Origin of the sequence: Nocardia transvalensis (genome assembly GCF_015477765.1) — a bacterium.
Taxonomy (GTDB): domain Bacteria; phylum Actinomycetota; class Actinomycetes; order Mycobacteriales; family Mycobacteriaceae; genus Nocardia; species Nocardia transvalensis_A.
The window spans coordinates 1-112562 of sequence record NZ_JADLQQ010000002.1; the positions used below are offsets into that span (position 1 = coordinate 1).

The 112562-nt window shown below is 68.3% G+C and carries 114 protein-coding genes and 2 pseudogenes (1 of these 116 running past the window's edge); 67 read left to right on the forward strand and 49 right to left on the reverse strand.

What is annotated here, in order from left to right:
* The 6 genes and pseudogenes from IU452_RS03895 to IU452_RS03920 all read left to right on the forward strand — a co-directional run.
* Positions 1 to 849, forward strand: a pseudogene (locus IU452_RS03895) (DNA-directed RNA polymerase subunit beta); the annotation flags it as partial.
* 186 nt (positions 850 to 1035) lie between these two features.
* Complete coding sequence (locus tag IU452_RS03900) at positions 1036 to 1401, forward strand: hypothetical protein (RefSeq protein ID WP_195107519.1); 366 nt, start codon at positions 1036 to 1038, stop codon at positions 1399 to 1401.
* Between the two features lie 44 nt (positions 1402 to 1445).
* Entirely contained in the window at positions 1446 to 2120 is a 675-nt protein-coding gene (atpB, locus tag IU452_RS03905; RefSeq protein WP_228816743.1) for a F0F1 ATP synthase subunit A, read from the forward strand.
* A 40-nt stretch (positions 2121 to 2160) separates the two neighbouring features.
* Entirely contained in the window at positions 2161 to 2421 is a 261-nt protein-coding gene (gene atpE, locus IU452_RS03910; RefSeq protein ID WP_195107521.1) for an ATP synthase F0 subunit C, read from the forward strand.
* A gap of 4 nt (positions 2422 to 2425) precedes the next feature.
* Positions 2426 to 2893: a F0F1 ATP synthase subunit B gene (locus IU452_RS03915; RefSeq protein ID WP_195107522.1), complete on the forward strand. Its 468-nt coding sequence runs from the start codon at positions 2426 to 2428 to the stop codon at positions 2891 to 2893.
* Positions 2880 to 3413 (forward strand): hypothetical protein, encoded by a 534-nt coding sequence (locus IU452_RS03920; protein ID WP_195107523.1) that lies wholly within the window; start codon positions 2880 to 2882, stop codon positions 3411 to 3413. The genes IU452_RS03915 and IU452_RS03920 overlap by 14 nt, the downstream gene beginning before the upstream one ends.
* Here the strand turns inward: IU452_RS03920 and IU452_RS03925 are convergent.
* Positions 3410 to 5482 (reverse strand): MMPL family transporter, encoded by a 2073-nt coding sequence (locus IU452_RS03925; protein WP_324192429.1) that lies wholly within the window; start codon positions 5480 to 5482, stop codon positions 3410 to 3412. The genes IU452_RS03920 and IU452_RS03925 overlap by 4 nt on opposite strands.
* Positions 5483 to 5901: 419 nt before the next feature.
* Here IU452_RS03925 and IU452_RS39410 point away from each other — a divergent pair, with 419 nt between their 5' ends.
* Entirely contained in the window at positions 5902 to 6480 is a 579-nt protein-coding gene (locus IU452_RS39410) for a DedA family protein (RefSeq protein ID WP_416382285.1), read from the forward strand.
* Here the strand turns inward: IU452_RS39410 and IU452_RS03935 are convergent.
* Positions 6377 to 6787, reverse strand: coding sequence for a nitroreductase family deazaflavin-dependent oxidoreductase (locus IU452_RS03935; RefSeq protein WP_195107526.1), 411 nt, complete (start codon positions 6785 to 6787; stop codon positions 6377 to 6379). The two genes, IU452_RS39410 and IU452_RS03935, sit on opposite strands and share 104 nt — an antisense overlap.
* Before the next feature lie 45 nt (positions 6788 to 6832).
* Positions 6833 to 7912 (reverse strand): acyltransferase family protein, encoded by a 1080-nt coding sequence (locus tag IU452_RS03940; RefSeq protein WP_195107527.1) that lies wholly within the window; start codon positions 7910 to 7912, stop codon positions 6833 to 6835.
* A 133-nt stretch (positions 7913 to 8045) separates the two neighbouring features.
* On the opposite strand from IU452_RS03940, the gene IU452_RS03945 reads away from it, so the two are divergent.
* The 3 genes from IU452_RS03945 to IU452_RS03955 all read left to right on the forward strand — a co-directional run bounded on the left by IU452_RS03945 (position 8046) and on the right by IU452_RS03955 (position 10320).
* Positions 8046 to 8888, forward strand: coding sequence for a helix-turn-helix domain-containing protein (locus IU452_RS03945; protein ID WP_195107528.1), 843 nt, complete (start codon positions 8046 to 8048; stop codon positions 8886 to 8888).
* Between the two features lie 52 nt (positions 8889 to 8940).
* Positions 8941 to 9324 (forward strand): hypothetical protein, encoded by a 384-nt coding sequence (locus IU452_RS03950; protein WP_195107529.1) that lies wholly within the window; start codon positions 8941 to 8943, stop codon positions 9322 to 9324.
* 486 nt (positions 9325 to 9810) lie between these two features.
* Positions 9811 to 10320, forward strand: coding sequence for a hypothetical protein (locus IU452_RS03955; protein WP_195107530.1), 510 nt, complete (start codon positions 9811 to 9813; stop codon positions 10318 to 10320).
* Between the two features lie 110 nt (positions 10321 to 10430).
* Here IU452_RS03955 and IU452_RS03960 read toward each other — a convergent pair whose 3' ends face one another.
* On the reverse strand, positions 10431 to 11489 hold the full coding sequence (locus IU452_RS03960; protein WP_228816621.1) for a helix-turn-helix transcriptional regulator: 1059 nt from the start codon (positions 11487 to 11489) through the stop codon (positions 10431 to 10433).
* 442 nt (positions 11490 to 11931) lie between these two features.
* The gene (locus IU452_RS03965; RefSeq protein ID WP_195107531.1) at positions 11932 to 13164 is read right to left on the reverse strand and encodes an FAD-dependent oxidoreductase; all 1233 of its coding nucleotides are present in this window, start codon (positions 13162 to 13164) and stop codon (positions 11932 to 11934) included.
* 78 nt (positions 13165 to 13242) lie between these two features.
* On the opposite strand from IU452_RS03965, the gene IU452_RS03970 reads away from it, so the two are divergent.
* Positions 13243 to 13893, forward strand: coding sequence for a TetR/AcrR family transcriptional regulator (locus tag IU452_RS03970; protein ID WP_195107532.1), 651 nt, complete (start codon positions 13243 to 13245; stop codon positions 13891 to 13893).
* Between the two features lie 65 nt (positions 13894 to 13958).
* On the opposite strand, the gene IU452_RS03975 is transcribed toward IU452_RS03970, so the two are convergent.
* Entirely contained in the window at positions 13959 to 14633 is a 675-nt protein-coding gene (locus IU452_RS03975) for a TetR family transcriptional regulator (RefSeq protein WP_195107533.1), read from the reverse strand.
* 71 nt (positions 14634 to 14704) lie between these two features.
* On the opposite strand from IU452_RS03975, the gene IU452_RS03980 reads away from it, so the two are divergent.
* Positions 14705 to 16255 (forward strand): succinic semialdehyde dehydrogenase, encoded by a 1551-nt coding sequence (locus IU452_RS03980; protein ID WP_195107534.1) that lies wholly within the window; start codon positions 14705 to 14707, stop codon positions 16253 to 16255.
* A gap of 3 nt (positions 16256 to 16258) precedes the next feature.
* Here the strand turns inward: IU452_RS03980 and fadD8 are convergent, their stop codons facing one another.
* From fadD8 to IU452_RS04015, 7 genes are all read right to left on the reverse strand, one after another.
* Positions 16259 to 17827 carry a fatty-acid--CoA ligase FadD8 gene (fadD8, locus tag IU452_RS03985; protein ID WP_228816753.1) on the reverse strand — a complete coding sequence of 523 codons (1569 nt, stop codon included), beginning with the start codon at positions 17825 to 17827 and terminating at the stop codon, positions 16259 to 16261.
* 105 nt (positions 17828 to 17932) lie between these two features.
* Positions 17933 to 19165, reverse strand: a complete 1233-nt coding sequence (locus IU452_RS03990; RefSeq protein WP_195107536.1) for a thiolase C-terminal domain-containing protein — start codon at positions 19163 to 19165, stop codon at positions 17933 to 17935.
* A gap of 17 nt (positions 19166 to 19182) precedes the next feature.
* Positions 19183 to 19995 carry an enoyl-CoA hydratase-related protein gene (locus tag IU452_RS03995; RefSeq protein WP_195107537.1) on the reverse strand — a complete coding sequence of 271 codons (813 nt, stop codon included), beginning with the start codon at positions 19993 to 19995 and terminating at the stop codon, positions 19183 to 19185.
* A gap of 20 nt (positions 19996 to 20015) precedes the next feature.
* Positions 20016 to 21176, reverse strand: a complete 1161-nt coding sequence (locus IU452_RS04000) for a thiolase domain-containing protein (RefSeq protein ID WP_195107538.1) — start codon at positions 21174 to 21176, stop codon at positions 20016 to 20018.
* Complete coding sequence (locus tag IU452_RS04005) at positions 21176 to 22249, reverse strand: lipid-transfer protein (RefSeq protein ID WP_195107539.1); 1074 nt, start codon at positions 22247 to 22249, stop codon at positions 21176 to 21178. The genes IU452_RS04000 and IU452_RS04005 overlap by 1 nt, the downstream gene beginning before the upstream one ends.
* Entirely contained in the window at positions 22242 to 22715 is a 474-nt protein-coding gene (locus tag IU452_RS04010) for a Zn-ribbon domain-containing OB-fold protein (RefSeq protein ID WP_195107540.1), read from the reverse strand. The genes IU452_RS04005 and IU452_RS04010 overlap by 8 nt, the downstream gene beginning before the upstream one ends.
* Entirely contained in the window at positions 22712 to 23167 is a 456-nt protein-coding gene (locus IU452_RS04015) for a Zn-ribbon domain-containing OB-fold protein (protein ID WP_195107541.1), read from the reverse strand. Before IU452_RS04015 ends, IU452_RS04010 begins: the two co-directional genes overlap by 4 nt.
* Before the next feature lie 110 nt (positions 23168 to 23277).
* Between IU452_RS04015 and IU452_RS04020 the strand changes: the two genes are divergently transcribed.
* Positions 23278 to 24102: a class I SAM-dependent methyltransferase gene (locus IU452_RS04020; protein WP_195107542.1), complete on the forward strand. Its 825-nt coding sequence runs from the start codon at positions 23278 to 23280 to the stop codon at positions 24100 to 24102.
* Between the two features lie 59 nt (positions 24103 to 24161).
* Positions 24162 to 24563, forward strand: coding sequence for a hypothetical protein (locus IU452_RS04025; RefSeq protein WP_195107543.1), 402 nt, complete (start codon positions 24162 to 24164; stop codon positions 24561 to 24563).
* Positions 24564 to 24569: 6 nt separating this feature from the next.
* Here the strand turns inward: IU452_RS04025 and IU452_RS04030 are convergent, their stop codons facing one another.
* Positions 24570 to 24857: a hypothetical protein gene (locus IU452_RS04030; RefSeq protein ID WP_195107544.1), complete on the reverse strand. Its 288-nt coding sequence runs from the start codon at positions 24855 to 24857 to the stop codon at positions 24570 to 24572.
* Between the two features lie 42 nt (positions 24858 to 24899).
* On the reverse strand, positions 24900 to 25451 hold the full coding sequence (locus IU452_RS04035) for a nuclear transport factor 2 family protein (RefSeq protein ID WP_195107545.1): 552 nt from the start codon (positions 25449 to 25451) through the stop codon (positions 24900 to 24902).
* A 296-nt stretch (positions 25452 to 25747) separates the two neighbouring features.
* Between IU452_RS04035 and IU452_RS04040 the strand changes: the two genes are divergently transcribed.
* Positions 25748 to 26563: a class I SAM-dependent methyltransferase gene (locus IU452_RS04040; protein WP_228816625.1), complete on the forward strand. Its 816-nt coding sequence runs from the start codon at positions 25748 to 25750 to the stop codon at positions 26561 to 26563.
* A 9-nt stretch (positions 26564 to 26572) separates the two neighbouring features.
* Here IU452_RS04040 and IU452_RS04045 read toward each other — a convergent pair whose 3' ends face one another.
* From IU452_RS04045 to IU452_RS04075, 7 genes are all read right to left on the reverse strand, one after another.
* Positions 26573 to 27817 (reverse strand): GNAT family N-acetyltransferase, encoded by a 1245-nt coding sequence (locus IU452_RS04045; RefSeq protein WP_195107547.1) that lies wholly within the window; start codon positions 27815 to 27817, stop codon positions 26573 to 26575.
* Between the two features lie 62 nt (positions 27818 to 27879).
* Positions 27880 to 28695 carry an SDR family oxidoreductase gene (locus IU452_RS04050; protein ID WP_195107548.1) on the reverse strand — a complete coding sequence of 272 codons (816 nt, stop codon included), beginning with the start codon at positions 28693 to 28695 and terminating at the stop codon, positions 27880 to 27882.
* A gap of 329 nt (positions 28696 to 29024) precedes the next feature.
* A complete protein-coding gene (locus IU452_RS04055; RefSeq protein WP_195107549.1) occupies positions 29025 to 30740 on the reverse strand; it encodes a hypothetical protein in 1716 nt (571 codons plus the stop codon).
* Positions 30741 to 30772: 32 nt separating this feature from the next.
* Positions 30773 to 32569, reverse strand: coding sequence for a hypothetical protein (locus IU452_RS04060; RefSeq protein ID WP_228816627.1), 1797 nt, complete (start codon positions 32567 to 32569; stop codon positions 30773 to 30775).
* A 94-nt stretch (positions 32570 to 32663) separates the two neighbouring features.
* Positions 32664 to 33278 (reverse strand): flavodoxin family protein, encoded by a 615-nt coding sequence (locus IU452_RS04065; RefSeq protein ID WP_195107550.1) that lies wholly within the window; start codon positions 33276 to 33278, stop codon positions 32664 to 32666.
* Between the two features lie 19 nt (positions 33279 to 33297).
* Complete coding sequence (locus tag IU452_RS04070; RefSeq protein ID WP_195107551.1) at positions 33298 to 33585, reverse strand: hypothetical protein; 288 nt, start codon at positions 33583 to 33585, stop codon at positions 33298 to 33300.
* A 195-nt stretch (positions 33586 to 33780) separates the two neighbouring features.
* Positions 33781 to 35298 carry an alpha/beta fold hydrolase gene (locus IU452_RS04075; protein ID WP_324192431.1) on the reverse strand — a complete coding sequence of 506 codons (1518 nt, stop codon included), beginning with the start codon at positions 35296 to 35298 and terminating at the stop codon, positions 33781 to 33783.
* A 161-nt stretch (positions 35299 to 35459) separates the two neighbouring features.
* On the opposite strand from IU452_RS04075, the gene IU452_RS04080 reads away from it, so the two are divergent.
* From IU452_RS04080 to pqqB, 9 genes are all read left to right on the forward strand, one after another.
* The gene (locus IU452_RS04080; RefSeq protein WP_267467465.1) at positions 35460 to 35813 is read left to right on the forward strand and encodes an ArsR/SmtB family transcription factor; all 354 of its coding nucleotides are present in this window, start codon (positions 35460 to 35462) and stop codon (positions 35811 to 35813) included.
* Positions 35814 to 35819: 6 nt separating this feature from the next.
* Positions 35820 to 36386 (forward strand): TIGR03086 family metal-binding protein, encoded by a 567-nt coding sequence (locus IU452_RS04085; RefSeq protein WP_195107552.1) that lies wholly within the window; start codon positions 35820 to 35822, stop codon positions 36384 to 36386.
* The gene (locus tag IU452_RS04090) at positions 36383 to 36874 is read left to right on the forward strand and encodes an SRPBCC domain-containing protein (protein ID WP_195107553.1); all 492 of its coding nucleotides are present in this window, start codon (positions 36383 to 36385) and stop codon (positions 36872 to 36874) included. The genes IU452_RS04085 and IU452_RS04090 overlap by 4 nt, the downstream gene beginning before the upstream one ends.
* Before the next feature lie 98 nt (positions 36875 to 36972).
* Positions 36973 to 37800, forward strand: coding sequence for a class I SAM-dependent methyltransferase (locus IU452_RS04095; protein WP_195108230.1), 828 nt, complete (start codon positions 36973 to 36975; stop codon positions 37798 to 37800).
* 201 nt (positions 37801 to 38001) lie between these two features.
* Complete coding sequence (gene pqqA, locus IU452_RS04100; RefSeq protein ID WP_195107554.1) at positions 38002 to 38121, forward strand: pyrroloquinoline quinone precursor peptide PqqA; 120 nt, start codon at positions 38002 to 38004, stop codon at positions 38119 to 38121.
* Positions 38122 to 38128: 7 nt separating this feature from the next.
* Entirely contained in the window at positions 38129 to 38851 is a 723-nt protein-coding gene (gene pqqC, locus IU452_RS04105) for a pyrroloquinoline-quinone synthase PqqC (protein ID WP_195107555.1), read from the forward strand.
* Positions 38848 to 39111: a pyrroloquinoline quinone biosynthesis peptide chaperone PqqD gene (pqqD, locus tag IU452_RS04110; RefSeq protein ID WP_195107556.1), complete on the forward strand. Its 264-nt coding sequence runs from the start codon at positions 38848 to 38850 to the stop codon at positions 39109 to 39111. The genes pqqC and pqqD overlap by 4 nt, the downstream gene beginning before the upstream one ends.
* On the forward strand, positions 39104 to 40192 hold the full coding sequence (gene pqqE / locus IU452_RS04115) for a pyrroloquinoline quinone biosynthesis protein PqqE (protein WP_195107557.1): 1089 nt from the start codon (positions 39104 to 39106) through the stop codon (positions 40190 to 40192). The genes pqqD and pqqE overlap by 8 nt, the downstream gene beginning before the upstream one ends.
* 2 nt (positions 40193 to 40194) lie before the next feature.
* A complete protein-coding gene (gene pqqB / locus IU452_RS04120; protein ID WP_324192490.1) occupies positions 40195 to 41091 on the forward strand; it encodes a pyrroloquinoline quinone biosynthesis protein PqqB in 897 nt (298 codons plus the stop codon).
* On the opposite strand, the gene IU452_RS04125 is transcribed toward pqqB, so the two are convergent.
* Complete coding sequence (locus IU452_RS04125; RefSeq protein WP_195107559.1) at positions 41088 to 41672, reverse strand: TetR/AcrR family transcriptional regulator; 585 nt, start codon at positions 41670 to 41672, stop codon at positions 41088 to 41090. The genes pqqB and IU452_RS04125 overlap by 4 nt on opposite strands.
* 93 nt (positions 41673 to 41765) lie before the next feature.
* On the opposite strand from IU452_RS04125, the gene IU452_RS04130 reads away from it, so the two are divergent.
* Entirely contained in the window at positions 41766 to 42983 is a 1218-nt protein-coding gene (locus tag IU452_RS04130) for a phthiocerol/phthiodiolone dimycocerosyl transferase family protein (RefSeq protein ID WP_195107560.1), read from the forward strand.
* Positions 42984 to 42988: 5 nt separating this feature from the next.
* Here the strand turns inward: IU452_RS04130 and IU452_RS04135 are convergent, their stop codons facing one another.
* Positions 42989 to 44578 carry a PQQ-binding-like beta-propeller repeat protein gene (locus tag IU452_RS04135; RefSeq protein WP_195108231.1) on the reverse strand — a complete coding sequence of 530 codons (1590 nt, stop codon included), beginning with the start codon at positions 44576 to 44578 and terminating at the stop codon, positions 42989 to 42991.
* Between the two features lie 234 nt (positions 44579 to 44812).
* On the opposite strand from IU452_RS04135, the gene IU452_RS04140 reads away from it, so the two are divergent.
* Together IU452_RS04140 and IU452_RS04145 are read left to right on the forward strand one after the other, a co-directional pair.
* Positions 44813 to 45640, forward strand: a complete 828-nt coding sequence (locus IU452_RS04140; protein ID WP_195107561.1) for a S1/P1 nuclease — start codon at positions 44813 to 44815, stop codon at positions 45638 to 45640.
* Between the two features lie 37 nt (positions 45641 to 45677).
* The gene (locus IU452_RS04145; protein WP_195107562.1) at positions 45678 to 46415 is read left to right on the forward strand and encodes a DJ-1/PfpI family protein; all 738 of its coding nucleotides are present in this window, start codon (positions 45678 to 45680) and stop codon (positions 46413 to 46415) included.
* Here the strand turns inward: IU452_RS04145 and IU452_RS04150 are convergent.
* Positions 46412 to 47323 (reverse strand): LysR family transcriptional regulator, encoded by a 912-nt coding sequence (locus tag IU452_RS04150; protein ID WP_195107563.1) that lies wholly within the window; start codon positions 47321 to 47323, stop codon positions 46412 to 46414. The two genes, IU452_RS04145 and IU452_RS04150, sit on opposite strands and share 4 nt — an antisense overlap.
* A 90-nt stretch (positions 47324 to 47413) precedes the next feature.
* Between IU452_RS04150 and mqo the strand changes: the two genes are divergently transcribed.
* The 10 genes from mqo to IU452_RS04200 all read left to right on the forward strand — a co-directional run bounded on the left by mqo (position 47414) and on the right by IU452_RS04200 (position 57661).
* Positions 47414 to 48892 carry a malate dehydrogenase (quinone) gene (mqo, locus tag IU452_RS04155; protein WP_195107564.1) on the forward strand — a complete coding sequence of 493 codons (1479 nt, stop codon included), beginning with the start codon at positions 47414 to 47416 and terminating at the stop codon, positions 48890 to 48892.
* Between the two features lie 112 nt (positions 48893 to 49004).
* Positions 49005 to 49490 (forward strand): hypothetical protein, encoded by a 486-nt coding sequence (locus tag IU452_RS04160; protein WP_195107565.1) that lies wholly within the window; start codon positions 49005 to 49007, stop codon positions 49488 to 49490.
* Between the two features lie 53 nt (positions 49491 to 49543).
* Positions 49544 to 50680, forward strand: a complete 1137-nt coding sequence (locus tag IU452_RS04165; RefSeq protein ID WP_195107566.1) for a glycoside hydrolase family 3 N-terminal domain-containing protein — start codon at positions 49544 to 49546, stop codon at positions 50678 to 50680.
* 155 nt (positions 50681 to 50835) lie between these two features.
* Positions 50836 to 51675 (forward strand): pantoate--beta-alanine ligase, encoded by an 840-nt coding sequence (gene panC, locus IU452_RS04170; RefSeq protein ID WP_195107567.1) that lies wholly within the window; start codon positions 50836 to 50838, stop codon positions 51673 to 51675.
* 79 nt (positions 51676 to 51754) lie between these two features.
* A complete protein-coding gene (locus IU452_RS04175) occupies positions 51755 to 52897 on the forward strand; it encodes a serine hydrolase domain-containing protein (RefSeq protein WP_195107568.1) in 1143 nt (380 codons plus the stop codon).
* The gene (locus IU452_RS04180) at positions 52888 to 53844 is read left to right on the forward strand and encodes an ABC transporter ATP-binding protein (protein ID WP_195107569.1); all 957 of its coding nucleotides are present in this window, start codon (positions 52888 to 52890) and stop codon (positions 53842 to 53844) included. The genes IU452_RS04175 and IU452_RS04180 overlap by 10 nt, the downstream gene beginning before the upstream one ends.
* Positions 53841 to 54593 (forward strand): ABC transporter permease, encoded by a 753-nt coding sequence (locus IU452_RS04185; RefSeq protein ID WP_195107570.1) that lies wholly within the window; start codon positions 53841 to 53843, stop codon positions 54591 to 54593. Before IU452_RS04180 ends, IU452_RS04185 begins: the two co-directional genes overlap by 4 nt.
* Before the next feature lie 47 nt (positions 54594 to 54640).
* The gene (locus tag IU452_RS04190) at positions 54641 to 55969 is read left to right on the forward strand and encodes an aminotransferase class III-fold pyridoxal phosphate-dependent enzyme (RefSeq protein ID WP_195107571.1); all 1329 of its coding nucleotides are present in this window, start codon (positions 54641 to 54643) and stop codon (positions 55967 to 55969) included.
* A gap of 17 nt (positions 55970 to 55986) precedes the next feature.
* Positions 55987 to 57429: a class I adenylate-forming enzyme family protein gene (locus tag IU452_RS04195; RefSeq protein WP_195107572.1), complete on the forward strand. Its 1443-nt coding sequence runs from the start codon at positions 55987 to 55989 to the stop codon at positions 57427 to 57429.
* A gap of 10 nt (positions 57430 to 57439) precedes the next feature.
* Positions 57440 to 57661 (forward strand): phosphopantetheine-binding protein, encoded by a 222-nt coding sequence (locus IU452_RS04200; protein WP_195107573.1) that lies wholly within the window; start codon positions 57440 to 57442, stop codon positions 57659 to 57661.
* On the opposite strand, the gene IU452_RS04205 is transcribed toward IU452_RS04200, so the two are convergent.
* The 7 genes from IU452_RS04205 to IU452_RS04235 are packed head-to-tail and all read right to left on the reverse strand — an operon-like array spanning position 57643 to position 65491.
* Positions 57643 to 58446: an SDR family NAD(P)-dependent oxidoreductase gene (locus tag IU452_RS04205; protein WP_195107574.1), complete on the reverse strand. Its 804-nt coding sequence runs from the start codon at positions 58444 to 58446 to the stop codon at positions 57643 to 57645. The genes IU452_RS04200 and IU452_RS04205 overlap by 19 nt on opposite strands.
* Before the next feature lie 9 nt (positions 58447 to 58455).
* The gene (locus IU452_RS04210) at positions 58456 to 59859 is read right to left on the reverse strand and encodes an aldehyde dehydrogenase family protein (RefSeq protein WP_195107575.1); all 1404 of its coding nucleotides are present in this window, start codon (positions 59857 to 59859) and stop codon (positions 58456 to 58458) included.
* Positions 59849 to 61000 carry a phosphonopyruvate decarboxylase gene (gene aepY, locus IU452_RS04215; protein WP_195107576.1) on the reverse strand — a complete coding sequence of 384 codons (1152 nt, stop codon included), beginning with the start codon at positions 60998 to 61000 and terminating at the stop codon, positions 59849 to 59851. Before aepY ends, IU452_RS04210 begins: the two co-directional genes overlap by 11 nt.
* Complete coding sequence (locus IU452_RS04220; RefSeq protein WP_324192433.1) at positions 60997 to 61923, reverse strand: isocitrate lyase/phosphoenolpyruvate mutase family protein; 927 nt, start codon at positions 61921 to 61923, stop codon at positions 60997 to 60999. Before IU452_RS04220 ends, aepY begins: the two co-directional genes overlap by 4 nt.
* A 20-nt stretch (positions 61924 to 61943) precedes the next feature.
* A complete protein-coding gene (locus IU452_RS04225) occupies positions 61944 to 62954 on the reverse strand; it encodes a C-terminal binding protein (RefSeq protein ID WP_195107578.1) in 1011 nt (336 codons plus the stop codon).
* Between the two features lie 31 nt (positions 62955 to 62985).
* Positions 62986 to 64305: a histidine kinase gene (locus IU452_RS04230; RefSeq protein ID WP_195107579.1), complete on the reverse strand. Its 1320-nt coding sequence runs from the start codon at positions 64303 to 64305 to the stop codon at positions 62986 to 62988.
* Positions 64295 to 65491, reverse strand: coding sequence for a phosphonoacetaldehyde reductase (locus IU452_RS04235; protein ID WP_195107580.1), 1197 nt, complete (start codon positions 65489 to 65491; stop codon positions 64295 to 64297). The genes IU452_RS04230 and IU452_RS04235 overlap by 11 nt, the downstream gene beginning before the upstream one ends.
* A 162-nt stretch (positions 65492 to 65653) precedes the next feature.
* Here IU452_RS04235 and IU452_RS04240 point away from each other — a divergent pair, with 162 nt between their 5' ends.
* From IU452_RS04240 to IU452_RS04280, 9 genes are all read left to right on the forward strand, one after another.
* Positions 65654 to 66472 (forward strand): class I SAM-dependent methyltransferase, encoded by an 819-nt coding sequence (locus tag IU452_RS04240; RefSeq protein WP_195107581.1) that lies wholly within the window; start codon positions 65654 to 65656, stop codon positions 66470 to 66472.
* Between the two features lie 15 nt (positions 66473 to 66487).
* Positions 66488 to 67687: a M20 family metallopeptidase gene (locus IU452_RS04245; protein ID WP_195107582.1), complete on the forward strand. Its 1200-nt coding sequence runs from the start codon at positions 66488 to 66490 to the stop codon at positions 67685 to 67687.
* 2 nt (positions 67688 to 67689) lie between these two features.
* Complete coding sequence (locus IU452_RS04250; protein WP_195107583.1) at positions 67690 to 69111, forward strand: condensation domain-containing protein; 1422 nt, start codon at positions 67690 to 67692, stop codon at positions 69109 to 69111.
* Entirely contained in the window at positions 69111 to 70187 is a 1077-nt protein-coding gene (locus IU452_RS04255; RefSeq protein ID WP_267467466.1) for an SDR family oxidoreductase, read from the forward strand. The genes IU452_RS04250 and IU452_RS04255 overlap by 1 nt, the downstream gene beginning before the upstream one ends.
* Before the next feature lie 72 nt (positions 70188 to 70259).
* The gene (locus IU452_RS04260) at positions 70260 to 71366 is read left to right on the forward strand and encodes an NAD(P)/FAD-dependent oxidoreductase (protein WP_195107585.1); all 1107 of its coding nucleotides are present in this window, start codon (positions 70260 to 70262) and stop codon (positions 71364 to 71366) included.
* Between the two features lie 37 nt (positions 71367 to 71403).
* Positions 71404 to 72327: an RNA polymerase sigma-70 factor gene (locus IU452_RS04265; protein ID WP_195107586.1), complete on the forward strand. Its 924-nt coding sequence runs from the start codon at positions 71404 to 71406 to the stop codon at positions 72325 to 72327.
* A gap of 168 nt (positions 72328 to 72495) precedes the next feature.
* Entirely contained in the window at positions 72496 to 73323 is an 828-nt protein-coding gene (locus IU452_RS04270; protein WP_195107587.1) for a helix-turn-helix domain-containing protein, read from the forward strand.
* Positions 73324 to 73355: 32 nt separating this feature from the next.
* Positions 73356 to 74420 (forward strand): methyltransferase, encoded by a 1065-nt coding sequence (locus tag IU452_RS04275; protein ID WP_195107588.1) that lies wholly within the window; start codon positions 73356 to 73358, stop codon positions 74418 to 74420.
* Positions 74421 to 74467: 47 nt separating this feature from the next.
* A complete protein-coding gene (locus IU452_RS04280; protein ID WP_195107589.1) occupies positions 74468 to 74989 on the forward strand; it encodes a pyridoxamine 5'-phosphate oxidase family protein in 522 nt (173 codons plus the stop codon).
* Positions 74990 to 75042: 53 nt separating this feature from the next.
* On the opposite strand, the gene IU452_RS04285 is transcribed toward IU452_RS04280, so the two are convergent.
* Entirely contained in the window at positions 75043 to 76491 is a 1449-nt protein-coding gene (locus IU452_RS04285) for an MDR family MFS transporter (RefSeq protein WP_228816632.1), read from the reverse strand.
* A 356-nt stretch (positions 76492 to 76847) separates the two neighbouring features.
* Between IU452_RS04285 and IU452_RS04290 the strand changes: the two genes are divergently transcribed.
* From IU452_RS04290 to IU452_RS04305, 4 genes are all read left to right on the forward strand, one after another.
* Positions 76848 to 77834, forward strand: a complete 987-nt coding sequence (locus tag IU452_RS04290; protein WP_195108233.1) for an arabinofuranosidase — start codon at positions 76848 to 76850, stop codon at positions 77832 to 77834.
* Between the two features lie 182 nt (positions 77835 to 78016).
* Positions 78017 to 78598, forward strand: a complete 582-nt coding sequence (locus IU452_RS04295) for a hypothetical protein (RefSeq protein ID WP_195107590.1) — start codon at positions 78017 to 78019, stop codon at positions 78596 to 78598.
* 99 nt (positions 78599 to 78697) lie between these two features.
* Entirely contained in the window at positions 78698 to 79345 is a 648-nt protein-coding gene (locus IU452_RS04300; protein WP_195108234.1) for a response regulator transcription factor, read from the forward strand.
* A gap of 129 nt (positions 79346 to 79474) precedes the next feature.
* On the forward strand, positions 79475 to 80455 hold the full coding sequence (locus IU452_RS04305) for an Acg family FMN-binding oxidoreductase (RefSeq protein ID WP_195107591.1): 981 nt from the start codon (positions 79475 to 79477) through the stop codon (positions 80453 to 80455).
* Here the strand turns inward: IU452_RS04305 and IU452_RS39115 are convergent.
* On the reverse strand, positions 80445 to 81470 hold the full coding sequence (locus IU452_RS39115) for a helix-turn-helix transcriptional regulator (protein ID WP_195107592.1): 1026 nt from the start codon (positions 81468 to 81470) through the stop codon (positions 80445 to 80447). The genes IU452_RS04305 and IU452_RS39115 overlap by 11 nt on opposite strands.
* A gap of 61 nt (positions 81471 to 81531) precedes the next feature.
* Positions 81532 to 81978: a hypothetical protein gene (locus IU452_RS04315; protein ID WP_195107593.1), complete on the reverse strand. Its 447-nt coding sequence runs from the start codon at positions 81976 to 81978 to the stop codon at positions 81532 to 81534.
* Positions 81979 to 82108: 130 nt separating this feature from the next.
* Here IU452_RS04315 and IU452_RS04320 point away from each other — a divergent pair, with 130 nt between their 5' ends.
* The 6 genes from IU452_RS04320 to IU452_RS04345 all read left to right on the forward strand — a co-directional run bounded on the left by IU452_RS04320 (position 82109) and on the right by IU452_RS04345 (position 89833).
* Entirely contained in the window at positions 82109 to 83032 is a 924-nt protein-coding gene (locus tag IU452_RS04320; protein ID WP_324192435.1) for a helix-turn-helix domain-containing protein, read from the forward strand.
* A gap of 81 nt (positions 83033 to 83113) precedes the next feature.
* Entirely contained in the window at positions 83114 to 84574 is a 1461-nt protein-coding gene (locus tag IU452_RS04325; RefSeq protein WP_195107595.1) for a carotenoid oxygenase family protein, read from the forward strand.
* Positions 84575 to 84576: 2 nt separating this feature from the next.
* A complete protein-coding gene (locus IU452_RS04330) occupies positions 84577 to 85632 on the forward strand; it encodes an LLM class F420-dependent oxidoreductase (protein ID WP_324192436.1) in 1056 nt (351 codons plus the stop codon).
* A gap of 2 nt (positions 85633 to 85634) precedes the next feature.
* Positions 85635 to 86819 carry a thiolase family protein gene (locus IU452_RS04335; protein WP_195107596.1) on the forward strand — a complete coding sequence of 395 codons (1185 nt, stop codon included), beginning with the start codon at positions 85635 to 85637 and terminating at the stop codon, positions 86817 to 86819.
* 39 nt (positions 86820 to 86858) lie between these two features.
* Positions 86859 to 88598: a class I adenylate-forming enzyme family protein gene (locus tag IU452_RS04340; RefSeq protein ID WP_195107597.1), complete on the forward strand. Its 1740-nt coding sequence runs from the start codon at positions 86859 to 86861 to the stop codon at positions 88596 to 88598.
* A gap of 2 nt (positions 88599 to 88600) precedes the next feature.
* The gene (locus IU452_RS04345) at positions 88601 to 89833 is read left to right on the forward strand and encodes an acetyl-CoA acetyltransferase (RefSeq protein WP_195107598.1); all 1233 of its coding nucleotides are present in this window, start codon (positions 88601 to 88603) and stop codon (positions 89831 to 89833) included.
* Between the two features lie 5 nt (positions 89834 to 89838).
* Here IU452_RS04345 and IU452_RS04350 read toward each other — a convergent pair whose 3' ends face one another.
* Positions 89839 to 91356: an FAD-dependent monooxygenase gene (locus IU452_RS04350; RefSeq protein ID WP_228816634.1), complete on the reverse strand. Its 1518-nt coding sequence runs from the start codon at positions 91354 to 91356 to the stop codon at positions 89839 to 89841.
* Between the two features lie 44 nt (positions 91357 to 91400).
* On the opposite strand from IU452_RS04350, the gene IU452_RS04355 reads away from it, so the two are divergent.
* Complete coding sequence (locus IU452_RS04355) at positions 91401 to 92072, forward strand: TetR/AcrR family transcriptional regulator C-terminal domain-containing protein (RefSeq protein ID WP_324192437.1); 672 nt, start codon at positions 91401 to 91403, stop codon at positions 92070 to 92072.
* Positions 92073 to 92082: 10 nt separating this feature from the next.
* Here IU452_RS04355 and IU452_RS04360 read toward each other — a convergent pair whose 3' ends face one another.
* From IU452_RS04360 to IU452_RS04375, 4 genes are all read right to left on the reverse strand, one after another.
* Positions 92083 to 92928 (reverse strand): hypothetical protein, encoded by an 846-nt coding sequence (locus IU452_RS04360; RefSeq protein ID WP_195107599.1) that lies wholly within the window; start codon positions 92926 to 92928, stop codon positions 92083 to 92085.
* Between the two features lie 62 nt (positions 92929 to 92990).
* The gene (locus tag IU452_RS04365) at positions 92991 to 93776 is read right to left on the reverse strand and encodes a DUF4239 domain-containing protein (RefSeq protein ID WP_195107600.1); all 786 of its coding nucleotides are present in this window, start codon (positions 93774 to 93776) and stop codon (positions 92991 to 92993) included.
* Positions 93777 to 93948: 172 nt separating this feature from the next.
* On the reverse strand, positions 93949 to 95109 hold the full coding sequence (locus IU452_RS04370; protein WP_195107601.1) for a sensor domain-containing diguanylate cyclase: 1161 nt from the start codon (positions 95107 to 95109) through the stop codon (positions 93949 to 93951).
* Between the two features lie 173 nt (positions 95110 to 95282).
* Positions 95283 to 96515 (reverse strand): cytochrome P450 family protein, encoded by a 1233-nt coding sequence (locus IU452_RS04375; protein ID WP_195107602.1) that lies wholly within the window; start codon positions 96513 to 96515, stop codon positions 95283 to 95285.
* A 230-nt stretch (positions 96516 to 96745) separates the two neighbouring features.
* On the opposite strand from IU452_RS04375, the gene IU452_RS04380 reads away from it, so the two are divergent.
* The 5 genes from IU452_RS04380 to IU452_RS04400 all read left to right on the forward strand — a co-directional run bounded on the left by IU452_RS04380 (position 96746) and on the right by IU452_RS04400 (position 103587).
* Positions 96746 to 97114 (forward strand): hypothetical protein, encoded by a 369-nt coding sequence (locus tag IU452_RS04380; protein ID WP_228816636.1) that lies wholly within the window; start codon positions 96746 to 96748, stop codon positions 97112 to 97114.
* Between the two features lie 144 nt (positions 97115 to 97258).
* Positions 97259 to 97909, forward strand: a complete 651-nt coding sequence (locus tag IU452_RS04385) for a hypothetical protein (RefSeq protein ID WP_228816638.1) — start codon at positions 97259 to 97261, stop codon at positions 97907 to 97909.
* A 193-nt stretch (positions 97910 to 98102) separates the two neighbouring features.
* Complete coding sequence (locus IU452_RS04390; protein WP_195107604.1) at positions 98103 to 100487, forward strand: beta-glucosidase family protein; 2385 nt, start codon at positions 98103 to 98105, stop codon at positions 100485 to 100487.
* 143 nt (positions 100488 to 100630) lie between these two features.
* Positions 100631 to 102694, forward strand: a complete 2064-nt coding sequence (locus IU452_RS04395; protein WP_195107605.1) for a neutral/alkaline ceramidase — start codon at positions 100631 to 100633, stop codon at positions 102692 to 102694.
* Positions 102695 to 102774: 80 nt separating this feature from the next.
* Positions 102775 to 103587, forward strand: a complete 813-nt coding sequence (locus tag IU452_RS04400) for an amidohydrolase family protein (protein ID WP_195107606.1) — start codon at positions 102775 to 102777, stop codon at positions 103585 to 103587.
* Between the two features lie 4 nt (positions 103588 to 103591).
* Here IU452_RS04400 and IU452_RS04405 read toward each other — a convergent pair whose 3' ends face one another.
* Positions 103592 to 103993 carry a hypothetical protein gene (locus IU452_RS04405; protein ID WP_195107607.1) on the reverse strand — a complete coding sequence of 134 codons (402 nt, stop codon included), beginning with the start codon at positions 103991 to 103993 and terminating at the stop codon, positions 103592 to 103594.
* 211 nt (positions 103994 to 104204) lie between these two features.
* On the opposite strand from IU452_RS04405, the gene IU452_RS04410 reads away from it, so the two are divergent.
* The gene (locus IU452_RS04410; RefSeq protein ID WP_195107608.1) at positions 104205 to 104657 is read left to right on the forward strand and encodes a hypothetical protein; all 453 of its coding nucleotides are present in this window, start codon (positions 104205 to 104207) and stop codon (positions 104655 to 104657) included.
* Positions 104658 to 104703: 46 nt separating this feature from the next.
* Here the strand turns inward: IU452_RS04410 and IU452_RS04415 are convergent, their stop codons facing one another.
* Positions 104704 to 105309 (reverse strand): TetR/AcrR family transcriptional regulator, encoded by a 606-nt coding sequence (locus IU452_RS04415; protein ID WP_195107609.1) that lies wholly within the window; start codon positions 105307 to 105309, stop codon positions 104704 to 104706.
* Between the two features lie 55 nt (positions 105310 to 105364).
* Between IU452_RS04415 and IU452_RS04420 the strand changes: the two genes are divergently transcribed.
* Positions 105365 to 106195: an alpha/beta fold hydrolase gene (locus IU452_RS04420; RefSeq protein WP_195107610.1), complete on the forward strand. Its 831-nt coding sequence runs from the start codon at positions 105365 to 105367 to the stop codon at positions 106193 to 106195.
* Here IU452_RS04420 and IU452_RS04425 read toward each other — a convergent pair.
* Both IU452_RS04425 and IU452_RS04430 read right to left on the reverse strand, forming a co-directional pair.
* On the reverse strand, positions 106192 to 106347 hold the full coding sequence (locus tag IU452_RS04425; RefSeq protein WP_195107611.1) for a DUF6131 family protein: 156 nt from the start codon (positions 106345 to 106347) through the stop codon (positions 106192 to 106194). The genes IU452_RS04420 and IU452_RS04425 overlap by 4 nt on opposite strands.
* A 14-nt stretch (positions 106348 to 106361) precedes the next feature.
* Positions 106362 to 106778 (reverse strand): hypothetical protein, encoded by a 417-nt coding sequence (locus tag IU452_RS04430; protein ID WP_195107612.1) that lies wholly within the window; start codon positions 106776 to 106778, stop codon positions 106362 to 106364.
* Between the two features lie 162 nt (positions 106779 to 106940).
* On the opposite strand from IU452_RS04430, the gene IU452_RS04435 reads away from it, so the two are divergent.
* Together IU452_RS04435 and IU452_RS04440 are read left to right on the forward strand one after the other, a co-directional pair.
* Positions 106941 to 107132: a heavy-metal-associated domain-containing protein gene (locus IU452_RS04435; protein ID WP_195107613.1), complete on the forward strand. Its 192-nt coding sequence runs from the start codon at positions 106941 to 106943 to the stop codon at positions 107130 to 107132.
* A 45-nt stretch (positions 107133 to 107177) separates the two neighbouring features.
* Positions 107178 to 107657, forward strand: coding sequence for a nitroreductase family deazaflavin-dependent oxidoreductase (locus tag IU452_RS04440; RefSeq protein WP_195107614.1), 480 nt, complete (start codon positions 107178 to 107180; stop codon positions 107655 to 107657).
* On the opposite strand, the gene IU452_RS04445 is transcribed toward IU452_RS04440, so the two are convergent.
* The 4 genes and pseudogenes from IU452_RS04445 to IU452_RS04460 form a co-directional block, all read right to left on the reverse strand.
* Positions 107636 to 108217, reverse strand: a complete 582-nt coding sequence (locus IU452_RS04445) for a TetR/AcrR family transcriptional regulator (RefSeq protein ID WP_195107615.1) — start codon at positions 108215 to 108217, stop codon at positions 107636 to 107638. The two genes, IU452_RS04440 and IU452_RS04445, sit on opposite strands and share 22 nt — an antisense overlap.
* A gap of 35 nt (positions 108218 to 108252) precedes the next feature.
* Positions 108253 to 109376, reverse strand: a pseudogene (locus IU452_RS04450) (agmatine deiminase family protein).
* Between the two features lie 291 nt (positions 109377 to 109667).
* On the reverse strand, positions 109668 to 110927 hold the full coding sequence (locus IU452_RS04455; protein ID WP_195107616.1) for a DoxX family protein: 1260 nt from the start codon (positions 110925 to 110927) through the stop codon (positions 109668 to 109670).
* A gap of 79 nt (positions 110928 to 111006) precedes the next feature.
* Entirely contained in the window at positions 111007 to 111492 is a 486-nt protein-coding gene (locus IU452_RS04460; RefSeq protein WP_195107617.1) for a universal stress protein, read from the reverse strand.
* A 56-nt stretch (positions 111493 to 111548) separates the two neighbouring features.
* Here IU452_RS04460 and IU452_RS04465 point away from each other — a divergent pair, with 56 nt between their 5' ends.
* On the forward strand, positions 111549 to 112064 hold the full coding sequence (locus IU452_RS04465) for a gluconokinase (RefSeq protein WP_195107618.1): 516 nt from the start codon (positions 111549 to 111551) through the stop codon (positions 112062 to 112064).
* A gap of 198 nt (positions 112065 to 112262) precedes the next feature.
* Here IU452_RS04465 and IU452_RS04470 read toward each other — a convergent pair whose 3' ends face one another.
* Positions 112263 to 112562 carry the 3' portion of a MarR family winged helix-turn-helix transcriptional regulator gene (locus IU452_RS04470; protein WP_195107619.1) on the reverse strand. Its footprint extends 120 nt past the window's final position, so the window shows 300 of its 420 coding nt (coding positions 121–420); its start codon lies beyond the right edge, outside the window; its stop codon occupies positions 112263 to 112265.

Sequence of the window (112562 nt, forward strand, 5' to 3'; positions counted from 1 at the left end):
ATCCTCCCGAAGGAGGACATGCCGTTCATGCCCGACGGCACCCCGGTCGACATCATCCTCAACACCCACGGTGTGCCGCGTCGTATGAACATCGGCCAGATCCTGGAGACCCATTTGGGCTGGATCGGCAAGGCGGGCTGGAAGATTCAGCTCACCGATGGTGTTCGCCCGGACTGGGCCGAGCGATTGCCCGAGGAGTTGTTGTCGGCGGAGCCGGATACGAATCTGGCGACACCGGTTTTCGACGGCGCCCGCGAGGAAGAGCTCGCCGGACTGCTGGCGTCGACACTGCCCAACCGCGACGGCGAGGCCATCGTCGGGGCGGACGGTAAGGCGACATTGTTCGACGGCCGCACCGGTGAACCCTTCCCGTACCCCGTTGCCGTCGGGTACATGTACATCCTGAAGCTGCATCACCTGGTAGACGACAAGATCCACGCGCGGTCGACCGGTCCGTACTCGATGATCACCCAGCAGCCGCTCGGTGGTAAGGCGCAGTTCGGTGGTCAGCGCTTCGGTGAGATGGAATGTTGGGCCATGCAGGCCTACGGCGCCGCCTACACCCTGCAGGAACTGCTCACCATCAAGTCCGACGACATCATCGGCCGCGTGAAGGTGTACGAGGCAATCGTCAAGGGCGACAACATTCCCGAGCCCGGCGTGCCGGAGTCGTTCAAGGTGTTGCTCAAGGAACTCCAGTCCCTGTGCCTCAACGTCGAGGTCCTCTCCGCCGGATCCGCCGTCGAATTGCACCACCGCGACGACGACGAACTCGACCGCACCGCTGCCAACCTGGGAATCACCTTGTCCCGCAACGAATCCGCCTCGATAACCGATCTCCCCGGCTGATCGTGCCTGCCGCGCACGGACCCGCGATAGTCCGTGCGCGGCGCACGGTCGCCCGCTCCCGCCCGTCGATGCGTGTCCGATTAGTCCTACTCCCTTGTACTATCGACTGTAGTACTACATAATGAAGTTGTGGCCTTACGTAGCAAAGGTGCTACGGATCGTCAGGTCATTGCTGTGGGAGGGCATATGTCGGTCAGCGTGGACCGTCGCCCGGTCGTCGTCTCCGTCGCAGTGGGGATCGTGGTTCTCGCGGTCGGCGGGATGTCGGATCGGCTGGTCTTGGGTGTATTCGTTTGCGCCGGAATGGCCCTGGGGGTACTCAATGCGTGGCTCAATAGGGTTGCGGTAGGGCGGATTCTGAGTGACATCGGCTCGGGAAAGCAGGTCTTGGCGGCGGCGACCGGGTTGCGGTTGTTCGGTATCACCGCGCTGGCGCTGATCGTGTGTGTCCTGATGCGGCCCGACGGGTTCGGCATCTTGTTCGGGCTGGTGGCCTTTCAGATTGTCCTGCTGCTGGGAGCGGCGGTGCCGGCGTGGCGAGGTGCCCGGTGACGAAAGTCGAAGTGGGGCACCATGAAACGACGCGCCTTTTCGGCATGGACTTTCATGTCGACACCATTGCCGCCACCGTGATCGCGGCCGTTGTCGTGGTGGGGCTCGCGCTGTATCTGCGCATCAAGCTGACCTCCGGGGTGCCGAACGGGGTGCAGCTGTTCTTCGAGACCGTCACGGTGCAGATGCGCGGTCAGGTGGAAAGCGCTGTGGGACTTCGGCTCGAGCCTTTCGTCCTGCCGCTGGCGGTGACGCTGTTCGTCTTCGTTCTGCTGTCGAACTGGTTATCGGTGCTGCCGGTGCAGTACGGCGACGGTGAGCTGATCAAACCGCCTGCCGCGGATGTCAACTTCACCTATGCGCTCGCGCTGTTCGTCTTCCTCTGCTACCAGGCGGCCGGCGTGGCGCGGCGCGGTCCGATCGGACATGTGAAGCAGGTGCTGAAGGGCCATATGGGCTGGGGCCCCATGGTTTTGATCAATATCATCGAAGAATTGGCGAAACCGCTGTCGCTGGCACTGCGGTTGTTCGGCAACATGTTCGCGGGCGGGGTGATGATCTCGGTGATCGCCATGCTCCCGGCCTGGCTGAGCTGGGGCCCGAACGCCGCGTGGAAGATGTTCGATCTGTTCGTCGGGTTCATCCAGGCGTTCATCTTCGCCCTGCTGACCATCCTCTACTTCGGCCAGGCCACCGCGCTCGAGCACGAAAAACACTGAGTGCCACCACATTCCTGTTCAACGGGGAAAGGAAAGAAAAATGGCAGACGTGACCCATGCGACCATCGTCCAGGCGGCGGCGCTGCTCGCGGGCGGACTGATGATGGTCGGCGGCGCGATCGGCGCGGGCTACGGCAACGGCATGGCGGGTTCGGCGCTGATCACCGGCGTATCCCGGCAACCGGAGCTCGAGGGCAAGCTGCGCGGCAACTATCTGATGGCGGTCAGCCTGGTCGACGCCGTGTACTTCATCAACCTGACGTTCATGGCGCTGTTCGCCTTCGCGGCGCCGGGCAAGTAGTGCCATGGAAACGGAAAACCTTGCGGGAGAGAACTTCCTGATCCCCAACGGCACCTTCTTCGCCGAGCTGTCGATCTTCCTGATCGTGTTCGCGATCATTCGGCTCTTCGTGGTCCCGCCGATCCGCGATGTGCTCGCCGAACGGGAGGCCCGGGTCGCCCGCACCGCCGCCGATGGCCGACGAGCGCGGGAACTCTTCGCGGCGGCCGAGGACCGCTACCGTTCCTCGGTCGCCCAGGCTCACGGCGACGCGGCACGGCTGCGCGAGCAGGCCAGGGCCGAGGGCCGGTCGATCCTGACCTCGACGCGTGAGCAGGCCCGCGACCACGTCGACGGGACGGTGGCCGAGGCCACGATCGAGCTACGGGCTCGGGCGGACGCGGCGGCCGCCCACCTGCGCGGCCACATCGATCCGCTGGCACGCGAGTTGGCGGACCGAGTGATGGGAGGTCGAGTCAGTGAACGAACGTGACGGCATCTACGACATCACCTGGGACTGGCCGGTATTCCTGAGCCAACTGTTCGGCTTCGCCGTCATCGTCGCAGCGCTCGTGAAATGGATGGTGCCGCCTGTGCAAGCAATGATGCGGCGGGCCCAGGACACCATCGGCCGACAACTGGAGGAGAGTGCCCACGCAACGGACCAATTGACCGCCGCCGAACAGGCCTTCGCCGAAGCGATCACAAGGGCCCGCACCGAGGTCGCCCATATCCACCGCGAAGCACTCGAGGACGCCGAGCACATCGTCGCCGACATGCGGAGAGCCGCTGCCACCGAGATCGAGCGGGTACGCAAACTCGGCGAAGACCGAATAGCGCAGGTGCAGCGCCGCTTACAGGACGAACTCGGCCACGATCTCACCACCGCAGTACTCGACCGCGTCGAGTCCATCGTGCGCGAGCGCCTCGACTCACCCCGGGCCAGATCGGACAGCATCGACCGATTCCTGGACGAGTTGGCCGCGTGCGGGACCGGCCGAGGAACCGCCTAGGTGACCTCTTCCGACACATCCGGCTTCGCGTGCCCGCGCAACCGCGGGATGGGCATCCACCAGTTGGCCCTGCCCATCAACTTGACGATCGCGGGTACCAGCAGCATGCGAACGATGGTGGCGTCGATGAGGATTGCGAGCGTCATGCCCAGGGCGGCGACCTTGATCAGGGTGACGTTCGACAGGGCGGCGGCGCCGGTCACGATCATGAACAGGACCGCGGCGGTGGTGATTATCCGTCCGGTTTTCGAAACGCCTTCGCGGACGGCCTCTTCCGTGTCGGCGCCGCGGTCGTGTGCCTCGATCATGCGGGACATGAGGAATACCTCGTAGTCGGTGGCCAGTCCGAAAACTGCCGCGACCACCACGACGAGTGCCGGTGTCGGTATCGGCCCCGGTTCGGCGCCGAGCAACGCGGCGCCGTGGCCGTCGACGAAGATCCAGGTCAGGATTCCGAAGGTGGCGGTCAGGCTGATCGCCGCCATGGCAACCGCCTTGAGCGGCAGCACGATCGACCGGAACGCGAGGACCATCACCACCAGTGTCGCGACGAGCATGATCGTCAAGGCGAGCGGGATCGTGCGGGCGATCGAGTCCTCGCCGTCGGATCTGAAGGCGTTGATTCCTCCGATGAGGACGGTCGTGCCGGGCGGTGCCGAAATGTCGTGCAGGGCTTTGACCGTCACGACGGAGCCCGGTGAGAAATCCGGACTGGTCAGCAATGCGCGCAGCAGGACCAGGTCTTTGTCCGCAGCCAGCCGGACGACCATGCGGACGCCGTCGGTTCTCTGCACGGCAGCCATAACTTGCGAGACAGCCTCCGCCGACGGTGGCGCCCGGTTGTCACCCCGGATCAAGACCGTCGCGCCTTCGACAGCGTTCGGGAAATCCCTGCCCAGCTCTGCCTGGGCGACCCGCACCGGATCGTCGGCGGGAAGGACGTTCGGGGTGATCCCGCCCGTCTTGATGCCGAGAAAGGGAACACTGAGGGCAAGCAGGACGGCGATGATTACCGCTGTCACCGCGATCGGGCGCCGAATCACCCAGGTCGCGAGCTTGGCCCACCGGTTCTCGGCCAAGCTCTCACTGCGGCGTGCCGCGCCGCGCCACACCGGCAGCGCATTGATGCGGTCGCCCAGGAGCGCCAGCGCCGCCGGTAACGCGGTGACGGACACGAACGCCGCGATCACGACCGCTGCCATGGCACCGAAACCGAGCGAGCGCAGCATCGATGGCGGAAACACCAGGGTGCCCGCGAAGGCACAGACGAGCAGCAGGGCCGAGAAGGTGATGGTGCGCCCGGCCGTCTGCACCGCGCGCCGCGCCGCCTCGATCGGCGCACGCCCGGACCCGAGTTCTTCGCGGAACCGGCTCACCATGAAAAGGCTGTAGTCGATGGCCAAACCGAGGCCCAGTATGGACGCGATATTGAGGGCGAACGCGCTGACGTCGGTGAACATGCCGACCGCCCGCAGCGCGCCGAGGGCGCCCCACACCGCGAGCCCGCCGACGATCACCGGAACCGACGCCGCGACGAAGCCGCCGAAGACGACGACCAGCAGCGCGAGCATCAACGGTATGGCCACCGATTCGGCGAGGACCACACTGTCTTTCGATCTCTCGTTGTATGCGTCGATCACCGGAATGAAACCGGCGAATTCGGTGTCCACCCCGGACACGGTCAGCGCTTCCTTCAGGGCGGGGTAGCGCTTCAGGTGGTCGCTCATCGTGCCGCTCAGGCTGAGTGCCGCGATCGCTTTCCGACGGTCGGCGGAGATCATGGCCAACTGCCGAATGCCGGTCGAACTCCAGTACGACTCCACCGGTTTGGCGAGTACCGCCCGGTCTATGGCATCGAGCCGCTCCATCACCTGCTGTCGAATGTCATCGAGGGTCTTTCCCGCCGGGGCCGTGTAGATCGCAACGATGTCCGGAGTCTGCCGTCCGAATGCGTTGTTCACGAGCTCGTCCGCGTGTGCCGACTGACTGGCCGGGTCCTCGTACCCCGCGAGATTGAGCCGGTCGAGGACCCCGAGACCCCAGACGCCGCCGAGGAGGATCGCTGCCACCACTACCGCGACAACCAGTCGTGGACGCCCGGTTGCGAATCGTCCCCACCGCTGCATTGTCGTAGCCCCCAGATCTGTGTGTGCCTTCGAACGATCTCGCGAGAGTCAGGGGCACATCATCGTTCGACGCAGCACGGGTGACGATACCACCGCATCCGTCACGCCCGGAAGGCTCGGCGATGGCAGGTCGGCGGGTACGACGGACGCTGGCGTCACCGGTGGGAGCGGCGAATCATTACCGTGTGAGCGCCGATGGGACTGGGAGGTTCACCGGCTTCGATACGACCTTGGTGGGTTGATCCAATGGACGTGCCCGATGCTACATACGGCGCCATTTCCTGTTGCTCCTGTTGGAGAGCACCGTCGTAGTCGGACTGTTCGCCCCCGGTGTATTCGCGCTTCTGGCCGGTGCTTTCCTGGTGGCACTCGGGCAACTTCACCTCGTGCCGGTCCTACTGGTTGCCTGGTCGGCAGTCGTGATCGGCGACTGTTCCGGATATCTGGTCGGCCGCGGGGTGATACGCGCCTCGTGGATCGATCGATTGGTGAAGAAATTGTCCGAGAAGGTCGACATCGAGAAGATCAGGCGGAGCAAGGCCATGGTCTTCTTTCAATTTCCCGTTGTCACGAGGGCGCCGGTACCGGTCCTGCTGGGTGTCACGCGATTTCCGGTGAAGAAGTGGCTGCTTCTCGACGTCTGTGCCACGACGTTGTTTGTCGGCACCCTCTTCACCATCGGCTATGTCACAGGGCGAGTCGCGGGAACAGCGGCCGCGCCCAAGACCGTGGCGGCTATCGTGCAGGCCGCGTTCGTCGGCTATGTGCTCGTCCTCGTTGTCAATCAACCATTTTCGCAGGAAGCGATCGGGCGAGCGGAATTCGTCGCGGTGATCGTCAGACGATATCGGCGACGAGCACCCCGAGTCGGCGTACCGCGAGCCGGGGGATCAACGGCAGTGTTGGGTCGCGGGTGCCCGCCGGCAGGACCCGTGGGTTGACGATGTGCACATCCTTGCGGAACAGGTGCACGTCGGCCTCACCGGCGGCCAGCACATTCTTGACCCAGTTCGTTTTGCCGTGGGCCAAGAGGATCGCCAGCGTGTTGCCCTTGCGATAGTAGTTCACGATGGTCTCGTAGTCCCTGCCCGATTTGCGACCACGGTTCTTGACGATCGCGAACCACGGCAGGTGATACGACAGGCGCAGAATTGCCGGATTCATGTGTTTGATCTGCCACCGCTCCACCACAGGTGGAAACACCATCGGCACACCCGGAGCATTGTTGGGATGATTCTTTGCGAACATCATGTCCTCCCATCGCGATTCGGCCTGCACTATGGCACCGGACCGTCAGATCTTGAGGTAGACGCGCCTGCGGTCCAGGGCATAGACGATCAGCCACCAGAATGCGACGAAGGCGACCGCCCACGCCAGGGAGGAGACATACGGGTTGGTCAGAGGGGTGATCCAGCTGGAGAACAGGTGGGTGTAGAGCCACTGCTGCCAGCCCAGGGGAGCGAGGACGACCACCAGCAGTTGCGAACCGGCGTAGGCGGCGATGGCATTGACGCCGAAGCGGCGGCCGGGGGCGGGGAAGTGGTGGTGGTCGATCAACCAGTGGAAGGTGACGACGGCGAGTGTGGCCAGGCCTGCGCACCACAGGGCGTAGGAGGATGTCCAGAGGTTCTTGTTGAGCGGGAACCACAGTGACCACAGCGCCCCCAGCAGGGCTGCGGTGATGCCGCCGATCAGCAGCGGTTTCAGTCTTTCCTCGCGTAACCAGCATCCCGCGCGGAGCCCGAGCAGTGTGGTGGCGATCGACGGCAGGGTGCTGAGCAGCCCTTCGGGATCGTGGCCTCGGCCGGTGTCCGGATCGATCAGGTAGACGAACTGTCCGAAGACCGCGGTGTCGGTGCGGCTGACGATATTCACCCACTGGTCGAGGGAGCCGCCGAGGACCAGCAGACCCCAATAGCCCAGCAGGATCACGACGATCGCCACCCACTGCACCCGCGCGCTGGTGTAGAGCGCGAATGCCGCCACGACCGCGAAGCACACGCCGATGCGCTGCAGCACACCGGGAAACCGCAGGTGGGCATCGGAGATCAGCACCCACGCCAGCACATTGATCAACAGGCCCAGTCCGACGATGCGCGACGACCGCCACAACGCCGTCCGCAGCAGGACGGCCGACGGCACCCCCTGCTCCCGGCGTGGCAGGAGCGACAAGGCCGCCGACACCCCGACGATGAACAGGAAGAACGGGAACACCAGATCGGTCGGCGTCCAGCCGTGCCATTCGGCGTGCTCCAGCGGCGGGTACACGTGCTCCCAATCGCCCGGATCGTTCACCAGCAGCATGGCCGCCACGGTGCACCCGCGCAGCGCATCGATCGATACCAGGCGACGCGTGGATATCTGTACGGTCATCCCGACCCCCTTCGCCGGCTGCAGGAAAGCCAGTGTGCCACAAGAGGTTCCATCCGGAAGTGGAATCGGTGACCGCCGATCCGTCCGCCGGTACTGTGTGCGGCATGTCCGTAGTGGGAAGGCGGTGCGCTCGGTGAACGACGAGAGGCTGCTGGAGCTGCGCGGCGCCCTGCAGGTATCGGCCCGGCAGGTGGTCCACTGCCCGCCGCATCTGCTCGACGGATCGGCCATCCGCTGCTTCGGATTCGACGTGGACGAGCCCGAGCCGGTGCGTCGCCGCAAGATTCCGGGCGGCACGATAAAGATCGTCTTCGCCCTCGACGGAATCTTCGACGGCGTGCGCCGCGACCCCAGTGCGCTCGTGGTGGGCATGCACGACCGCGGCACGACGGCCACCCATTCCGGGCGGATGCGCAGTGTGCAAGTGCAATTGGACCCGCTGACCGCCCGGCGCCTGCTCGGCGTGCCCCTGCACGAACTGCGCAACACCGCCCTGCCCCTGGACCAGTTCCTCGGCCGATCGGCCCGTGATCTGGCCGAGCGGCTGGCCGAAACCCCGCGCTGGGAGGCGCGTTTCGGCCTGGTCGCCGAGTATCTTCGCCGGCAAGCACCGCTCGGAGAGGCCGATTCCGCCGTGACCGAGGCCGTCGCCCGGCTGCGCGATCACCGGGGCGCGCTGCCGGTCTCCCGGCTCGTCGCCGAATCCGGCTGGAGCCGCCGCCATTTCAGCCGCCGCTTCGCCGATCACGTCGGCCTGCCCGCCCGCACCTACGCCTCGCTGCTGCGGTTCTCCGCAACCTTGACCGCCATGGCGCGGTCGCCCGCCGGTCCGCGGGATCTGGGCCGGATGGCGGACAGGCTCGGCTATTACGACCAATCGCATCTGATCCGGGACTTCCGCAGATTCGCCGGGACATCACCGAGCACGCTGCTGCGGGAGGCCATGGCCCAATCGTCCAATACAACCGGGCGGTGACCCCTTTAGCGTGTGGGCTGGTCGGAATCTCCACACGAAAGGTATTCCACCCATGCCCGGATCACCGGTCTCGGTGCGCGTGGCCGCCGCCGGCATCGCCATCCACGCCGTCAATCACCTCGTCGTGCCGCTGATTCCCCCCGTCGGCTTCAACGTCGGCACGGTGTACCACCTGATCAGCGCGCCCCTGTACGCGGCGATGATCATTCCCCTGCTGCGTGGGCGCAACTGGGCGCGCATCGTCATGACAGTGCTGCTGGGCAGCCAATTCGCCGGGCGATTCGTGGTATGGGTGCTGTACCCGTCCTCGGGCGTCCATCTGGCCCTGGTCGCCGGATGGACGGTATCGCTGATCGTGCTGGCCGCGCTGTGGCTACCACGATCCGCCCGGCAACACTTCCGCGGTCGGGTCGAGACCGCGCTCACGGGCCCGTAATCCACTCGGGTATACGCCACAGCCCCTCGAAGGTGTGTTCGGGAAGCCTGGTCGTCACCATGGTCCCCACCTAAGCTGTGACCGATCGGTCTGCCGCCTCCACCGCGGCCTTACCGGCCGATCCTGGTCATAGGGACCGTCCCGCTCGCAGACCCGGGGGGTTGGGAATGTTCGCGCAGCGACAATCGCCGCGCTCGACCGGCGAGGACCGGCGTCGTTCGAGTGCGCAACCCGCAGAACTGGGCGGTCGAGGATCGAAAAAGAGTGTTCTGCAAGCGATTCGCGGCCACGTCGTCGCGCGTGGACGGCTCACCGGGGTCTATCGACGCCCGTGAATCACCGGCGATTGCGTCCACACCGCGGCTTTGGCGCGCCGTGTGGGCCTGCTCACCTTCCGGCCCGCGGCTCGGGCGACGGGTATCCTTGGGGGGCAAGTGGATTCGTTGGACGGGGTTTCACTCGGACCCGTGCGGTAAGCCGGAGGGTGTGAGTATGCAGAACAGCCATCCGCAGGCGACGTATCAGCCTTCGCCCGCGCAGCAGCAACAGCCGGGCCGCGCCCCGGGACGCTCGGGCCCCGGATCGCTGTGGTGGGAGGCCAAGACCGTCCTGGTGACCCGGGTCGCCGAGCCGGGCAAGCTGGTGACCGCGCCCCGGCTGGTGGTGCCGATCGGCGAGCGGCAGCTGGCGTTCCGGGTGTCGTCGCAGTCGCCGGAGGCGGGACAGCTGGCCCGCGACGGCCGGGTGCTCGTGCAGCCCGGCGATTGGCACGGCAGCCCGGCCGTCGGCTCCCGGCAGCGGCCCGGGTTCGCCCAGCTGGTGTTCGAAGGGTCGCTGCTGGTGCACGTGGAGACGATGGTGCGCACGAAGTACCGGTGGCGAGTCCCGCTGGCCCGCTTCGCGCACCGCGTGGCCCGCGGCGCCGCCCCCTACGGTGACATCGTGGTGCTCGTGGACGTCCACGAGCCCAGCCCGATCCCACTGCCTCCGGTCTGACGACCGCCGGGGCGGGCAGCGAGGTGTTCGCGCGCCGGTCTGACGACCGCCGGGGCGGGCAGCGAGGTGTTCGCGCGCCGGTGTGACGACCGCCGGGCGGGCGGCGACGGTCAGGACAGGGCGGCTATGAGGGTGTCGCGGCCTTCGGCGCGGGTCTTGCGGTAGATCGCCTTGAGGTGGTCGTTGACCGTGTAGATCGACAGGCCCAGCGCGCGGGCGATCTGTTTGGTCGCCGCTCCGGTGCGCAGATGCTCGAGGATCTGGCGTTCGCGGCCGGTGATCTCGTACCAGCCGCAGATCGCCGAGAGGAGCACATCGCCGGAGGCCGCTTGGACGACGATGGCCACATCGCCGGGATCGCCTCCGGACAGCAGTTGCCCGTGAATGGCTATCCATCGTCCGAAGGTGGCGGAGGGGCCGACCAGAAGTGCGGGGGCTGTGTTCGGGTCGACCGCCTTCTTGCGTGCCTGCCGGGCCAATCCGGTCATGACGGACTCGGCCATCCAGCCGGGTACCGGCTCCCCGGTTCTCAGGTGCCCCAGCCATCCCTGCGACGTCGCCGCCCGGATCGTGTCGTCCGCTCCGACGACGATCACGCCGGGCAGCGGCGGTGGCTGTTCGGGGAGTAGCGGCCCCGCGGTCACGTACCGCCGCAGCACGGCCAGCAGCGCCGGAGTCAGCCGCGCCGCCTGCTCGCTGTCCTCGTCGTCGAACGGCCGGCCGCCCTGTGAGCGCAGCAATTCCAGCACGCCCCAGGCGCCGCGGGAGTCGCACAACAGCAGCCGCAGCGAACTCCCGATACCGTGCATGGTCAGCAGTTCCCGGTCCCGGACGGTGCCACCGCCGCTGCCCGCCCCCACGATGTCGACCGGTACCGGACGCGCCGCCATCTCCGCGATCAGATGCGGTTCGTCCTCGGTGAAATAGTGGCGCACCTGGGCTTGCCGGAAGCCCGGCTCGGTCTTGAAGGAGAATCCGAACGACAACTGACTGCGCGTGCACGTCGTCCCGGACGCCACCACATTCACCGCATCGTGGGCCAGTCCCGGCGCGATACCGCGCGAGATCGCCGCCCCCAACTCGGAGACGCCCGCGCCCTCCTCGACGGCCCCGCACAGGTAGCGGGTGAGGCGATCGATCCTTTCCGCGGTCATACCGAACGTAGTCATGCCGAACCACCCCGTACTTCCCGTCCCGGCCCCCCGTGAATGCCCTGCGTACATCGGGCATACGGCCCGACGGCGGCCCCGGTTCAGTGTCGCGCGAAATCCACGGACGGCAATTTTCACTGCGCGTGATTCGGATGCCGGTGCCCACCGAAAATCGTATGTCGTGGCGTGCCCGCGGGCGGAGACGCCAGGAATGGGGGCGGGTGTAACGGCGGCTTCGTTCGTGCGACATGGTAAGTAGCCGAACGGTTACCGGGGTCCCGTTCGGTTCGGGATTGGGGTGACATCGCATGACGAACGTTCTGGCCGAGCTGCGCGCCGGGTTGACCGGGCGCTTCCGTCGGCGGAGCAGGCCGGGGCGGATGATTCCGAAGGGACTCGCCCCGGTGGGCCGGCGGCCGGACAACACCGTGACCGTTCGGGTATGCCGGGTCGATCCGAGCTATGGCATCGCCCCTTGCCGGTCGGCCGTGCCGAACATCTGGCCTGCCGCGGCGACAGAACTGTCGACGGTGTCGAAGCCGCGGGGGAGCATGACCCGTTCATAGGCGGCGACCGCGTCGATCAGCGATGTCCCGCTGCGGGCGGCGGACAGTAGTTCCTCGGCCAGGGTTGCGGCATCGCGCAGGGCGGTGTTGGCGCCGACGCCCCCGGTGGGTGGCATGGTGTGGATCGCGTCGCCGAGCAGGGTGACCGGGCCGGGAGTCCAGGGGTCCACGCGCTGCCCGGCCCGGATGGCGATCGGGAAGAACGTGTCGGGGTCGGCGTGCGCGAACAGCTCCCGCAGCGCCGGATGCCAGTCGGCGGTGGCCTCGACGGTGATCCGCCACAGCCGCTCGGGTGCGAGCCGGGACAGTTCCGCGTCGGACAGACCGAAACGCTCGGGAGTCGCCACGAGCGTGGTCATCAGATAATCGGAGGCGCCCTCGGGGCGGGAGCGGAATCGCACCGGAGCCAAGCCTGCGAAATAGCCGGTCTCGTCGACGGCCCAGGAGAAGCCGCGGTCGATCTCCTCGGAAATGAGGGCGTCGGTGGCGTCGGTGATCGTCATGCGGCCGTAGAGGCATCGCACACCGAGATCTGTCACGGTGGCGTCGGGGACAAGGCGTCGGCGCACCGCCGAGCCGACACCGTCCGCGCCGACGAGCAGGTCGCCCTCGTCGCTGCCGCCCTCGGCGAATTCCACACGGACGCGGCCTGATTCGGTGATCCGATAGTCGGACACCGTCCGTCCGAACCGGACGGTATCGGTCAGGCCGGTGAGGAGGCCTCGGCGGAATGTGTTGCGGTCCACATTGGTGATCTCGTCGTCCGGAATTCCCGGAAAGGCCTGGGCCGTCAGCGGTTCGAGCCGATGGGTGTAGCCGGCCACCGTATCGCCGTTGACGCCGCTGGTGTCGCGCACCAGATCGAGTACCGTCTCCGGGAGGCAGGCCCGCAGCGCGGCATTGCCGTCCGCGTCGATGTGAATGCGATAGCCCTGATTGCGGATTCGCGGGGTGGGGTCCTGTTCGTAGACGGCGACGTCCAGGCCGCCGCGGCGCAGCGCCTGCGCGAGAGCCAGCCCGCCGATACCCGCTCCGGCAATGAGGATTCGTGGTCGATCCGACATGTCGTTGTCCTTGTTTCGTCCTCGCCTGCACTCCTCGTGCAGCGCCCCCTCATCGTCAGACATCCATGAAGCTTTGTCAACTAACTGTTTGATTAGTTCAGATGTACAGTTGATTGTGCCAGGTATGGATACAATCCTGAGGTGCCTCCGTCGAAACCCCGCAGGTCGCCCACGCCGCAGGAACGGCAGCGCGACCCCGAACGCACCCGCCGGCTGATCCTGGATGCCGCCACGGCCGAATTCGGCGCACACGGCTACGCGGGCGCGCGGATCAGCGCGATCGCCGCCCGCGCCGGAGTGAACCAGCAGCTGATCTCCTACTACTTCGACGGCAAGGAGGGCCTGTATCGAGCGATGCAGGAGCTGTGGCAACAGCGGCAGCGGGAGCTGGTTCCGCCGGGCACGCCCCTGCCCGAACAGCTGTGCCGGTATGCGCTCGAGGCGCTACACAATCCGGAGGGTGTCCGCTTGATGGCGTGGAGCGGCCTGCAGTACACCGGCCCCGACGACGATCCCGGCGGCTCCGCGCGCGACCGCATGCTCGCCCAGGGCGTGGAAGAGATACGCGCACACCAGCAATCCGGCCGCCTCCCGCCGGAGGTGGACCCCGCCTGCCTGCTGGTCATGCTGATGGCCGCCGCCATGGCCCCCACCACCCTGCCGCACGTCGTCGAGTCCGTCTGCGGCACCGACCCCCGATCCCCGGAATTCCTCACCCATTTCGCCGACCAGGCCGCGATCCTCGGACGGTTGCTGGGCCTCGAGGTCCCGGCGGAAAACACGCCGGGATGAGGAAGTAGGAGTTCGCCGGGATGAGGAAGTAGGAGTTCGCCGGGATGAGGAAGTAGGAGCTGCGCTCAGATCTCCGGGGGGCCGGAGAGGATGGCGGTCACCACGTCGAGGAGTTCGGTCAGGACCTGGTCGGGGGTGAGGCGGACGCCGGAGATGGCCAGCAGGTTCTGCGTGTGGTGGACGTCGCCGAGGACCTGGAAGGTCAGGGTCATGGCCTGCGCGAGGCGGAATCGGACGGTATGGCGGGGCAGGGTGGGGAAGACGCTTTCGAGCAGGGCGGTGAAACGCACGGCCTGTTCGGTGAATCCATCGGCCACGATCGACAATGCGGGGTGACCGCTGCCCAGGATTCCGGCGATGAATTTCACCCACGCCGCCCCCGCACCGGTGGCCATCTCCCAGACCGGCACGACGAACGCCTCCGCCAGCCCGCGCGCGCTCACCGCCCCAGCGCTTTCCATCTCGTCCAGCAACGCCGCGCGCCGGGCCGCGACGCTGTCGCTGCGCTGCCGGATCATCGCCTCGATCAGCGCATCCTTGGACCCGAAGTGATAGTGCACCGAGGCGACATTGGTTCCGGCCGCAGCCATCACGGCCCGCAGCGACACCGCATCGATCCCCCGCTCGGCGAACAACCGCTCCGCGGCCAGAACCAGCCGCTGCTCGGTCGGCATGGTCAACTCCTCCGCGCTCACACGAAGCTCGGTCCCATCGCCCGCTGCACTCGTCACCTGCCGCATTGTAATCACCGGCGCAGCAACCCCTGTCAAGGCTCTATCAAGTGATGTAATCAGTTGATAGAGTACTGGCCGTGAGTACAGTGCTGGCCCCGGTTCACGACTTCGGTGGATTGGCGGGTCTGATTGCGGGGGATCCGGCCGAGACCGTTCCGGTGGTCGAGGTGTTTACCGGCAATCCTGTTGCGGCGTTGCCTCAGTCGTCGCGGGCCGATGTGGATGCCGCTTTCGCTCGTGTTCGCGCGGCTCAGGTCGAGTGGGCGCGGTGGCCGGTTCGCCGTCGGCTGGCCGTGTTCGAACGCTTTCATCGTCTGGTGCTGGAGAACTACCGCACGATCACCGACGTGATCCAGGTCGAGACGGGTAAGGCGCGGCGCATGGCCTTCGAGGAGCTGTGTGATATCCCGATGGTGGTCAGCCACTATCTGAAGCGCGCACCCCGGCTGCTGCGGCCGATCCGCCACCCCGGCGCGATTCCGGGCCTGAGCACCTCGACCGAAATCCGCAAGCCCCGCGGGGTCGTCGGCGTGATCGCGCCCTGGAACTTCCCGTTCGCCATCGCCTACTGCGATGCGATCCCGGCGCTCATGGCGGGCAACGGCATCGTGCTCAAACCCGATATCCACACCCCGCTCAGCGCCGCGCTGGGCCTGAAGTTGTTGCGCGAGGCCGGACTTCCGGACGGGCTGGTCGAAATCGTCTGTGGCGACGGCCCGGTCGTGGGCCCGGCGGTGGCGGAGCGGGCCGATTTCGTCATGTTCACCGGCTCCGAGCCGACCGGGCGCCTGGTGGCGCAGCAGGCGGCGGGGCGGCTGGTCGAGATGTGCCTGGAACTGGGCGGGAAGAATCCGATGATCGTGCTGCCCGACGCCGATCTCGATCTCACTGTCGAGGGCGCGGCGAACGGCGTCTTCGCCAACACCGGCCAGCTGTGCCTGCACGTGGAGCGCATCTACGTGCACGAATCGGTGTATCCGGCGTTCCGGGATCGCTTCGTGGAGAAGGTGTCTCGGCTGCGGGTCGGCCCCGGCTACGACTTCGATGTGGAGATGGGCGGGTTGGTCTCGGTGGACCAGTGCGAGCGGGTCGCGGCCCAGGTGGAGCAGGCGCGCTCGCGGGGTGCGCGCGTCCTCACCGGGGGCCGCGCCCGCCCCGATCTGGGTCCGACCTTCTACGAGCCGACGGTGCTCGAGGGCGTCACCGCGGAGATGGACGTGTGCACCGAGGAAACCTTCGGCCCGGTGGTCGCGCTCTATCCGTACTCGACCGTCGACGAGGCCGTCGCCCGCGCCAACGACACCCGCTTCGGACTCAGTGCGAGCGTGTGGGGCCGCGACGTGGCGGCCGCGCGGGCGGTTGGTGCCCGGCTCGAGGCGGGGCACGTCAATGTCAACGACGGTGCCGCCCTGGCATATGCGGGCAAGAGCGCGCCCTCGGGAGGATTCAAGGCGTCCGGGATCGGTGTGCGCAACGGCGATCAGGGACTGCTGAAGTTCACCGAATCGACCAATGTCGCCACCTTGAAACGCCAGGTGCTCGGCCCGCAGCCGGGCCAGTCGTACGAGGACTACGTCACCCGCACGATCCGGACCCTGACGCTGCTGCGCAGGTTCCGGCTGCGGTGACGGTCAGCGTCCCAGTTTCTCCACCGCGAGGGCCCGGACCGCCTTCTTGTCGGGCTTGCCGAGCCCGGTCAGCGGCAGTTCGTCGACGACAAGGACGTGCTTGGGCACCTGCACCGAGCCCTTGCGCTGCTTGACCATGTCCTGAATCTCGGCGGTCACGGCGTCGAGGCGCTGCGCCGCATCGGGTTTCACGACGACGACGGCGGTCACCGCCTCACCCCAGCGCGGATCCGGAACGCCCACCACCGCGACGCTCACGATCTCGGGATGTTCGCACACGACGTCCTCGACCTCCCGCGGGAAGACGTTGAACCCACCGGTGACGACCATATCCTTGCTGCGCCCGACGATGAACAGGTAACCGTCCTCGTCCTGGCGGGCCAGATCGCCGGTGTGCAGCCAGCCGTCGTGGAACGTTTCCGCCGTCACCTCGGGCAGACCGAGGTACCCGGCGGCGAGAAGCGGTCCGGAGACACAGATTTCGCCGACCTCGCCGGGTGCGACAGCGGCACCGTCCGGGCCGAGCAGCGCCACCCGCAGCGCCGCCGACGGCCGTCCGCAGGAACTGAGCCGAGCGGAATCGTGTTCGCCGCGGCCGAGATAGCTGATCGCCATCGGCGCCTCGGACTGCCCGTAATACTGGGCGAAGATCGGGCCGAACCGATCTATGGCCTGCCGCAAGCGATTCGGATCGATGGCCGAGGCGCCGTAGTACACCGTCTGCAGCGACGACAGGTCCCGGCGGTCGATATCGGGATGGTCGAGCAGCGCGTAGATCATCGACGGCACCAGCATCGTCGCGGTGATCCGATGCTCCTCGATGGCGGCCAGCACCTGCCCGGCATCGAAGCGGGGCAGTACGACACAGTGCCCGCCGAGCAGCACGACCGGCACGAAGAACGCGGCCCCGGCATGCGAAAGCGGCGTGCACACCAGGAATTTCGGCCGCTCGGGCCACTCCCACTCCGACAGCTGGATCTGCGTCATCGTCGCCATGCCCAGCGCGGTCCCGACCACGCCCTTGGGCTTTCCGGTGGTACCGCCGGTGTAGCTGATCGAGATGACCTCATCGGGCCGCAGTTCGGTGGCCTCGAGCGGTTCGGGATCGACACGGGCCGCCTCGGCCAGCAGGTCCACGCCGACATCGGACAGCTCCTGCGGAACCGGCCCGAGCACAAGCACTTTCGTCAGCCCCGGCACCCGGTCGACCAGGTCGCGGGCGCGCTGCACGAAGGCGGGCACCGGATCGAGTACCAGCGTGGAAATTCCCGCGTCGGTGAGGACGTAGGCGTGGTCGTCGAGGCCGCCGATCGGATGTAGGGCGGTGCGCCGATGGCCGCGGATCTGCCCGGCGCCGATGGTGAACAGCACCTCCGGCCGGTTGAGCGCGAGCACGGCCACCGGTGTTCCGGTGTCGACGCCGTGCGCGGCGAAGGCGGCGATGTAGCGGCTGATGGCGGCCATGACCTCGGCGCCGGTGAGCACCGTATCGCCGAGGGTCAGCACCGGGTCGTTGCGGTGGCGGCGTAACCCGGTGAGCAGGGCGTGCCCATTGTGAACGGGCATCCGCATCCTGGTGTCGGGATCAATGGTGTTCTCGCGCATGGTTCTCCGATCGTTGCTGGTCCCCGCCCCGGCATTGCTGGTCCCTCTCGTCCCCGGCATTGCTGGTCCCTCTCATCCTCGGCATTGCTGGTCCCTCTCATCCCCGGCATGCTTTTGGCCGGGGGCGGCGTAGAGGGTGACGGCGCAGGCGCCGCCGAGGCCGAGGTTGTGGGCCAGGCCCAGGCGCGCGTGCGGGACCTGCCGCTCTCCGGCGAGTCCGCGCAGCTGCCAGGACAGCTCGGCGGCCTGCGCCAACCCGGTCGCGCCGAGGGGATGGCCCTTGGAAATGAGTCCGCCCGACGGGTTGACCACCCAGGTGCCGCCGTAGGTGGTCGCCCCGGAGTCGACCAGTGGCCCGGATTCGCCCTCGCCGCACAGGCCCAGCGCCTCGTAGGTGATCAGTTCGTTGATCGAGAAGCAGTCGTGCAGTTCGATCACGTCCACGTCGGCGATGGTGACGCCCGCGGTGTCGAGGACGCGGCGCGCCGCGATGCGGGTCATCGGCGCTCCGACCACATCGATCATCGACCCTGTCGCGAAGGCCGCGGTGTCGTCGGTGACCAGTTCCTGCGCCACTATTTCCACCGCCTGTGCCTCGAGCCCGTGAGCGCGCACGAAGTCCGCACTGACCAGCACCGCCGCCGCGGCACCGTCGGACATCGGCGAACACTGCGAGCGGGTGAGCGGGCCGTGTACCGGCCGGTCGCCCAGCACCTGCTCGAGAGTGTACGGATTCTGGTACTGGGCCAAGGGGTTTCGCGTGGAGTGCCGGTGGTTCTTGACCGCCACCTGCGCCAGCTGTTCGAGCGTGGTGCCGTAGCGCCGCATATGTTCGAGGGCGGCATTGCCGAAGAACTGGGTGGTCATCGGGGCGGTGCCGAATTCGTACCGCCGGGCCATCACCCGCAGATGGGCATCGACCGTCGTGACCGGCGGCGGTGTCGCCGGACCGGCCATGGCCTCCTTGGTCATCTGCTCGAAGCCCACGGCCAGCGCCACCTCCGCGAGCCCGCTGCCCACCCACTCGCGGGCGAGCATGAGCGCCGTGGACCCGGTGGCGCAGTTGTTGTTCACGTTGACGATCGGGATACCGGTCAGTCCGATGTCGTAGAGGACGCGCTGCCCGGCGGCCGAGGGCTGGAAGACATAGCCGACCGCGGCGCGCTGGACATCCCGGTAGGTGAGCCGGGCATCGTCGAGCGCATCGCGCACCGCCGCGCCGGTCATCTGTGGGTAGGTCCACTCGCGCGAACCGATCTTCACGAACGGCGTCATCGCGACCCCGGCGACGAAAACGCGTCGCATACCCATCTCCTGTTCCGTCACCTGCCGCTGAACCGCGGTTCCCGCTTCTCCACGAACGCTTTTCGACCCTCCCGCGCATCCGCCGAGGCGATCACCGTGCGCACGAACCGCTGCTCGATCGCCCGCGCCTGCTCGTCGGGCAGCCAGCCGCTGGCGAGCAGCGCGGCCTTGGCCTGCTGCACCGCCAGCGGTGAATTGCGCACGACCCGGTCGGCGATGTCGTGGGCGCGGGCCAGGGCCTGCCCGGTGGGCACGACATGTCCGATCAGGCCGAAGTCGTAGGCCTCGCGGGCGGTGAGCGGATCGCCGGTGAGGATCATCTCCACCGCTTTGGTGTAGGGGATCTGGCGTTTGAGCCGCACGGTCGAGCCGGCGCCGGGAATCAGCCCGCGCCGCACCTCCGGCAGTCCGAAGGTGGCCTGCTCCTCGGCGATGCGAATATCGGTCTGCTGCAACATTTCCAGCCCGCCGCCCAGGCAGGCGCCGTTCACGGCCGCAATGAGCGGCTTGCGCAGGCAGTGGGTGAGCAGCAGGCCGCGGCCGATCACGGCCGGGTCGTAGTCCGCGCGCCCGCTCCCGTTCGTCATCCAGCCGTCGCCGAGATCACCACCGACACAGTAGGTGTCGCCCGCTCCGGTCAGAATCGCCACCCGGATCTCGTCGTCGGCGTCGATCTGCTCCCAGGCGTCGGCCAGCTGCTGGATCATCGGCAAGTTCAACGCATTGCGACGCTCAGGGCGGTTCATCGTCACGACTGCCACCGCCCCCTCGCGCTCCACCAGAAGCGGGCATTCGTCACCGCTGCGGTCGAGGATGTCGTTGGCACCCATGGCCTTTCCCTTCCTTGCGCTCATGCATCGGGGCGGTCGCTGCCGACGACCCACAGCGCGTGGAACTGCGAGGCCCCGCCCATGGCGTGCCCGATCGCACGCCGGGCGCCGGGCACCTGATGCTCGCCCGCCAGCCCGCGCACCTGCAGGGCGGCCTCGAGGAACCGGACCAGGCCGGTGGCGCCGGTGGGATTGCCCGACAGCACACCGCCGGACGGGTTGATCGGCAGGCGGCCGCCGAAGCGGGTGGTCCCGTCGTCGACCAGCTTCCAGCCCTCGTGCAGCGGTGCGAGGCCGATATTCTCCATCCACATCGGCTCGTACCAGCTGTAGGGGATGTACAGCTCGGCGAGGTCGATTTCCCGTGCGGGATCGGCGATTCCGGCCTGCCGGTAGGCGTCGGCGGCGCATTCGGCCCCCGCTCGCGGATTCACCTCGTCGCGCCCGGCGAAGTGCCCGGTCTCGGTCCGGAACGACATGCCGTGGATCCAGGCCGGTGGCCGCGCGGGCTTGCCGACCTCTCCGGCACCGGCCAGGACGATGGCGGCGGCCCCGTCGGAGGACGGGCACGACTCGAGGTAGCGGATCGGATCCCACAGCATGCGGGACTGTTTCACCTTCTCGACGGTGATATCGGGCATGTGCACGTGCGCGTACGGGTTGCGCAGGGCATTGAGCCGGTGGTTGACCGCGACCTGCCAGCCGATGTGCTCGGGTGCGCCCGAGCGCCGGATGTACTCGCGGATCACGGGCGCGAAATGCCCGCCCGCCCCGGCGCCGAGTTTGGCGCTGAACGGCAGCCCGCGCGACAGCGCCCAGGTGAAATTGCCCTCGGACTCCTTGGAATACGCGGCCACCAGCACCCGCCGGGCCAGACCCGCCTCGATCAGGTGTGCGCCGTAGACCGCCGCGTGTCCGCCGACGCTGCCGCCGGTGAACACGCGCGTGACCGGCAGGCCGCGGGCGCCGAGCGCGTCGGCCAGATACAGTTCCGGATTCATCACACCGTCGAACAGGTCCGGCGTCTTCGAGAGCACGACGGCGTCGACGTCACCGAGCTCGAGTTCGGCATCGGCCATGGCCGCCGCGACCGCCTCGCGCACCAGCGCCCCGATGGTCACCTCGCGGCGCTTGGCCTGCTTGCCCTGGCCGATACCCACCACTGCCACGGATTCACTCATTAGGCATCCCTTTCCAGCAGGCACACCAGATTTTGTTGCAGCGCTTGACCGTTCGTGGCGTGGGCGAGGGCGCGCCGGGCCCGGCCCTGCCGAATCGCCCGGGCCGCTTCGCTGATGCGCAGCAGTCCGGTGGCCGTGGTGGGCCGTCCGGCCAGGGGGCCGCCCGACGGGTTGACCGCCGTCGTCGGCGAGAGCCCGAGCTCCCGCACGAGAAGCGGCTCCTGCGCGGAGTATTCGACGTGCAGTTCGGCCACCTCGATCTCGGCGGGCCCGAATCCGGCCGTACGCGCGGCCGCGTGGGCCGCTCGCGCCGCCGAGGGTGCGCGGGTGAGGTCGCGGGAGCCGGGATAGTGCGCGTCCATGCGATGGTCGATGCCGCGCACCCACGCCGGTGCCTCGCACAGCGACCGCGCCACGTCTCCGGCCGCCAGCACGACCACCGCGGCCGCGTCACCGACCGGCGAAATATCGTGGCGGCGTAGGGGAGAGGCGACATAAGGCGCGGCCAGCAGATCGTCGATCTCACGGTCACCACACACCTGGGCGTACGGGTTGGTCTTCGCGTCGGCCAGGTTGCGGGCGACGATGCGGGCCATCTCCCGTTCGGTGGTCACCCCGGCCTGCAGCAGTGCGCAGGCCTGGATCCCGGCGATGGCGTCCTGGTGCGGGCGCAGCGGCGTCAGATAGTACGGATCCAGTTGCGCGGGCACGACCTGGTCGAGATCGCGCGGCAGCGAGCCGCGGCCGATCCCGTACACCAGGGCGATATCGCCGTGCCCGAGCTGCAGCCACGTCCACGCCTCGTAGAACGCCCACGCGGCATCCATTTCCACGTGTGATTCCGCGATCGGCGGCCACGCACCGACCGCATCGAGGGAGTCGATATAGGCGAAGGTGCGGCCCTCGTGGAAGTCGTGGCTGCCCGAACATACGAAATCCACGCGGTCCCGGTCCAGTTCGACCGCGGTCAGTGCCTCGCGGATCACCGGCAGCAGAATGCCCGCCATATCGTCGCGACGATTCGCGGCCAGGCACGGCGATTGCGCCCCGGCGACCACGGCGATCTCACGCATGAGCGGCCTCCCGGACCGGCCGGTAGTGGCGAATGCTCATCCACGACGGCTCCAGATCGCCGTCGGCCCAGACCGGTTCGACCTCCATACCGATCCGCACCTCGGCGAGGTCGACCTCCCGGATCAGATGCATCACCCGGGTGTCGGCGCCGTGCGGCTGGATATGGCCGACCACGTACGGCGGCTCGATCTCCTGTCCCGGGAACGGGAAACTGACCACGCAGAACGTCGACACCGTGCCGCGCCCGTCCAGTTCGGTGGGTTGCTCGAGTTCGACCAGGCAGCGGGCGCAGAACTCCGGTGCCGGCAGATACATGTGCCGGCACGACGGGCAGCGGCGCGCCAGCAGCCGGCGCTCGGCCAGCCCGCGCAGAAATGCCGAACGACCGACCCCGGCGACGAAGGTGTATTCCATGCGCAGCGGCGTCGGCATCAGCGTGATCGGCGGTGGCAGTGGGGCATTCATCGGGCGGTGTCCTCCGGTTCGAAGCAGATCAGATCGCGCAGCTGCCCGGACCGTTCGGCCGCCCACCGAGCCCGTACCCGCAGCCCGCGGCGCAGCAGCCCGGGATCGCCGACATCCACGGCGTGCAGGAAACTGCCCTCGGTGCCATCGATCGCGATCAGCGCCCACGCGAAATCGCGCTCGACCGGATCGCCCGGCCGGTGCGGAACCCAGGTCCAGGATTCGACGCTGCCCGTGGGCGCCACATCGACCAATTCGGTGAGTTCGCGGCCGGTCACCGGATCGAATTCCGCGGGCGGGCACACCACCGTCCCTCGCTCGGTCCGTGCCCCCAGCAGCCGCGCGTCGCGCAACCCGGCCAGAAACGTCCCGACCACCGGCCCCACGGTCCGCTCGAACGGGAACTCGATCTCATAAGGCGCGCACAAACTTTCGTCCGTATCGGCGACCATGCGGCGACTCCTCTCTCCCGCTCGGAGTCTGCCTCAATCACGTGATTGAATCAAGTGTTTGAAAGCGAATAGCGCTGCGGCGGGCGGGCGGAGCGCGGGATGATGGGTGGGTGACCGACTTCGAGGCGGCCATCGCGGCGCACTACCGCCACGATCCGGAACGCGATCGGCTTCAGACGTGGGGGAAGCTGGAGTTGTTGCGGACCCAGGAGCTCATCGGCCGCTACCTACCCGCGCCCCCGGCGGTGATCTACGACGTCGGCGGCGCGCGCGGTGCCTACGCGCTGCCCTTGGCGCGCGCCGGATATGAGGTGCATCTGATCGATGTGTGGGAGCCGCATGTGGAGGCGGCGGCACGGGCATCGGAGGATCAGCGGCACGCCCCGCTGCGGTCGGTGCAGGTGGGGGATGCGCGCGAACTCCCCTTCCACGATCGCAGCGCCGACGGTGTGCTGCTGCTCGGGCCGCTGTATCACCTGGTCGATCGCGACGAGCGGCTGCGCGCTCTGCGCGAGGCGCATCGCGTTCTGCGACCGGGTGGGGTGCTGCTCGCCGCGGCGATCTCCCGATTCGCCTCGACCCTCGGCGGCCTGGTCACCGGCGAGATCACCGATCCGGACTTCGCCGCGATCGCGGCGGAAGACGTCCGTACCGGTCAGCACCGCAACCCCCACCGCGAATCCCGGCCCGACTGGTTCACCGACGCCTACTTCCATCTCCCGGACGAACTGCACGACGAACTGAAAACGGCGGGTTTCCACGACATCTCGATCCTCGCCGTCGAGGGACCGGCAGGTTTCGGCGTCTGCGACGACCAACTCGACGACGCCGACCGCCAGGCCTCGGTCCTGCACGCCATCCGCCGCATCGAATCCGCCCCCGAACTCCTCGGTGCCAGCGCCCACCTCATGGCCGTCGCCCGCGCCGCCGGCTAACCCTCCGATCCTGGGCGTGTCGGGGGCGCTGCCAGGGGTTTTCCGGTAGTTTGCCGGACGTGAGCATCGATCACGAGACGATTGTCGAGGAGATCCGCACACTGCACAACGACCTGGCGCGGTGGCTGGGTGCACCGGACACCGACGGGTTGGAGGTGTTCGGGTCGCAGTTGCATGCCGACTTCTCCATGGTCATGTTGAACGGTGTGGTGGCGCCGCGGGCGCGGCTGCTCGAGGGGCTGAAGGGCGCGGGCAATTCCATGCCGGGCCTGACGATCGAGATCGTCGACATCGATGTGCTGCACCACACCGACGACTGCACGGTCGCGCGGTTCCGGGAGATCCATCGCCGCGACGGCAGCGCCCGCGACCGCTGGACCACCGCCTTGTTGCTGCCGGATGCGCAGGGGCGCAACGGGGTGCGGTGGCGCACGGTCCACGAGACCGCCGCCGCGAGCTGATCCGGGTCAGCCGAGCGCGGCCTCCCAGTCGTTGGGATGTCCGTGGACGGAGGGGTCGTAGAGCACGACGAACCGGAACTGCTGCGGGGCCGAGAGCGGGAACGGGCCGATGCTCAGGTCCTGCGAGGTGTATCGGGCATCGCCGTTGGTGCGGACCCATTTCGGCGTCCGGTCCTGCTGGTCGAGCCACTTCTGGAAGACCGAGCGCGACGGCTTGGCGGCCATGATCACCGACATCAGGGGTAGCGCGTCGAGTTCCTCCACCGTCGAAACGAACCGAAGGCTGTCACTCACGGGTTTCACAGTAGAAGACCACCGGGAGTGACCGGAATCGGCCTACCAGAGGGGCAGGCCGATGACGCCTTCCGTGGGGAGATCGACCTCGTCGGTGGTAATCGGTTGCGGGCCAGTGCGATCGGTGCGCAGGGTGCCGATCGGAACCTGTCCGCCGCGGCGCGGCACGTCGTTACCGCGCACGCCGATCTCCGTCTGCGGGGCCAGCGGGTCGCGGGTGATGATGCAGTGGGCGATCTTGCCGTCCCGCAATCGCATCGTGAGCAGATAGCTGTTGCGGTAGCGGGTTCCGGTGGATTTGACGATCACCTCGGCCTCGACGAACAGTTGCCAGGTATTCGAATCCAGCAGCGGTTCGGCACCGGCGACGGCGGTAATTCGCCAGTCGTAGTCGTCCAGGAGGGCGAAGGCGTGCCGCAGTTCCTCGTGCCCGCGCATATCGTTCGGAAAACCCGTGGGGGCCCAGCGCAATTCGATCCGGGCGTCCTCGGTCAGCATCGGGAGATATCGGTCCAGCCCGGTGGAGTTCGGTCCCGAATTCAGCAATTCGCCGATCATCAGGGTCTGGGTATCCGCTGTCCGTTGGCCTTGCATAGGAACCTCCCGCACCTCTCGACGCAGTCTCCGGCGGGCCTGATGCCGCGTCGGCGCTCTGTCCAGTTTCCTCACCCGCTACTGTCGGCTACAGATCCGGCGACGCCACGTTCCGTCCAGTTTGCGTCAAAGATGCTGTTGAGCCAGTGAGTGAAGATTGACGCTCGAAGAAATCGATTCAACCACGGAAAGCAACCGCCTTAACCTGGTCTGTTGTTCAGATCACATTGTTGCCTGCGTAGTTTGCGACACAATAGCTATCAACGGTTCGCCGCTTCGATCGAAGGATCATGCCGATGACCGCTTCTCATGTTTCGCTCGATATCAGCAGTGTGTGGGCGCTCGGCGACTACCACCGATTCGCCAAAACGGCGCTGTGGGATCTCGGCCCGACACTGGCCACCGCGTGCGGTATTCGCCCGGGCATGCGGGTACTGGACGTCGCCGCCGGAACCGGGAATGCGGCCATCGCGGCCGCGCTGGCCGGGGCGGAGGTGACGGCCTCGGATATCACCGTGGAGAACTTCACCGCCGGCCGGGCCGAGGCGCTGGCGCACGGCGTGGAATTGGAGTGGGTCGAGGCCGATGCGCAGGATCTGCCGTTTCCGGATTCCTCCTTCGACGTCGTCACCTCCTCGGTCGGCGCGGTCTTCGCGCCCCGGCACGAGGATGTGGCCGACGAATTGGTGCGGGTGACCAAACCGGGCGGCACGATCGGCATGATCTGCTGGACCCGCCGATCCTGGATCTGTGAGGTGCTGGCCACCCTGGCCCACTACGACCCACCGCCGCCGGAGAGCCTGCCGCCGCGTCTGTGGGGCAACAAGGACCACGTCCTCTGGCTGTTCGGCGACCGCATCAGCGCGCTGGACCTGACACCGGGCAGCTTCCGCCTCATCGCACCGACACCGGGCCAATTCATCGAATTCTTCGAAACCGCCTTCGGCCCCATCCTGGGCGCGTTCGCCGCCCTCCTCGACCGCCCCCAACGCGCCGCCGCCCTCCACCTCGACCTCCTCGACCTGGCCGACCGCCTGAACCTCGGCACCCCCGGCGGCCCCGCCGAATACCTGTTCGAGTACGTCGTGCTGACCGCGACGACCGCCGCCTGACCCGGGGAGTCAATACAGCGGAAACGCCCATCCGCCCGGATAGTGGGGTTCGCGGTCGTGCCGGAAGGCGACGCTCGCTCGCGCGAGGGCGCCTGCCCGCAGCTCCTCGACCAGCCCCGCGCGGGCGAGTGCGGCCAGCGTCGTACCGCCCAGGTATGCCGCGCCGAGCTCGGTTGATGTCAGACGCAGGTCGGCGGGGGCGCGGGTGCGCTCGCAACGGGACGACGCGCTGTCGGCCTGCAGGTGATAGCGCCCGGTGTTCCACGGGCAGAAGTGGTCCTCGACGTCGAGCACGATATCCAGCGGAGTCGAGTAGCGGCGTCCGGACAAGGCCCGGCCCACATCGACCAGTCGGACCCACAGCCGATCGACCAGGCGATCGTGCACCGCGCGCGCATCCTCCACCAGGTGCGCCAGTGGCTCGTCGGGCGCCCCTTCGTAGTCGATCCAGGAGGCGAGATCGATACCGGCCAGGTAGCGCCACAGAGCCGCATAGGTTGTGCGGGAGTGCGCAGCGAGCTCGGCCACCTGGACCGATCCGACTTCGTTGCCGAAGGCGTCGAGCCCCGGTGCGTGCCGGTACAGGGCGTAACCGGTGGGCTCGTTGTCCGGGGCCAGATGAACGGCGTAGCGCAGCATGGTCATGCCGTGAGCCGGCTGGTCGAAAAGCCTGATGTTCCAGTGCGACTCGGCGCGATCCGGCCAACCGACCGACATCGTCCTGACCTGGTCGTAGATCTTCTCGATCATCGGACGCGCCTGGGCGGGAGGCAGTAACCGCACGGTTCCGTCACCGAAACCGGTGCCCGGGCGAAACCGCATCGCGCGCTTGTCGCAGCGCAGCCGGTTTCCTCTGGTGGCGAGTCCGAAACCGTAGCGGCCGTAGATCGCGGCCTCGGAAGGACGCAGGGCCGCAATCGGTTCCAAGCCCTGCTCGTGGATGTCGGTGAGTTGCCTGCGCATCATCGAGGTGAGGATTCCGCGACGGCGATGGGTCGGGGCCACACCCACCGACGCGATGCCCGCTACCGGAACGACGGCGCCGGGCACCGTCAGAGTTCGCGCGTAGACAGAGGCCCCGGACACGGGGGCATCACCCTCGAAAGCGGCAAGGGTGCGCGCCAGATCCGTGGCGGCACGCTGGTTGGCGAGCTCCTCATCCGACCGATCCACGCCGTAGGTGTCGGCGATCATGCGGGCCCACGAATCGAATTCCTCATCCGTGACAGGGCGAAGGGGGTACGGGTCGGCCACCTCTGTTGTGTATAGGAATCGGCGTTGCCGGGCAACGCATTTCCGCCGAACATCTGTCGGTGTCAGTCGGTGGTGAAGCGGGTGGCGTTGTCGACTGCCCAGCGGGCGAAGGTTGTGGCGGGACGGCCGATGATGTTCTGGACGCTGGTGGTGGGTAGGTCCGTGGGGTGCGGATCCAGGGTGGTGAGGACGTTGTCGACGTACCAGGCTGCGTTGTCACCCAGGGTGGGAGTCAAGGCGGTGATGGTGTCCTCGCGGGAGGAGGGGAGGAAGGTGATGTCGCGGTCGAGGGCCTGGGCGAGGTGGCGGATGAGGTCGATGCGGGTGAGGATTTCCGGTCCGGCCAGCGGGTGGGCGACGCCGAGATGAGCGTCGGTCAGCAAGGCGGTGGCGGCGACAGCGGCGATGTCGTCCATGGCGATGGGTGCGGTCGCGGCGTCGGGCCGCAGTTCTCGCACGGTGCCGGTCTCGCGGATCTGGTGCGACCAGATCAGGGCGTTCTCCATGAAATCGGCGGGCCACAGGTGGGTCCAGGCCAGCCCGCTGTCCTCGACGGCCGTGCATACGTTGCCCCACCAGCTCTCCGGTTCGCCGGACAGATCGACCACATACCGCACACCGGCGGCGCGGGCGAGTGCGATCACCTCGGTGACAGTGTCGGGCGTGGGTGCCAGGTACATCCGCTCCACACCCGCGAACGCCGCGGGGAGCGCGTCCGGTTGCCGCAGGTAGCCCTCGACCACCTCGACCCCGGCGGGGAGCGCCGCCTTCTGCGGGTTATTGGTGAGCGCACGAATATCTGTGGCCCCCATGGCAAGCAAGTGGTCGACAACCTTGCGGCCGATATTGGCGGTGGCTCCGGTTACCAGGATGGTCATCTGTCCCTCTCCCGCACGAGTCGTTGGAACAACCCATCCTGCCAACGGAATTCGAGCAAATCTACGGACGGGACCCGTGGGCCCTGCACCGCCCGCTGCGCGGACGATGCAGGGAACCAGTGGTGCTGCGCGGAGGATGTAGGGAACCAGTGGTGCTGCGGGGAGGATGTAGGGAACCAGTGGTGCTGCGGGGAGAATGCAGGGAACCAGTGGTGCTGCGGGGAGGATGCAGGGAAGTAGTGGTGCTGCGGGGACGGTGCAGCAGAAGGTGGTGGTGCGTGGACCATGCGCGAAGGGCGGTTGTTCCCGGGGCGCTGTCTCCAGTCCGGTCAGCAGCCGGGGCGCGGCGCTGCCGGGAGGGGATCGGTGGTGTCGACGGCAGGAGCGCCCCCGGCGGGAGGTTCTGCGCGGCCCCACCAATTGTTGTGTGCTGCAACGGTAATGCCGGAGACGTCGAGATGTCTGCGATCGGTGGTGAAGCAGTTGAGACCAGGAGAGGACAATGTGCCGCCGCCGAAATCGACTGTGGCATCGGCAATCCGGCCGCCGCGGTGGCTCACGTGGACGAGGGTGTCCGCCGCGCCGGTGAAGGTGCTGCGGGCGACGCTGCCCCGCAGGGTCGCGGTGTCTCCGATATTGAGGATGTTCAGGGCGTGGGCAGCCGTGCCGTCGACCGTCGTGTCGCGGATGTCGAAGGTCAGGGCGGCGGTCGAGGGCTCCGGTCCGGTGGGGGTGAAGGCGACCAGGCCGATCCCGTCGGCGCTGCAGTCGCCGAATGCGGAATTCGCGACATCGAGGTGGGTGCGGCCGGTGCGGCCGAAATTCGTGGTGACCAAACAGGTTCCGAGATTGACCGGCACCACGGAGCTGAGCGGTGCGCCGGGGAAGCGGGAGCGGTGCGCCTGCACGTTGTCCAGGGTCAGCGACTGCTGTGCGCCGTCGGTGCTGAGGTTGTAGTTTTCGATGATGTCGCCGACCACGGTGTCGAAACTGCTGTCGCGCACGGTGACTCGGCTGTCCGGGGTGCCGCTGGTCGTCACGTACTCCAGGCCGTTGGCGGAGAAATTGCCGTCGCCGTTGTGGAATCGGTTGCCGGTGATCGCCACATCCAGATACGCGCGCCCGAGCGGGTTGACGAACACCCCCTCGCTGTCGGCGGCGGCATTGAGCGGCGAGGTGTCCGGTGCGGCGATATGGGTCTGGCTGTTGCCGTCCAGCCGCGCGGTCAGCCGGGCGCTGTCGGTGGCTTGGACACCCATGGCGATCACCGACAGTTTGGCCAAGCCCAGATTGATATTGCGCACATCATTGCCGACGAGCTCGGCGGTGATGGTGCTGGTGCCGAACGCGCGCAGGTCGATACCGTCCCCGCAGGCGGTGTCGTGCACGAGGTTGTGCTCGATGCGCACGGTCCCCGTGGCGGCCGAGAAGTCGGTCATGATCGCCGCCCAGCCGTTGTTGAGGCTGATCAGGGCCGGGGTCGGCGGCGCGGTGGCCCCCACCGCGATCGCCGGCGGAATGGTGAACGGGCCGATATGGAAACCGTCGACGCAGCTGCCGTTCGTCCCGGCCACATCGTTGCCGCTGACGACCGCGCCGACGGCATCCACGCCGTAGATGCCGCCGCGCCGGGCCCCGGCGATCACCAGATTGCGCACCTCGCTGCCCGGTGCCAGCACGACCGCGTCGCCGTCGTGACCGGCCGTCGTATTCGTCAGCCGCGGCAGCGCCGCCCCGGCCGGTGCCCCGATCACCGCGGGACCGCCGCCGACGAGGCGCTGGCCGGGCTTGAGCGCGATTCCCCCGTCGAGCGGCGGCACCGCGGGGGAGGCGGGCTGCACGACGATCGTGTCGCCGTCGCGCGAGGCCGCCTCGGCCTGGGTGAGCGTAGTGAACGGTGCGTCGGCACTGCCGATTCCACCCGCCGGTGCGGCCGCATCGACGTACCATGTCGCCGAATCCGGTTGTGCCCGAGCCGTTGTGGTGGTGCCCGCGACGGCGACGGCCAGGACTGCGGACATCAGGACATGGCGAGTGACGCGCATCGGCTTTCCTCGTGACAACGGACCGGCAACCCTCACAGAGTTTTGATGAACCGCGCCAACAGCTCACCGCTGTAGTCGGGCTGGCCGTCGTTCTGCACCGCGGCGGCGGCGATCGTGTCGACATGGTTGTAGCCCGGCAGCGTCACCACATGTGCCGAGGCGGGGACCGGGAAGAAGCTGCCCACGGTGAACTGGATGGCGCTGTCACCGGCCCAGGCAATGAAATTCGGCTTCGGCCGGCTCATCCCGTGATACCGCAGCTGCGCCATCTCACCGCTGCGGGCACCGCCGTACCCGGCCCCGATATCGATGACCAGCCGCATCGGGAAGTAGGTTTCCCAATAACCGCCCGGCGACCCGGTGGCCAATTGACGGGCGGCGTCGCGGATGTCGGCGACCTCGTGATTCGGTGAGGTGAACGGGATTCCGCGCACGTCGTCGTAGTTGCGCCAGGTGTAGAGGGCGGTGCGGTCGGTGGGGAAGACCCGCTGCGCCGGGCCGGCGCTGATGCGCAGGAAGTTGCCGAAGAACGGAAGCTGGGTCAGCTCACCGGGGTTCGGGAACGTCTTGGTCTGGACCGGACCGCCCGACAACGCGCCCACACTCTGCTGCAACAGCTCGAAGTTGTTGGAGTTGTTGTCGATGAACATCCCCAGCAGCGCGGTGTTGGTGAACCGGAAATCGCGAATCGACCCGGATCCGTCGGCACCGTTGGTGGCCCAGCCCGCCCAGGTGGGAGTCAGCAGATAGTTCAGCGTCGCCTCGACATCGAAATCGCGCGGGAGATGGGCCAGCAGTTGGCTTTCCCCGTCGGGATCCAGGTGTGCCGCAAGCCCGGCCAGTCGCAGCAGCATGAACCCGCGGGTGCCGAGGATCGGCGTCCCGCCGAAGATGCGCGGCAGCACATCGGCCCGGAAACCCGCCTGCACCACCGAATTCGTCGGTCCCACAATGGCATCGGTGATACCGCTCAGCAGCGGGGTATTCTGAATCGCAACGGGGTCCGAGGACACCATGGTGTCCTGGGCGGCGAAGGCGGCGCACTGATCCGCACCCGGGCGGCCGTCGAAATCCCAATCGGAGAACAGCCCGGTCACCAGCCCGCCGAGCGAGATTCCCGTGCAGACGAACTTGCGCTGGCGCTCGGCCTGATCGGGAAGCTCGTGCAGCATGACCTCGTATTGGTCGCGCACGATGCGTTCGAGGCCCATGAAGTCGAGCACGTCGAGTTGCTCGGAGGTTTTGAAGCCGGGAAAGACCTGCCCGTCGATCGGCTTACCGTTGAAGTAGTAGTCGACGGCGTCGAGGTAATTGCCGGTCTGCAGGGCGTAATCGAAACCTCTCGTCTCGTCCAGACACGTACTGCGCCGCGCCATCGCCCAGAACTCGATGCGCTGACCCATGGCCCGCGCCGAGTGCACGGTGTTGTACGCCACGCTGTCGGAATTGACCGCGCCGCCGAACATGCCCTGCTGCTGGATCACCACGTGGTCGGCGTCGGCGGCGGTTTGCGGGCCGTCGGCGGGACGGTATCGAAGGAATCCGACGCGGTCGCACGCCGCCGGATGCGCGGGAGCGTTCGCGGGCAGCGGGAGCTGGAAACCGACGTAGGAGACGACGATTCCGTCCCGGGTCTCCAGCACGTTTTCCTGCCGGTCGCTCGCGGCGCTCACCGGCTCGGCCTCGGCGGTGGTGGCCCCGGTCTGTGCGACGGCCGCGCCGATTACCACGGCCATGGCATAGGCCAGTGAATTACGCCATCGGACACCGGATCCCGGTCGCCCGGCTCGCAGCCCACGGCGCCCCACCCGGCGACCCACATTTGTCATGGCCAGCACGTTGCCAGCGCAGTCCGGGTTCGTCCACGTGAAATGCGACAAAAAGCGCGAACATTATTGCAGCACAATGCCAGCGCGGCGGAGCTTACTTTTGCGGCGGCGGATACGCGTTGGCGCCCAGGAGCCGTGCCAGGTGCGCCGCGTTGCGGGCGAGGGTGGCATTGGTGGAGGCCACGGCCTCGGGCACGCTGTCCAGATCGCAATAATCGGTGCCGCCCATGGCGTGGTCGTTCCAATACGTACAGCCCTGCGCCGGAATCGTGAAGCCGATGTCGTCGAGTGCCTGGAACAGGTCGGCCACGATTTTGTGCGCCCCGTCCTCGTTGCCGACCACCGCGGCGACGCCGACCTTGCCGGTCATCGCGGGCCGTCCCGCGTCGTCGGTGTTGGACAGTTCGGCATCGAGGCGTTCGAGCACCCGCTGCGCGACCGAGGACATGTGGCCGAGCCACGTCGGGGTCGAGATCAGCAGGATATCGGCGTCCAGAACGCGTTCCCGCAGCTGCGGCCACTCGTCGCCGTCGCCCTCGTCGTCGCTCACGCCGGGATGGACGTCGTAGTCCACCACGCGCACGACATCGCCCTTCACGTCATGGGCGGCCAATTGCTCGAGCACCTGTCGCGCGATCAGATCGCTGCTCGACTCGTCCGGGGACTTCTTCAACGTGCACACCAGGGCGAGCGCGGTCAACGCTGTCATCGCTTACCTCCTCGGGAAGTCAGTGCCCGCGCTGCTCGTGCAGTGCCAGTCCCTCTTTGGCCTTGACACGCCGATGCTCGACCAGCAGCCACCCCAGCCCGACCACGAAGCAGGCCGCACACACGATCCCCGCCACCGTCGCCCATCCGGTGAACCCGTATCCCGCGGCCGTCAACGTCCCGGCCAACGCCACGATCCCGAGGGCACACAACACGATGCCGGGAATGTTGTATCCGTCCTCGATCCCCTCCCCGGCATGACTGCGCGTCGTGCGCGAGTTGTCCGGAAACCCACCCCGCTCGGGCAATCCAGCAGCATACGGTCGTGCCTGATTCGCACCAGCCATCGCGCACCTCCGTCTCACCATGGCAGAGGCCTTCTGGCCCCCGCCTCCTGTCCCGGCACTACCCCCTCGCGTCGGGTCGAATCCAGCGACGACTGTCGCGCCGGTCACTGGCACCCCACCGGCAACCACAAACTGGTCGCTTGACCTCGGCGGACGTCACGTCGCCGGGTGGCAGTCGATGTCCGGGGGTGGGGTCAAGTCGGTGAGGTATTTCAGGACCGGGACGTCCACGCAGGGGGAGCCGCTGACCAGGAAGACGCCGTGCTGGTTGCCTCGGTAGGTGACCAGGGGGCTGCCCAGTTGACGGGCGAGTGTGCGGTTGCCGTCGTAGGGGGCGGCGGGGTCACCGGTGGCGGCGACGACAACCAGCGGCGGCAAGCCGGTGGTCGGGAATGTGTGCGGGGTGCTGGTGGGCGGGGTGGGCCAGAAGGCGCATTTGTCGAGAGGGGCCCGGCCGTCGAAGTGGCCGTCGTCGAGGAACGGCGCGGCGGCGAACATGCGCCGCTGCAGATCCGCTGCCGCCGCGCGGTCGGTGGTTCTGGGGCCGTCGAGGCAGAGTGCGGCGGTCTGCATATCGGCGTCGACGATGGTGGGCACGCCGTCGGCCGCTTCGCGAAGGATGTCGCCGCGCCCGGACTGCACCTGCCGCAGTCCGTTCGTGATGGTCGGCCACCCGGACGGGCTGTAGAGTTCGGCGACGATCGCGTTCAGGGCGTCGCTGTAGGTCAGTGTCCGATCGTGGGCCGGAACCGGTTGTGCGATAAGCGGATTCAGTAGCCTCTGCAAGGATCTCGACGCCTCGGTGGGATCCGTTCCGAGCGGACAGTCGGCGCTGCGGGCGCAATCGTTCGCATAGACGTCGAAGGCCTGCTGCAGGCTGGCGTAGAACTTCACCAGGTCGATCACCGGGCCGTCCATGGGTTCCCCGCTGTCGAAAACCATGGCGCGGACCTTGTGCGGGAACGCTTCGGCGTAGGCGGATCCGAGCCGCGAGCCATAGGAGTAGCCGAGATAGGTCAACTTCTCGTCTCCGAGCACGGCACGGATGATGTCGAGATCGCGCGCCGCCTCCCGCACGCCGACGTGGCCGAGCAATTCGACACCCGACCGCTCGACGCATGTGGCGACGTAGTCGCGGTTCTTGCGCTCCATCGCCTCGACTCCCGTCGGTGACCAATCGGTGGGGAAGTCCTCAGGGCCCCTCGTGGCCGCCTCGGACCGTGTGAGGCATTCGACCTTGGGCGTCGACGCCCCCGCTCCGCGGGGGTCGAAACCGATGACGTCGAAGCGATCACCCAGCGCTGTCCTGCCGAGCCCGGCATCGTCGAGTCCGAGCCCACCGGGGCCGCCGGGATTGATCACCACCGAACCGATCCGCTCGCCTCGCGCGCGTAGCCGCGAGAGCGCGATCTGCGCCGTGCTCCCGTCGGGCTTGTCGTAATCGATCGGTACGAGCACTCGGGCGCAGTCGAATTCGGGGCCCAGGGTGTCACCGCCCCGGAACCCGGCACACGATCCCCAGGCGAGGTGCTGGTCGTAGAACTCGGCCAGGCCGCGGTCGACGGTGGTGCTCGCGCAGCCGAGGCCGACCGCGAGCACGGCGGTGGTGGCGAGGGCAGCGCTCGCCAGAGTTCGCGCCGGTTTTCTTCTGGCAGAACGATATTCGGTTCTCACGCCATTCGACGCTAAGGGGCCGACGGGGATTCGGGCGATCCTGCAGCCCCCCGAACGACCGGTGGTGCTGACACTACCCGGCCGCGGTTGGGTCTTTCCTTATTTGTCAGTAGTTGCTAACGTTAGCGGTGGCGAACGGACCATGGGAGGGAGGGGATGTGATGGACGTGTCGGAGGATCCGCGGGCCGATGAGGTGCTGCGGGCGCTGGTAGAGCCGCGGCGGCGGGCCATTCTGCGGCTCGTGGCTCGGGATGAGCTGGCCGCGGGGGAGATCGCCGCGGCGTTCGAGGTGACCAGGACCGCGGTCAGTCAGCATCTGACCGTGCTCAAGAACGCCGGTCTCATCAGCGAGCGCCGATCCGGCACCCGCCGTCTCTACCGGGCCCGTGCCGACGGATTGGACGGACTGCGCAGATTCCTCGACGACATGTGGGCGACCTCGCTGGACACCGCCCGCAGGATTGTCGAAACCGAGCGTGGGACAACCGAAAACGACGAACGATCAGTGGGGTAGAAGGCCATGCAGTTGTATATCCGCAGTCAGGACGAGTTCGCGAAGGTGATGGAGAAGGTCGGGCCCGACGAGTGGGACAACCCCAGCGCGTGCGCCGGCTGGACCGTGCGCGACGTCGTCGGGCATGTCGTGTGGGGAATGGATCTGGTCCGAACCTGGGCCGGGGGCAAGGAATTCGACAATACGGTCGGCGCACCCGGCGCACCCCGTCCTCGTGACTATCTCGGCGCCGACCCACTGGCCGACTGGACGCTGGCGCGGGCGGCGTGCCTGCCCAGCCTGACTCCCGAATCCCTTACCACCGTGATGAATACGCGCAACCGGGGCCCAATAGTGTTGTCGGACATGGTGGAGGCCATGACCATGGACTTCACCACGCACACCTGGGACCTGGGCCGGGCGCTGGGATTGACCGTGACGCTCGACCCCGAGCTGATCGAGCACGCACAGCGGTGGGCGGAACTCAATGTCGAGTCCGCGCGCAACCCGGCGTTCTTCGCGACCGCATTGCCGACCCCCGCCGACGCCGACCCACAGACCCGGCTGCTGCGCTATCTGGGGCGTGACGCATGACCACCGACCACGTCGTAGGCCTGCGTCGTCCTCCCGTCCGCCAAGAGACGCTGGTCCGCAGCGATCGCGTCCACACGTTCCACACCTTCGTTCGCACCATCGCCACCTGGTGGCCCCTGGTCCCGTTCTCCGCGGGACACGAGCAGGTGCGAGAAGTGACCTTCGAACAGTTCGAGGGCGGCAGGGTCTACGAAACATGGTCCGACGGAACGGAAGTCGACTGGGGCCACCTCCTCCTCTGGGACCCGCCACGCCGATTCACGATGACCTGGACCATGACCCGCCCCGCCACCGAGGTCGAGCTGTCCTTCACCGAGCTGGCCCCCACGCTGACCCGAGTCACCGTCGAACACCGCGGCTGGGAGCACCTCACCGAAGCCCAGCTCGCGGCGGCCTGTTCCCATCTCGGCGGCTACCCACGGGGCTACAACGAAGGCTGGGCGCGAATCCTGCACTGCCTCACTACAGCAGCCGAAGCGCCCGCCTAGTCATCCGGCGGAACGGCAAACCTCCTGGGTGGCAATGGTGTTGACCGTGGATTGAACGAGCGTTTAACATATTGAACATGCGTTCAATGGATGGCGAGATGCCCTCGGCCGGGAAGATTCGCGTCGAGCTCAGCGGGCCGCCGCAGACGATGCTTGCGACGTTGTATGCCAAGGCGCTGGATGCGAACGCGGACGCGCCCCTGTTGGGGGACACCTGGGCCAGGGATGCGGTGCGGCGCATCGACTACGACTGGGGGAGAACCGGTATCACGGCACGTAACCGTTCCAGCGTGACGATGCGGACGGTCCACTTCGACAAGTGGGCGCGGGAGTTCCTCGCCAGGCACGACCATGCCACGGTGTTGCATATCGGTTGCGGGCTGGACAGCAGGGTGTTCCGGCTGGATCCGGGACCGGGGATCGAGTGGTACGACGTCGACTACCCCGAGGTGATCGAGCTGCACGAACAGCTTTATCCGAGCCGTGAGCACCATCACCGCGTCGCTACCTCCGTGACGGACCCGGCGTGGCTGCGGGCGATACCCGCCGAGCGCCCTGTGCTGCTCATCGCCGAGGGTCTCACCATGTACCTCACCGAGGCCGACGGCATCGCTCTGCTCCGCGCGGTGGTCGGCCACTTCCCCTCCGGTGAACTGCAATTCGACGCATTCAACGCATTCGGGATCCGATCGCAGAAGATCAACACCGTCGTCCGCCGTTCCGGTTCGACGCTGCACTGGGCGATCAACGGACCCGATGACATCGTCTCCGCGTTGCCCCGGATTCGGCAGCTCGCCGCGCTGTCGGTATTCGACTCCGAGTCATTCCACCAGGGCGTATCCGGTGGCTTCCGGCTGATGGGAAAACTGATGTCGCTGGTTCCGTCGCTCCGGATGATGGCCCAATACCACCGCTACGCATTCTGAGCCGGTGATGCCGGACATGCCCGGGCGATCCCGACGCGAGATCGTCGAATTCCGCAGCGGCGGCAGCATCGTAGGGGGTTCGAAAAAGGATACCGTCGGCGCGTCCGTTGGGGGCATTTCCGCAGTGACCCCGTGATACGCTCCTGGCCAGCGCGTTTCCTGTTTTCAGTACGTATTCTTTCCGCGATCGGAGGCATTCGTATGCAGAACACCAGCGAGAACCGCACGACTGTCCAGGAAGGCAAGAAGACCTGGCGCCGTCCCGATTTCGTCTTCGTCGACACCGCCATGGAGGTCACCGCCTACGCCGGCCGCAACTGATACGGCGATGGTCGTTTCCTTCGATACCGACTCCCTCTTGGGGGCAGCCGAATTCCGAGAGGCGCTCTACGCGCTCGAGCCCCTGTATTGGGACCGGCATCCGTTCCATCGGCGCCTGCACGAAGGCCGGTTGGACAAGGAGGAGCTGCGGCTGTGGGCGGCCAACCGCTGGTACTACCAGCGGTGCCTGCCGCAGAAGGACGCCGCGATCATTGCCAACTGCCCGCTGCCGGAGGTGCGGCGCCACTGGCTGCCTCGGATCGTCTACCACGACGGAACGGAGACCGGCTCGGGCGGCGCGGAGAAGTGGCTGCGCCTGGCCGAGGCGGTCGGGCTCGAGCGGGACGAGGTGATCTCGGAGCGGCTCGTCCTGCCCGGCGTGCGTTTCGCGGTCGACGCCTACCTGGACTTCGCGCGGCGCCGGCCATGGCTGCTGGCGGTGGCATCCGGTCTCACCGAGCTCTTCTCACCGGGACTGCTGGCCTATCGGCTGAGCCGGATGCGCGAGCACTACCCATGGATCGCCGAGGAGGGCTTCGCCTACTTCACCGCGCGCCTCGACGTGGTGGAGGACGAGGGCCGCGCACTGCTGGATCTGGTGGTCCGGCACGCCAACTCCCGCGCGCAGCAGGACGCCTGCGTCGCGGCGCTCGCCTTCAAATGCGATGTGCTGCGCGCCGTGCTCGACGCCCTCGACTACTACACGGGGGCCGGAAGAGGCCGCACATGACCGACTCGACGGTGCCGCGGCTGCGACCAGGGGTTCGGCTGACCCACGATCCGGCCCGCGGCGAGCTGGCCCTGCTGCCCGAGGGTGTGGTCGTCCTCAACGACACCGCGGCCGCGGTGCTCGCGCTCTGTGACGGAGCGTCGAGCGTCGATCGCATCGTGGAGCGGCTCGGTGAACGGTACGACGGCGTTCGCGCCGAGGACGTGGCCGATCTGCTGGACCGGCTCGCGCAGCGTCGAGTGGTGGCCCTGGATGGTTGACCCGGCCGTTGAGGCCCCGCTCGGGGCACTGCTCGAACTGACCCACCGCTGTCCGCTGCACTGCCCCTATTGCTCCAATCCGCTGGAGTTGGTCTCCCGGTCCGGCGAGCTGACCCGTGAGCAATGGCTCGAGGTGCTCACGCAGGCGCGCGAACTCGGGGTGGTGCAGATGCACTTCTCCGGCGGTGAGCCGCTGGCCCGTCGGGACCTGCCCGATCTGGTCGAGCACGCGCGGGATCTGGGCGCCTACGTCAACCTGGTCACCAGTGGTGTCGGGCTCACCGCCGAGCGGGCCCGGCGGCTGGGGGAGTGCGGAGTCGATCATGTCCAGCTCTCCCTGCAGGACGCCGATCCGCAGGCCGCCGACCTGATCGCGGGTGCCCGCGTCCATGCGCTGAAACTCCGTGCGGCCGAGGCCATTACGGCCGCGGGGCTGCCGCTGACCGTGAATGTCGTGCTGCACCGGGCGAATATCGACAGGGTCGAGGGAATCATCGATGTGGCCATCGGTCTCGGCGCGGACCGGATCGAGTTGGCCAATACCCAGTACTACGGGTGGGGACTGCGCAACCGCGCCGCGCTGCTGCCGACGGCGGCCCAGCTCACTGCCGCGCGCGAGGCCGTGCAGCGTGCCCGCGAGCGGTACCCGGACGGTCCCGCGTTGGTCTATGTGGTGGCGGATTACTTCGCCGATCGGCCGAAGCCGTGTATGGACGGTTGGGGCAGAATCCAACTGACCGTAGCCCCCGATGGAGATGTGCTGCCCTGTCCGGCGGCGTCGGCCATCGCCACGCTGCCGAGGGAGAACGTCCTGCGTCGCCCGCTGGCCGAGATCTGGTATTCCTCGCAGGCGTTCAACGCTTTTCGCGGCACCGGCTGGATGCGGGAGCCGTGCCGTTCCTGCCCCGAACGCTTCACCGACTTCGGCGGCTGCCGTTGCCAGGCATTCCAATTCACCGGCGACGCCGCGGCCACCGACCCGGTCTGCGGGCTCTCCCCGCACCGGCCGCTGGTGGATGCCATTCTGAACGGGGCATCCGAGCCCGAGGCCTTCGTCATGCGGACCCAGGCCGCGCCGTGAAGGTGATCCTGCTCGGTACCGCCGCCGGTGGTGGCTTCCCGCAATGGAACTGCGCCTGCGCACTGTGCGACAGAGCGCGCCGTGGGGAACTGAGCCCGCGCAGCCAGGAATGTGTTGCCGTGAGCGGTAATTCGCGCGATTGGTGGCTGCTCAATGCGTCACCCGACATTCGCGCGCAGCTGCTCACCACCCCGGCCCTGCGCCCGGGCCCGGGTCCGCGTGACACTCCCGTGCGCGGCGTCCTTCTCACCGACGCCGAGCTGGACCACACGCTCGGGCTCACCATCCTGCGCGGGGCCGCCGGACCGACCGTCTACGCCGCTGCGCCGGTGCTCGACGCGCTCGAAACGAGCATGCCGCTGCGTGGCTTGCTGGACCGTTACGCGCCCTGGACATGGCAGGACATCACCCCGCCCGGCAGTATCGAGCTGGCCGGTGGGCTCCGCGTCGGCTCCTGCCCGATCAGCGCCAAGGCCCCGAAGTACGCGGCGGCGGCCCCGCCGAACGACCATTGGGTTATCGCCCTCCGAATCGAGGACCCGGCAACCGGCGGCTCTCTGGTCTACGCCCCCTGCCTGGCCACCTGGCCCGCAGACCTGGACGCGCTGCTGACCTCGGCGACGTGCGCGCTGGTGGACGGCACGTTCTTCGGCGCCGCCGAATTGGGCACGGCCGTCCGCTCACCAGACTCGGACGCGGGCCAATCCCTCATGGGCCATGTCCCCGTGGCCGGACACGGCGGCACCCTCGCCGCCCTCGCCCGCCACCCGAGGCTGCGCCGGATCTACACCCACCTCAACAACACCAACCCTCTCCTGGACCCCGCCTCGCCCGCGAGCGCACTGGTCCAGCAGGCCGGCGTCGAGGTCCTGGCAGACGGCTCCGAATTCACCGTCTAGGTGCTTCGGGCACGCAGTCCGTCGAAGACGACCGCCAATGCCTTGGCGCGCAGCTCCGGGTCGTCCTCCTCGTCCGCGACGGCCAGGCATAGGCCTTTCATGACGAACAGGACCTCGGGCGCCGCCAGTTCCGGCCGTATCGCACCGGATCGGCGCGCGCGGGCCAGCAATGTCTCGACCGCCCCCCGGATTCCGTATTTGATATCCTCGAATTCGTTGGTGCCGACCGGGTATCCGGCATCGGGCACGTCCAACATCTCGGTCAGCATCTTGTTTTGGGCCGTGGTCTCGCAGAAGCGTGTCAGATAGCCGAACAGCGCCGGACCCGGATCGTCCGCGGTCGCCAGCGCCTCCGCGGTGGCGAGGAGCCGTCGCCCGCGATCGATGACGATGGCCTCGTGCAGCGCCCGCCGGTTGGGGAAGTGCCGGTACAAGGTGCCCAGCCCTACCCCGGCCTGTTCGGCGATCGCTCGCATCGATGCCGACCGGCCGTCGCGGGCCAGCACTTCCTCGGCCGCCTCCAGCACTCGCACCCGGTTGCGCTGGGCGTCGGCCCGCATCGGCGCGGGGTGTCCGGTCATCTGCGTCCTTCCTCACATTGACGAACCGACCATTCGGTCCTTAGCTGGAAATCGGAACATCTGTTCCGATTTTACGATCGGCGGAGGTGCCACATGCGAACGGTGGAGCAACGCTATCTTTCTCCGGGCGAGAGCAATCTGCTCACGCTCGGAGTCGGCCCCGTGGTCGCCCAGGCCAGAATCGACGGCGCCGTCGATCCCGAGACCCTGCGGCGGGCGCTCGACCTTCTGGCCGTCGAGTATCCGCTGCTCGGCAGCAGGATTGTCGAGGACGGTGACGGATATCTGCTACAGAGCGCGGCGGGAGAGGGCCCCTCGCTCACGGACGCGGCCATCGATGACGACCCGTTCACTCTCGAGCTGAACACTCCCGTGCCCCGCGAACACGAGCTCGCGCGTGCGGGGGTGTTTCGGGACGGCGGCGACGGCGTGGTGAGCCTGGCCATCGACCATTCCGCGGCCGACGGCCGCCTCACCACGACCCTGCTGCGCAAGCTGCTGGGCTACTACGCCGCCTTGGCCGAGGGGCAAGTGCCGAATCCGGCCCCCGGTCACGGGCTCGAGTCCCCGCTCGAGGCGCGGCTCGACGCTCGCTACGGGACCGAGGAGGACTTCGGGGCGCCGGAGCAGATCGCCCCGGCGATGCTGCCCACGCCGGCGCTCGGTCGACCGGTGCCCGCGCAGCGTTTCGGCGTCGGCCACCTCTCCCAGGGCCGGCGCGCCACCACGGCGTTGACGCAGCGGGCGCGTGCGGACGGCCTGACGATGAACGGCCTGCTGAGCGGAATCGTCGCGACGGCGCTGTCGGACGTGGTGGACGGGCCCATCGCGTTCATGTTCCCGGTCGACCTCCGATCCCGACTGCGACCCGCCCTGCGGCCGGACGCTCAGTTGCTGTCGGTGGGACCGATTCACACCGTTGTCGCCACCACCGAGCAGCCCGATGCCATCGACCTGGGCCGACAGATCACGACGCAGGTGAGGACGGCCATCGACGAAGCTCTGCCACAGAAGTCGATCCTTGCCATGAAGGCGCGCGACCGATCCGGCCCAGAAACATTGCCGTCGATGACCATCTCCAATCTGGGACGGCTGGACACGCCGCCGCTACCGCCCGGTGCCGGGCTGCGGGCGGTCCGGTTCGGCACCACCTTCCCGCAACCGAGCCCGATTCTGTTCGCCAGCAGCACCGACGGGAGGCTCGATCTCGATCTCGTCTATGACAGAACGTATTTCACCGACGAACAGATGACCGGGCTGACGGCCGGTATTCAGGCCGGGCTGGAACGATTCGCCAGCGTTGGCGTGTAAGGGGATTATGGGAGACCGAAGGCCAGCAGGACATTTCCCGGCATGCCCGTGGTGATCTGGCGGCCGTAACCGGAGTTGGTGAACAGCATCCCGTTCGAGATGACCGCACCGTGGCCGTTGATGCCGCCGCCGACTCCGGGCACTCCGTTCACCGTCTTGTAGGGCCGCGCCGTGTTGTACTCCCACAGGATGGCGCCGGTCTCGGCGGAGAACACCCGCATCTTGCCGTCCAGGCTGCCCTCGTAGACCAGGCCGGGGGTCGAGGAGACGGCGTTCGGCATGGCGAGCTGGCACAGCGGCAGGTTCGGGATCGGCGGCGGATCGATCAGGCAGCTGTCGGCGGGATTCGGTGTGGCCCAGAGGACCTCGCCGGTGGCCGGGTTCAGGGCAAAGAGGGTGCCCGGCTGGGCCTGATACGTGGCGACGTACAGGCGCTGGCCGTCATAGCTTGCGCCCCACTGGATCCCCTGCAACGACTCAGCGCCCGGGGAGGTCGGCAGCACCGGTGTCGGCGTGGACAAGCGGGTCTGCCAGACGATGTCACCGGTGGCGGCGTCGAGCAGGTGGTAGACACCGCTCTTCTGGCCCGCGCCGACAACCGTGCGGTCACCGATCTTGAAGATGTTCGCCTGCGAACCGAAGTCGAAATCGTGGCCGGGATCGGGGCAGTTGCCGCCCGGCGGCGGAACCGCGCAGCGGCCGTTCCAGGGCGGGTCCCCCGGAGTCATCCGGCGAATCCACCGGGGCGTTCCGGTGTCGATGTCCAGCGCGCCGATCGCTTCCGCCCCGGTGGGATATCCGGTGTAGGGGTTGCCCGAGGTGTAGTACAGCGTGCGTGTCTGCGCGTCGATCGTGGGTGACGACCAGACCGGTGCACCGCTGGGAGCGAACTCCGGCTTGCCGCCGGTCGGCTGCGGCTGCTCGATCGTATAGTGCTTCCACTGCACGTCGCCGGTGGCGGCATCGAGCGCCACGACACTGCCTCGGAAGGTGCAGCAGTGGTACAGGTCGCTGGTGGCGATGCCCAACTCCTGACTGGACACACCGACATAGACGCGGCCGTCGGACACCAGCGGCGAGCTGGTGATGATCGCGTAGCGATGGTCGTCGAGCTGGCGGACCCAGCGCAGGGCGCCCGTCGCGGCATCGAGGGCCCACAGCTTGGCCGCGGCGTCACCGAAGTAGACCAGCCCGTTCGCGACCGCGGGCCCGTCGCGCAGACCGAACGTGGGCACGTTCCCCCCGAGGGGTTTCTGGGCCTCGAACGACCACCGGGTCGCGCCGGTCTCGGCGTCCAGCGCATAGAACGTCCCGTTGCGCCCGCCGACGTAGACGGTCCCGTCGACGACCGCGGGCTGGCTGGACGCGGCGATGGTCTCGGGGAATGCGAACGCCCACTTCAGTCGTAACGACCCCACCGTGGCCGGGGTGATGGCGGTCTCGTGCGGATTGTACCGGGAGCCGGTGAGATCGAACTGCCACATCGTCCAGTTTCCGCTGGAATTCTGGGAGTTTGCGGCCGGTGCGCCAGCCAGCAGCAGGACGGTCACGGCCGCGGCGATCGACGCGCGAGCGACCCTCGCGGTGATGGACATCAGGTTCACGAGTACGTGACTCCTTACCCGCCCCCTAGGTTTGCTGGACAGTGCGAATAACAGGAGTGTGATGCATGTTACATCCCCTGTTACGACATCTCCGTTACGACAGACCGCCCATCTGCGTGCGAAGATTTCGCTTGGTGTTGGTTTAACCGACCAGAATTACCGCTGAGACTCGATCGAGCGAGAAAATCAACACAACTCGGCTGCGACTCGGGAGGAGTCTTCTCGATGCGAGGTAAAGCAGCGGTACTGGGTGCCTGCGCACTTGCCGCGACTCTGCTGGCGGTTCCGCCCACTGCCCATGCCTGGGGCGAGCAGGGCCACAATGCGACCGGCGCCATCGCCGAACTGCGGCTGCATCCTGCGGCGCGGGACGAGGTCGCCCGCCTGCTGGCCGGCGAGCCCGACCCCACCCTCGCCGGGGTCGCCAATTGGGCCGACGACCTGCGAAGGACCGATACCGAGCTCGGGAAACGCTCGGCGCCGTGGCATTACGTCAATATCGGCGAGAACGGCTGCACCTACGACCCCGCGGTGAACGGCAACAACGGCGACAACGTCATCGAGGCATTGCGGACGCAGACCGCGACGCTGGCCGATAGAACTCGGTCGGATGCCGACCGGCGCCAGGCCCTGAAGTTCGTCGTCCACTTCGTCGGTGACATCCATCAGCCGCTGCACGCCGGGTACGCCCACGACCGCGGCGGAAACGAATTCAAGGTCAACTATCTCGGCGAGGACACCAACCTGCACGCGGTGTGGGACCGCCGCCTGCTCGACACCCGCCACGCGAGCGACGACGAGGAGGTGCGGCGGCTGCTCGCGCTCCCGGCGCCCGATCTGCCTCCTGCGCAACCGGATACCGATCCCATCCGATGGGCGCAGGACAGCTGCCGGATCGTCGAGACTCCCGGCTTCTATCCCCCCTCGTCGGTGATCGGGGACGACTACACCCGCCAATTCCTGCCGGTAGCCGAAAGTCGGCTCCGCCTCGCCGGGGAACGGCTGGGACAGCTACTCAACGCCGTACTCGCCCCAGAGGGCAACGTGAGATGATCACCGTGCAATCGTCTCAACAACCCTGCGAGGCCCCATGCAGATCGCTGTCCTGACTTATCCGGCAATGACCGCCCTCGACGCCATCGGGCCCTACGAGGTGCTGCGGCTTGCCCCGGGTGTGGATCTGCGTTTCGTCTGGCACGAACCGGGACCGGTCGTCACCGACAGCAATGTGCTCGTTCTGGGGGCCACTCATTCGCTGGAGGAGACGCCCGCCCCCCAGGTCGTGGTGGTGCCGGGTGGTGCGGGCGCATTCACCACGGTCGGTGACGAGCGGGTGCTGGACTGGTTGCGGCGCGTCCACCGGACCTCCCTGTGGACCACCTCGGTGTGCACCGGATCGCTGATTCTCGCCGCGGCCGGGCTTCTCGACGGTCGACCGGCGACCACGCACTGGGCGGCGCAACCGGCGCTGGGCGCCTTGGGGGCGACACCGCAACGGGGACAACGGATCGTGCACGGCGACCGGATCGCCACCGCGGCCGGGGTGTCGGCGGGGATCGATCTGGCCCTGTGGCTGGTCGGCGAGATGTTCGGCGCCGACCGTGCCCAGACCATCCAGCTGAGCATCGAATACGACCCCCAGCCCCCGTTCGACGCCGGACATCCCAGCAAGGCTCCGGCGTCGGTGCGCGCCGCCTCCCTCGCCGACCAGGCACGCCTGGCGTCGGGTCTGTGGGACGCGGGCCTGCTCGCCCGTACCGCTCAGGCCCTGCCACAAGCCTTGTGGCGCAGCGCGATCCGGCGAGTCCGGCGCGAGCCCGTCGGCTAGCCCGCCCTGTCGAGATGGGCCATTGCCCGGGCGGCGACGTAGTCGTGCAGGCGTGCGACCGCCGGGGTCGGGCGGTGGTTTCCCGAGGCCAGGCCGATGCTGCGCTCGGGTGGGTTGGTAAGGGTGATGCGATGCAGGTCGGGGTGGGGTGTTTCGGGTTCGGGGAGCAGGGCGACGCCGAGATTGCGGGCGACGAGGGCGCGCAGGGTCTCGAATTCGGTGATCTCGAAGGCGACGTTCGGGGTGAATCCCGCGGTGTCACACCAGGAATCGAGTAGCCGCCGCAGGTGGTAGCTCGGTGGGTTCGCGACGAAGGTCTCGCCGGTGAGATCGGCGGGTTCGACCGTGTCCTTCCCGGCGAGTCGGTGGTGATGCGAGACGTAGAGGTGGATGCGCTGGTGTCCCAGCACGATTGCCGGTAGGTCCGTGGGGGAGGGGATCATGACGGCGAGATCGAGATGTCCGTGCCGGACCAGGTCGGCGAGGGCTTCGCCGTGGGCCTGCACCAGGTGGAGCCGGATGCGTGGGGCGCCGAGGTGAAAGTCGGCCAGCAGCGAGGGGATGCTGACCGGTCCGAGGGTGAGCGGGAATCCGAAGCGGACGAGCCCGCCGTCGGGATCGGCATTGCCGCGCACCACGGTGACCGCGTCGTCGAGGCCGCGGACGAGCTCTCGGGTGCGTTCGAACAGTTCGCGTCCGGCCGCGGTAAGGACGATGCCCCGGCCGGACGGCTGGAACAACTGCACGCCGAGGGTCTTCTCGACGGTCTTCAACCGCCGGCTCAGCGATGACTGCGGAACTCCCAACCGCTGTGCGGCGCGTGTGATGTGCCCCTCACCGGCCGCCGCGTCGAAGGCCGCCAGCAACGGTACGAGCGCCTCGACCTGGGCCGACACTGATTCATCCATATTTGGATGGTAATGGCTCGCTCTTGCTTGTAGACGGATGAGTCCCGGCGCGTGACGATGCCATCATCACCGCACAGGGGAGGTAACACCATGGACACCACACACGCCGTCGACCCGAAACCGGTTGCCCCGAAAGACGTTCTCGACGTCGCGCTGATCGGGGGCGGCATCATGTCCGCGACGCTGGGCGCGATGCTCGCCACGGTGCAACCCGACTGGTCGATGGTCATGTTCGAGCGGCTCGGTGAGATCGCGGGCGAGAGCTCGGACGCCTGGAACAACGCCGGGACCGGCCACGCGGGGTTGTGCGAGCTGAACTACATGCCCGATCCCGGCGACCCGGCGAAGGCCGCACAGATCGGGGGTCTGTTCCACTTGTCCCGGCAGTTCTGGGCCGCACTGGCCGACGACGGCGACCTCACCGATCCGGCCTCGTTCGTCAACCCCACACCCCATATGACCCTCGTATTCGGCGACCGCGACGTCGCCTACCTCCGGCGGCGCTACGAGACGTTGCGTTCGCTGCCGCTGTTCTCCGCAATGCAGTACACCGAAGACCCCGACACCATCGCCGAGTGGGCACCGCTGACGATGGCCGGTCGCGACCGCACCGAACCGATGGCCGCCACCCGGTACCGGGCGGGCACCGATGTCGATTTCGGCGCCCTGACCCGCGCGCTCACGACCGTCATGACCGACCGCGGCGCGCAGGTCCTGGTAAGGCACGAGGTGACAGGGCTGCGCCGCGCTCCGGACGGGATCTGGAGTCTGACGGTTCGTGATCGTAATGCCAAGCGGCGCTTCACGGTTCGAGCCAGGTTCGTATTCGTCGGCGCGGGTGGCTACGCATTGAAGCTGCTGCAGAAGGCGGGCGTTCCCGAGGTCCGCGGTTACGCCGTGTTTCCGTTCGGCGCGCAGTTCCTGCGCACCGACAATCCCGACGTCGCCCGCCGCCACGACGCGAAGGTCTACAGTCAGGCGTCGCTCGGCGCTCCGCCGATGTCGGTGCCGCATTTGGACAAACGCATTGTCGACGGCCGTGAATCGCTGCTGTTCGGTCCCTATGCCACGTTCAGTACACGCCTGCTCAAACACGGGCGGCTCATCGACCTGTTCACCACAATCCGTTTGTCCAACATCGTTGTATTGCTCGCCGTCGCCGGCCAAAATCTGGCTCTGGTCCGCTACCTCGTCGGCCAACTGCTGTCTACGCGTCGCCGCAAATTCGCTCAGCTGCAACGCTTCTACCCCGACGCCGACCCCGCGGACTGGTACCCGATCCAGGCAGGCCAGCGAGCGCAGCTGGTCAAACCGGACCCTCACAAGGTCGGCGTCCTGACCTTCGGCACCGAACTGGTCACCGGCGCGGACGGCACAATCGCGGGACTGCTCGGCGCCTCACCCGGCGCGTCCACCGCCCCGGCAATCATGATCGACCTACTGGCGCGTTGTTTTCCGGAACAGGCCACACAGTGGCGACACAAGCTGACCGCCATGACCCAGGAGGCTGCCGTCGCCGCATCGCCGACCGACGGCCCGGCCCGGCCCGGCCAGCATGGCCCTGCGTGAGGCACAGACCGTCGCCCGGGCGGTCGTGCAATAGCGGTGACCGGGACTCCGGTAGCTTGATGGATGGCAAGCTCGAGCTCGCGATCACCGACACCATGATCGGAGGCAGCTAGTGAACACCTCGTCTACAGCCGATCTCATCGAGGACATCAGCCGCTGGTACGAGAGTTATCTCGGCGCCCTCCCGGACATTCTTTCCGGTGCGCTCCCGAGACTGTTCGACTTTTTCGCCGTGCCGCTGTTGTCGCTGTCCAGCAGTGGCGCGGTGACCCTGCGGGACGCGGCGGACGTGGTGGGCATGTACGACAGCATGTTCGACGGACTGCACCCGCCCGAGCAGGTCCACGCCATCGAATGCGGACGCACGATCCGGGTCCTGAACGCTCGATCGGCGGTCATCGCCGCCACCTGGGAACGGCAGGACGCCGAGGGCAACACGCTGGAGAAAATCCCCTACGAGAATCTCGTCGCCGACAGCGGCGATGGGTGGCGGATCGTGGTGATGACCAAACTGGATCCTGAGCTGGGCGCCGTCGGGGCGAGTCCGATCACTTTGGAGAGCCCGGCCATGCGAATCACTCCGCAAACCGGCACCTGACCCACGCCGGGTGAGCGATCATCGACTTACCCGGGTGGATAGGGAGTTCCGTTATGCCACAGCCGATCATCTCGATCAGACGTCGTCGCCCGCGAGGCTTCCCGGCGGCCGCTCTGGCGTTCCTGATGATGTTCGCGGTCTCGATGGGGGCCTCGGCCGTCCGGGCCGAGGCGCAGCCGGCGGGTCCGACGCCGCAGCAATTGGCCGGGCAGCGGGTGATCTACTCCTATCCGGGCCTGACACCGCCGCAGTCCCTGTTCGACGACATCCGCGCGGGCCGCGCCGCCGGGGTGATCTTCTTCGGGGAGAACATATCCAGTAGGGAGCAGATCGCCGGGGTGGTCGCCCAGCTGCGGCAGGCTCAGGCCGAAAGCCCGATCTCGGTGCCGCTGCTGTTGATGACCGACCAGGAGGGCGGCCTGGTGCGACGGCTGCCCGGCGACCCGGTGCCCTCGGCGAAACAGATCGGCCAGTCCGCAAATCCAGTGGGCGCTGCCCTCGACGCGGGGACCGGTGCCGGGAACAATCTGCGCGGTGTGGGGATGAACGTCAATCTCGCCCCGGTGCTGGACGTGTACGACACGCCGGGCAACTTCATCGACGCCCCGCAACGCTCCTTCAGCGACAACCCCTACGTCGTCGCCGCGCTCGGGTCGGCGTTCCTCGCCGCTCAGCAGGCCACCGGCGTCGCCGCCACCGCCAAGCACTTCCCCGGCCTGGGCAAGGCGCCCGCCGGGCAGAACACCGACCTCGGCCCCGTCACCCTCCCGGTGAGCCTGTCCACGCTGCGCTCGGTCGACGAGCTCCCCTATCCCGCGGCCAGGGTCGCCGGGGTGAAGCTGGTGATGATGTCCTGGGCCGTCTATCCCGCCCTCGACGCCGACCGCCCCGCCGGACTGTCGCCCACGATCGTCGACCGGGAATTGCGCGGCCGCAACGGTTTCCGCGGCGTGACGATCACCGATGCCCTGGAGGCCGGGGCGCTGAACTCGTTCGGGACCACCGGTGAGCGTGCGGTGGCGGCGGCCTCGGCCGGGATGGACCTGATCCTGTGCTCGGCACGCGACACCGCCCAGGGCGAGGACGCCAGGACCGCGTTGGCCGACGCCTACACCAGCGGCCGACTCGACCCCCGGGCATTCACCGAGGCCGTCGACCGCGTCACCGCCTTGCGCGCCGGGCTGGCTTGATTCGCCGGACTCACGAAAACCGTTCGCAGTAGGCCGGATTCGCCGAATGCGGGTCGGGATTCCTGTTAGGATCCCCGTTGTGAATCGAGCGTGGGGGTCGTCACACTTTCGTGGAGGCGGCTACCGCCAGTCGTACCGCTGAGGGAATCAACGCGATGATCGTTGTCAGAACTACGGCGGAACTGCGGAAAGTCCTGGCGGAACCGCGCGATCAGGGCAAGAGCATCGGCTACGTGCCCACCATGGGCGCCCTGCACGAGGGACACCTTGCGCTCGTCCGCGAGGCCAGGAAGCGCGACGACGTGGTGGTGGCCTCGATCTTCGTCAACCCGTTGCAATTCGGGCCGGACGAGGACTTCGAAACATACCCCCGCGACGAGGACCGGGACCTGGCGCTCTGCGAGAAAGCGGAGGCGGACATCGCGTGGTTGCCCACGGCGGAGGAGCTGTTCCCGCCCGGTTTCGGGCTGATCGTCGCGGTTCCGCACCTGTCGGGCGTGCTGTGCGGGAAGAGCCGGCCCACCCACTTCGCCGGAGTCACCACCGAGATGACGAGGGTCCTGATTCTGCTCGCGCCGACCGCGGTCTACCTGGGGGAGAAGGATTTTCAGCAGTTGGTGGTGATGAAGGCCGTCGTCCGTGACCTCGGGTTGCCGATCGAGGTCCGTGCGGTGCCCACCGTGCGGGAGCCCGACGGCCTGGCCCTCTCGTCCAGAAATGCCTACCTCGCCGGTGCCGAGCGGCAGACCGCCGCCTCGCTGTTCCGCATCCTGTCGCAGCTCATTACGAGACTGCGGGCCGAATCCGGGGCCGTCGCCGCCGTACTCGCCGAGGGCCGCCGGGCACTGACCGAGGCGGGCGTGGACCGGGTCGACTATCTGGAACTGGTCGACAGCGAAACCCTCGAGCCGGTCGGCGAGGCCACCTGCGGCAACCGGCTCGTGGCGGCGATCCGGGTCGGGAGTACGCGCCTGATCGACAACATGGAGGTTTAGGCCGCGGCGCCCTCGACCTGGCGCCGAAGTAGGGGATGCACGTGGGGGGTCGGGGTGCGGAAGGCAAACGATGGACTTGATGACGGAGCTGCTGGAGGCCGTATCCGCCGAGGTGGACGCGCACCGGCTACCGGGAGCAGTGATCGCGGTGACGGCCGACGGGTCACTGCTCGACCTGCAGGCCGTCGGCTACCTGGACCCGGACAGCGCGCAGCCGATGCGGGACGACGCCATCTTCCGCATCTACTCCATGACGAAGGTCTTCACCGCGCTGGCAGCGTTGACGATGGTGGCAGAAGGCCGAATCCGAATGGCGGACCCGGTCGCCGAATGGCTGCCGTGCTTCGGCGACCTCCGCGTCCACGCGTCCGGTGCGCTGCGCCCGCCGAGGCGGCCGCTCGTGATCGAGGACCTGATGCGGCAGACCGCGGGCATCGGCGGCGGAGCCCACACATCGGAGAACATCAAGCCCTATTACGAGAAAGCGAAGCTGCGGAAATTCGACCACCGGGCCGAGCCACACACCCTGGACGATGTCGTGCGGACACTGGCGAGACAGCCCCTGGCCGCCGATCCGGGCACCGTGTGGGAATACGGCATGGCGATGGACGTCCTCGGGCGCATTCTCGAACTGGCAGACAACCGGCCACTGGACGAGATCGTCGAGCGGCGGGTCTGCGGCCCACTCGGATTGCGCGACACCGGCTTCAGCGTTGCCGGATCGGACCTGGACCGCGTCGCGCGACGGCTGTCGGACGTCCCCGGAACACCACACGGCCTTGTGACACACCAGCAAAGGCCGCCCTGGTTGTCGGCCGGGTCGGGTGGTTATTCGACCGCCGCCGACTTCGCCAGACTGCTGTGCGCCATCGTTCCCGACCGTGACGGCCGGCTGGCCATCCCGGCCCTGGGCCCGATCACGCGGGAACTGTTCGTCGATCGGATCGGACGGCTGGCAGGAAGCGGCCCCGACTACATTCCGGGCAAGGGTTACGGCTTCTCCTACGGGCTCCATGTGCCGAGCAGCGATCCGGCTTGGGCGGCATTGGATCCCCACGCGCACACCGTGGGGTGGCTGGGGCGCGCCGCGACCTCCTTCGTCTACGACATTCCCAGCGGGGTGGGGGCGGTCGTGATGACTCTGCGTTACGGGAGGGCGGTCCACTATCGGGACCGGGTCCGCTCGATCGTGGTGCATCATCGGGCCTCGTCATGGACGTAGCCTCCGGCGAGCCGGTCGTCCTCGTGGAGGGCTTACGGAAGACCTACGGATCGGTCCTTGCCCTGGACGACGTGGGCCTGACAATCGGACGGGGGGAGATCTTCGGACTGTTGGGCCGCAACGGCGCGGGCAAGTCCACGGCTCTGGACATCATCTGCGGACTCGTCGAGCCGACCGCGGGCCGGGTGCAGGTGTTCGGCGCCGACGTACGCAGGCGCGGCCGGTGGGTGCGTCGGCGCATCGGGTATGTCCCGCAGGACAATACGGTGTACCTGGCGATGACGGTGTGGCAGAACCTGCGCTTCGCCGCGATCGTGCGGGGGATGTCGTCTCGGAGTGCGCAGCGCAGGGCCGCGGAGGTGATGGAGCGGCTCGGCCTCGGCCGGATAGCGGACAGGGGCGGGGCGCAGCTGTCGGGCGGTGAGCGCCGCCGACTGTCGATCGGCATGGGCATCGTGCATTCGCCACCGCTGATGGTTCTGGACGAACCGAGCACCGGCGTCGACATCGATTCCCGCCACGCCATCCACAACCTGCTCAGGGAACTGCGCGGCGACGGCTCGACAATCCTCTACACGACACACCATCTGGAGGAGGCCGAAACCCTCTGCGATCGAATCGGTGTGCTCGAGGCGGGGATGCTCCTTGTCACGGCCGACGTGAAAAGCTTTGTGGCCGAATACGGCAGCCCGTTCTGCGAGATCGTCAGCGACAACGCGGAGGCCGTGGCGACCCTGCTGCACGACGTGCTGCCCGGGGCCGCAATAACGGTGCACGGCAGGCGGATTCGGGTGGGGACGCACCGAGCGGAGATACTTCCCGCCCTCGTCCGGGTGCTCGACGAGAGCCGCCTGCCCATCAAGGATGTGCGATCGGTTCCGGTCTCCCTGGAGAACGCCTTCCTGCAGGCCATCGAGCTGCAGCGGATCGGATCGGAGGCGCGATGACGATCACCTGGGCCTTCATCCGAAAGGAGTTGGCGACCTGGCGCCAGGATCCCACCCTGTTCGTCTTCCTCTTCGCCGCACCGCTGCTGATGCAGGCCCTGCTCAGCGACGCCTTCTCCCGAATCACCGAGGGCGCGGGAGCGAATCAGACGGTCCCCGGCTTCACGATCATGTTCGGCTTCTACGTCATGATGTTCATGGGCACATCCCACTACCGCGAACACGCCTCGGGGGCATGGAGTCTGGTGAGAACCAGCGGCCTGTCCCGGGGAACGATGGCCATCCAGCTCGCGATCCCCTACTTCGTTCTCTCGTCGGCGCAGATGGCGCTGTTGATCGTCACCGGGCGGGTGCTGTTCGGTGGAACGATCAACGGATCGCCGCTCGCCTTGGCCATCCTCATCCTGACCATCGCCTGGACCGCCATCGCCCTGGGGCTGGTCCTGATCTCGGTCACGCGCAACGTCTCGGCCATGCAGAATCTGTGCCAGCTGGTGGTGCTCGGCATGGGCGCCGTCGGCGGTGCCGTCGTACCGGTCGGGCTGATGCCGGAGTGGAACCGCCCGCTCGCCCCGCTGACCCCTCAGTACTGGGCGGTGGACGGCATGCGCAGTGTTCTCACCCAGCACGGAGGGATGGCGAGCATCGTGCCCAATCTCGCCGTGCTCATCGGCTGGGCCTGCATTTTGTCGATCATCGCGACAGTCGCCTTCGACCCCGGAAGCCGGCGTCGCGTCGCCATTCGCTGAGGGCGGAATCGCCGCAGTGCCACAGTAATCGGGAGGTGTCTCAACCCATGGGAGAGTCGACGTCAGCACGAGGACGGGTCATACAGTCATGGTCGAAACAGGGTGTGCAATCGCCACCGCGAATGGTCGGCGGTAAGGGTTGCCGGTTCTTCGACGCCGCGGGGCGGTCCTATCTCGACTTCGGCTCCCAACTCGTCAACGCCAATCTGGGGCACAGCCGCACGGAGATCCAGGAGGCAGTGCAGCAGCAGGTGGCCACGATGGCGACGATCGGCCGCCCGTGGGATGTCGAGATCGTCGAGGAGTTGGCGAATCGGCTGGCCGAGGTCACTCCGGGCGACCTCAACTCGTTCTTCTTCGCCTGCAGCGGAACCGAGGCGAACGAGGCCGCGATCCGGTTGGCGCGGGCATACACCGGCCGGAACAAGGTCATCGCGCGCTACCGGTCGTACCACGGCAGCACGACAGGTGCCCTCACGCTGACAGGTGAGCCGCGCCGGTGGGTCGGGGAGCCTGGGATGCCGGGCGTCGTCCGCATGCTGGACCCTTACACCTACCGCTGCCCGGCCGGGCATCCCACGCCCTGCCCGGTGTGCTCGGGCGCACCCCATCTGCGGGAACTGCTCCGGTACGAGGGCGCCGAGAACGTGGCGGCGGTGATCATCGAGCCCGTCACCGGCATCAACGGCGTGATCGTCCCGCCCGACGGATATCTGCAGGCGATCCGCGAGGTGTGCACCGAACACGGGATTCTGCTGATCCTCGATGAGGTGATGACCGGGTTCGGACGCACCGGAGCCTGGTTCGCCTGCGACCGGTGGGGCGTCGTGCCCGACATCATCACCTGCGCAAAGGGTTTGACCGCCGGTTATCTGCCGCTGGCGGCGGTCGCCGTGAGCGACCGGCTTTCCCCATGGCTGCAGGATTCGATGTTCCCGTACGGGTTGACCCACAGTGCCCATCCCGTGGCCTGCGCGGCGGCCGTGGCCGCGCTGGGCGTCTATCGGAAGGAGCGGCTGGTCGAACGCTCGAACCAACTGGGTGCTCTGATCGGGGCGGGGCTGCGCGAGTTGGCCGAACGGCATCCGTCGATCGGGGATATCCGAGGAAGCGGATGTTTTTGGGGGATCGAACTGGTCACCGACCGCGAGAGCAAGGAGCCCCTCGTCCCGTTCAACCCCGACGCCGCGGCCGCCGAGCCGATGCGGAGGGTGACGGCCGAGGCATTCGGCAAGGGCCTGTATCTGCTCACCCACTGGAACATCGTCCTGGTGTGCCCGCCGCTGATCATCGATGAGGCGGAGCTGCAGGAGGGACTGGCCCTGTTGGACGAAACCCTGTCCATTGCCGATGAATACGTCCTCGGCAAGGGATGAGCGGAAGAGAATCCCCTATGGCAGGCAGAGTCTCGATCTGTGAGCTCGTCGCGAAGACGGCGGCGGACCGGCCGCGGGACTGCGCGGTGAAGGTTCGCGGCTTCACCGCCGCCACGAGCGACGAGATCACCTGGAACGACCTCGTGACCCGGGCGCATGCGCGGGCCGAGGCATACCGGCAGGGCGGCCTGCGCGCGGGCGATGTCGCCGCGGTCGCACTGCCGCCGGGCATCGGCCACGTCGTGGCGACGCTGGCGCTGTGGGAGGCGGGCGCCGTCGTCGTCCCGGTGGACCACCGATGGTCGGAGGCGGCGAAATCGGATGTCGTGGACCGATATCCACGGGGCTGGGTTGTCGAAGGAGCCGACCGGGGCCTGGTGTCCTGTCACCGGCGGGAGGATCCGGTTCCGGGGCTGGCCGAGCTGCTGGCGGACGCAATGCCCAGGTCGGTGTCGCTGTCGGGAGGAACGACCGGCGTCCCCAAACTCGTCGTCAGGAACCGGCCGTGGGCATACGACACGTCCGGACCGCTCAGCGGCCTGGAACGCGAGCGGGGGATGACCTACGGCCAGACCCAGATCGTCGGACTCCCGCTCTACCACGCGGGTTTCGGAGCGCTCTATCACGGACTCGCACTGGGCCACCGCATCGTCATCCCGGGCAACGCCTCTCCGAAGCTGTTCCTGGAGTTGCTGAGGTCCGAGCAGGTGGAGGTCCTCCGGACCGTGCCCGCGCAGATGGGCACCCTCCTCCAAGCGTGCGGCATGGACAGCCGCTGGTTCTCCTCGCTGCGACTGGTCGTGCACACCGCAGCCGGATGCCCGGACGCGGTGAAACGCCGGTGGCTGGAGCTGGTCGAGCCGACCAGGGTGTACGAGGAATACGGCAGCGTCGAACGCATCGGCGTCCTCAGCATCCGCGGCGACGAGTGGCTCCGCCATCCCGGGTCGGTCGGACGTCCGGCCCACTGTTCGGTGCGGATCTTGGACGATTTCGGCGAGGAGGTCGCCGCCGGGAGCACGGGCGAGCTGTTCATGACCGACGAGAATGCCCGGCAGCCGCTGTATATCGGCTCGGGACCGAAGTTGGCGGAGGCCGACGGGCATTACAGCGTCGGTGATCTCGCATACATGGATGCCGACGGCTACGTGACCCTGGTGGGGCGCAAGGACGACGCCATCAACGTGGGCGGTGTCAAGGTCTTTCCCCGGGACATCGAGAGGGTCCTGGAACGCCACGCTGCCGTGCGCGATATCCGTATCCGCCCCATGCCCGATCCCCGGCTCGGGCAGGTCGTGCACGCCGAGGTCAGCCTGCACCGCGGAGACGAAGCGCAGATCCTGGCCGAGCTGTGGCGCAGCTGCCGCGCCGAGCTGACGAGAGCCCAGACGCCTCGAGTGATCGAGATCGTGGACGATGTGCACCGGACCGCCGCCGGCAAGCTGCGGAGATGGGACTAGGAGACTGGCTGTGCAGGAACGGGTTTGGGCCGTGGTCGGGCGGGTGTGCGGCACCGGCTACACCGAATCGGCCGCGAACTTCTACGAACTCGGCGGTGACTCGCTGCTCGCCGACCAGCTGATGTCCGCACTACGGGCGGAGTTCGGTGCCGGGCTTCCTATGACCATGCTCTTCGAGGCGCCCGATATGGGAACCTTCGTCGAGGACGTGTGTCAGCATGGAGGGTCGTAGCGCCCGTCGACGGCGGTCCATCCGCCGTCGACGCTCAGCATCGTCCCGGTGACGAAGCTGGAGGCGTCGGCCGCCAAAAAGGCGACGGCCCCGGCGATTTCGCTCGGCTCGGCCCACCGGCCCAGTGCGCTCTTGGACGCGTAGGCGGCCCGCCACTCCGGCACCGTGAAGATCGAGTCGGTCAGCGGAGTCCGGACGACCCCGGGTGCGACCGCGTTCACCCGCACTCCGGAAGGACCGAATTCCGCAGCGGCTCCGCGGATCAGCTGCACCAGGGCCGCCTTCGATGCCGCGTACACGGCCTGCCCGGGTTCCACGGTGACCGCCCGGATCGACGACAGGCCCACGATGGAACCGGCGCCCCGGGCGACCATTCCCTTGCCGAATGCGCGAATGATGTGGAAGGCCGCGCGCAGGTTCAGGTCGAGAACGGCGTCGAATTCCTCTATGGCGTAGTCGAATACGCGCTTGCGGACATTCCTCCCGGTCGTGAAGACGAGCACGTCCAGCTCGGGCAGCGCATGGGCGGCCGCATCGACGGCCTCGGCATCGCGCGCATCCACCTGCAGGGCAACGGCGGGCGCCCCGGCTCGCTGTGCGGTCTCCTCCGCCTTCGCGGCGTCGATATCCGCGCACACCACCTCCGCGCCGAGTGCCGCGAGGGCGAGCGCCGATTCGCGGCCGATGCCGCTGCCCGCGCCGATCACGAGGGCACGTTTCCCGTCCAGCCGAAACAGCGCCCGATAGTCGGCAGCAACGGAATTGGCGTCCGGCTCCGCAGTCATCACTACGTCCTAACTTTCTCTGTGCAGCGGGTACGGCAGCGTGACCGTCTTGATGGTGCTCATCTCCCGAATCGAATAGGGGATGCCCTCGCGGCCGATGCCGCTGGACTTGACGCCGCCGAACGGGATGTGCGGCGAGTCGAAATGCGGTCCCGCGTTGAGATTGACGGCACCGACCCGCAGGGCCGCAGCGATGGCGGAGAATTCGGCCACGTCGGAGGTGACCACTCCGGCCTGCAACCCGTACCGGGTCCCGTTGGCGACCCTGATCGCCTCCGCCATGTCCGGCACCCGGATCACCGGTGCCACCGGACCGAACGTCTCCTCGATCACCAACTCGGCATCGGGTGGCACATGATCGAGGACGGCGGGCGTGACGAGCGGACCGCGCCGATCCCCGCCGTGCAGAAGTTTCGCGCCGGAGGCGACCGCGTCGGCGATGCGCCGCTCCACCGTGACTGCCGCCTCCTCGCTGATGAGCGGGCCGACCTCGGTTGCCGGATCGAGTGGATCGCCCGCCCGCTTGCGGCGGGTCTGCTCGACCAGCCCGGCGACCAGGTCGTCGGCCACCGCGCCCACGGCGATCACGCGCTTGATTCCCCGGCAGGACTGCCCGGCAGTGGCGAAGGCGCCCTGGGCCGCCAACTGCACCGCAAGTCCCAGGTCGGCATCGGGCAGCACGATGAGGGGATCGTTTCCACCCAACTCCAGCAACACCTTCTTGCCTGCGGCCGCTGCGGCCACTCTCCGTCCCGTGCTCACCGAGCCGGTGAAGGTGATCATGTCGATGTCCGGGTGACCGGCGAGCGCCGGGCCGATCACTGCGGGCTCGCCCGTCGTGACGACCAGATGCTCGGGCGGGAGCCCGGCCTCGAGCATGATGTCGGCGAAGGCCAGGGCGGTGAGGGGAGTCTTCTCCGAGGGTTTCAGCACGACCGCACAGCCAGCGGCCACGGCGGGCGCCACCTTCACGACGACCTGGTTGAGCGGCCGGTTGAACGGCGTGATCGCCGCCACGACCCCGATCGGCTCGAAGTTGGTGAGCGCCAGCCGATCCTGGCCCGGCACCGGGATGCTTTCGCCGCGCAGCCGCTCGGCCTCGGTCGCGGCGACGACGAGGTTGGTCGCGGCGCGTTCGGTCTCCCGCAGGGTCTCGCCGATGCAGACGCCGGATTCCCGCGAGATCAGGTCGGCCAGATCCCCGGATCGTTCTCGGATCAGGGCCGCGGCCCTGTGCAGGATCGCTGCCCGCCGGTCCGGTCGCAGCGGTCGCCAGGAGGCTCGGACTCCCCTTACCGCCTCGTCCACGTGAGGGACGGTGTCGCGCGCCACCAGGCCGACGGTCTCCCCGGTCCAGGGGTTGCGCACCGCGAGTTGCTCGGAGGAGGGGTGTAATGCGCCGTCACGAAACATGATCGGGTCCTGTCACGAAAGCCTGGAACCGCCGTGCCACCTCCGACGGATGAACCGTGGGTCGGCCCAACCCGGCGGTCGAGCCCGGCCGGATCGTCAGGTAGACGAACGTCGGCCCGGGCTCGATCTGCGCGGCTTTCAGGGCGTCGGTGAAGTCGCCGAGATCGGCACAGTCGTACACGCGGGCATATCCGCAGGCACTCGCCAAGGCAGGGAAGTCGACCTGCGCTGCCAGGCTCTGCTGGCCTCCCGTGGAGTCGTGGACCCTGTTGTCCAGCAGGACATGGACCAGGTTGGGTCCGGCGTGGGCACCGACGGTTGCCAGCGTGCCCAGCCGCATGAGTGCCGCGCCGTCGCCGTCGATCACGACGACAGGGCGGTGGGTGTGCCGTGCGACCCCGAGCCCCACGGCGCTGGCCGATCCCATCGCACCGACCACGTAGAAGTGCTGCGGCCGATCGGATATCACGTATAGCTCACGGCTGGTCTTCCCCGTGGTGGACACCACCGCAGCCGCATCGGCGAGGGATCCGAGCAGGCACTCCAGCGCCCCCAGCCGGGTCGGCGCATCCCGGTTCTTGCCGGACCGCGTGACCGTGGGAACGACCGGGGGAGACGGTGGCGGCTCCTCGAGCCGCTGGGGAGCCAGCGTGCCGTTTCGAAGAACGAAGGCGAAAGGCTGTTGCTCGCGGTCCATTTCGGCCCAGCCGGTATCCAGGCATTCGGCGAGTTCGGCGGTCTCGGCGGGTATCACCGCATACCCGACTCGCAGGAGGTCCAGCAGTTCGGGCGTTATCGCCCCCATCAGCTCGTGTTGCGGCTCGTCCGGGAATCCCGGTTCCCCGCGGCGGCTGATGATCAGAGGAACGGGGATGCGGCTGGGGTGGGTGAGCGAGGTGAGCGGGTTGACCATATTGCCGAGGCCCGAATTCTGTCCGATGACACATGCTGTGGCACCGGCCAGCCAGCAGCCCGCGGCGATCGCGACCGCCTCGCCCTCGTGGGTCACCGGGAGATAGCGCGCGGCCGAGCCGGACGCCGCCCTGTTGATCAGTGGGGTCAGGTAGGAGCACGGCACGCCGACGACGTCGACCACGCCGCGGGCGACGAGCCCGCCGAGCAGATCGTCGGCGTCGATCACGAATCCTCCCACTTCTGTGCCAGCGAGGTGTAGTGCGCCTCATCGGTTTCCAGGTCCTGATAGCCCATGAGGTCGAACAATTCCTGCAGGGAGGCGATGGTCGGCTCCACGGCGGCCGCGCCGTCGCGGCGCAGCGACCGGCAGGCCTGCCGCATGGCGGCCACCGAGGCCCGCATGGCGTGGTTGGCCCAGATCACCGCGGCGATACCGAGTTCGGCGAACTTCTCGGTGGGGACCGAGTGGTAGGTGGTGGGCGCGATCACCAACGGCAGCCGGGTACCCCACTGATCGGTGAACTCGGCGATCTCATCGATGGTGTGCCGACGCGAATGGATGAAGATGGCGTCGGCACCGGCTTGCCGATACGCCTCGGCGCGACGGAGCGCCTCGGCCATCCCGGCACCGGCGATCAGCGCCTCGACCCGTGCCACGATCACGAACTCGGCGTCGACCTTGTCCCTGCAGGCCGCGATTTTCGCGCACAACTCCCCGATCGGTGCCAAGGGGTGGCGGTCTCCGAAGTAGGAGTTCATCTTGGGGAAGACCTTGTCCTCCAGGCAGATTCCCGCCGCGCCGATCTGCTCGGCCCGCGCGGCGAATCGCCGTGCGGTGTTGAAACTGCCGTAGCCGGTATCGGCATCGACGAGGACGGGCAGGCCGCTGCCCCCGACCACCCTGGCGGCGAGATCCAGCAGTTCCCCCCAGGACACCTCGTCGTTGTCACGAGCTCCCAGGACGGTCGACATGCACAGGCCCGACGCCCAGATGCCGGGGAATCCGGCGTCGGCCGCGATGCGGGCGCTCAGGCCGTCGTGCGCCCCCATGAGGTAGGCCGGCTCGGGTTCGGCGAGAAGCCTGCGCAACCGCGTACCGGCGGCACTGTCGGCCGCTGATCCTGTTCGGACAGGGAGGTTCTCTCTCACGCGCACTGCCTCTCTACGCATCAGGTCACTCTGCCTTCGGCGGGTGGGGGACCGCCGGCCAGGACACCGGCGACTCCCTCGGCGATCCGTCGTCGGCAACTGCGCTCGGATTCGACCGAGAGAAAGGCGCGGTGGGCCGACACCACCACGTCGTCGCGGGTCAGCAGCTTCCGGGCCGTCGGATCGTCGTTGGGGTCCTCGGGCGTGAACACGTCCGAGGCGAAACCGCCGAGCCGGCCCGCCTCGAGCGCTTCGAGTACGGCGGCCGTGTCGACCAGCCGACCCCTGGCGGTGTTGACGAGGAGGGCACCCGGCCGCACATCGGCCAGTGCGGCGGCATCGACGAGCCGGTCGGTCTCGTCGGTCAGCGCCGCGTGGATGACGACCGCGTCTGCGGTGGCGAACAATTCGGCCAGATCCGTAGCGGCCGTGACGCCGTATCCGGCCATGAGGTCGGCCGACACATAAGGGTCGTAGGCGATGATTCTCCGGTAGAACGCCTGCAGTTTCCGGGCGGTCGCCCGGCCGATGCGGCCGAACCCGATGATTCCGGCGGTACCTGCCGCCGTCCGCCGTGGCACCCCACCGGCGTGGATATTCCACCGGCGGTCCTTGACGAGGCGGTCCTGGGTGCAGACCTTGCGTTCCGACGCCAGCAACAGGGCCAGGGTGTGGGTGCTGACTTCGTCGACGCAATAGTCGGGCACATTGAAGGAGACGATGCCCGCTTCGGCCAGCAGCGGGGCGTTGAGATTATCGATGCCGACACCGCTGCGGGCGATGACCCGGCAGGTCGGCCCGACCGCCTCGAGGAGGTCGGGGGTGACCTGACAACGATAGATCACCAGGGCGTCGGCACCGCGCACATGATCGTGAAAAGCCGGACCCTGCACCAGGTATCGGCCGTCGAACAACCCCAGGCGCAGGTCGATGTCGCTGCCGAATGCCGCACGCTCGATATCGGCGCGGGCGGGATCCGGCTGCCCTCGGTCGTTCAGGGCCCAGGCGGGATCGGTGTAGACGACGCGCAATCTTCCCTCCGATGGTGACGCGAGGCGGTGCTCACGAGTCGTAACCCCAGCCGCGGCCGTCTCTGCGGCCACGCCGCACGGTGGCCGCCGCGGCATAGGTGTTGGTGAGCTCGTACAGGTCGAGGTAGCCGAGATGTCGTCCGGAACCCAGCTTGATCAACGCACCCTCGCCGGACCACCGATGTGTCACGAACGGTGCCACCCAGGCCGACGCGTCGACGCCCAGCTCGGTCCGTCCCTCCCGCCCGTCGGCGCGGGCCCAGTGCAGAGTGGGTGATCCAGCGGTGACGAGATAGTGGGTTTCGGCCGGTTCGGACAGGATTCCGCCGGTGTCACCGGTTACGCGCATGAACAGTCCGGTGAGATCGGGTAGGTGGGGTGCGGAGGCCATCGATGTGACCTGGTAGCCCTGGAAGGTCCGTATCTCCCGGCGACACTGTTCGATGTTCTTGAAGGTCTTGCCCACGGGGTCGTGCCTGGTCGCGGGCCGCATCAGCAGTCGGTAGTCGAACCCGAGCCTCGTTCCCAGCTCACGCAACAGCTCGACCGAGCCCTCGTCGATGGCGGCGACGAGATCGAAGTCGCTCACGCCCAGACTTGTTGCGGCCGAGGCGATGGTGTGCCCGCGGCGTGCCAGCAGCAGGTTGGCCACCTTCTGTGGGGTCGAGCTTTCGCCGAGCCATCCGAGCATTGCGCTCGCCGCGGGATCCGACCAGTCGTTGATGTCTTCCAGGAGTCCCGCGAGCGCGGATCGACCGGTGTAGGACACGATTCGGGCCGGGTCGGTACCGGCCAGCGAGTAGCTGTGCGGACAATAGGACGGCTCGACATAGGAGTCGCCGACGATCCACTCGTCCTCACCGGAGTTGGTTTCGATCACCTGCCAGGTGGCATCGCCGAGCTCCGCGCCCCATCGCCCGTGAATATCACCGGGGCCGAGATTGATGGTGATGGCGGGCTCGAGATGCCCGTTGTTCAGCGCGGGTACTCGGTCGGCGGGGCACAGGATATCGAGTATGACCGGCGCGACCGCGCCCGGCGGTGCCGCCATGGTGTAGTAGTTGTAGAAATGAATGCCGTCGCGCTGAATGGGCCGCCGGGTGTCGCGCAGGTCCTCGGCGGTGCGGACCAGCACGGTCAGATCGCAGCGGCCGCTGGAGACCAGCTGCTCGGGCGTGACCTGCAATGCCAGCGCCACCGCGTCGGCGATGTCGTCGGGCCACTCGTCGTCGCTCGGAGCCAACAACTTCGTGAGTTGTTCGTGGTCCAGGCCGACGGCCGCTGCTATCTGCCCGGTGGTCATCTTCCTGACGTTGAGCCAGTGGACGACCTTGTAGTTGTCAACGCGCATAATCGGTCTCCGCGATCCCGGCCAACAGGCGTGTCAGGGCCTGCGCATCCACTCGGCGGGGGTTGTTGCCCGCGCGGTCGTAAGCGAGTGCTTCCGTGGCGATCCGCGGCGCGTCGTGGCGAATGTCGGGGGGCGAGGGCAGTGCGGGCGACATCGCGAGCGCCTCGATCTTTCGAGCCAGCGCCTCGACGCCGTCCACGCCTGCGGCCTGCACCACACGCGCGATAGCGTCGCGGACCCGCAGGGCCCCGCGCGGGTCGGTGCAGTCGTCGCCGACGAGTGCGTTGTACCTGAGCACCGGCGCCAGCGTGAGCCCGCAGGCATGCCCGTGGCTCAGCCCGTGGCGCAGGGTCAGGGGATACGACATCGCATGGCACACAGTGGTTCCCGCAATGGCGATCGCCCGTCCGGCCAGGTGCCCGGCGAGCAGAGCGGCACGGCGCTGCGCTGATCCCAAGCCGTGATGCGGCCGGTCCAGCAGCTCGGCCAACAGGGTCCACGCCGTCGTTCCCAGCCATTCGGACTGCTCGTCGGCCCGGATCGACCACGCGCCTTCCAAGCCCTGCGCGAGGGTGTCCAGAAGGCAACTGAGGAGCTGGGATTCGGGAAGTCCGACCAGCAGATCCGGGTCCAGAATCGCCGTCATCGGCCGCAGGGCGGATCCCCGGAAGGACAGTTTACGGCCCCGATCCTTGTGCCAGATCGTGGCGAATGGTGTTGCCTCAGCACCGGTTCCGGGGGTCGTGGGCACGGCGATGACCGGCGGAGCGGCCTCGGCGCGGGCCCCTTCCTCGCACGTCCGCACCACCAGTTCGGGCGTGGGATGGGGATCGACCGACAGCGCCGCGGCGGCCTTACCGACATCCATGACGCTGCCGCCGCCCACCGTGACGACCACGTCGGCTCGATGAGCCCGCACCTGGCGAGCCAGCACAGCCACGGACTCGGGGGTCGGCAGGCCCGATCGGACCACGATGTGGAGCCGAAACGCTCCCAGCGCGGCCAGTAGGGGTTCGGACCAGCTACGGAAAGCGAAGCCACCACCGGCTACCAAGAGCACGCGCGGGGCCGCCGTGCCCGCCGCGGCGGCCACGACCTCGGCGACGACCTCGGCGGCCCGCACTCCGGCCATCGTGCGAGGCGAGTCCAGCAGCACGGTGCCGACGCGCACATCGGTGGCATCCATCGACCACCTGCCTTCATCGAAAGAACGAGATCCTAACGGTACCCTAGGCTCGGTTAGTATCAGGGCTTGTTGTCCCATCAGTCGTGCACGAACTTCCCAGTCGTGCACGAACTTCCGGAGGCCGGTTTCATGGAGTCTCACGAACTCGCAGGGCACCCAGGTGTGACGGATGACCATGGCTACCGCGAGCAGGTTTCACGAAACCGGTTGAGATTCGCGACAATTGCGCAGTCCTACGCCGAGGGGCAGGGCAGGCGCCTCGACGCGGAACTGCTGGCCCGGATGATCCGCCCGTTGAACGTGGAGCATGTCCTCGACGTGGCCACCGGAACCGCCGCCGCGGCGGCCGTGGCGGCGCAGGCGGGTCCGCGCACGACGATCGTCGGCGTCGACTCGTCGGTGGAGATGCTCCGTCAGGCGCGCGCGGGCGGCGGTGGGAGCGCGGTGCGGCTGGTCGTCGCCCTCGTCGAGGAGTTGCCTTTCGCGGCAGGCGCATTCGATCTCGTCATGTGCACGCGGGCGCTGCACCACATCCAGCGCCCTGATATCGCCGTAGCCGAAATGGCGCGGGTGGTACGGCCCGGCGGTCACCTCATCGTCGCGGACAACGTCACGGGCCTCTCCGGTGACGCACACAGCCGGGTCGAGGAGATACAGCGAGTCCGGGACCCGGGGCACGCATCGACGTTGTCGGAGAGCCGGATCGTGGAGCTCCTGCGCGACAACTCCTTGGAGGTGGTCGAATGCCACAGGACCACCAGCTACCGGCCGCTGCAGCAGTGGCTCGACGACGGCGGCGCAGGACCGCAGGAGGCTGCCGAGGTGCGGCGAAAGGTGAAGGCGCTCGGGCCGATCGACGACGGCGGCAGCTTCGGGACGACCTTCGTCGCCGAGGCGGGCGAGGTCGTCGGGCTGCGGCAGGCGATGTCGTGGATCAGGGCGGAACGGCGCAGTGGGCGTCGTAGCATTGTTGGACGCTGACCCCCGGGGGGAAACGTGGATATCGCTTCACTGGACGCCGTGATCGACGAGCAGGAACTCATCGAGTTCACGCAGAACCTCGTGCGGACCCACTCCCTGCAGCAGGAGGGCAGAGGTGAGCGCGCCGTTGCCGCCTTCCTGCTCACCAAGGTCAGGGAATGGGGTTGGGACGCAGAGTTCTTCGACTCCGATGGCCGCCCCAACATCGTGGTGACCCTGGCCGGAGGCGGCGGAGCGGGACCGACCCTGGCCTTCGAAGGCCATATGGACGTGGTGACCGAGGGCGATCCCGACCAGTGGACCGTCGACCCCTACGGCGGCGAGATCCACGACGGGAAGCTCTACGGACGCGGCGCCGCCGACATGAAATCGGGTGTCGCCGCAATGCTTTACGGGACGCGGGCATTGCAACTGTCGGGTCCTTTTCCCGGCCGTATCCGCCTCCTGCTGCTGGCCGACGAAGAGGGGATGATGACGGGGGCCAAGGCGGCGGTGTCCCAAGGGTTCGTCCGCGATGTCGACGGGGTGATCTGCTGCGAACCCGAAGGCGACGAGGTGTGCCCGACGTCGAAGGGCGCTATGCGGCTGAGGGCCGATTTCACCGGAGTGATGAGCCACGGCGCCATGCCGTGGCAGGGCCGGAACACGCTACCCGCCATGGCCCGTGCGGTCCTCGGCCTGGAAGAACTCGAAAGCAAGCTGGTGGGGGAGGTGGGTGCCCGGCCGCCGCTCGGTGCCCCCTCCATCACTCCCACGGTGGCGCAGGCGGGAACCCCGGACCAGATGAACACGATTTCCGGGACGAGCTCGCTGTTCCTGGATATTCGCACCGTCCCCGGAGTGGATCACGAGACGCTGCTGAAACGGGTCGGCGAATGCGTGGACACCGCCGCCCGCGGCTGTGGGATCGAATCGACCGTCACCGTGATCGACGACCGTCCCTGGGTCGAAACAGGTACGGACACACCACTGGTCACCGCGTTGATCAGAGCCCACGAGACTGTCAACGGTGTCCCACCCCGCCTCGGCGCGGTGCCCGGCACCACCGACGGCACCATCCTGACCTGTCGCGGAAATGTCCCGAGCGTCGTATACGGACCCGGGGGAAAGTGGATCGCGCACATGGCCGACGAGTACGTGGCGGTGCGCGACCTGAAACGCTATGCGCTGACGTATGCGGTTGCGGCACAGTACTTCCTGCGCGAAGGCCCGTGATGGTGAGCCTGCCGGACGCCGCGGAGACGGGCCGGACCGTGCTGCCGTTGACCCCGGGGCAGCATCTGCTGGACTTCCTGGAATCGATCCGCCCCGGCGGGGCGGCGGAGGCGTTCAATATCTCCTTCCGGCTCACCGTCGACGGGCCGCTCGACCGGAACCGGCTGTTCGGGGCCGTCGCCCGCAGCGTCGAACGGCATGAGGCGCTGCGCACCGCCGTGGTCCGCGGCCGCGGAATGGCCGAGCAGGTCATCGGTTCCGACACCGAACCCGAGACGACAGTGGAGCGTGTGCCACCGGCATCGCCGGGGAGTTCATGGGCCGAGCCGGGTATCGAAGAGGTGCTGGTCGAGTACAACAACGCGCCCTTCGACCTGACGCGTCCGCCGTTGGTGCGGGTGCTGCTGCTCGAGAACGAATCGGACGAGCGGCGCCTGCTGCAGGTGACGGTCCACCACAGCGTGGCCGACGCGTGGTCGCTGGAGGTGCTGAAACGCGATATCGGGCGGTTCTACCGCTCGGCCGCCGGTCTCGAACCGGACCCCGCGCCACCCGAGGTGCACTACGGGCAGCTCGTGCGCGAGGAACTGGCCGCGCTGGAGTCCCCGGAGGCGTGCGCGGCGCGCGCTTTCTGGCCGGACTACGTGGGTTCCCTCGAGGTTTTGCAGATAGCCGGGAAGAACGCGGGACAGTGGCAGGACCGGGCGATCACGTGCCGGGGTGATCGTGGATTGAAGCCCTCGGAAAGCGCGGCGGTGCGAACCTTGGCGGGCAGGCTCCGTGCGACTCCGTTCATGGTGATCGCCGCGGCCTATGGACTCACCGTGGGACATCTCGGTGGCTGCGACGCATACCTCCTGCCGACGTTCACCCATGGCCGCAGGGATCCGCGGTTCCACGAGTCGGTGGCCATGCTCTTCAATCCCTTTGTGATCAAGTTCCATTGGTCGCCGGAGATGTCGTTCGCGGATCTCGTCGCCTCCTTCAAGCAGAACTGCCTGATGGCCTACCGTTTCCAGTGGTATCCCTTCATCGAGGTACTCGAGATCTGCCCGGAGCTGTCGGTCGCGCTCATCGACCCGAACAGCGCCCTTTTCCCCGTGCAGATGCTGAATGTCCCGAAGGTCCCGGTCGGTGAGGCACTTTTCGGCCCCGATTGCGTCGCCGCGGAGTACGCCCTCCACAGGACATCGATGGGAAATGTGCTTCCGATCGACGGCATGCTCACGATCAAGGGAACGCAGGAGGCGATGGCCATGACATTCAATGCGGCACGGCGGTTGTGGAACGATGAACTGGCGTCGGCCATGTGCGCGACGGTCGTCGACGTCTGTGTCGAGGCCTCGGGGAATCCCGGCATCGCTCTTCGACAGTTGGTCGGCACCATAGACCGCCGCTTCCACGGGACCCTGTGGAGCGCGTGATGGATTCGTCGAGAGTCGCCGTCGTAGACGGTGCGAACGGGTACGTCGCCAGCAATACGATCTGCGAGATGCTCAGACGGGGGATCCGCGTGAGAGCGCTCGCCCGAGGGGCGCGGACGCGAGTCTTCGAGGCGATCGGGTCGGCGACGCTGAACGACGGGCAGATACCACCGACGGTCACGGACCTCGAGACGTTCGACTGCGAACTGACCCAGGAGTGTTTGGGGATCGACGATTTCGTCGCTGCCACGCTCTTCTCGGAACCCTGCGACTTCTGGCATTTCGCCGCCGCGGTCGATCTGTCGCCCAACCGGCCGGGCTTGCTCGAGGACGTGAACACCAGAGGAACCGAACGGGCGCTGCGGTTGTTCGTCCGGCACAGCCGACCGGGGTCGAGGTTCTTTCTGATCAGCACGGCCTATGTCGGTGGCGTATCGGATACGCCAACCGAGGAGAAATGGGTGCCTGTTACCGACGGCACGCGGTTCCGGACGGTATACGAGGCGACCAAATGCGCAGGGGAACTGGTCTTCCGCGATTTCGTGCGAGAGCACGGCGTCGACGGTGCAGTGTTCAGGCTGGGACAGGTGGTGGGCTCGTCCAAGACCGGCCACACCACGTCGGATTTCGGCATCTACAACTTCATGTCGGGTATGAAGCGTGTGGCCCGGCGGTTTCCCGGAGGGGCCGCGGCAGTGCAAGTGGCCGAGGGGGCGACGCTCAACCTCGTGCCCATCGATACGTGTGTCGAGTGGCTGCTGGCGCTGGCCGAGGTCGATGAGCTGCCGCGCATTGTCAACCTGACCGACCGGATCGGTGTTCCGGCGGGGGACACGATCAGGCTGGTCGGCAACGGGCTCGGGATGACGCTGCGCCCCGTTCGCCCGGAAGACTGGGACGACGGCAGGCTTTCGGTGCTCGACAGGGCCGTGGCCGCGCGCCTGACGTACACCGGGAAATACCTGCTGGAAAAGATCGAGTTCGATCGTCGCAATCTGGAGTCGGTGCTTCGCGTTCCGGACGAGGTGTGCGACCTGGATCTGGTGGAACGACTGATCAGCTGGTACCTGAAATAGGAGACAGTGTCACGAATCTCGGGTCACGCCGGTTCAACTCTGTGATCGCATCGCCGACCCGAGGAGTGAGACGTGACCCATCGCATCGTCGTGCTGGGAGCCGGATACGCCGGGCTCAACACCGCTGTTCGCGCCGCCTGCCTGCTGCACCGCCACGATGCCCGAGTGACCCTGGTCAACCGCAGCGACCGTTTCATCGAGCGCATCCGGTTGCATCAGCTGGCGGCCGGGCAGGAACTGTCCGATCGGCCGCTGGCACGGTTGCTGGACGGTTCCGGTGTCGAACTGGTGGTGGGGACCGTGACCGAACTCGATCCGGCGGGTCGTCGGGTGCGTGTGGACGGTCCGGCGCGCCTGCTCGGCTACGACACGCTGGTGTACGCACTGGGGAGCGGGGCGGATCTGGATGCGGTGCCGGGAGTGCGCGAGCACGCATATTCGCTGGCCGAACCGGATCGCGCGCGGCGCTTGCGCGACCGGCTGCGGGAACTACCCGCCGGTGCGGTCGTCGTGGTGGTCGGCGGCGGGCTCACCGGAATCGAGGCGGCCACCGAACTCGCCGAAGCGTATCCGCGGTTGCGGGTCGAGATGACGACCGCAGCGCCGGTCGGTGGCTGGCTGTCGCCGCGTGCGCGGCGGCATCTCCGCGGATCGCTGGACCGGCTGGGCGTTGCCGTCCGGGAGGGTCGCATCGCGAAAGTCGGTGCCCGCGAACTGCTCTTCGACGACGGATCCCGCACGGACGCCGACCTGATCGTGTGGGCCGCCGGTTTCCGGGTGCCCGCCCTGGCCGCCGAGGCCGGGCTGGCCGTCGACACCGTCGGCCGGATGATCGTCGACGACCGGCTACGGTCGATCTCGCATCCCGACGTCTATGGTGTCGGCGACGCCGCCGCGGCTCCCACCCCGGGCGGCACCGAGACCCGCATGTCCTGCCAGACCGCGATGCAGATGGCACCCTATGTGGCACAGGAGATTACGCGAACGCTGCGGGGCCGCCCGTCGAAACCCGTTGCCATCCGCTATATCTGGCAGAACATCAGCCTGGGCCGCCACGACGGGGTCACCCAGTTCACCCGCGCCGACGACAGCCCGCGCGGCGCCGTCCTGACCGGCCGCGCCTCGGCCCGCTTCAAGGAGCTGATCTCGCGCAGCGCGGTGTGGCTGGTCCGGCGCTGAGATGCGGTCACCGGTTCGCACATGGCACGCTGCGGTGATGCGGTCGCAGACGTTGGCGCAGTTCCAAGCTCACCGGGCCCGGCTGTTCGGGCTGGCGTATCGGCTGCTCGGCGACGCCGTCGAGGCCGAGGACGTGGTGCAGGACGCCTACCTCAAGTGGGATGCGCGCGCCGCCGCCGACGAACCGGTGCAGATCCCACAGGCATGGCTGACCAAGGTGGTGACCAATCTGTGCCTGAACCGGCTGGCCTCGGCGCGCATGAGCCGCGAGCAGTACATCGGCCCGTGGCTGCCCACTCCGGTGCTCACCGCCGACGACGCGCTGGGCCCGCTGGAGACCGTCGAGCAGCGCGAAACCGTCACCCTGGCCATGCTCACGCTGCTGGAGCGCCTCACCCCGCCCGAGCGCGCGGTGTTCGTCCTGCGCGAGGCATTCGACTACCGCTACCGCGACATCGCCGAGTTGCTCGACCGCGACGAAGCCCATGTGCGGCAACTGTATCGGCGGGCCCGCACCCATCTGGGGCAGCGGCACAAACGATTCAGCGCCGATCCCGCCCGCCACGCCGAGATCGTCGCGCGCTTCTTCGCCGCCGCGGTCCGTGGCGAGGTGACGGCGTTGGAGGAGTTGCTCGCGGACGAGGTCGTCGCCTGGGCCGACGGCGGCGGCCGAATAGCGATGGCGCGCCGCCCGATCCGCGGCCGCCCCCACGTCACCCGCTACTTCGCCGCCCTGGCCAGCAACCCCCGCGCGGCCGGTATCACCCTGACCATCGGTGCGGTCAACGGCCAACCCGCTGCCCTGGCCTACCGAGACGACGCACTGCTCGCCGTCGTCTGCGTGGACGTGGCCGACGACCACATCACGGCGCTCTACTCGATCGCCAACCCCGACAAACTCGCCTTCGCCGCCACCCAGCCGCGCACCGATCTCCCCTGCCAGGGCGGCCGGCCGAGGTGACAATGGTGGCCATGCGGGCGTGGCGGGCCGTGGTGCTTGCGACCGCGCGGGTGGGCATCGGAGTCGTCGTGGTCGGCGCACTGTTCACCAACCCGCAGAGTCTCTGCTGGTAGCCGGGCGGGAATATTTGTCCAAGACACCGGCACCGGAGTCGGCAATGGTAGAGGCATGCGCAGCTACGAATCCGGTTCCGCCCCGGCGGATCGCGATGCCGAGAACGGCTGGGAGGTCGCCCACCTCCTCGGCGGCAGGTCTGTCGACGGCGTCCGGATGGCCGGGTACCGCGACCGCGGCGCCGCCGGACTGGATCTGCAGGTGCTCCCGCAGCCTGCCGTGATCGTCATCATCGGGCTCGGGGACGACCCGTTGACGGTCGAGGGCTCCGGTGGGCGGCGGCCTCTGCGAAGCTTCGTCGCCGCCCTGTCGCCCGGCGCTTCCCGCATCCGCGGCACGTATGTCGAGTGCATCGAAATGCGCCTGTCGCCCATGGCCGCCTATGCGCTGCTGGGAGTCTCCCCGCGCGAATTGGACGGGGCCGTCACCGATCTCGAACAGTTGTGGGGGCGGGACGAGCGACGGCTGAGCGAGCAGCTGACCGACGCCACGACGTGGCAGCAACGCCTCACGCTGGTGGACGAGTTCCTCGTGCAGCGAGCCGCGCAGGGACCGTCGATGGCGCCCGAGGTGGCCGCCGCCTGGGACAGCATCCTGGCCCACCGCGGCCGGATCGGCATCGGTGACCTCGCCGCATCCTGCGGGTGGAGCCGAAAACGGCTGTGGTCCAGATTCACTGCTCAGATCGGCCTCACGCCCAAGCGCGCCGCGATGCTGGTCCGCTTCGACCACGCCGCCCGAGCGCTCAGCGCCGGTGAGAACGCCGCCGACGTCGCCCTGGCCTGCGGATACGTCGACCAGCCGCACCTGCATCGGGACGTGCTGGCCTTCGCTGGATGCACGCCGCGAGCCTTGGCCGGTAGGGCGACGTCCGCCCGATGAACACCCAAATGAACAAAGGAAGGAACACACCTGTGACGAGCACCGATGCCCGAGCGGCGGAAGAGGCCGACTACAGCCTGATCGTTCGGCTCGCTTTCGGCAGCATGGCCGCGCAAACCCTGCGTGCGGCAATCCGATTGAGGGTGGTCGAGCTGATCGGCGACCGGCAACGCCAGGCCGCCGAGGTGGCCGCCGACGCCGCAGCCGCGCCCCAGCCGATGACCCGGCTGCTGCGCGCCCTGACCGCTCTCGGCCTGCTGACCGAACATGCACCGGACACCTTCTCCGTGACCCCCGCGGGCGCACTGCTCGACCCGCACCGCCCCGACTCGCTCGCCTCGTTCGTGCGGATGTTCACCGAGCCCGCGCTGATCCGCGCCTGGGAGCACCTGGACGACAGCATCCGCACCGGCGACGTCGCATTCGATGCCGTCTTCGGCACGGACTTCTTCGGTTACCTGTCCGAACACCCCGAGTTGTCGGCGGAGTTCAATGCGGCCATGAGCCAGGCCGTCGCAGGGGCCGCCGCCGTGCTGCCGCACGCCTTCGACTTCGGCCGGTTCGCCTCGGTCACGGACGTGGGCGGCGGCGACGGAACACTGCTGGCGGCCGTGCTCGACGCGCATCCGCGTGTCACCGGTGTGGTCTACGACACGGCGGAGGGCCTGGCCCGGGCACCGGAAACGCTGGAGCGGCACGGGCTTTCGGAACGCTGCGTACCGGTCGCCGGGGACTTCTTCCGATCGGTCCCCGAGGGCTCGCAGGTCTATCTGATCAAAAGCGTCCTGCACGACTGGGCGGACGAACAGGTGGTCACGATCCTGAGCCACTGCCGCGCGGTGCTGCCGCCCGGCGGCCGCGTGCTGATCGTGGAGCCCGTACTTCCCGAAGTCGTCGACACCACCGCCGAAGCCCACGCCACCGACAACGGAATCACCTATCTGAGCGACCTCAACATGCTGGTGAACCTGGGTGGTAGAGAGCGCACGCGCAAGGACTTCGAGGACGTGTGCCGCCGCGCGGGCCTGTCGGTCACCTCGGTCACTCCGCTCCCGGAGGCCGCACCGTACTTCCTCATCGAGGCCGTGGCGAACTGACCGTTCGAGGCCTCGACTTCCAGGAAAGACCAGCGCAGGCTGGAGATATGGAGTGGGCCGCATTCGAGAAGGCCGCGCCGGCGCTGGCCCGGCGAGTGCGTGATGGGTTGGCGCGCTCGGGTTTCGGTTTGGTCGGGACCATCCGGCGCGACGGGACACCCAGGATCAGCCCGGTCGAAGTGCACCTCGTCGGTGCGCAGCTGATGCTGGTCATGGTGGCCGATACGCAGAAGGTGCGCGATCTCGTCCGCGATCCCCGGGTGCTGGTGCAGACGCCGGTGACCGACCCCGATACCCCGGAGGACGAGATCGCGCTTCGCGGCCGCGTCCACGAGATCACCGACGCACAGCAGCGGGTGGCGACCGCGGAGACGGTCCATGCGCACAGCGGCTGGCGCCCGCGCGACTCGTGGCGCTTGTTCGCCGTCGATCTCGACTCGGTGAGCTGCATGCAGTGGCGCAACGACGAACTGCGGCTGATGCGGTGGGACACGGCGCACGGCCTGCGCCCGACCGAGCGACGGAGACTCGATATGGAGGCCAGCCGTTACGTACCGATCGGGCAGTGAGACCTCACAACCCCGAATCCCGCCGCGACGCACGGGATTCGGGGTTGTCCGGATCAGTGGACCAGCGCGGGCTCGCGCTCGCCCGACTTCTCGAAGGTGCTGGACCGGTTCGGCAGCAGGACCGCCATCGCGATCACCAGCAGCGACAGCGCGGCCGAGACACCGAACGCCAGACGCATGCCGTCCAGGTGCGCGCTGGTCGGATCGGCGCCGTCCGCGACCAGGGCCGTGCTGCGGGCGGACATGACGGTCACCACCAGCGCGGTGCCGAGGGCGGCGGCCACCTGCTGCAGCGTGCCCAGCATCGAACTGCCGTGGGAGTACAGGTGCTGCGGAAGCGCGCCCAGGCCCAGGGTGAAGACCGGGGTGAAGGCCGCCGCCAGCGACACCATCAGCAGGATGTGCAGGGCCAGCAACTGCCAGTACGGCATGGACATCGAGATCTGGGTGAAACCGGCCAGCGCGGCCGTGATGCCGAGCGCACCGGGGATCACCAGCGGACGCCCGCCGAACCGGTCGAACAGGCGGCCGACGGTCGGGCCCAGCAGACCCATGGCCATGCCGCCGGGCATGACCAGCAGGCCCGTCTGCAGCGGGCTCAGCCCGCGCAGGTTCTGCAGATACAGCGGCAGCAGGATCATCGAGCCGAGCATCGCCAGGAATGCCACGGACATGAGGATCAGGCCCTTGGCGTAGGTGCCCGCCAGCAGGATGCGCAGATCCATCAGCGGGGCGCCGATGCGCTGCAGCCGCAGCTGACGCCACGCGAACACGCCGATCAGGGCCAGTCCGGCGACGACGATCAGCGCGGGCGCGGTGATGTTGGTGGTCTCGAACCGGCTGAGCCCGTACACCAGGCCGCCGAACCCGAGCGCCGCGAAAGCCACGCTGGACCAGTCGATCGCGCCGGTCTCCGGTTCGCCGATATTGTCCAGCCGTCGCAGGCCCAGCCAGGTCACCGCCGCGGCGATCGGGAGCACCAGCACGAACAGCCAACGCCACGAGGCGATCTGCAGCACCAGGCCCGACAGGACCGGTCCCATGGCCGGAGCCACCGAGATGGCGAGGGTGACGTTGCCCATGACCCGGCCGCGGTCCTGTTCGGGCACGACCGTCATCAGGGTGGTCATCAACAGCGGCATCATCACCGCGGTGCCGCCCGCCTGGATGATCCGCCCGATCAGCAGCACCGCGAACGACGGTGCGACGGCCGACAGGGCGGTGCCGGCCAGGAAGACGCCCATCGCGATCGCGTAGGCGCGGCGGGTCGTGACCCGCTGCAGGAACCAGCCGGTGACCGGAATGACGGCGGCCATGGTGAGCATGAACGCGGTCGACACCCATTGCGCCGCCCGCTCGGTGACATCGAGATCGGTCATGAGGCGCGGAATCGCGTTGATCATGACGGTCTCGTTCAGGATCACCACGAAGGTCGCGAGGACCAGCAGGCGAACGACTGTCGGGGTCCGTCTGCCCGGACTGGTGGATATTTCGGCGGACAACGGTACCTCCGTGGTGCTCAATGTACGTGGGATGACGTGTGGGCCGATGCGAGCTCCGGCTGCCCGGCACCACACGTGATCAGACGGGAACAGTTCGCTCAACTCATCGGCCGCGCGCCAGTATTCCTGTTCGCACGGCGGCCGATCATCTGATTTTGTTGCGTCGACGGCCGCCTTATGTCGCTGGAATTGCCTGATCAGGAGGGCTTTTCGCCCCCTGGGTGGAGCTGAGGTGACACTGGTCACGGCCACCGGTAGGAAATCTCGATAACGCTTGGTGCGTGTTGGTCCTGCCTGCGCATTCGGCTGGTGATAATGAGCGAGTGGTTACGTCGTCGAGAGCCGCGCGCGTGCCGATGATGCTGGTGGTGCTGTCGATGGTGGTAGGGGCGATGGTCGCCCCGGCCTCCGCCGAGGCCGCCGGACCGTCGACGCGCTACACGATGGTGGCGTTCACCAATCTCAGTGAAACCGACGTCGACGTGTACGAATCCGGCGACGCGACGCGCTTTCACCCCGTCGGCCTGGCGGCCTATCGCCCGCCGTTCGGCCTGGTGCGCGACCCCGATCTGATGCGCCACCGCGACGGCTTCTACTACATCGTCTACACGACCGGATGGGACGGCAACACCATCGGGCTGGCCCGCAGCCCCGACCGGGTGCACTGGACGTTCATGCTCAACTACCCGGTGCCGCTGTGCTGTGTCGGCCTGCCGGGTACCGGGTCCGCGTCCGGCCCGGCCAGTCAGTCCGCCGCATTGGACCCGCTCACCCGCGCCATCGCGACCGGTTCGGCAGCGGTCGGATTGGGCGCCAGCGGGTCGGCGCTGTCGCCGTTCGTCACCCACGCCTGGGCGCCCGCCTGGTTCGTCGACGGCGACCAGGTGAACATCATCGTGTCGCTGTCGAGCGGCTACGACTTCGTGCCGTACATCATGACGGCGCTGGACCCCGCGCTGACCCTGTGGAGCATGCCGACGCCGCTGGCGGGCATCGGCCCGAACCACATCGACACGACGATCGTGCGAGACGGCGGCCTGTACCACGCCTTCACCAAGAACGAGACCACCAAATTCATCGAACACGCCATGGCGCCGACCGCCGCGGGCCCGTACCAGTTCGTCGGGACCGACGACTGGGCGGGCTGGGGCAGCCTGCGGGAGGGCCCGTCACTGGTGCGGCTGGACGACGGCCGATGGCGCATCTTCATGGACAGCTACGTCGACCACCGCTACTTCTACAGCGACAGCGTCGCCGGATTGGACGCGTGGGGTCCCCTTCAGGAACTGCCCGACCTGTCCGGCAACGTCCGCCACTTCAGCATCCTCGCCGAACCCGACTGACCTCTCGACATCCACGAACCGTCCGGCGCGGTCCTGGTTGCGCGCACGAGTCGATTCGGTTGCCCGCGGTGACATCTCGGATCCTGTTCGATCACGACGCCCGCACCGGCCGCCCACGACGGCGAGAGCGGCCTACGCTTGCTGGTGAATGGCTGAATATTTTCCGATGGGCAAGGGGCGCAATGACCTCGACACTGCCTGCTTTCGACAAGGTCGAGGTGGCCGCCGTATCGACACTGTACGACGCCGAACGGGCCGACCAGCAGGTGCATATGACCGTCGCCCTGGCGGTGATCGCCGGTGGGGTGACCTATCTCGGTGTGGTGGCGGGGCAGTTCCACCAATTGAAGCACTCCGATTTCTGGGCGGTGCTGCTGCCGTTCCCGCTGTGGATGATCGCGGCCTTTCATGTCCTGCTGATGGCGGCCATCGTGACCCGGAACAAGTCGATCATGCTCCTGGAGGCCCGCCTGTACGCGGCGACCCGGCTCGCGGCCTTCGAAATACCGGCCGACGCGATCGGGCGGGCGCGCCTGCGCAAGGTGACCGATTTCGTGCCGCAGCGGTGGCCACTGAAGATCCAGAGCCTGATCACCTACGGCGGTATCGGCCTGACACTGGTGAGCTTCACCTGCTTCTGCCTGTGGAACGCCCACATCGTGCAGGGGTGGACATTCATGGTCGTGGCCGCCATCCCGTTCTATCTCGTGCTCAGCGGATGTCTGTTGGCCGCTTGGTACACCGTGCTCACCCAGCGGGTGTGAAGGGGGTTGCCGCACCGCGGTGTTTGCTGCCCATGCCCCGGGGTAGTCGTGTCCAGTGGGATGGACGCGGATGGATGCCCGGGCGGGACCGAAGTCGCCATGATTCGGGTCTTCCTGGTCGATGACCACGAGGTGGTCCGGATGGGGTTGCGGAGCCTGATCGACTCCGAGCCCGACCTCGAGACCGTCGGGGAGGCGGGAAGCTGTGCGGAGGCGCTGGCGGTGATCCCGACCCGGCGACCGGATGTGGCGGTGCTGGACGTGCGGCTGCCCGACGGCAGCGGCGTGGAGCTGTGCCGGAAACTGCTCGACGCGGTGCCCGATCTGCACTGCCTGATGCTGACCTCGTTCATCGACAATCGGTCGGTGCTCGACGCGGTCCTGGCCGGTGCCAACGGGTTCATGGTGAAGGACATCGACGGCAGCGACCTGCTCGACACCATCCGGGCCGTCGCGCAGGGCCGATCACAGCTCGACGAGCGCGCCGTGGAGGTGCTGCTCGAGAAGCTGCGCGCCGATGCCGGTCGCGGCGCAGGCCCGCTGGGCGAGCTCACCGACCGCGAGCGTGAACTGCTGCGGTTGCTCGGGGAAGGGCTGACGAATCGGGAGATCGCGGGGCGGCTGTTCCTGTCCGAACGCACGGTGAAGAACTATGTCTCGCAGTTGCTCGCCAAACTCGGTCTGGACCGCCGCACCCAGGCGGCGGTGCTGGCCGTCGAACTCGGACTGGTCTCCGACCACAGTTGACCTTCCTGTTCCCGGCGTCCTCTTGGCCATGTGTCATACGAACTCGTGACTTTCGGAGCGATGTCGCGGGTGCGTTGCTCTGACAACACTGGAAGGGCATCCATCCTCTCCGAAAGGACGTCACCGCCGATGAGCCGCGCTTGTCCCGGTATCGAAACGGTCAGGGCCGCAGTGGGATTGGCCCAGCGGGCCCCCTCGGTCCACAATTCCCAACCATGGCGGTGGCGCCTGGTCGCCGACACGCTCCACCTCTATGCCGACGCCACACGCCATCTCGCCGCCACCGACCCCGACCAGCGCGCCCTGGTGCTGAGCTGCGGCGCGGCCCTGCATCATCTGCGGGTGGCGCTGTCGACGCTGGGTTGGGCGGCCGAGGTCCGGCACCTGCCGACCCCGCACCGCCCCGACCATCTCGCCGCGATCCGGCTGACGCCGCACCGCCCGACCGGTATCGATATCGGCCTGACCGCGGCCATGCTGCACCGGCGCAGCGATCGCCGCCGGTTCAGCTATGGGCAGCTGCCGCGCAGGCACACCGAGGCGGCCGCCAAATACGCCGCACGATTCGGCGCCACCGTGCGGCATGTGCCGGAATCGGCCCGGCCGCAGCTGGCGAAACTGATCCGCATCGCCGCCGAACGCCATGCCGACGACGCGCTCTATCAGGTCGAACTCGCCACATGGAGCGGGCGGCGCGGGGACTGCGACGGCGTCCCGGCCCGCAATACCGCGCCCGTGCGCGCCGATGACGAACTGCCGGGCCGTTGGTTCACCAATCCCGCGCTGCTCGATCCGGCGGGCGGCTCCGACGACGCGCAATGGTCGATGATCTGCACCGCGGCCGACGACCGTCGTGCGCAGCTGCGCGCGGGCGAATCGCTGAGTGCGCTGCTGCTCGCCGCGACCGATCTGGGACTGGCCACGTGCATTCAAACCGAACCGCTCGGCATCCCCGACCTGCGCGAGCAGATCCGCGCCTCGATCTGCGACGGGGCGTACCCGCAGGCGATGGTGCGCACCGGATGGGTGTCGACCGGCGCCGCGCCGCTGCCGGAGACCCCGCGCCGCAGCCTCGAGGAGGTGCTCGCCGCGGCGGGCGTCAGGCGGTGATCCCGGCGATGAGTTCGTCGCGGCTGTTGACGCGGGTCTTGCGGTAGATGGATTTGAGGTGGTCGTTGACCGTGTAGTGCGACAGTTGCAGCAGCCGCGCGATGCGCATCACCGGCAGCCCCTCGAGGGCATGCTCGACGACGGTGTACTCGCGCGGGGTGAGGCCGTACCAGGCGGCGATCGCGGGCATCACCAGCGACCTCGGTGCGGCCTGAACGGTGATCGCGACCGCGGTCCGGTCCTGCTGCGTCGGCTGGGCGTGCAGCGCCACCCAGCCGCTCGGGGTGGGAACGCGGCTGACCACCGCCTCGCCGCAGCGCCGAGTGTGACAGGTGAGGTCCCACAGGATTCCGTGTAGATAATCGTGGTCGACCTCGGGGCAGTGCCGGGCCAGCTCGGCCAGCCACGGTTGCGCCGACGGCGTCGACAGGGTGATGCGGTCGTTCGCGTCGACCACGAGCACCCCCGGCGGCAACGTCAGCCGCGCGGGCCGCAGGGCCTTGGCACCCACGAACCGCTCGAGCGCGGTGGCCAGCGCGGGAACCAGCCGCTGGGCCTGGCTCTGCTCGGTCGCCGAGAACGGGCGGCGGCTCAGTTCGCGCACGAGAACCACGGCGCCCCAGGCCATCCCGCGCCCGGTGAGGGCGATCCGCATTTCGCTGCCGAAGCCCTCGGCGACCATGACCTCGCGCAGGTGAACGCCGTGCCGTTGGCCGGGGGTGCCGACGCTGAGCACACGCACCCGGTGCGGGCCCTCGGCCAGCTGCCGGAACGGGTGCACGTCCCGGCCCAGCGCATCTGCCAGCTCACGCCGCACCGCCGCGGTGCTGTAACCGTGCCGCGTGCTGTGGAAACAGCCGACGCCGGACAGCGGGTCCAGCCCGACCAGCATGTAGCCGTCGTGCGGCACCACCCGTCCGAGCGCCCGCGACAGTTCGATGCCGAGTTCGGCGACAGTCCCCGCCTCTGCGCCGACCTCCGGCAACGTCCGATGTGTCGACTCGACCCCGGCCACGGGCTCAGTATCCCCACTGATCGGCGGGGCTGACAGACCCCAATTGTGTGGACTGTGCGGGTTAACGGCTCACGCGCTCCCGGGGTACCAGCACCGCCAGCAGTGCGACGAGGACGCCGCCGCCGAACAGGTACAGCCCCCAGGTGCCGTCGAGCAGGTGGCGCCAGTCGTCGCGGAGTTGGCTGTCGAACCGTTCGTCCAGCCGCCAGGCCAGCGCCGCGAGGGCGACCAGACCGGCCAGCACTCCGAGCCAGCCCAGCGCGCGGGAGCCGAACAGGGACGCCAGCATGACCACCGTGGCAATGCAGAGCAGGACCAGCGTCAGCGACGTCTGCAGCGGGGCGGCCCGGTCGGCGAGCTGATCGAGGGACTGACCCGCGGGTAACCCGTCCCGCAGGTCGACCAGGCGGACGTCGCGGGCCTGCAGCGGGCCGACCAGCGGGCCGAACGCCCCGACGGCCATGACGATCGCGCAGGCGAACAGCACCAGGTGTACGAATGTGCGCATACCTCCACGGTATGGCCCGGGGCGGGCCGAGTGTGGGAGGATAGCCCGGAATTCACTACAGTTAGCGTAGTAGCACGTGCCGATGGCGGCGAGGCAGGAATGCGCGGGGCCGGTCGCTACGGTGAGCGGTGTGACCAATCCCGTGGCGGCCACGTTCGACCTGCTCGGCGACCGGCTGACGCTGACCATCCTGCGGCATGCCTTCGTGGGCCGGGTGCGCCGATTCAATCAGTGGCTCGACCGCACCGGCGCACCGCCGGCGGTGCTCAGCGCCCGGCTGGGCGCGCTGGTGGAGGCCGGAGTCCTCGCGCGCACACCGCAATCCGGCAGCAGCGACCGCGTCGACTACCGCCTCACCGACCTCGGCCTGGCCACCTGGGAGATCCTGGTGTGCGTCTGGGCGTGGCAGCGGGAATGGACCGACGAGGCGGCGCTGCTGCCGGAACTGGTGCATCGCGACTGCGGGCACCGGGGTCCGCCGGTGCTGATGTGCCGCACCTGTGGGCGCGTCGTGACCACTCACGACACCGACGTCGAATTGGCGCCGGATGCGCTGTGGCACCTCACCTCCGGGCGGCGCCGCTCGGGGCGGCCGGTCGACCCGGCCCGCGGCGACGCCCGCTTCGACGAGATCATGGAGGCGATCGGGGACCGCTGGAGCGCGGTGGTCACCGGCCTGGCCTTGGCGGGCGTGCGCCGCTTCGGCGAATTCCGTGCGGCACTGGGCATTTCGCCGACCACGCTCACCGAGCGGCTGTCGCGGCTGTGCGCGGCGGGCATCCTGCGCCGCGCCGGTGACGGCGGCCGCGACTATCGGCTGACCCCGCGCGGCCGGGCGCTGTTCGCGGTGTTCGCCTTCCTGCTGGCCTGGGCCGATCGCGCCCATCCCGGCGGCCCCGACTCCGGCCTGCGCATTCGGCACCGCGACTGCGGCGGCCCGCTGTACCCGGCGCTGCGCTGTCGCGGCTGCGATAATCGCCTCGAGCGCACCGACATTCGATGGGAGCCGGTGAGCCCGGCCCTGCTCGCGCGATGGACCTCGGCCGAATCTTGACAGTCTGCGCTGAGGCGCGTATCACTTCATTAAATGTAGTTCGTGCCGGTGTCTTGCCCGCCGGGTCTGGGGAGAACAGTCATGACGCTGAAGGAAGAGCTCATCGCACCGGCGGCCGAGGCCCTGACCAATCCGTATCTGGAGGGTCCGTACGCGCCGTGTGCCGAGGAGGTCACCGCCACGGATCTGCCGGTGCTCGCCGGGGAACTGCCGAAAGATCTGGACGGCGTCTACGTTCGCAACGGGCCCAATCCGCAGTTCGCGCCGCTGGGCCGCTATCACTGGTTCGACGGCGACGGCATGTTGCATGCGGTTCATTTCGAGGATGGCAGGGCCACCTATCGCAATCGCTTCGTGCGCACCCGGGAGTTCGAGGCCGAGCGCGCGGCGGGGACGGCGCTGTGGCGCGGGGTCATCGAGCCGTGGGACGACAACCCGCCCGGCGACCGCCGCGAACGCAATTCCGCCAATACCGATCTGGTGTTCCATCACGGCAATCTGCTGGCGCTGTGGTACCGCGCCGGGAAGCCGTATGCGCTGGATCCGGTGAGCCTCGAGACCCGGGGTGTCGACACCTTCGGCGGCACGCTGCCGGGGGAGGTGTCGGCCCATGCGAAGGTCGATGAGCAGACCGAGGAATTCGTCTTCTTCGACTACGGCATCCACGCACCCTATCTGCGCTACGGCGTGGCCGACCCGTCCGGGACCGTCACCCACTACACCGGAATCGAACTGCCCGGCCCGCGCCTGCCGCACGATATGGCGATCACCGAGAACTATTCGATCCTGATGGATCTGCCGCTGTACAACGACCCGCGGGCCGCGGCGGCCGGGCGGTTCAAACTGTTCTTCGATCGGGAACTGCCCAGCCGGTTCGCGGTGCTGCCGCGCCGGGGCGAGGGCGCCGGCGCGCGCTGGTTCGAGGCGAAGCCGGGCTACATCTACCACACCGTCAACTCGTGGGAGGACGGCGACGAGATCGTGATGGTGGTGTGCCGGGTCTCGCGCCCGAGTCCGGTCTCGGATCGTGCGCATCCGCTGGCACAGCTGCTGGCGTACCTGCGGCCGGAGGCGACGCTGTACCGGTACCGGTTCAACCTGCGGACCGGCGCCACGGTCGAGGAGCAACTCGACGACGTCAACACCGAATTCCCGGCCATGCATCAGGGCATCGTCGGACGGCCCAGCCGCTGGTCGTATCAGATGCGGCTGTCGGTCGACCGGACCATGCTGTTCGACGCGGTCGTCAAGTACGACGTGCGCACCGGGGCGGCGCAGACCCAGCCGTTCGGCGACGGGATCTTCGGCAGCGAAGTGACCGTGGTCCCACGCCCGAACGCGGCGGCCGAGGACGATGCGTGGCTGACCATGTTCGCCTACAACAGCCATACCGGGCTGGCGGAGGTCTGGATCTACGACGCCGCCGATCTCGCCGCGGGGCCGGTCTGCCGCCTCGGCGTTCCGGTCCGGGTGCCGTTGGGTTTCCATGCCACGTGGGTCAGCGGCGAGCGCATGCGCGCGGCCGCACAGCCGGTGGGGTGACAGTGACGACACCGACCGGCCCTCGGCTGAGCGTGAGCCTGCCCTACTGGCAGGACCGGGATCCGCTGGATGCGCTGCGGATCGCCGAGGCCGCCGACAAGTTCGGTTACGACCGCCTGTGGGTGGGGGAGATGGCGACCTTCGACGCCTTCGCACTGGCCACCGCCATCGGGCAGGCGCCCGGTCGAATTCCGCTGTGCGTGGGGCCGTTGGCGGTCGATGTGCGTACCCCCGCCACTATCGCGATGGGCGCGGCCAGCGTCGCCGCGCTGACCGGGAGGACGGTGGACGTCGCGCTCGGCAGCTCGAGCACGGTGGTGGTGCAGCAGTGGCACGGACGCGAACGACGGCGCACCGCAACACATCTGGAGGAATCGGCGCGCATCGTGCGGGCCATGCTGGGCGGGTCCAAGGTCGACTTCGACGGCGCGGTCGAACGTAGCCACGGCTATCGGCTCCGTCTGACACCGCCCCATTCGGAAATCACCGTCGCCGCATTCGGATCCCGCGCGCTGGCGGCGGCGGCCCGGGTTGCCGACCGGGTGGTGCTGAATCTCGTGACGCCCCAGCAGGTCTCGCGGTGCGCCGAGCTGCTCCGACAGCACGCCGGTCGCACCCGCCCGTCCCTCTCGGTCTGGGTCACCGCCGCCGCCGACCCGACCCCCGACCAACTCGCGACCGTCCGCCGCGGCGTGGTCGCCTACCTGCGCGCCCCCGGCTACGACACCATGTTCACCGAGGCGGGCTTCGGCGATCTGGTGGAGCAGGCCCACAATGGCACCCACCCGCGGGATCTGTTCGCCGCCACCCCGGACGAACTCCCCGCCGCCGTAGGCATTTTCGGCGATTCGGCCGCCCTGGACCGCCGCCTCGCCGACTATCGCGCGGCAGGCGCCGACGAGATCGTCATCGTCCCCGCCACCACGCCCGCCGACCCCGGCGGCCACCAGACCCTCTGCGCCCTTGCGGAACTCGACCATGACGGCGCGAATGCCGCCATCGCGCGGGGCCTGCGTGGCAGGGTTGTGGAGGCGGGTGGGCATCGAGGGGGAGGGTAACCATGGCCGAGGCCTACATCTACGATGCTGTGCGGCTGCCGCGGGCCCGAGCGCGCAGGGGCGGGGGGACATTGGCGGAGGTGCCGCCGTACGAGTTGTTCGGGCAATTGCTGACCGCCCTCGAAAACCGCTCGTGCCCACCGGAATCGGTGGACGACATCATCGTCGGGGTCGGTACCGTGACCGGGGAGCACGGCGGGGATATCGCGCGGGCCGCGGAGCTGTGGGCGGGGTGGCCCGATTCGGTTCCGGGCGGGGTGGTGTCGCGGCTGTGCTGTTCGGGCCTGGACGCGGTCGAGAGCGCGGCGGCGCAGGTGGCGGCCGGGTATGCGGACGTGATCGTGGCCGGGGGAGTGGAATCGATGTCGCGGGTGCCCATGCTGTCGGATCGGCCGGGTATCGCGGTGGACGCCGACCTCGGGGAACGCACCGGATTCGTGACGATCGGTGTGTCCGCGGACCTGACCGCCGCCGCGCACGGGATCACCCGCCCCGAACTGGACGCCTACGCCGTCCGGTCGCACGAAAGGGCCGCCGCCGCAGCGGTTTCGGAATCCATGGTGCCAGCGCGCAAGGGTGAGACGGTGCTCTTGGCCACCGACGAAGGCGCCCGGCCCGACGCGAGCCGGGCCGCCTTCGCCGAGCTGCCGCCGCTGTTCGGCGACGATCCGACCTGGGAGCGGGTGGCCCGCCGCCTGCCCGGCTCTCCGCGCCCCGCCGACGGACTGCACACGCTGGCGACCGCGCCGCAGCTGGCCGACGGCGCCGCGGCGATCGTCATCGGCAACCGCCGGGCTGCCCGCACCCTGGGCCGCGCGCCCGTGGCGCAGATCGTCGGCACCGCCCAGACCGCGGTGCGTTCACCCCTGCTGACCGCGCCGATCGCGGCCGCGCGCACGGCGCTGCAGCGCGCCGGAATATCGGTCGCCGACCTCGATGTGGTGGAGGTGAACGAATCCTTCGCCGTCACACCGCTGCTGCTGATGCGCGAACTCGACCTGGACCCCGATCGCGTCAACCCGTCCGGCGGCGCGGTCGCGGTCGGGCATCCGCTCGGCGCGACCGGCGGCATCCTCATCACGCAGGCACTCGACGCACTGACCCGCAGCGACGGCGAATACGCACTGATCACCATCCCGGCCGCCCTGGGGCTGGGAGCGGCATTGGTGCTGCGCCGCCTCACCTGACTCCGCCAAGCAGCATCGCCCGACCATCCGAGGGAACCCATGCCCGATTCGCCAGCCCCGGCCGCCACGCCGCGCGCCCATCGCCCCGCACCCACCTGCCATCCGGAATCGACCGTCCGCGAGTACCTCGACCGCGGCTGGTGGACCTCCGACACCCTGCCGCAACTGCTGCGGCAGCGGGCCGCGGCGACGCCGCACGCACCCGCCATCACCGATCCCGCCAACCTGGCCGACCTCACCGGAGCTGCGCCGCGGACCGCGACCTGGCGCGAATTCCATGACTACACTGCCGATCTCGCCGCCGTCCTGCTGGCGCACGGCATCCGTCAGGGTGACCCGGTGGCGGTGCTGCTGCCCAATTCGATCGCCTTGGTGGCCACCTATTGCGCGCTGTGGCGCCTGGGCGCGGTCGCGACACCGATGCCTGCGTCCTATCGCCGTCACGAACTGTCCGGGATCGTCGCCGCCACCGACGCGGTCGCCATCGTCACCACCGGCATGCTGGCCGAGCGCCGGCCGGCCATCGAAGCCCTGGAGGTCGCCGACGGGCGGCGCACGGTCTTCGCCTTCGGTCCCGAGATCCCCGAAGGTGCCGTCACGATCGACGATTTCGGCGCGGCAGACCGAAACCGCGTGGCGGACTACGAGTCCCGGCTCACGGTGACGGTGAACGACAGGGTCACCGTGTGCTGGACCAGCGGCACCGAGGCCGCCCCGAAGGGCGTGCCACGCTGTCACGGAGATTGGCTGGCAATCGGGCGCGGTGCCCAGGATGGCCTGCACATCACCTCGGATTCGGTGCTGCTCAACCCCTTTCCGCTGGTGAACATGGCGGGCTTCGCCGCGTCACTGCTGCCGTGGCTGCTGATCGGTGGACATCTGGTTCAACATCAACCATTGGACCTGCCGGTGTTCTTCGCTCAGATCGCCCGCCACCGCGTCACCCACACCAGCATGCCGCCGGCGCTGCTGACCATGCTGCTCGACAACGAAACCCTGCGCGCCCGAGCCGATCTGTCCTCGCTGCGCCGCGTCGGCTCCGGCGGTGCACCACTGCCGCCGACGGTGGTGCGCCGCTGGCAGGAGGAGCTGGGGATCGAGGTCGTCAACTTCTTCGGCTCCAATGAGGGCGTCTGCCTGCTGGGATCGCCCGCCGACATCCCGGACCCGACGCTGCGCGCTCAGCATCTGCCGCGCTACGGGGCACCCGGGGTGCGCTGGTCCACCGGGCTGGCCGACAGCACGGAGGTGAAATTGGTCGATCCGGCCACCGGTAGTCAGGTGACCGACCAGGGCGGGCGGGGCGAGCTGCGGCTGCGCGGACCGGCCGTCTTCGGCGGCTATCTGCCGGGCACGGCCGCCTCCGACCCGTTCGACGAGGACGGGTTCCTGTGCAGCGGAGATGTTTTCGAACTATGCGGCCCCGACGGCCGATATCTGCGATTCGTCGACCGGGTGAAGGAGATCATCCTCCGCGGCGGCATGAATATCGCACCGGCCGAGATCGAGGCGCTGCTGATCGACCATCCCGCCGTCGCCGATATCGCCATCGTCGGCTATCCGGACCCGGTCCTCGGTGAACGCTGCTGTGCGTTCGTGGTTCCCGCACCCGGCGCCACGGTGACTCTGGCCGATCTGGTGGCGCACCTGCGCGCCCGTGACGTGGCGTCGTTCAAGCTGCCCGAACGCATCGAGCTGGTCGACACGCTGCCGCGCAATCCGGTCGGCAAACTGCTGCGGCGCCACCTGCGCCGGACTCTCGACACCGGGAGCGAATAGCCATGTCCGCCGGCACTGTTCATATCCTCGGTGGCGCCCAGACCGACTTCGCCGTCAACTGGCATCGCGCCGGATACGGATTCGACGCGCTCGTCGGCGAGATCGTCACGCGCACACTGGACGACACCGGCATCGATGCCGCCGATATCGAGGTCGTCCACGTGGGCAACGCCTTCGGGCAGCTGTTCACCGGACAGGCCCAGCTCGGCGGCATGCCCGCCACGGTCGTGCCGCAGCTGTGGGGTGTGCCCGCCACGCGGCACGAAGCCGCTTGTGCCTCCGGCAGTATGGCCGTTCTGGCGGCGATGGCGGATCTGGAATCCGGACGCTACGACTGCGCCCTGGTACTGGGCGCCGAACTCGAGAAGACCGTGCCCGGCGCCCAGGCCGCCCGCTATCTGGGCGCCGCGGCATGGGCCGGACACGAGGCGACCGATACCGACTTCGTGTGGCCCCAGATGTTCGCCGCCGTCGCCGACGAGTACGACCGCCGCTACGGCCTGGACTCCACGCATCTGCGGGCGGTCAGCGAACTCAATATCGCCAATGCCCGTGCCAATCCCCTTGCCCAGACCCGGAATTGGCGGTTCGGCCCGGACAGCTTCGGCGAGGACGACACCGCCAATCCACCGGTGGCGGGACGGCTGCGCCGCCAGGACTGCAGCCAGATGACCGACGGCGCGGCCGCGGTCGTCCTGGCCGCCGACCGATTCCTGCAGCGCCGCACCGCACTACCCCCGGACCGTCGTGCCGTGATCGCAGGGTGGGGCCACCGGACCGTCGGGCTGCCGCTGGAACAGAAATTACGGGTGGGCGCCGACGACCCGTACGTCTTCCCGCACCTGCGCCGGGTCGTCCGCGACATGCTCGACCGGGCCCGCCTCGCCGATATCACCGACGTGGACGGCGTGGAGGTGCACGACTGCTTCTCGATGTCGGAGTACGCGGCCATCGACCACCTCGGCCTCACCGCAGCCGGCGAGAGCTGGAAGGCCATCGAATCCGGCGAGATCGCCCGCGACGGCCGCCTGCCGATCAATCCGGGCGGTGGCCTGATCGGGATCGGCCACCCGGTCGGCGCCACCGGCGTCCGTATGCTTCTCGATGCCTACAAGCAGGTCACCGACCGGGCGGGCGATTATCAGGTCCCCGGTGCCCGCCGCTTCGCCACGCTCAATATCGGCGGCAGCATGACGACCGCCGCGGCATTCGTGGTGCAGGCGATCGAGTCGTAACCCCGTCAACGGCCGGCCGGGCCGAACCACGACGCCAGCACGGCGCGCAAAGCCGTTGTGTCCGCGCCGGATTCCTCGTCGACCCAGGCGACATAGCCGTCGGGGCGGATCAGCAGGGCGGTGGGGACGGCGATGCGGCCGACGCCCGGGACGGTGACGCGCGTGTCCGCGCAATGGGCCGCAACCACATCGACGTGGTCGGCCCATGCCTCGATGCTCGCCGGCAGATCGGGACGGTTGTCGAGATCGACGAGCACCGGGCGGGCGGTGTGCAGCAGCTCGGCCACCCGCGTGTCACCGTCTTCGGTCTTCAGGTCCAGATCGGGCATGCGGCGGCCCACCATCGGATGCTCGTCGCCGAGCGGGTAGCGCAGGTCCAGGGCGCTGATCATGCCACCGAGGTAGCGGTTGACATCGTCCATGCCGACCAGGGTCGAGAACACCTCGCGCAGTGCGAGAGTGTGCGTGTCGGGGCGGCCGAGGGCGGTCTGGGCGCGGGTGTTGTGCAGGACTCGCGCCGCCACCGGATGCCGTTCGGATTCATAGGTGTCGAGCAGGGCGCCGGGTGCGCGGCCGGTCGCCACCGCGGCCAGCTTCCAGCCCAGGTTCACCGCATCCTGAACGCCGAGGTTCAAACCCTGTCCGCCCGCGGGGTAATGAATGTGGGCCGCATCGCCCGCCAGCAGCACGCGGCCGCTGCGATAGCGGTCGGCCTGCCGGGCGGCATCGCCGAAGCGGGAGACCCAGCGCGGGCTGTGCATCCCGAAATCGGTTCCGGCGATGCGGATCAGCGCCCGGCGCAGGTCCTCGATATCGACCGGGGCGTCGCGGTCGGCCACGTAGTCGTGTTCGGTGGTCACCACTCGATACCAGCCCGGCTCGAAGTCCATGACGGAATAGGTGCCGTGCTCGCCGTACTTCTGGAAGACCCGCCCGGACGGCGGGTCGGCCAGCTCGACATCGCCGAGCAGCGCGGTCATGCTCGCCTCCGAGCCGGGAAATCCGATGCCCGCCAGTTTGCGCACCGCGCTGCGGCCGCCGTCGCAGCCGACCAGATAATCCACCCGCACCCGCCGCGTGCCCGCCGGTTCGCGCAGCGTCACCGTGACGGTCTGGTCGTCCTGTCCGAGGGCGATGACCTCGCTGGACCACTGCACGGACACACCGAGTTCGGTGGCGCGCTGTTCGAGGAGCCGCTCGATGACGTTCTGCAGGACCACCAGCGTGTACGGGTATCGGGTGGCGAAATCGCCGAAGTCCAAACGGATTCCGGAGAAATGCCCGGCCTGCATCGGCCGCCCGGCGGCGAGGAATCGGTCCAGGATCCCGCGCTGATCGAGCACCTCCATCGTCCGCGGATGGATACCACCGGCCCGCGATTCGCCGCTGCGCCCGGTCAGCCGGTCCACGATCTGCACCTCGACCCCGGCCAGCCGGAGTTCGCAAGCGAGCATCAACCCCGTCGGCCCGGCCCCGGCGATCATGACGGTCGCCATTCCGACCACCTCCTTAACAACGTTCATTGAACGATGTTAAGCATGTACTGAACGATGTTAGGCTGTCAACCGTGCCGAAACCGAGGAATTCCGGAACGGGGAAGATCACCGCCGAGATGGTCGCCCGTGCCGCGCTGGAGCTGTTGAACGAGGTCGGACTCGACGGGTTGACGATGCGGCAGGTGGCGGCTCGGCTGAATGTGCAAGCGGCGGCACTGTATTGGCATGTCGAGAACAAGCGGCAGCTGCTCGACGCGATGGCCACGACGATGTACATCGACGCCGTCGAGGGAATGGAGGCGCCGCGGCGCGGGGAGAGCTGGCAGCAGTGGGTGATCGTCTGGGCCACCCGGCTGCGCCGGACGCTACTGCGCTACCGCGACGGCGCCCGCGTGTTCGCCGGAACCGCCACCGACGATGCCGCGGTCTACCGCACGACCGAATTGATCCTGCGCACCCTGCAGGACGCCGGATTCTCACTCCGCGATGCCGCCCGCGGCTTCCCCGTCGTCCTGCACTACGTCATCGGCTTCACCATCGAGGAGCAGGCCCGAATGGGCCTGGACTACGGCAACGACAACCCCTACCGCCCCGGCCACCTGGCTTCCTCCATCGACTCGCAGCGTTTCCCCCTGACCGCCCAGGCCCACCCCGATCTCTTCGCCGCCGACACCGACACCCCCTTCACCGACGGCCTCCACGTGATCCTCACCGGCCTCCGCTCGACCTACCTGAGCGAATGACCTTCCCGGGTCAGGGCCGGGCACGCTTCTCGCTGACGGCGGAGGCCCCGCGGGCGGCGAGGATGACCGTGACGAGGAGGACCGTCACCAGTTGCAGGGTGTCCCAGCCGGGGGTGGGGGCACCGGAGACCGTTTCCTCGGCGTGGGGGCGGGGCATGGCGACGACCGGGGGTGTGGATGCCGCTGGTGGTTCGGCCGGAGCGATGGGGGCCGCCACCGGGACCGGCGCGGCCGGGGCCAGCGGCGGGGGCGGTGGAATCGCCAGGGGGAGTTCGGGTATGGGAGGGGGAGTGGGCACCGCCAGCAGGCACCACAGCAGCGTGCTGCCGGTGAGGGCGCTGCCGACGGCGGCGCTGCCGAGACCGGATGCGCTCGAGCCCGGGCCCGCGCCGATCATCACCGAGCCCGCCGAGCCGACCAGGAGCGAGACCCCCGACGCCATCAGCACCGCGCTGCCCGACCCCGGGGCGATGAGCAGCGGGCCGAGCAGGCCGCTCCCCGCCGCCGAGCCGAGCAGCAGCGCCGAACCGCCGAGCATCGCGCTACCGGTGCAGGCGGCGAGGGCGCTGCCGCTGTCCACTCCGAGGGCGGCCGGGGCCGCGCCCCTCGCGACCGCCGGGGTCTCGGGAGCCTTCTCCGGCTCGGCCGTCCGCGCGGGAGCGGCGGGCGGTGCCGCGGGGCGCACCGGCCGCACCGTCAGTGGGATCTCCACGGCCTGCTGATTCGTCGACGGTGGCCGCGTACCCGCGCTGCCCGTCGAGATATCGCCCAGCAGCGGCGGATTCGGCGCGGGCGGATCGGCGGTGGTCCGACCGGCGAACAGCACCGCAGTGGGTAGTAGTGCACCGGCGACCACGAGATGCCTTGCGGTCGCCCGCTTTCGCTGACCGTAGGATCGGAAACACTTGCGCGAGAACTTCATTCGCCGACGGCGCCCGAAGGGCCGGTGCTGTCCTGGAACTGGGACCGGGCGTGGACGAAGGCATCCTTCGAGATGTCGATGACACCGGTGTACGGCCGCTCCAGATTGTGGATCGCCAGCAGTGTCGAGCCGATTACGACGCCCAGCAGCGCGGTCATCGCGACGCTGCGCCGGGTGACCTGGACCCCCGTCAGCACCGGATTCAACACCACCAGGATCGCGCCGAGCCACATGGTCACATAGAGGAAATGGGGAATCACACCCTCCATGTCCAGGGCTCGGTCGTGGCGCGCCTGGGTCGCCTGGTCGAGGCCGTCGAGCGCCCGGGATCGGGCATCGGCGGCGGCAGGAACCGTCGCCTGCACAGAGGTGACGGCGTTGCGCAGCGCCTCGAGCGTCTCGCCGGTCGAATCGCTCAGACGGTTCTGCTGCTCCATCGACGGCCACTCCTCGGTGAGCACCTGATCGGTATAGCTGCGCACCAGGTCCTGAACGTGCTGTCGGTCCGGTGCGGGCAGGTCCTCGGCCGCCCGGTAGACCTCGACCAGCCCCTTCGCCTCGGTGACGGTGTGCTGGTGCGCGCTCTGGTGCTGCTGCCAGCAGACCACGAACACGAAGGCCACCACGGCGGTGAAGAACGTCTTGGCCAGATCGAGCGCCAGCGCACCCGCCGACTCGTCACCGGCCTGCCGCCACGAGTTCGGCCGCAGCCAGTCCCCGACGACGAAGGCCACCGCCGCGGCCACCCCGGCCCCGGCCGCAATCAGCAATTCCTGAGCCATCGCGCTCCACTCCCCGTCGTCGGGTCGACAAATTACGCGTGCACGGATGAAACGCCGAGGATATCCCCCGGCCTCGATGCGGACGAAACGGCTACGGAGAAGCCTAGTCCCGGCCCACTGCCTGCATGTTCGGGAAGTTATCGAAGTGTGACCGGGAGCCGAGAGGAATGAGCTAGTTGGTGGCTACTTCGTGTCGGCGCTCGGGCGGCGCGGGGACCGGCTCGGCGCTCGCGGCAACCACGACGGTGTTGCCGCCCAGCCGTTTCGCTCGATACATCGCGGCGTCGGAGTCGCGCAGCAGCTGGCGGTAGGTGGTATCGGAGTAGTGCGTATCCGGGTGGGTCGCATCGAGGACCGCCACGCCCACGCTGGCGGTGATCGTGACCGGAAGATCGGGCATCGTCTCGATCGCGCGGCGCAGCCGATCTCCCATGGCGGCGGCGTCCTCACGCAGGTAACCCACCACCACGAACTCCTCCCCGCCGGTACGGGCGAGAATCGCGCGATCGACCGCACCGCGCAGACGCTGCGCCGTGCGTATCAGCACCTCGTCGCCGAAGGGGTGGCCGAAGGTGTCGTTCACGGTCTTGAACCGGTCCAGATCGATCGTGGCGACGTACATCGTCCCGTGCGGGCAGCGGCCGATGCGTGCCGACAGGTAGGAATCGAGGCCGCGCCGGTTCATCAGGTCGGTCAGCGGATCGGACAGGGCGTCGACCCGCAGCAGCCAGTTACAGAACTGGACGAAGGGCAGGATCACCGCGACGACGACCACCATGACCAGAACGATCGTGATGCCCAGGGCCAAATCCTGCCGGCCGGTGCCGCCCTGTCCGCCGCCCGGCAGTCTGCCGGTGGCGATCAGGACCGCCAGTATGACGCTCGTCAGCACCGACCATCCGATGTGCAGGGCAAGGATGCGCGGTCCGTGGAAGACGGCGACATATCCGCCCATCGCCATCAGCAGAACGACGCCGAGGACTCCGATGGTGCGGTCGTGGACCAGCAGGACATTGGCGGTGGCGTCGATATCGAACAGGGCGATCCACACGATCGACTCGGCCTCGCGCGGCCACGGCAGCAACCACCACCGCAGTGTCCATGCCCCGGCGAAGGCGGCCTCCACCCAACCCTGCACCTCGTACACCGGACCGTCCACGTCACCCTGTGCCATCGCGGCCAGCAACGCGGTCACCAGCATAACGATCCCGCCGGCGCCCAGCATGAATTTGAATCGGCCCAGCGCCCCGCGAGCGTCGAGAGTTTCCACCAGCCAGTGATAATCGACCTGGTCGCGCCACCAGGTTCGAAACATCGGTCGGCTGTCGGTCATCGAGCTTCCGCCTTGGGTCGGCAACGGAGTCGAGCATTTGCCCAGGGATGTCCCCGGCGATCCGATACGGCGTGCTGATCGAGGTTATGGCGAATGCCGGTCACATGCAATGTGAGGTCATCCATACCCGGTTCTGACCGGGGCGTTCGCTGCAGGATTGCCGAAGCGAACGATCAGCCGAGGCGAACGGGGAAGGCCGCGAGGTCGTTCTGGGTCAGCACCGGCAGGTTGCGGATCTCCTCGGCGGGCACGGCCAACCGCAGACCGGGGAAGCGGCCGAACAGGGCCGGGACCGCGATCACCGTCTCCAGGCGCGACAGCGCGGCACCGGGACAGATGTGCGGGCCGTGGCCGAAGGAGATGTGGCGGGCGGCGGTCGGGCGGGTGAGGTCGTAGTCGTCGGCGTCGGGGCCGTGCACGGTGGTGTCGCGGCCGATCGCGCGGTAGGACATGACAACGCCGTCGCCCTTCGCGATGACGGTGTCGCCGACGCCGATGTCCTCGGTCGCGAATCGCATCAGCAGGTGAGTCACCGGGCCGTCCCAGCGCAGGGTCTCCTCGATGGCCTGTTTCCACTCGTAGTCGCCGCGGCGCAGCAGCTCGAACTGGTCGGGGTGACGCAGCAGGGCCCGCACGGTGGTGAGGATGAGCGAGACGGTGGTTTCGTGCCCGGCCGCGACGAGCGCCTTCAGATTGCCGACCACCTCCTCCTCGGTCAGCGGATCGCCGCCGTCCTCGGCGAAGATGAAGGCGGAGGTGAGATCGTCACCGGGCTGGGCGGTCTTCTTGCGCACCATCTCGGTGAAATAGGCGTCCAGGTCGTCGATCACCCGCAGCCGCTCGCCCTGCGGGGTCAACAGCGAGAAGAACGCCTTGTACCACTCGAGCAGCATGGGCTGATCGGCGCGGTCCACACCCATCAGCTCGCTGACGACCCGCATGGGCAGCGGGTAGGCGAACACCGATTTGAGGTCCACGATCGCACCGCCGCGACCGGCGCGTGCCAGATCGTCGAGCAGTTCGGCGGTGAGCCGCTCGATCACCGGGCGCATCGTGTCGAGGCGGCGCGGTGACAGGGCCTGGGTGGTCTTGATCCGCAGCCGTCGATGTTCGGCGCCGTCCACGGTGAACATCGACCGCCCGGCGTCGATCATGCCGATCAGCGGCCACTGCCGCGTCACGACTCCGGACTGCCACAGCGACCACGCAGTGATGTCCTTGACCAGCCGTTGATCGACCAGCAGTTGCCGGGCGAGCGCATGGGTGGTCACCGTCCACGCGGGCACACCCAGGAGCTCTATGCGGGCCAGCGGTCCCGCCGCGCGCAATCGGCTGGTCTCACCGTGCAGATCGCCGATCATCGGGTCGATCACGATGGTTTCCGCGTGCGGACATGGCCGGCTCATCGGGCACCTCCAGCGGTCCGAGACACGAGGCCCCGGACCTCTCCGTCTGCACGGGCTGTCTCAAAAACCCAGACCGCCAGGCGATTTCGAATTGTATGCATGAGCATAACTCGGCCGCGGTTACCCTGGCGCCCGAACGGCACGCGGGCCGGAACCGTACGAATCGGTCGCCCTCGAGTACCGGATCTCACACCGTGTTTGCCCGCCAGATGCGCGGGAACGCCTCGAACATGAACGGACGAGGCGAGCCCGGCGAGGACATGTTGAGTTCGACCGAAAGCCTGGATTCCGACGAGGTGCGCAACGACGACGGCGATGCGGTTGTCGCTCCGCCCGACGACTGGACCGGCGCCGACCGGTACGGGATGACGTCGCGGGAGCAGCGGGAAGGACAGCCGCTGGCCGATCGGCTCGCGCAGGAGGAGCCCGACGTCGGAGCGGGCCGGTCCCGCGAGGACGACGGCGGGACCGCTGCCGAGGGTATCGACGCGGTCCGCCCGGACACCCGCGGGCACGCGGCGACACCCTCGCGTCAGCACGCCGGCCAGATCGACGACACACCCGAGGACGGTGAGTCCTTCTATCCGGTGGAGGAATAACCGGCTCCCGGTCCGAAATCGACCCCCTTCCTCGATGATTCGACCGCCGGTCGGCACGGCGATGTGCAATGTTGTTATCGCCCAGGGTGATACCGCACCGGCGAGCCGAGGCGGGAGGCATCGGAAAGGGGGTGCGGCGAGGCCATGTCGGAATCGAAGTTCAACGGGCCGCGTCGGACCGGCGAGATCGGCGGCACCGCGGGGGCCGTGCCGGTCTGGCCGGGAATGATCCCGCCGTCGCAGCCGCGCCGCCGCCACGCCCGCCCGCGCCCGCACCACCGGCACCGGATGATGGTCGGGACGTTCGCGATGATCGGGACCGCGGCCGTGGTCGGCGGAATCGTGTTGGCCCGGGTGGAGGCCGGGATTCAGCCCGAGGCGCTGGTGAGCGCCGCCGATCCGATCCTCGGTGGCGGTCCCGGCTGCGAGGCCACGCGGACCGCACAACTGGTGCGCGGCAACGGAGTCGGCTCGACCGCCTCCGGACCCGACGCCATCCTGGCCTTCCAGCACGCCTACTACGTGGCTCGCTCCGGGGGGCTGGCCCGATCGGTCACCACCGCCGACGCCTGGGTCTCTTCACCCCAGGTGATCGACCTCGGCATCGCCACCGTCCCCGCGGGAACCCGGCACTGCGTCCAGGTCGCCCCGCTCCCGGACGGCCGGTTCGACGTACAGGTCACCGAGACCCGCCCCGACCGGTCCACCCGCACATACCGTCAGATCGTCACGGTCGCGGACCGTAACGGCACCACACTGATCACCCGCATAGATGCACCCCGTCCCACCCGCTGAACCCACCGGGCCCCTGTCCTCGCCACCTGCCGCCGTCTCGGCCTGGGCCCCTTCGGTATTCCGGCGGGTCTCGTCGATTACCGGCACGGAGCTCGCCTCGGCGGCGATCGGTCGGTACTGTCGGTAGCGACACCCCGACCGAGTGGTTGGTCGGGAAAATAGCAAAAGGTCAGGCGAGACGAACGGGGTGCTGATGGACGACCGGATCGAGCAGTGGGTGGCGAAACTGGATCTGGCGGCGAAATTGCGGCTCATCTCCGGGGCGGGGATGTTCCGGATGGCCGGTGAGCCGGCCATCGGGCTGGCGGCGATGCCGATCTCGGACGGCCCGTCGGGAGTGCGCGGCGAGAACTGGGACGAGCGGGACCCCTCGGTGAGCCTGCCCTCGGGGACGGCCCTGGCCGCCACCTGGGACCGGCCGCTGCTCGGTGAGATCGGCGCCCTGATCGCCGCGGAGGCACGCCGCAAGAACGTGCACGCGGTACTGGGACCGACCATCAATCTGCATCGGTCGCCCCTGGGCGGCAGGCATTTCGAATGCTTCTCCGAGGATCCGATGCTCACCGCCGAGATGGCCGCCGCGTACGTGCGGGCGGTGCAGGAGCACGGCGTGGCCGCGTGCCCGAAACACTACGTGGCCAACGATTCCGAGACCGACCGCTTCACCGTCGATGTGCGCGTGGACGAGCGCGCCCTACGCGAACTGTATCTGTATCCGTTCGAACGCAGTGTGCAGGCCGGGGCGTGGATGGTGATGGCGGCCTACAACTCCGTCGCCGGTGTCACCATGACCGAGAATTCGCTGCTGGACGAACCGCTCAAGGGCAGTTGGGGTTTCGACGGCGTGGTGGTCTCGGACTGGACCGCGGTGCGTTCCACCGAGGGCGCGGCGCGCGGGACCGATCTGTGCATGCCCGGCCCGCCCATGCTGTGGGGTGAGCCGCTGGCGGAGGCGGTTCGAGGCGGCACGGTGCCGGAGGCGGCGATCGACGAGAAGGTCCGCCGCATCCTGCGTTTCGCCGTCCGCGTCGGCGCGTTGGACGGAACGCCCCGCCCCACACCGGAATTCACCGACGAGAAGGCCCAGCAGCTGGTGCGCCGAGCCGCCGCCGATGCCATGGTGCTGGTCCGCAACGACGGCGTGCTGCCGCTGCGCCCGGACACCACGGTGGCCCTGCTGGGCCCGGGTGCGGCCGAGCCGCGGTTCATGGGCGGCGGCAGCGCCACCGTGATTCCCGGTCACACCACCACCCCGCTGGAAGGTTTGAAAGCCGTTGTGCCGGTGGTTCATACACCCGGCGTGCGGGTCACCGACGGCCTCGCGCCGGTACCGGTGGAGCTGATCACCGACCCCGAGACCGGCACACCCGGGCTGAGCCTGCGCTATCTGGACGGCGAGAGCCTCATCGACACACAGCACCGCACGGCGGGCACGCTGGTCCTGTTCGGCGACGCGTCGGCCGCGCGGGCGTCGGCCGTCCAGCTGCATGCCCGGCTGCGCGCCGATGCCGACGGCGAATGGCGGATCGGGGCGGCGGCGATCGGCGGGGTGCGTGTCGAACTCGACGGCGAAACCGTTCTCGACGAGACCGTCGCACCCGAGAGCGCCGATCCGCTGAACGCGCTGATGGACCCACCGCAACGAGCGGTGCCCCGCACGCTGGCGGCGGGGCAGGAGGTCGACGTGCGGATCACCGTCGCCACCCCGCAGGCGATTCCGGGACTGGGCGTACTGCTCGGCGTCACACTCGGCATAGTTCGGCCGCGGCGCACCGAGGACGAGGAGTTCGCCGCGGCCGTCGAGGCGGCACGCACCGCCGACGCGGCGGTCGTGGTCGTCGGCACCACCGAACTGATCGAAAGCGAGGGCGCCGACCGCACCACACTGCGCCTGCCCGGTCGGCAGGACGAACTGGTCGCGGCGGTGGCGGCGGTCAATCCGCGCACGATCGTGGTGGTGAATTCCGGTGCGCCGGTGGAGATGCCGTGGCGCGACGAGGTGGCCGCGGTGCTGCTGTCGTGGTTCCCCGGACAGGAGTTCGGTGCCGCGCTCGCCGACGTGCTCACCGGCGCCCGCGAGCCCGGCGGTCGGCTGCCCACCACCTGGCCGAAGACCATGGACGAGGTTCCGGTGCTGAGCACGACGCCGGAAGGCGGCACGCTGCGCTACGAGGAGGGCGTGCACATCGGCTACCGCGCCTGGCTGCGCGGCGGCCTCGAGCCCGCCTACCCCTTCGGATACGGACTCGGCTACACCAGCTGGGAACTGAGCGACCTCGCCGTCTCCGGTCACACCGCCACGGTCACCGTCCGCAACACCGGCGACCGCCCGGGCAAGCAGGTGGTGCAGGCGTACCTGTCACGTCCGCACAGCGCGCTCGACCGGCCGGTGCGGTGGCTGGCGGCGTTCGAGACGCTCACCCTCGGCCCCGGACAGTCGCGACGGGTGGATATTCCCCTGCCGCACCGAGCCTTCGAACACTGGACCGCCGACGGCTGGGCCACCGAGCCCGGCCCCTTCACCGTGCACATCGGCACCTCGGTGTCGGACCTCCCGCTGCACGCCGAGATCGCCTGACCGGGCGAATATACCGACAGCCGCCGTTGCGGGCTTTTTGCTGCTCGGTCGCCTACGCTCCCGTGCAGTGGCAGCGGTGGCGTACTGGACGAGTGACCAGTACGCTTCGCCGCACCAGACATTCCGGCACCGAAGGAGTACTCGTGACGGTCTCCCGGCGATCGATGCTGGCCGGCAGCGCGGCGGCGCTGACGGCCGGTGTGGTGGGTGCGCAGACCGCGCACGCGCATCCGATGCGGCGCGCCGCCGACGGTCAGGACTATCTGATCGGCTGCGGCATCGCCGATGTCACCGGCGCGGTGGCCGGTCAGGGCATGATGGGCTATTCCGAGCTGGACCAGGTCGCCACGGGCCTGCTGATGCGATGTTGGGCGCGGGCCTACGTCATCGTCGACCGCGCCACCGGCGACCGGGTCGCGTTCGTGACCGTCGACATCGCCTGCCTGTTCCAGTCCGTGCACCTGGCCGTGCTGCAGCGGTTGGCGCAACGCTTCGGTGACCTCTACACCGAGCGCAACGTCAGCATCAACGCCACCCACAATCACAACTCCTGCGGCGGCACCGCACGCGAATACGCCTATTCGCTGGCCGCCTACGGCTTTCAGCAGAATTCGCACGAGGCCGAGGTCAACGGAATCGTGGCCGCGATCGTCGCCGCGCACGAGCGGCTCGCGCCCGGCAGTCTGCTGCTCGGTCGCGGGGAACTACACGACGCCGCGGCCAATCGCTCCCGGGTGGCCTTCGACCTGAATCCGCCGGAAGACAAGGCCGAATTTCCCGATGCCATCGATCCGGCGGTGACGGTGCTGCGGCTGCGTCAGGGCGGCCGCGATGTCGGCGCCATCACCTGGTACGCCACCCACGGCACCTCGCTGACCGATCGCAACACCCTGATCTCGGCCGACAACAAGGGCTACGCCAGCTATCGGTGGGAGCACGACGAGATGGGGGTGCGCTACCTGGACGGCCAACCCGGTTTCGTGGCCGCCTTCGCGCAGACCAACCCGGGCGATATCACCCCGAACCTCAACGTCACGCCCTGGCATCCGAGCGGTCCGACCGACAGCAATCGCCTCGACTGCGCCCTCATCGGCGAACGTCAATACCAGGCCGGGCGTGCGGCTTTCGCGGCGGCGCGGCCGATGGGCGGCAGCGGCATCGACACGGCCCTGCGCTATGTGAACATGGGCGACACCGCCATCGACGGCGACTACACCCCCGACGGTAAGCCCGCGCGCACGACACCGGCGATGATGGGCGCCTCGGCGGCGGCCGCCAGTTCGGAGGACAACTGGAAAACCCAGCTGCCCTTCCTGTTCGAGGGGCAGCAGAACCCGGTCGTGGCGGCGCTGGGTGGGGTGAACGCACCGATCGAGCAGTGGATGCGAGATGTGCAGGCGCCCAAGCTGATCGTGGCCCCGCTCGGGATCATGCCGCCGCGCCCGTGGGTGCCGCTGGTGGTGCCGATTCAGATCCTGCGCATCGGTGAGCTCGTATTGGCCTGCGGGCCCGCGGAATACACGGTGGTGTCGGGGCTGCGGATCCGCCGGGTGGTCGCCCGCGCACTGGGCGTGCCGCTCGAGAACGTGCTCATGCAGGGCTACGCCAACGGCTACTGCGGATATGTGGCCACGCCCGAGGAATACGTCTCGCAGCAGTACGAGGGCGGGGAGACGCTGTACGGCCGGTGGACGCTGTCGGCATATATGCAGGAATTCGACAGGCTGGCGCGTGCGGTGGCGGCGCGCATCGATCCGGGCCGCGGCCCCGCGCCGCTGGACTGGACCGCGGGCCCGCAACCGAATCTGTTGCCGCCGGTGCCTCCGGACGTGCCCGTGGCCGGACACCGCTTCGGGGACGTGATCACCGCACCCGCCGCGGATTACCGGGCGGGACAGACGGTTTCGGTAGTGTTCGCCGGAGCGCACCCGAACAACGACTTCCACACCGGCGGCACCTATTTCGAGGTGCAGCGCACGGAGGGCGGGACCTGGCGGCGGGTGTTCGACGACAACGACTGGTGCACCGAACTGCACTGGTCGCGGCCCGACGGCCAGCCCGCCGCATCCTTGATCGGCATCGACTGGACCATTCCCGAGGGGACCGAATCCGGCCGCTACCGCATCGAATACAGCGGTGACAGCCGCGACGGCGCGGGCGCGGTGACCCGATTCACCGGCACCTCACCCGAATTCGGCGTGGGCTGAGCGCGGCTGTTCGCCGGCGACCGACTGTGATTGAGTGGGACGCACCGGTTCGTACGGTCCAGTGAAAGGAGCGGTGTGCCATGACGATCGATGTCTGGGCTCAGCACCCCACGCCCCGTTTCCTCGCCCACGAGATGTTCGCCTCGCTGCGGCGATGGAGCGGCGCGACGATCCCGACCGAGCCCATACCGCTCTCGTTCACCCTCGAGGCGATGGACGCCGCGGGGGTCGATCGCGCGGTCATCAGCGCATGGCACGCACCGGAAGGATCGCTGATCGGCAACGACGAGGTGGCGGCGTGGGTCGCACAGGCCCCGGATCGGTTGTCGGGCTTGGCCTCGGTGGATCTGCGCAAGCCGGTCGCGGCGGTGCGGGAGCTGCGGCGGCGGGTCCGCGACGAGGGATTCAAGGGGTTGCGGGTGCTGCCGTGGCTGTGGGAGACCCCACCGACCGATCGGCGCTTCTATCCGCTGTTCGCCGAATGTGTCGAACTCGGGGTGCCGTTCTGCACACAGGTCGGCCACACCGGACCGCTGCGGCCCTCGGAGCCCGGCCGCCCGATTCCCTACCTCGATCAGGTCGCCCTCGACTTCCCGGAACTGACGATCGTGTGCGGGCATATCGGATATCCCTGGACCGAGGAGATGATTGCCGTCGCGCGCAAACACGAGAACGTGGTGATCGACACCTCGGCCTACACCACCAAACGTCTTCCGCCGGAACTGATCTCGTATCTGAAGACGGGCAGCGGGCGGCACAAGGTGCTGTTCGGCACGAACTACCCGATGATCATGCCGGGACACGCCCTCGCGGGCCTGGACGACCTCGGACTGGATGCCGAGACCCGCGAGCTGTATCTGGAGGGCAACGCGCGCAAGGTGTTCCGGCTGTGAACAGCTACGGGCGGCGCAGCGACCAGACCTGGGCGGCGATCCGGGCGAACAGGCGGATGGCGGGATCGCCGACGGCGCGGCCGTCGGCGAGCGGTCCGCTGTAGCAGACAGCCAGCGCGTAGGGCGGTGCGTCGGGCGGGATGACCAGGGCTGCGCTGTCTCGTCTGCGGCGTGACCGGTAATTCTTCCCGGCCACGCGGGTGCCCGCGGGCATGCCGATCGCGAGATCGTCGCGGACGCCGGTGCGTTCGAGGGGTGTCAGTTCGTCGAGGCGCAGGGCCAGCATCGTGCGTGCCAGACCCGCCGCGGTCACCGGTTCGTCGGCGGTCGAATCCGGATGGGGGACAGTCGCATTGAGTGCGTAGAACGGTTCCTCATCCTGCCGGACTGCGCAGATCGACAGCATGCTCACAGCCTATCGACGACGACTGTGAGATTCCGGCAATACGGACGTTACGGGCAACATATATCTTTCGGCGGGTCTTGACCCGGAGGGTCCGGTCTGCATCGCCTCGGGCCAGGCGAGCCTGGGGGCATTGCGGGTTGTGCAGGGGCGGTTCATGCTTTGGGTACAGAGAAAGCTCGGTCGGGGACCCCACTCGAACAGGAGCAGGCTCATGACGATCAGGCGTTCGGTGACGGGACTGTCGGCGGCGGCCGCGCTGGCAGTCATCCCCTTGGCGGCCACCGCCGCACCGGCCGCGGCCTCGGTCGTTGCGCCGATGCCGACGATCTATACCCTGGCTACTCAGTTCGGCGGGCTGTGCGCGGGCAGCCTCAACCCGGTCGCGGAAGTCTACGGCCCCACCGAAAATCCGTATGTCGGCGCGAAGGTCCACATCGGCGTCAACCTGTACGGCTTCGGCCGCTGCGCCACCACCGGGACGATCGCCTGGCGCAATCTCGACACCGGCGCCCAGCACAGCTATCCGATCTGGCTCCAAGCCGGAGCGACCACCTCCGCCGACATTTTCGCCCCACCGGGCCGAGTCCAGGTGACCCTCACGGCCTCGGAGGCCCACTTCCCGCCCGACAGCACCACCGAAATCAGGATCTCCCCCCGCGCCTGACCCTGCCCGCGGTGCTCTCGGGATGGCGGAGCGGTACGGCGGATCGTCAGGCGGGGGTGGTTTCGCTTGTGGCGCGGGCTATGTCGAGATGGGCGGCCAGGGCGCGGCCTGCCGCGTGCAGGGGTTCGGGGGAGCGCAGTGTGCGGCTGAGGATGAAGGCTCCCTCCAGGGCGCTCAGCATCGCCAGCAGCAGTTCGCGGGCCGGGGCGGGGCGTAGGCCGCGGCGGATGAAATAGGCGGTGCCCTCCTCGATCCAGGAGGTGATCACCTCGGCGGCGACCTCGCGCAGCGCGGGCTCGCTGTCGGCGATCTCACCGGCGACGGTGCCGACCGGACACATGTTCATCCAGCCGGACTGCTCGATATCGGCCGCCGCGGCGTCGAAGGCGGCCGGAATCGCCTCGCGCAGATCCTCGTACGGGTCCATCAGCAGCGGCAGCAGCCGGATGTAGGCGGCGCCGCTGGTGCGTAGCGCCTCGGCGGCGATCTGCTGTTTGCCCTCCGGAAAGTGGTGGTAGAGCGAGCCGATCGGGGCGTGGGCGGCCGCCGTGAGCTGTTTGACGCTGGTGGTGCCATAGCCCTGTCGGCGCATCAGCTCGGCGGCGGCGGTGACGATCCGCTCCCGGGTGCTGGTTGACATGTTCTCCGCCATGGTTACACACTAGAGCATGCGCTCTAGAGTGAGCGCTCTAGCGGAAGGGAAGCCGATGCCCGTCGTCGAGGTGACCGCCGGTCGCGTGCACTATGTCGAGCAGGGCGAGGGCCCGCCGGTGGTGCTGCTGCACGGATTGCTGATGGATCACACGGTGTGGGATCCGGTCATGGGCTTGCTGCCCAGCGGATTTCGCTACATCCGACCCGTGCTGCCGCTGGGTGCGCATCCGGAGCCGATGCATGCCGAGGCCGATCTGAGCCTGCGCGGTCAGGTCGAACTGGTCGCGGAATTGCTTGCGACACTGGATCTGCGCGAGGTCACGCTGGTGCATTCGGACTGGGGTGGGGCGCTGTTTCTCACCGCATACGGTCTCGACGAGCGGGTGTCGCGGCTGATCATTTTGCCGTGCGAGGTGTTCGACAATTTTCCGCCCGGATTGCCCGGGAGGATGGCGGTATTGGCGGTACGCCTGCCCGGTGGCACGACAATAGCCCTGCGACAGTTGCGAATTCGTGCACTTCGGCGCACGCCGCTGCTGTTCGGATGGATGGCGCGCTCACCGCTACCGGACGAGATGGTGCGAGGCTGGACCGAACCGGGCCTGCGCGATCGGCGGATCCGCCGCGATCTGCGCAAGTACGGATTGTCGTTGCCGCCGGATCGAGAACTGATCGCGGCCACCGAAGCGCTGCAAGGATTCTCGGGCGATGCGCTGGTGCTGTGGTCGTCGGCGGGCAAGGTCATGCCGCGCGAGCACGGCCCTCGGCTGGCGCAGCTGCTCCCGGAGGGCCGTCTCGTCGAAATCGACGACGCCTACGTGCTGTCGATGATCGATCAGCCCGCGGCGGTCGCGAAGGCGATGACCGATTTCCTCACCGGCTAGTAATAGTGCCGGCGGCCGCCGATCGGGCGGCCCACGGCGCCCAGCAGGATCAGCACCGCGCCGACGACGGCGAGGATGATGCCGATCGTGGTGAGGATCGGGATGCCCAGCAGATAGCCCGCGATGATGAGCAGAATTCCGGCGATGATCATGATGTGCTCCCGTATCAGGCTTGCGGCTGGGCGGACCGGGACGGGCGCGAACCGCTCGGGCGGCGCAGGAAGCGATTCCACGACCAGACGGGCTGCTGCTGCGCCGAGGCCTGCCGATCACGCGACGTCGAGGCGAGATCCTTTTTCGCCGCGGACATCTCGCGGCGCTGCTGGCGTAGTTCGCGGCGAACCTGGGCGTGGCGTCGCGACGCGGACAGCGCCCCGGCCAGCAGCAGTGCGAGCCCGAACATGCCGACGGCGCCGACGACGGCACCCGCGGCGAACAGTTGGCCCTGCGAGCCGGTGAAATGCTGATTGAACACGGTGAAATCGGTGGACAGCAGATGGGCGTTGCCGACATTCGCCACCACCGCGGCGACGCCGACGACGAGCGCCGCGATCAACGCGAGCAATCCGATGAGTACTAACATGGCATTCCCAATTCCCAACGTTGCTGGACGTTATGTACCGGCAATGCCCGCCGCCGCACCGACCAAACCCCCGCCGCATCGGCCGGGTTACCATGCCCGCTGGTTTGAGGCGGGCCGTACGTGCTATGCGGTCGACGAACCGTTTTCGTATCGGGAGATGTCATGAGCACCTACACCTTCGAACTTCCGGAATTCGCCACCGACGCCGATCTCGCCGAGCGCACGCTGCGGAGGTTGGACACGACCACCGGGGTCGATGTCGACCCGGGATCGGAGACGATCACCGTCACCTCGTCGCTGACCCACAGCGAGGTGCTCGAGATCATCCGCGACGCCGGGGTAGCGGCGCGGTAACGGGCGGGCCATCGCGCCGAAACGGCGTGCCGCTACGGTGGATTGGTGCCGAGGAACCCCTTGCCCGCGGTAGGCCGGGCCATTGCGCGCCGCCCGTCGGTGATGCGGGCCGCGCCCGCCGTCGCCGTCCTGGAACGCGTCGTCCGCCGGATCACCGGTGGCCGGCGCGGCGTTCTGGATCTGGCCGGTCTGCCCTCGATAGAACTGACCGTGCTCGGTCGCAAGAGCGGCCTGCCGCGCACGGTCTCGCTGCTCTATGTGCCCGACGGCCCCGGCACCTATCTCCTGGTCGGTTCCAACTGGGGGAGTAAGGATCATCCGGCCTGGTCGGCCAACCTCAATGCCGCCGAGCACGCCGAGATCCACAGCAACGGCGAGCGTTTCAAGGTCCGCGTCCGCCGCCTCACCGGGCCCGACCGCGAGGCCGCCTGGCACCGCGCCGTCGCGTACTGGCCCGGCTACACCATGGAGCAGCGCTTGGCCCATCCCCGTCGGTTTCGCCTTTATGAACTGACCCGCATCTGAGCCTCGCCCAGTTCGAGCCTCAGGGCGTGGGCGAGGATTTCGCGGGCCCGATCGAGAGTGATCGATCCGCTGTGCCAGCGTTCGCTGAGTCCTTCGACGAGGGAGGTGACGTGTTCGGCGGTGACGGCGGGGTCGATGTCGGTGGTGCTGCGGGCCCGGCGGACGAGGGCCTCGACATCGCTGTTCCAGGAGTGGGTGGTGTCCCGCAGGGGTGCGCGGAGGTCGTCGTTGAAGACGGCGCTGGCGCGCAGTTCGCCCCACGCGATGCTGTTTTCGCGAATCTCTTCGTCGTCCTGGAGTTCGAGAAGCAGCAGCCGTTCGAGTTGAGCGCGAGGGTCGTCGGTGGTGGTGAAGGCGCTCCCGGTGTAGCGCTCGGCGCGGCGGTTGATGTGCTCGAGCGCGGCGTGCAGGACCCCGGCGCGGTCTTTGAAGTGGTAGTAGATCAGGGCCGTGGACACCCCGGCCTCGGCGGCGAGCTTTTCGATGCGCAGCCCGCGCACCCCGTCCTGGGCGATGACATGGACGGCTGCCTCCAGGATCTGGGTTCGGCGCTCTGACACGGCATCTCACTCCAGGTAGGCATCGGGGGAGGCGATCAGTCGGCGGGTTCCTGCTGGGTGGTGCAGTGGATGCCGCCACCACCGGCGGCGATGGCATCGATGTCGATCTGCACGATCTCTCGGCCGGGGAACAGCCTCTGCAGGGTGGTCTCGGTGGCGGCGTCGGTGCGGGGTCGCCGAATTCGGGGGCGATCACCGCGCCGTTGCAGACATAGAAGTTGATGTAGCCTGCGGCGAAGTCGTCGCCGGTGTGGTGCGCGCGGATCTCGGAGGGGCCCGCGAGCGGTTCGACCTGCAGGGGGCGGCCGTGGGCATCGGTGGCGGAGCGCAGAATGTCGAGATGGCGGCGGGTGACGTCGTAGTCGAAGGAGTCCGGGTCGTTGTCCAGACCGGCGACGACGACACCGGGGCCGGTGAAGCGGGCGTAGAAGTCGGTATGGCCGTCGGTGATGTCGTGACCGGCGATGCCGGGCAACCAGATCACCTTCTCGATGCCGAGCAGGCGATGGAGTTCGGCCTCGACCTCGGACTTGCCCCAGCCGCGGTTGCGATTGTCGTTGAGTACGCAGGACTCGGTGATGATCGCGGTGCCCTCGCCGTCGACTTCCAATCCGCCGCCCTCGAGAACCAGATCGGTGCGCCGGATCTCGACTCCGGCACGGCCGGCGACCAATCCCGCGACCCGAGCGTCGTTGCGGTGCTCTTGTTTACCGCCCCACCCGTTGAAGTTGAAGTCCACCCCGGCCTTGGCGCCGTTGCTCTCGACGAACACCGGCCCGGTATCGCGCATCCACAGGTCATCGATATCGGCGGGGACCAACTCGACGCCCGGCCCGACCATCCCGCGCGCCATATCCAACTCGGAGGGCCGCACCAGCATCGATACCGGTTCATACCGGGCGATGGTCGAGGCAATCGTCACCAAATTCGCGCGCACCCGCGGCAAAAGCCGCGTCCCCCAGATCCGTTCACTGGCCCCGAACGCCATCCAGGTCCGCTCGTGCGGCCGCCCCTCCTCAGGCATCACCCACGCCCGCCCGTCATCGCCCGCGCCCCCACCAGCATTCCCCGACCGAGACGACCCCGTCCCACCGCAAGCCCCCAACACCCCACCACCCATCGCCACCAACCCCGATCGCAAGAAAAGGCGTCGTCGCATCCCATAGCTTCCTTCTCTTCGACCCACGCGGCGACGACGACAGTATCCCTGACTAACTTTTCAGCCAACCCCAAAACTCGTGCTCCGCCCGCCTCCCGTCATTCCGGCGTGGAGCTCCACCCCATGCAGGCGCACCCCCTACATGTAGACGCACCCCTACAGCGGTTGCGTGTGTGGGTAAGGGGTGCGGCTGTGTTGGGTTCGGGGTGGGCCTCTGAGGGCAACGAGGGTTTGTTGTTTGCCCGCGCTCACGCCCCCAGGGCGTGAGCGCGGGCATCCGGATGAGAGGCCTCAGCCGCGGAGGCGTTCGGCGCGTTCCTTTGCGGTTTCGGCCAATTCGGCGCTGCGGGCCTGGGCGCGGGCGGCCAGTTCGGCGGCGCGTGCCTGGGCGCGGTCGGCGAATTCGGCTCCGCGGATCTGGGTGCGGTCGGCGGCGGACAGGCCACGGCGACGGGCGCGCCGGGCGGCGCGGCGGCCTCGGCGGTCGGCGGTTTCGGTCCATTCGCTGCCGCGTTCCTTGGCCAGGTCGGCGAGTTCGGCGCTGCGGGCCTGGGCGCGGTCGGCCAGCTTCTCGGCGCGCCGCCGGGCGCGGCGGCCGAGTTGGGTGCCCCGATCGCCGGCCACCTCGGCCAGGTCGCTGCCGCGGTCGAGCAGGTGGGCCCCGCGCTGCTTGGCGGTGCCGGCGAGCTCCGGGCCGCGGTCCTGGGCGGTCTCGACCAAGTGGGCGCCGCGCTGCTTGACGGCCTCGGCCAGTTCGGGGCCGCGTTCCTGCGCGAGGTCGATCAGGCGTGCGCCGCGGTGCTTGGCCGCCTCGGCCAGTTCGGGGCCGCGGTCCTGGGCCACCTCGACCAGGTGTGCGCCGCGCTGTTTGATGGCCTCGGCCAGTTCGGGGCCGCGGTCCTGGGCCACCTCGACCAGGTGTGCGCCGCGCTGTTTGGCGGTCTCGGCCCACTCCGGTCCGCGGTCCTGGACCACCTCGACGAGCTCCGCGCCTCGGTGGCGGGCGGCCTCGGTGAGTTCCTGCGCGCGAATTGCCTGCTCCTGCAGGCGGTCTCGCAGGGTCTCACTCGAACTGGCGCCGAAGGGCAGAGCGGCGGCGGCCCGGCGGGCGGCACGGCGGCCCCGCCAGCCCAGCGACGGTTTGCCCTCGGTGTCGGCGGCGGCGATCATCAGACCGCCCAGCAACCCGAGATCCTTCAGGAACGCCACCCGTTTGGCGTCACGGCGAGCCGGGTCGGGCTCGTTCCAGAAATCCTGTTCGGTCACCGTCGCCGGGACGACGGTGGCGGCCAGCACCAGCGCCGACAGCCGGGGCACGCGACCCAGCGCCAGCAGCACGCCGGCACCGACCTGGGCCGCGGCATTCATGCGGACCACCATGCCCGGATCGGATGGCAGTTTGTCGGCCAATTGCTGCGGCAGTTTCTGCTCGCCCTGCGAGACCAGCATCCCCGCGGCCTTGGCGCGCGGCTCCGGGTGCATCAGCGTGTCCACCCCGTCGACGACGAAGGCGGTGGCCAGCAGTGGGCGGGCCAGTCGGCGGATCAACATGACAAGAACCCTTTCCTCGATGGCTGTTTCGGCGAGTTCCCGCAGTTGTACACACCAAACGCGGCCGTACCGGTCGCCCTCAGGGAACGACGGTCACCGGCCAGCGTCCGGCCTTCACCAACCGTACCGCCACCGATCCGATCAGCCGGTGTCCGGTCTTCTCCGACGCGCCGACGACGACCGCATCGGCCTTGAGTTCGTCGGCGGCCTCGGCGAGGCCGGTGTAGGCGTCGCCGCGGCGGGTGAGAAATGTCCAGCGCCCGGTGTAGACGTCCTTGACCCGCTCGGCGTGCTCCTGGATCTCGCGCACCAGATCGTCGGCGATCTCCTCGGTCACGCCCTGCACGTCCGCGCCGTAGGCCCCGGCCATCGCCATGTACGGCTGCACGTAAACCATTGTCAGCAGCGCGTTCTGGCGGCGGGCGAGCCCCGCAGCATAGGCCGCGGCACGCCATGAGGAGTCGGATCCATCGACTCCGACCATGATCACGCGCGGTCCATCGGTGCCCAGTTCGAATCCCGTCGACGCGCCCGGCGCCCATTCGGGGGTGATCTCCTCCGACATGATCTCGAGCCTAGAGCCCACCGTCGACACGGGCGCGGAAGGTTAGGGTCGGATTCATGGGCGAACTGCAGCGACCGATTGCCGTCATGGGCGTGTCCGGTGCCGGGAAGACCACTATCGGGGTACGGCTGGCGGCGGCCCTGGGCGTCGAATACGCCGAGGGAGACGACTTCCATCCCGCCGCCAACGTGGCCAAGATGGCCGCGGGCACCCCCCTCGACGACGCCGATCGTGCGCCGTGGCTGGACGCGATCGCGGACTGGCTCACCGCCCATCGCGGCCGCGGCGGCGTGGTCACCTGTTCGGCCCTCAAACGCCGCTACCGAGATCGGTTGCGCGCCGCGGCCCCCGACCTGTTCCTGGTGTACCTGGACGTGCCGCGCGCCGAACTCGAGCGCCGATTGACCACCCGCACAGGCCATTTCATGCGCGTCCAGATGCTGCAATCCCAGCTGGACGCGTTGGAATCCCCCACCCCCGACGAACCGGGCATCACGGTGGACGGCACCCAAGATATCGACGCGGTGGTGGAGAAGATCCGCGCGGCTTTGAACCCGCCGCCGCGGCCCTAGGGGGCCGCGGCGGCGGGTATGTGAGGTGCCGTCGGGCGGCGGGTATGTGAGGTGCCGCCTGGGGTATGTGAGGTGCCGCCTGGGGTATGTGAGGTGCCGCCTCGGGTATGTGCGAGTCCGCTCGGTGTTGGCGTTGTTCGACAGGGCGGTCCGGCGCGGCAGCGGCCTGTCTTGATTCCGGCGCGCTTTCGGCCGGAATCAATGTTCGAGTTTGCGCAGGATGTTTTGGAGGGTGGTCAATTCGGTGGGGGAGAGGGCGGTCAAGGAGGGTGGGGCGGGGTCGGGGGTGGAGGCGGCGTCGGCGACGACCTTGCGGCCTGCGGCGGTGATGGAGACCAGTTTCGAGCGGCGGTTGGTGGGGTCGATCTCGCGGACCACCAGGCCGCGCTCCTCGAGGTCGTTGACCGTGACCGTGGTGGCGGGGGCGTCCATGGTGGCGGCGTGGGCCAGTTGCTTGACCGTCATCGGGCCCGAGCGCAGCCGACGGAGGACGCGAAT

Bases quoted from the DNA above. Each gene is read 5' to 3' on its own strand.
- IU452_RS03900 (WP_195107519.1), top strand. From the start codon at position 1,036: ATGTCGGTCAGCGTGGACCGTCGCCCGGTCGTCGTCTCCGTCGCAGTG.
- atpB (WP_228816743.1), top strand. From the start codon at position 1,446: ATGGACTTTCATGTCGACACCATTGCCGCCACCGTGATCGCGGCCGTT.
- atpE (WP_195107521.1), top strand. From the start codon at position 2,161: ATGGCAGACGTGACCCATGCGACCATCGTCCAGGCGGCGGCGCTGCTC.
- IU452_RS03915 (WP_195107522.1), top strand. From the start codon at position 2,426: ATGGAAACGGAAAACCTTGCGGGAGAGAACTTCCTGATCCCCAACGGC.
- IU452_RS03935 (WP_195107526.1), bottom strand. From the start codon at position 6,787: ATGTTCGCAAAGAATCATCCCAACAATGCTCCGGGTGTGCCGATGGTG.
- IU452_RS03940 (WP_195107527.1), bottom strand. From the start codon at position 7,912: ATGACCGTACAGATATCCACGCGTCGCCTGGTATCGATCGATGCGCTG.
- IU452_RS03950 (WP_195107529.1), top strand. From the start codon at position 8,941: ATGCCCGGATCACCGGTCTCGGTGCGCGTGGCCGCCGCCGGCATCGCC.
- IU452_RS03960 (WP_228816621.1), bottom strand. From the start codon at position 11,489: ATGACTACGTTCGGTATGACCGCGGAAAGGATCGATCGCCTCACCCGC.
- IU452_RS03965 (WP_195107531.1), bottom strand. From the start codon at position 13,164: ATGTCTGACGATGAGGGGGCGCTGCACGAGGAGTGCAGGCGAGGACGA.
- IU452_RS03975 (WP_195107533.1), bottom strand. From the start codon at position 14,633: ATGCGGCAGGTGACGAGTGCAGCGGGCGATGGGACCGAGCTTCGTGTG.
- fadD8 (WP_228816753.1), bottom strand. From the start codon at position 17,827: ATGCGGATGCCCGTTCACAATGGGCACGCCCTGCTCACCGGGTTACGC.
- IU452_RS03990 (WP_195107536.1), bottom strand. From the start codon at position 19,165: ATGCGACGCGTTTTCGTCGCCGGGGTCGCGATGACGCCGTTCGTGAAG.
- IU452_RS03995 (WP_195107537.1), bottom strand. From the start codon at position 19,995: ATGGGTGCCAACGACATCCTCGACCGCAGCGGTGACGAATGCCCGCTT.
- IU452_RS04000 (WP_195107538.1), bottom strand. From the start codon at position 21,176: ATGAGTGAATCCGTGGCAGTGGTGGGTATCGGCCAGGGCAAGCAGGCC.
- IU452_RS04005 (WP_195107539.1), bottom strand. From the start codon at position 22,249: ATGCGTGAGATCGCCGTGGTCGCCGGGGCGCAATCGCCGTGCCTGGCC.
- IU452_RS04010 (WP_195107540.1), bottom strand. From the start codon at position 22,715: ATGAATGCCCCACTGCCACCGCCGATCACGCTGATGCCGACGCCGCTG.
- IU452_RS04015 (WP_195107541.1), bottom strand. From the start codon at position 23,167: ATGGTCGCCGATACGGACGAAAGTTTGTGCGCGCCTTATGAGATCGAG.
- IU452_RS04035 (WP_195107545.1), bottom strand. From the start codon at position 25,451: ATGCAAGGCCAACGGACAGCGGATACCCAGACCCTGATGATCGGCGAA.
- IU452_RS04040 (WP_228816625.1), top strand. From the start codon at position 25,748: ATGACCGCTTCTCATGTTTCGCTCGATATCAGCAGTGTGTGGGCGCTC.
- IU452_RS04050 (WP_195107548.1), bottom strand. From the start codon at position 28,695: ATGACCATCCTGGTAACCGGAGCCACCGCCAATATCGGCCGCAAGGTT.
- IU452_RS04055 (WP_195107549.1), bottom strand. From the start codon at position 30,740: ATGCGCGTCACTCGCCATGTCCTGATGTCCGCAGTCCTGGCCGTCGCC.
- IU452_RS04060 (WP_228816627.1), bottom strand. From the start codon at position 32,569: ATGACAAATGTGGGTCGCCGGGTGGGGCGCCGTGGGCTGCGAGCCGGG.
- IU452_RS04065 (WP_195107550.1), bottom strand. From the start codon at position 33,278: ATGACAGCGTTGACCGCGCTCGCCCTGGTGTGCACGTTGAAGAAGTCC.
- IU452_RS04080 (WP_267467465.1), top strand. From the start codon at position 35,460: ATGGACGTGTCGGAGGATCCGCGGGCCGATGAGGTGCTGCGGGCGCTG.
- IU452_RS04085 (WP_195107552.1), top strand. From the start codon at position 35,820: ATGCAGTTGTATATCCGCAGTCAGGACGAGTTCGCGAAGGTGATGGAG.
- IU452_RS04090 (WP_195107553.1), top strand. From the start codon at position 36,383: ATGACCACCGACCACGTCGTAGGCCTGCGTCGTCCTCCCGTCCGCCAA.
- IU452_RS04095 (WP_195108230.1), top strand. From the start codon at position 36,973: ATGCCCTCGGCCGGGAAGATTCGCGTCGAGCTCAGCGGGCCGCCGCAG.
- pqqA (WP_195107554.1), top strand. From the start codon at position 38,002: ATGCAGAACACCAGCGAGAACCGCACGACTGTCCAGGAAGGCAAGAAG.
- pqqC (WP_195107555.1), top strand. From the start codon at position 38,129: ATGGTCGTTTCCTTCGATACCGACTCCCTCTTGGGGGCAGCCGAATTC.
- pqqD (WP_195107556.1), top strand. From the start codon at position 38,848: ATGACCGACTCGACGGTGCCGCGGCTGCGACCAGGGGTTCGGCTGACC.
- pqqE (WP_195107557.1), top strand. From the start codon at position 39,104: ATGGTTGACCCGGCCGTTGAGGCCCCGCTCGGGGCACTGCTCGAACTG.
- IU452_RS04125 (WP_195107559.1), bottom strand. From the start codon at position 41,672: ATGACCGGACACCCCGCGCCGATGCGGGCCGACGCCCAGCGCAACCGG.
- IU452_RS04130 (WP_195107560.1), top strand. From the start codon at position 41,766: ATGCGAACGGTGGAGCAACGCTATCTTTCTCCGGGCGAGAGCAATCTG.
- IU452_RS04135 (WP_195108231.1), bottom strand. From the start codon at position 44,578: ATGTCCATCACCGCGAGGGTCGCTCGCGCGTCGATCGCCGCGGCCGTG.
- IU452_RS04140 (WP_195107561.1), top strand. From the start codon at position 44,813: ATGCGAGGTAAAGCAGCGGTACTGGGTGCCTGCGCACTTGCCGCGACT.
- IU452_RS04145 (WP_195107562.1), top strand. From the start codon at position 45,678: ATGCAGATCGCTGTCCTGACTTATCCGGCAATGACCGCCCTCGACGCC.
- IU452_RS04150 (WP_195107563.1), bottom strand. From the start codon at position 47,323: ATGGATGAATCAGTGTCGGCCCAGGTCGAGGCGCTCGTACCGTTGCTG.
- mqo (WP_195107564.1), top strand. From the start codon at position 47,414: ATGGACACCACACACGCCGTCGACCCGAAACCGGTTGCCCCGAAAGAC.
- IU452_RS04165 (WP_195107566.1), top strand. From the start codon at position 49,544: ATGCCACAGCCGATCATCTCGATCAGACGTCGTCGCCCGCGAGGCTTC.
- panC (WP_195107567.1), top strand. From the start codon at position 50,836: ATGATCGTTGTCAGAACTACGGCGGAACTGCGGAAAGTCCTGGCGGAA.
- IU452_RS04175 (WP_195107568.1), top strand. From the start codon at position 51,755: ATGACGGAGCTGCTGGAGGCCGTATCCGCCGAGGTGGACGCGCACCGG.
- IU452_RS04180 (WP_195107569.1), top strand. From the start codon at position 52,888: ATGGACGTAGCCTCCGGCGAGCCGGTCGTCCTCGTGGAGGGCTTACGG.
- IU452_RS04185 (WP_195107570.1), top strand. From the start codon at position 53,841: ATGACGATCACCTGGGCCTTCATCCGAAAGGAGTTGGCGACCTGGCGC.
- IU452_RS04190 (WP_195107571.1), top strand. From the start codon at position 54,641: ATGGGAGAGTCGACGTCAGCACGAGGACGGGTCATACAGTCATGGTCG.
- IU452_RS04195 (WP_195107572.1), top strand. From the start codon at position 55,987: ATGGCAGGCAGAGTCTCGATCTGTGAGCTCGTCGCGAAGACGGCGGCG.
- IU452_RS04205 (WP_195107574.1), bottom strand. From the start codon at position 58,446: ATGACTGCGGAGCCGGACGCCAATTCCGTTGCTGCCGACTATCGGGCG.
- IU452_RS04210 (WP_195107575.1), bottom strand. From the start codon at position 59,859: ATGTTTCGTGACGGCGCATTACACCCCTCCTCCGAGCAACTCGCGGTG.
- IU452_RS04230 (WP_195107579.1), bottom strand. From the start codon at position 64,305: ATGCGCGTTGACAACTACAAGGTCGTCCACTGGCTCAACGTCAGGAAG.
- IU452_RS04235 (WP_195107580.1), bottom strand. From the start codon at position 65,491: ATGGATGCCACCGATGTGCGCGTCGGCACCGTGCTGCTGGACTCGCCT.
- IU452_RS04255 (WP_267467466.1), top strand. From the start codon at position 69,111: ATGGATTCGTCGAGAGTCGCCGTCGTAGACGGTGCGAACGGGTACGTC.
- IU452_RS04265 (WP_195107586.1), top strand. From the start codon at position 71,404: ATGCGGTCGCAGACGTTGGCGCAGTTCCAAGCTCACCGGGCCCGGCTG.
- IU452_RS04270 (WP_195107587.1), top strand. From the start codon at position 72,496: ATGCGCAGCTACGAATCCGGTTCCGCCCCGGCGGATCGCGATGCCGAG.
- IU452_RS04280 (WP_195107589.1), top strand. From the start codon at position 74,468: ATGGAGTGGGCCGCATTCGAGAAGGCCGCGCCGGCGCTGGCCCGGCGA.
- IU452_RS04290 (WP_195108233.1), top strand. From the start codon at position 76,848: ATGATGCTGGTGGTGCTGTCGATGGTGGTAGGGGCGATGGTCGCCCCG.
- IU452_RS04295 (WP_195107590.1), top strand. From the start codon at position 78,017: ATGACCTCGACACTGCCTGCTTTCGACAAGGTCGAGGTGGCCGCCGTA.
- IU452_RS04300 (WP_195108234.1), top strand. From the start codon at position 78,698: ATGATTCGGGTCTTCCTGGTCGATGACCACGAGGTGGTCCGGATGGGG.
- IU452_RS04305 (WP_195107591.1), top strand. From the start codon at position 79,475: ATGAGCCGCGCTTGTCCCGGTATCGAAACGGTCAGGGCCGCAGTGGGA.
- IU452_RS04315 (WP_195107593.1), bottom strand. From the start codon at position 81,978: ATGCGCACATTCGTACACCTGGTGCTGTTCGCCTGCGCGATCGTCATG.
- IU452_RS04325 (WP_195107595.1), top strand. From the start codon at position 83,114: ATGACGCTGAAGGAAGAGCTCATCGCACCGGCGGCCGAGGCCCTGACC.
- IU452_RS04335 (WP_195107596.1), top strand. From the start codon at position 85,635: ATGGCCGAGGCCTACATCTACGATGCTGTGCGGCTGCCGCGGGCCCGA.
- IU452_RS04340 (WP_195107597.1), top strand. From the start codon at position 86,859: ATGCCCGATTCGCCAGCCCCGGCCGCCACGCCGCGCGCCCATCGCCCC.
- IU452_RS04345 (WP_195107598.1), top strand. From the start codon at position 88,601: ATGTCCGCCGGCACTGTTCATATCCTCGGTGGCGCCCAGACCGACTTC.
- IU452_RS04350 (WP_228816634.1), bottom strand. From the start codon at position 91,356: ATGAACGTTGTTAAGGAGGTGGTCGGAATGGCGACCGTCATGATCGCC.
- IU452_RS04365 (WP_195107600.1), bottom strand. From the start codon at position 93,776: ATGGCTCAGGAATTGCTGATTGCGGCCGGGGCCGGGGTGGCCGCGGCG.
- IU452_RS04370 (WP_195107601.1), bottom strand. From the start codon at position 95,109: ATGACCGACAGCCGACCGATGTTTCGAACCTGGTGGCGCGACCAGGTC.
- IU452_RS04375 (WP_195107602.1), bottom strand. From the start codon at position 96,515: ATGAGCCGGCCATGTCCGCACGCGGAAACCATCGTGATCGACCCGATG.
- IU452_RS04380 (WP_228816636.1), top strand. From the start codon at position 96,746: ATGAACGGACGAGGCGAGCCCGGCGAGGACATGTTGAGTTCGACCGAA.
- IU452_RS04385 (WP_228816638.1), top strand. From the start codon at position 97,259: ATGTCGGAATCGAAGTTCAACGGGCCGCGTCGGACCGGCGAGATCGGC.
- IU452_RS04390 (WP_195107604.1), top strand. From the start codon at position 98,103: ATGGACGACCGGATCGAGCAGTGGGTGGCGAAACTGGATCTGGCGGCG.
- IU452_RS04400 (WP_195107606.1), top strand. From the start codon at position 102,775: ATGACGATCGATGTCTGGGCTCAGCACCCCACGCCCCGTTTCCTCGCC.
- IU452_RS04405 (WP_195107607.1), bottom strand. From the start codon at position 103,993: ATGCTGTCGATCTGCGCAGTCCGGCAGGATGAGGAACCGTTCTACGCA.
- IU452_RS04410 (WP_195107608.1), top strand. From the start codon at position 104,205: ATGACGATCAGGCGTTCGGTGACGGGACTGTCGGCGGCGGCCGCGCTG.
- IU452_RS04415 (WP_195107609.1), bottom strand. From the start codon at position 105,309: ATGGCGGAGAACATGTCAACCAGCACCCGGGAGCGGATCGTCACCGCC.
- IU452_RS04420 (WP_195107610.1), top strand. From the start codon at position 105,365: ATGCCCGTCGTCGAGGTGACCGCCGGTCGCGTGCACTATGTCGAGCAG.
- IU452_RS04425 (WP_195107611.1), bottom strand. From the start codon at position 106,347: ATGATCATCGCCGGAATTCTGCTCATCATCGCGGGCTATCTGCTGGGC.
- IU452_RS04430 (WP_195107612.1), bottom strand. From the start codon at position 106,778: ATGTTAGTACTCATCGGATTGCTCGCGTTGATCGCGGCGCTCGTCGTC.
- IU452_RS04435 (WP_195107613.1), top strand. From the start codon at position 106,941: ATGAGCACCTACACCTTCGAACTTCCGGAATTCGCCACCGACGCCGAT.
- IU452_RS04455 (WP_195107616.1), bottom strand. From the start codon at position 110,927: ATGTTGATCCGCCGACTGGCCCGCCCACTGCTGGCCACCGCCTTCGTC.
- IU452_RS04460 (WP_195107617.1), bottom strand. From the start codon at position 111,492: ATGTCGGAGGAGATCACCCCCGAATGGGCGCCGGGCGCGTCGACGGGA.
- IU452_RS04465 (WP_195107618.1), top strand. From the start codon at position 111,549: ATGGGCGAACTGCAGCGACCGATTGCCGTCATGGGCGTGTCCGGTGCC.